97 protein-coding genes (2 of these 97 cut by a window edge) are annotated in these 115,343 nt (G+C 52.7%); 35 read left to right on the top strand and 62 right to left on the bottom strand.

Annotation, left to right across the window (positions count from 1 at the left end):
* The 9 genes from ACO2Q8_RS17615 to ACO2Q8_RS17575 all read right to left on the bottom strand — a co-directional run.
* Nucleotides 1–513: the 5' end (the start) of a glycosyltransferase family 4 protein gene (locus tag ACO2Q8_RS17615; protein WP_423346161.1), read on the bottom strand. 687 nt of this gene lie to the left of the window's left edge; only the first 513 of its 1,200 coding nucleotides appear in the window; the start codon lies at nt 511–513; the stop codon falls past the left edge of the window.
* On the bottom strand, nt 510–1,163 hold the full coding sequence (locus ACO2Q8_RS17610; RefSeq protein WP_423346160.1) for an acetyltransferase: 654 nt from the start codon (nt 1,161–1,163) through the stop codon (nt 510–512). The genes ACO2Q8_RS17615 and ACO2Q8_RS17610 overlap by 4 nt, the downstream gene beginning before the upstream one ends.
* Nucleotides 1,164–1,271: 108 nt before the next feature.
* Nucleotides 1,272–1,970, bottom strand: a complete 699-nt coding sequence (locus ACO2Q8_RS17605; protein WP_423346159.1) for a WbqC family protein — start codon at nt 1,968–1,970, stop codon at nt 1,272–1,274.
* Nucleotides 1,971–1,984: 14 nt separating this feature from the next.
* The gene (locus ACO2Q8_RS17600; protein ID WP_423346158.1) at nt 1,985–4,012 is read right to left on the bottom strand and encodes an ArnT family glycosyltransferase; all 2,028 of its coding nucleotides are present in this window, start codon (nt 4,010–4,012) and stop codon (nt 1,985–1,987) included.
* Between the two features lie 103 nt (nt 4,013–4,115).
* A complete protein-coding gene (locus ACO2Q8_RS17595; RefSeq protein WP_423346157.1) occupies nt 4,116–5,189 on the bottom strand; it encodes a DegT/DnrJ/EryC1/StrS family aminotransferase in 1,074 nt (357 codons plus the stop codon).
* Nucleotides 5,182–6,447 (bottom strand): ABC transporter ATP-binding protein, encoded by a 1,266-nt coding sequence (locus tag ACO2Q8_RS17590; protein WP_423346156.1) that lies wholly within the window; start codon nt 6,445–6,447, stop codon nt 5,182–5,184. The genes ACO2Q8_RS17595 and ACO2Q8_RS17590 overlap by 8 nt, the downstream gene beginning before the upstream one ends.
* Before the next feature lie 85 nt (nt 6,448–6,532).
* Nucleotides 6,533–7,372 (bottom strand): ABC transporter permease, encoded by an 840-nt coding sequence (locus tag ACO2Q8_RS17585; protein WP_423346155.1) that lies wholly within the window; start codon nt 7,370–7,372, stop codon nt 6,533–6,535.
* A 125-nt stretch (nt 7,373–7,497) separates the two neighbouring features.
* Entirely contained in the window at nt 7,498–8,625 is a 1,128-nt protein-coding gene (locus tag ACO2Q8_RS17580; RefSeq protein WP_423346154.1) for a hypothetical protein, read from the bottom strand.
* 22 nt (nt 8,626–8,647) lie between these two features.
* Complete coding sequence (locus ACO2Q8_RS17575) at nt 8,648–11,197, bottom strand: SLBB domain-containing protein (RefSeq protein WP_423346153.1); 2,550 nt, start codon at nt 11,195–11,197, stop codon at nt 8,648–8,650.
* A 320-nt stretch (nt 11,198–11,517) separates the two neighbouring features.
* Here ACO2Q8_RS17575 and ACO2Q8_RS17570 point away from each other — a divergent pair, with 320 nt between their 5' ends.
* Both ACO2Q8_RS17570 and pheA read left to right on the top strand, forming a co-directional pair.
* Nucleotides 11,518–13,407: a DNA topoisomerase IV subunit B gene (locus ACO2Q8_RS17570; RefSeq protein WP_423346152.1), complete on the top strand. Its 1,890-nt coding sequence runs from the start codon at nt 11,518–11,520 to the stop codon at nt 13,405–13,407.
* Nucleotides 13,408–13,506: 99 nt separating this feature from the next.
* Nucleotides 13,507–14,586, top strand: a complete 1,080-nt coding sequence (pheA, locus tag ACO2Q8_RS17565; protein ID WP_423346151.1) for a prephenate dehydratase — start codon at nt 13,507–13,509, stop codon at nt 14,584–14,586.
* Between the two features lie 89 nt (nt 14,587–14,675).
* Here pheA and ACO2Q8_RS17560 read toward each other — a convergent pair whose 3' ends face one another.
* The 8 genes from ACO2Q8_RS17560 to ACO2Q8_RS17525 form a co-directional block, all read right to left on the bottom strand.
* Nucleotides 14,676–15,470: a sterol desaturase family protein gene (locus ACO2Q8_RS17560; RefSeq protein WP_423346150.1), complete on the bottom strand. Its 795-nt coding sequence runs from the start codon at nt 15,468–15,470 to the stop codon at nt 14,676–14,678.
* Between the two features lie 93 nt (nt 15,471–15,563).
* On the bottom strand, nt 15,564–16,508 hold the full coding sequence (locus ACO2Q8_RS17555; RefSeq protein WP_423346149.1) for a bifunctional riboflavin kinase/FAD synthetase: 945 nt from the start codon (nt 16,506–16,508) through the stop codon (nt 15,564–15,566).
* Nucleotides 16,505–17,191, bottom strand: coding sequence for a tRNA pseudouridine(55) synthase TruB (gene truB / locus ACO2Q8_RS17550; RefSeq protein ID WP_423346148.1), 687 nt, complete (start codon nt 17,189–17,191; stop codon nt 16,505–16,507). Before truB ends, ACO2Q8_RS17555 begins: the two co-directional genes overlap by 4 nt.
* Before the next feature lie 140 nt (nt 17,192–17,331).
* The gene (locus ACO2Q8_RS17545) at nt 17,332–18,108 is read right to left on the bottom strand and encodes an undecaprenyl-diphosphate phosphatase (protein ID WP_423346147.1); all 777 of its coding nucleotides are present in this window, start codon (nt 18,106–18,108) and stop codon (nt 17,332–17,334) included.
* The gene (locus tag ACO2Q8_RS17540; RefSeq protein WP_423346146.1) at nt 18,105–18,308 is read right to left on the bottom strand and encodes a DUF3098 domain-containing protein; all 204 of its coding nucleotides are present in this window, start codon (nt 18,306–18,308) and stop codon (nt 18,105–18,107) included. The genes ACO2Q8_RS17545 and ACO2Q8_RS17540 overlap by 4 nt, the downstream gene beginning before the upstream one ends.
* Nucleotides 18,309–18,359: 51 nt before the next feature.
* Nucleotides 18,360–19,235, bottom strand: coding sequence for a cell division protein FtsX (locus ACO2Q8_RS17535; protein ID WP_423346145.1), 876 nt, complete (start codon nt 19,233–19,235; stop codon nt 18,360–18,362).
* A gap of 211 nt (nt 19,236–19,446) precedes the next feature.
* Nucleotides 19,447–19,830, bottom strand: a complete 384-nt coding sequence (locus ACO2Q8_RS17530) for a DUF779 domain-containing protein (RefSeq protein ID WP_423346144.1) — start codon at nt 19,828–19,830, stop codon at nt 19,447–19,449.
* Between the two features lie 122 nt (nt 19,831–19,952).
* On the bottom strand, nt 19,953–21,491 hold the full coding sequence (locus ACO2Q8_RS17525; protein WP_423346143.1) for an aldehyde dehydrogenase family protein: 1,539 nt from the start codon (nt 21,489–21,491) through the stop codon (nt 19,953–19,955).
* A 185-nt stretch (nt 21,492–21,676) separates the two neighbouring features.
* On the opposite strand from ACO2Q8_RS17525, the gene ACO2Q8_RS17520 reads away from it, so the two are divergent.
* Nucleotides 21,677–22,609 (top strand): AraC family transcriptional regulator N-terminal domain-containing protein, encoded by a 933-nt coding sequence (locus ACO2Q8_RS17520; protein ID WP_423346142.1) that lies wholly within the window; start codon nt 21,677–21,679, stop codon nt 22,607–22,609.
* 67 nt (nt 22,610–22,676) lie between these two features.
* Here the strand turns inward: ACO2Q8_RS17520 and ACO2Q8_RS17515 are convergent, their stop codons facing one another.
* Nucleotides 22,677–23,111: a DoxX family protein gene (locus ACO2Q8_RS17515; protein WP_423346141.1), complete on the bottom strand. Its 435-nt coding sequence runs from the start codon at nt 23,109–23,111 to the stop codon at nt 22,677–22,679.
* A 181-nt stretch (nt 23,112–23,292) separates the two neighbouring features.
* A complete protein-coding gene (locus ACO2Q8_RS17510) occupies nt 23,293–25,329 on the bottom strand; it encodes a tetratricopeptide repeat protein (protein ID WP_423346140.1) in 2,037 nt (678 codons plus the stop codon).
* Nucleotides 25,330–25,682: 353 nt separating this feature from the next.
* Here ACO2Q8_RS17510 and ACO2Q8_RS17505 point away from each other — a divergent pair, with 353 nt between their 5' ends.
* The gene (locus ACO2Q8_RS17505; protein WP_423346139.1) at nt 25,683–26,072 is read left to right on the top strand and encodes a hypothetical protein; all 390 of its coding nucleotides are present in this window, start codon (nt 25,683–25,685) and stop codon (nt 26,070–26,072) included.
* A 56-nt stretch (nt 26,073–26,128) separates the two neighbouring features.
* Here ACO2Q8_RS17505 and ACO2Q8_RS17500 read toward each other — a convergent pair whose 3' ends face one another.
* On the bottom strand, nt 26,129–28,822 hold the full coding sequence (locus ACO2Q8_RS17500) for an MGH1-like glycoside hydrolase domain-containing protein (RefSeq protein ID WP_423346138.1): 2,694 nt from the start codon (nt 28,820–28,822) through the stop codon (nt 26,129–26,131).
* A gap of 593 nt (nt 28,823–29,415) precedes the next feature.
* On the opposite strand from ACO2Q8_RS17500, the gene ACO2Q8_RS17495 reads away from it, so the two are divergent.
* Nucleotides 29,416–29,610 carry a hypothetical protein gene (locus tag ACO2Q8_RS17495; protein ID WP_423346137.1) on the top strand — a complete coding sequence of 65 codons (195 nt, stop codon included), beginning with the start codon at nt 29,416–29,418 and terminating at the stop codon, nt 29,608–29,610.
* 149 nt (nt 29,611–29,759) lie between these two features.
* Here the strand turns inward: ACO2Q8_RS17495 and ACO2Q8_RS17490 are convergent, their stop codons facing one another.
* Nucleotides 29,760–30,641 carry an AraC family transcriptional regulator gene (locus tag ACO2Q8_RS17490; RefSeq protein ID WP_423346136.1) on the bottom strand — a complete coding sequence of 294 codons (882 nt, stop codon included), beginning with the start codon at nt 30,639–30,641 and terminating at the stop codon, nt 29,760–29,762.
* Between the two features lie 383 nt (nt 30,642–31,024).
* Nucleotides 31,025–32,239, bottom strand: a complete 1,215-nt coding sequence (locus ACO2Q8_RS17485; protein ID WP_423346135.1) for a proline dehydrogenase family protein — start codon at nt 32,237–32,239, stop codon at nt 31,025–31,027.
* 154 nt (nt 32,240–32,393) lie between these two features.
* Here ACO2Q8_RS17485 and pruA point away from each other — a divergent pair, with 154 nt between their 5' ends.
* The 5 genes from pruA (at nt 32,394) to ACO2Q8_RS17460 (ending at nt 42,052) form a co-directional block, all read left to right on the top strand.
* On the top strand, nt 32,394–34,025 hold the full coding sequence (pruA, locus tag ACO2Q8_RS17480; protein ID WP_423346134.1) for an L-glutamate gamma-semialdehyde dehydrogenase: 1,632 nt from the start codon (nt 32,394–32,396) through the stop codon (nt 34,023–34,025).
* A 321-nt stretch (nt 34,026–34,346) separates the two neighbouring features.
* The gene (locus tag ACO2Q8_RS17475; protein ID WP_423346133.1) at nt 34,347–37,403 is read left to right on the top strand and encodes a SusC/RagA family TonB-linked outer membrane protein; all 3,057 of its coding nucleotides are present in this window, start codon (nt 34,347–34,349) and stop codon (nt 37,401–37,403) included.
* Nucleotides 37,404–37,414: 11 nt separating this feature from the next.
* Entirely contained in the window at nt 37,415–38,803 is a 1,389-nt protein-coding gene (locus ACO2Q8_RS17470) for a RagB/SusD family nutrient uptake outer membrane protein (protein ID WP_423346132.1), read from the top strand.
* A 65-nt stretch (nt 38,804–38,868) separates the two neighbouring features.
* Entirely contained in the window at nt 38,869–40,389 is a 1,521-nt protein-coding gene (locus tag ACO2Q8_RS17465) for a S10 family peptidase (protein ID WP_423346131.1), read from the top strand.
* Between the two features lie 58 nt (nt 40,390–40,447).
* On the top strand, nt 40,448–42,052 hold the full coding sequence (locus ACO2Q8_RS17460) for a S10 family peptidase (protein ID WP_423346130.1): 1,605 nt from the start codon (nt 40,448–40,450) through the stop codon (nt 42,050–42,052).
* A gap of 63 nt (nt 42,053–42,115) precedes the next feature.
* Here ACO2Q8_RS17460 and ACO2Q8_RS17455 read toward each other — a convergent pair whose 3' ends face one another.
* Together ACO2Q8_RS17455 and ACO2Q8_RS17450 are read right to left on the bottom strand one after the other, a co-directional pair.
* Nucleotides 42,116–43,888 carry an L-lactate permease gene (locus tag ACO2Q8_RS17455; RefSeq protein WP_423346129.1) on the bottom strand — a complete coding sequence of 591 codons (1,773 nt, stop codon included), beginning with the start codon at nt 43,886–43,888 and terminating at the stop codon, nt 42,116–42,118.
* A 46-nt stretch (nt 43,889–43,934) separates the two neighbouring features.
* Nucleotides 43,935–47,393 (bottom strand): methylmalonyl-CoA mutase family protein, encoded by a 3,459-nt coding sequence (locus ACO2Q8_RS17450; RefSeq protein WP_423346128.1) that lies wholly within the window; start codon nt 47,391–47,393, stop codon nt 43,935–43,937.
* An 85-nt stretch (nt 47,394–47,478) separates the two neighbouring features.
* On the opposite strand from ACO2Q8_RS17450, the gene ACO2Q8_RS17445 reads away from it, so the two are divergent.
* Complete coding sequence (locus tag ACO2Q8_RS17445; protein ID WP_423346127.1) at nt 47,479–50,724, top strand: cyclic nucleotide-binding domain-containing protein; 3,246 nt, start codon at nt 47,479–47,481, stop codon at nt 50,722–50,724.
* Here the strand turns inward: ACO2Q8_RS17445 and ACO2Q8_RS17440 are convergent.
* From ACO2Q8_RS17440 to ACO2Q8_RS17390, 11 genes are all read right to left on the bottom strand, one after another.
* Nucleotides 50,705–51,298, bottom strand: coding sequence for an HD domain-containing protein (locus ACO2Q8_RS17440; protein ID WP_423346126.1), 594 nt, complete (start codon nt 51,296–51,298; stop codon nt 50,705–50,707). The genes ACO2Q8_RS17445 and ACO2Q8_RS17440 overlap by 20 nt on opposite strands.
* A 180-nt stretch (nt 51,299–51,478) precedes the next feature.
* Nucleotides 51,479–51,886 (bottom strand): hypothetical protein, encoded by a 408-nt coding sequence (locus ACO2Q8_RS17435; RefSeq protein ID WP_423346125.1) that lies wholly within the window; start codon nt 51,884–51,886, stop codon nt 51,479–51,481.
* A 127-nt stretch (nt 51,887–52,013) separates the two neighbouring features.
* Complete coding sequence (locus ACO2Q8_RS17430) at nt 52,014–52,466, bottom strand: hypothetical protein (RefSeq protein WP_423346124.1); 453 nt, start codon at nt 52,464–52,466, stop codon at nt 52,014–52,016.
* Nucleotides 52,467–52,511: 45 nt separating this feature from the next.
* Nucleotides 52,512–53,072 (bottom strand): RNA polymerase sigma factor, encoded by a 561-nt coding sequence (locus ACO2Q8_RS17425; RefSeq protein WP_423346123.1) that lies wholly within the window; start codon nt 53,070–53,072, stop codon nt 52,512–52,514.
* A gap of 93 nt (nt 53,073–53,165) precedes the next feature.
* Complete coding sequence (locus ACO2Q8_RS17420; RefSeq protein ID WP_423346122.1) at nt 53,166–54,122, bottom strand: transketolase family protein; 957 nt, start codon at nt 54,120–54,122, stop codon at nt 53,166–53,168.
* A complete protein-coding gene (locus ACO2Q8_RS17415; RefSeq protein WP_423346121.1) occupies nt 54,119–54,670 on the bottom strand; it encodes a hypothetical protein in 552 nt (183 codons plus the stop codon). Before ACO2Q8_RS17415 ends, ACO2Q8_RS17420 begins: the two co-directional genes overlap by 4 nt.
* The gene (locus ACO2Q8_RS17410) at nt 54,664–55,686 is read right to left on the bottom strand and encodes an AAA family ATPase (RefSeq protein ID WP_423346120.1); all 1,023 of its coding nucleotides are present in this window, start codon (nt 55,684–55,686) and stop codon (nt 54,664–54,666) included. Before ACO2Q8_RS17410 ends, ACO2Q8_RS17415 begins: the two co-directional genes overlap by 7 nt.
* Before the next feature lie 2 nt (nt 55,687–55,688).
* Nucleotides 55,689–56,546, bottom strand: a complete 858-nt coding sequence (locus ACO2Q8_RS17405; protein ID WP_423346119.1) for a transketolase — start codon at nt 56,544–56,546, stop codon at nt 55,689–55,691.
* A gap of 64 nt (nt 56,547–56,610) precedes the next feature.
* Nucleotides 56,611–57,060 carry a thioredoxin-dependent thiol peroxidase gene (bcp, locus tag ACO2Q8_RS17400; protein ID WP_423346118.1) on the bottom strand — a complete coding sequence of 150 codons (450 nt, stop codon included), beginning with the start codon at nt 57,058–57,060 and terminating at the stop codon, nt 56,611–56,613.
* Nucleotides 57,061–57,126: 66 nt separating this feature from the next.
* Complete coding sequence (locus ACO2Q8_RS17395) at nt 57,127–59,058, bottom strand: M23 family metallopeptidase (protein WP_423346117.1); 1,932 nt, start codon at nt 59,056–59,058, stop codon at nt 57,127–57,129.
* Between the two features lie 82 nt (nt 59,059–59,140).
* Nucleotides 59,141–59,752: a fumarylacetoacetate hydrolase family protein gene (locus ACO2Q8_RS17390; protein WP_423346116.1), complete on the bottom strand. Its 612-nt coding sequence runs from the start codon at nt 59,750–59,752 to the stop codon at nt 59,141–59,143.
* A gap of 154 nt (nt 59,753–59,906) precedes the next feature.
* On the opposite strand from ACO2Q8_RS17390, the gene ACO2Q8_RS17385 reads away from it, so the two are divergent.
* Nucleotides 59,907–60,734, top strand: coding sequence for a M48 family metallopeptidase (locus ACO2Q8_RS17385; RefSeq protein ID WP_423346115.1), 828 nt, complete (start codon nt 59,907–59,909; stop codon nt 60,732–60,734).
* Between the two features lie 105 nt (nt 60,735–60,839).
* Here ACO2Q8_RS17385 and sucC read toward each other — a convergent pair whose 3' ends face one another.
* Nucleotides 60,840–62,063: an ADP-forming succinate--CoA ligase subunit beta gene (sucC, locus tag ACO2Q8_RS17380; protein WP_423346114.1), complete on the bottom strand. Its 1,224-nt coding sequence runs from the start codon at nt 62,061–62,063 to the stop codon at nt 60,840–60,842.
* Nucleotides 62,064–62,246: 183 nt separating this feature from the next.
* Here sucC and ACO2Q8_RS17375 point away from each other — a divergent pair, with 183 nt between their 5' ends.
* Nucleotides 62,247–62,918 (top strand): ABC transporter ATP-binding protein, encoded by a 672-nt coding sequence (locus tag ACO2Q8_RS17375; protein WP_423346113.1) that lies wholly within the window; start codon nt 62,247–62,249, stop codon nt 62,916–62,918.
* Between the two features lie 278 nt (nt 62,919–63,196).
* Here ACO2Q8_RS17375 and ACO2Q8_RS17370 read toward each other — a convergent pair whose 3' ends face one another.
* On the bottom strand, nt 63,197–63,898 hold the full coding sequence (locus ACO2Q8_RS17370; protein ID WP_423346112.1) for a hypothetical protein: 702 nt from the start codon (nt 63,896–63,898) through the stop codon (nt 63,197–63,199).
* Nucleotides 63,899–64,067: 169 nt separating this feature from the next.
* Between ACO2Q8_RS17370 and ACO2Q8_RS17365 the strand changes: the two genes are divergently transcribed.
* Together ACO2Q8_RS17365 and ACO2Q8_RS17360 are read left to right on the top strand one after the other, a co-directional pair.
* Nucleotides 64,068–65,129, top strand: a complete 1,062-nt coding sequence (locus ACO2Q8_RS17365; RefSeq protein ID WP_423346111.1) for a PA0069 family radical SAM protein — start codon at nt 64,068–64,070, stop codon at nt 65,127–65,129.
* Nucleotides 65,130–65,240: 111 nt separating this feature from the next.
* Complete coding sequence (locus ACO2Q8_RS17360) at nt 65,241–66,074, top strand: alpha/beta fold hydrolase (protein ID WP_423346110.1); 834 nt, start codon at nt 65,241–65,243, stop codon at nt 66,072–66,074.
* A gap of 75 nt (nt 66,075–66,149) precedes the next feature.
* Here the strand turns inward: ACO2Q8_RS17360 and ACO2Q8_RS17355 are convergent, their stop codons facing one another.
* A complete protein-coding gene (locus ACO2Q8_RS17355; protein ID WP_423346109.1) occupies nt 66,150–67,487 on the bottom strand; it encodes a sigma-54-dependent transcriptional regulator in 1,338 nt (445 codons plus the stop codon).
* 29 nt (nt 67,488–67,516) lie between these two features.
* Nucleotides 67,517–68,395: an AraC family transcriptional regulator gene (locus tag ACO2Q8_RS17350; RefSeq protein ID WP_423346108.1), complete on the bottom strand. Its 879-nt coding sequence runs from the start codon at nt 68,393–68,395 to the stop codon at nt 67,517–67,519.
* A gap of 150 nt (nt 68,396–68,545) precedes the next feature.
* Here ACO2Q8_RS17350 and ACO2Q8_RS17345 point away from each other — a divergent pair, with 150 nt between their 5' ends.
* Both ACO2Q8_RS17345 and ACO2Q8_RS17340 read left to right on the top strand, forming a co-directional pair.
* Nucleotides 68,546–69,664, top strand: coding sequence for a Gfo/Idh/MocA family protein (locus ACO2Q8_RS17345; protein WP_423346107.1), 1,119 nt, complete (start codon nt 68,546–68,548; stop codon nt 69,662–69,664).
* 126 nt (nt 69,665–69,790) lie between these two features.
* A complete protein-coding gene (locus ACO2Q8_RS17340) occupies nt 69,791–73,570 on the top strand; it encodes a PVC-type heme-binding CxxCH protein (protein ID WP_423346106.1) in 3,780 nt (1,259 codons plus the stop codon).
* A gap of 209 nt (nt 73,571–73,779) precedes the next feature.
* On the opposite strand, the gene ACO2Q8_RS17335 is transcribed toward ACO2Q8_RS17340, so the two are convergent.
* The 5 genes from ACO2Q8_RS17335 to ACO2Q8_RS17315 form a co-directional block, all read right to left on the bottom strand.
* Nucleotides 73,780–75,021, bottom strand: a complete 1,242-nt coding sequence (locus ACO2Q8_RS17335) for a sensor histidine kinase (RefSeq protein WP_423346105.1) — start codon at nt 75,019–75,021, stop codon at nt 73,780–73,782.
* A gap of 488 nt (nt 75,022–75,509) precedes the next feature.
* The gene (locus ACO2Q8_RS17330) at nt 75,510–75,956 is read right to left on the bottom strand and encodes a hypothetical protein (RefSeq protein WP_423346104.1); all 447 of its coding nucleotides are present in this window, start codon (nt 75,954–75,956) and stop codon (nt 75,510–75,512) included.
* Nucleotides 75,957–76,034: 78 nt separating this feature from the next.
* Complete coding sequence (locus ACO2Q8_RS17325; protein ID WP_423346103.1) at nt 76,035–76,574, bottom strand: RNA methyltransferase; 540 nt, start codon at nt 76,572–76,574, stop codon at nt 76,035–76,037.
* Entirely contained in the window at nt 76,567–77,736 is a 1,170-nt protein-coding gene (locus ACO2Q8_RS17320) for a tetratricopeptide repeat protein (RefSeq protein ID WP_423346102.1), read from the bottom strand. The genes ACO2Q8_RS17325 and ACO2Q8_RS17320 overlap by 8 nt, the downstream gene beginning before the upstream one ends.
* Complete coding sequence (locus ACO2Q8_RS17315; protein WP_423346101.1) at nt 77,723–79,021, bottom strand: hypothetical protein; 1,299 nt, start codon at nt 79,019–79,021, stop codon at nt 77,723–77,725. The genes ACO2Q8_RS17320 and ACO2Q8_RS17315 overlap by 14 nt, the downstream gene beginning before the upstream one ends.
* Before the next feature lie 89 nt (nt 79,022–79,110).
* On the opposite strand from ACO2Q8_RS17315, the gene mutS reads away from it, so the two are divergent.
* The 3 genes from mutS (at nt 79,111) to ACO2Q8_RS17300 (ending at nt 82,481) form a co-directional block, all read left to right on the top strand.
* On the top strand, nt 79,111–81,804 hold the full coding sequence (gene mutS / locus ACO2Q8_RS17310) for a DNA mismatch repair protein MutS (RefSeq protein ID WP_423346100.1): 2,694 nt from the start codon (nt 79,111–79,113) through the stop codon (nt 81,802–81,804).
* A 35-nt stretch (nt 81,805–81,839) separates the two neighbouring features.
* On the top strand, nt 81,840–82,151 hold the full coding sequence (locus ACO2Q8_RS17305) for a nucleotidyltransferase family protein (protein WP_423346099.1): 312 nt from the start codon (nt 81,840–81,842) through the stop codon (nt 82,149–82,151).
* A 120-nt stretch (nt 82,152–82,271) separates the two neighbouring features.
* Nucleotides 82,272–82,481, top strand: coding sequence for a hypothetical protein (locus ACO2Q8_RS17300; protein ID WP_423346098.1), 210 nt, complete (start codon nt 82,272–82,274; stop codon nt 82,479–82,481).
* 98 nt (nt 82,482–82,579) lie between these two features.
* Here ACO2Q8_RS17300 and ACO2Q8_RS17295 read toward each other — a convergent pair whose 3' ends face one another.
* From ACO2Q8_RS17295 to ACO2Q8_RS17280, 4 genes are all read right to left on the bottom strand, one after another.
* Nucleotides 82,580–82,801, bottom strand: coding sequence for a hypothetical protein (locus ACO2Q8_RS17295; RefSeq protein WP_423346097.1), 222 nt, complete (start codon nt 82,799–82,801; stop codon nt 82,580–82,582).
* Between the two features lie 105 nt (nt 82,802–82,906).
* Nucleotides 82,907–84,217 (bottom strand): hypothetical protein, encoded by a 1,311-nt coding sequence (locus ACO2Q8_RS17290; protein WP_423346096.1) that lies wholly within the window; start codon nt 84,215–84,217, stop codon nt 82,907–82,909.
* Between the two features lie 83 nt (nt 84,218–84,300).
* A complete protein-coding gene (locus tag ACO2Q8_RS17285; RefSeq protein ID WP_423346095.1) occupies nt 84,301–85,692 on the bottom strand; it encodes a sensor histidine kinase in 1,392 nt (463 codons plus the stop codon).
* A gap of 144 nt (nt 85,693–85,836) precedes the next feature.
* On the bottom strand, nt 85,837–86,961 hold the full coding sequence (locus ACO2Q8_RS17280; protein WP_423346094.1) for a hypothetical protein: 1,125 nt from the start codon (nt 86,959–86,961) through the stop codon (nt 85,837–85,839).
* Between the two features lie 199 nt (nt 86,962–87,160).
* Between ACO2Q8_RS17280 and ACO2Q8_RS17275 the strand changes: the two genes are divergently transcribed.
* From ACO2Q8_RS17275 to ACO2Q8_RS17260, 4 genes are all read left to right on the top strand, one after another.
* Entirely contained in the window at nt 87,161–88,381 is a 1,221-nt protein-coding gene (locus ACO2Q8_RS17275) for an MFS transporter (protein WP_423346093.1), read from the top strand.
* A gap of 84 nt (nt 88,382–88,465) precedes the next feature.
* Nucleotides 88,466–88,657: a hypothetical protein gene (locus ACO2Q8_RS17270; protein WP_423346092.1), complete on the top strand. Its 192-nt coding sequence runs from the start codon at nt 88,466–88,468 to the stop codon at nt 88,655–88,657.
* Nucleotides 88,648–89,118, top strand: coding sequence for a hypothetical protein (locus tag ACO2Q8_RS17265; protein ID WP_423346091.1), 471 nt, complete (start codon nt 88,648–88,650; stop codon nt 89,116–89,118). The genes ACO2Q8_RS17270 and ACO2Q8_RS17265 overlap by 10 nt, the downstream gene beginning before the upstream one ends.
* An 8-nt stretch (nt 89,119–89,126) precedes the next feature.
* Complete coding sequence (locus ACO2Q8_RS17260; RefSeq protein ID WP_423346090.1) at nt 89,127–89,789, top strand: class I SAM-dependent methyltransferase; 663 nt, start codon at nt 89,127–89,129, stop codon at nt 89,787–89,789.
* Between the two features lie 92 nt (nt 89,790–89,881).
* On the opposite strand, the gene ACO2Q8_RS17255 is transcribed toward ACO2Q8_RS17260, so the two are convergent.
* Together ACO2Q8_RS17255 and ACO2Q8_RS17250 are read right to left on the bottom strand one after the other, a co-directional pair.
* On the bottom strand, nt 89,882–90,493 hold the full coding sequence (locus ACO2Q8_RS17255; protein ID WP_423346089.1) for a hypothetical protein: 612 nt from the start codon (nt 90,491–90,493) through the stop codon (nt 89,882–89,884).
* Nucleotides 90,494–90,732: 239 nt separating this feature from the next.
* Entirely contained in the window at nt 90,733–91,035 is a 303-nt protein-coding gene (locus tag ACO2Q8_RS17250) for a hypothetical protein (protein WP_423346088.1), read from the bottom strand.
* A 626-nt stretch (nt 91,036–91,661) separates the two neighbouring features.
* On the opposite strand from ACO2Q8_RS17250, the gene ACO2Q8_RS17245 reads away from it, so the two are divergent.
* Complete coding sequence (locus ACO2Q8_RS17245; RefSeq protein ID WP_423346087.1) at nt 91,662–94,709, top strand: SusC/RagA family TonB-linked outer membrane protein; 3,048 nt, start codon at nt 91,662–91,664, stop codon at nt 94,707–94,709.
* Between the two features lie 13 nt (nt 94,710–94,722).
* Nucleotides 94,723–96,411: a RagB/SusD family nutrient uptake outer membrane protein gene (locus ACO2Q8_RS17240; protein ID WP_423346086.1), complete on the top strand. Its 1,689-nt coding sequence runs from the start codon at nt 94,723–94,725 to the stop codon at nt 96,409–96,411.
* Nucleotides 96,412–96,498: 87 nt separating this feature from the next.
* On the opposite strand, the gene trxA is transcribed toward ACO2Q8_RS17240, so the two are convergent.
* The 6 genes from trxA to ACO2Q8_RS17210 all read right to left on the bottom strand — a co-directional run bounded on the left by trxA (nt 96,499) and on the right by ACO2Q8_RS17210 (nt 100,741).
* Nucleotides 96,499–96,795: a thioredoxin gene (gene trxA / locus ACO2Q8_RS17235; protein ID WP_423346085.1), complete on the bottom strand. Its 297-nt coding sequence runs from the start codon at nt 96,793–96,795 to the stop codon at nt 96,499–96,501.
* Nucleotides 96,796–96,801: 6 nt separating this feature from the next.
* Nucleotides 96,802–97,038 carry a hypothetical protein gene (locus ACO2Q8_RS17230; protein ID WP_423346084.1) on the bottom strand — a complete coding sequence of 79 codons (237 nt, stop codon included), beginning with the start codon at nt 97,036–97,038 and terminating at the stop codon, nt 96,802–96,804.
* A gap of 28 nt (nt 97,039–97,066) precedes the next feature.
* Nucleotides 97,067–97,384 carry a rhodanese-like domain-containing protein gene (locus ACO2Q8_RS17225; RefSeq protein WP_423346083.1) on the bottom strand — a complete coding sequence of 106 codons (318 nt, stop codon included), beginning with the start codon at nt 97,382–97,384 and terminating at the stop codon, nt 97,067–97,069.
* A gap of 96 nt (nt 97,385–97,480) precedes the next feature.
* The gene (locus ACO2Q8_RS17220) at nt 97,481–98,902 is read right to left on the bottom strand and encodes an MBL fold metallo-hydrolase (protein ID WP_423346082.1); all 1,422 of its coding nucleotides are present in this window, start codon (nt 98,900–98,902) and stop codon (nt 97,481–97,483) included.
* 136 nt (nt 98,903–99,038) lie between these two features.
* The gene (locus tag ACO2Q8_RS17215) at nt 99,039–99,620 is read right to left on the bottom strand and encodes a hypothetical protein (RefSeq protein WP_423346081.1); all 582 of its coding nucleotides are present in this window, start codon (nt 99,618–99,620) and stop codon (nt 99,039–99,041) included.
* A 65-nt stretch (nt 99,621–99,685) separates the two neighbouring features.
* Nucleotides 99,686–100,741 carry an Atu2307/SP_0267 family LLM class monooxygenase gene (locus ACO2Q8_RS17210; RefSeq protein ID WP_423346080.1) on the bottom strand — a complete coding sequence of 352 codons (1,056 nt, stop codon included), beginning with the start codon at nt 100,739–100,741 and terminating at the stop codon, nt 99,686–99,688.
* Nucleotides 100,742–100,904: 163 nt separating this feature from the next.
* Here ACO2Q8_RS17210 and ACO2Q8_RS17205 point away from each other — a divergent pair, with 163 nt between their 5' ends.
* Complete coding sequence (locus tag ACO2Q8_RS17205; RefSeq protein WP_423346079.1) at nt 100,905–101,468, top strand: Crp/Fnr family transcriptional regulator; 564 nt, start codon at nt 100,905–100,907, stop codon at nt 101,466–101,468.
* A gap of 85 nt (nt 101,469–101,553) precedes the next feature.
* Nucleotides 101,554–102,141: a hypothetical protein gene (locus ACO2Q8_RS17200; protein ID WP_423346078.1), complete on the top strand. Its 588-nt coding sequence runs from the start codon at nt 101,554–101,556 to the stop codon at nt 102,139–102,141.
* A 56-nt stretch (nt 102,142–102,197) separates the two neighbouring features.
* Here the strand turns inward: ACO2Q8_RS17200 and ACO2Q8_RS17195 are convergent, their stop codons facing one another.
* Both ACO2Q8_RS17195 and ACO2Q8_RS17190 read right to left on the bottom strand, forming a co-directional pair.
* Nucleotides 102,198–102,713, bottom strand: coding sequence for a PPC domain-containing DNA-binding protein (locus ACO2Q8_RS17195; protein WP_423346077.1), 516 nt, complete (start codon nt 102,711–102,713; stop codon nt 102,198–102,200).
* 138 nt (nt 102,714–102,851) lie between these two features.
* The gene (locus ACO2Q8_RS17190) at nt 102,852–103,793 is read right to left on the bottom strand and encodes an NADP-dependent oxidoreductase (protein WP_423346076.1); all 942 of its coding nucleotides are present in this window, start codon (nt 103,791–103,793) and stop codon (nt 102,852–102,854) included.
* A 90-nt stretch (nt 103,794–103,883) separates the two neighbouring features.
* Between ACO2Q8_RS17190 and ACO2Q8_RS17185 the strand changes: the two genes are divergently transcribed.
* Entirely contained in the window at nt 103,884–104,726 is an 843-nt protein-coding gene (locus ACO2Q8_RS17185; RefSeq protein ID WP_423346075.1) for a helix-turn-helix domain-containing protein, read from the top strand.
* Between the two features lie 7 nt (nt 104,727–104,733).
* Here ACO2Q8_RS17185 and ACO2Q8_RS17180 read toward each other — a convergent pair whose 3' ends face one another.
* Together ACO2Q8_RS17180 and ACO2Q8_RS17175 are read right to left on the bottom strand one after the other, a co-directional pair.
* Complete coding sequence (locus ACO2Q8_RS17180; RefSeq protein WP_423346074.1) at nt 104,734–105,741, bottom strand: alpha/beta fold hydrolase; 1,008 nt, start codon at nt 105,739–105,741, stop codon at nt 104,734–104,736.
* Between the two features lie 129 nt (nt 105,742–105,870).
* Nucleotides 105,871–106,110, bottom strand: a complete 240-nt coding sequence (locus ACO2Q8_RS17175) for a hypothetical protein (protein ID WP_423346073.1) — start codon at nt 106,108–106,110, stop codon at nt 105,871–105,873.
* 266 nt (nt 106,111–106,376) lie between these two features.
* Here ACO2Q8_RS17175 and ACO2Q8_RS17170 point away from each other — a divergent pair, with 266 nt between their 5' ends.
* Together ACO2Q8_RS17170 and ACO2Q8_RS17165 are read left to right on the top strand one after the other, a co-directional pair.
* Nucleotides 106,377–106,775: a DUF2809 domain-containing protein gene (locus ACO2Q8_RS17170; RefSeq protein WP_423346072.1), complete on the top strand. Its 399-nt coding sequence runs from the start codon at nt 106,377–106,379 to the stop codon at nt 106,773–106,775.
* A gap of 112 nt (nt 106,776–106,887) precedes the next feature.
* Nucleotides 106,888–108,831 (top strand): GDSL-type esterase/lipase family protein, encoded by a 1,944-nt coding sequence (locus tag ACO2Q8_RS17165; RefSeq protein ID WP_423346071.1) that lies wholly within the window; start codon nt 106,888–106,890, stop codon nt 108,829–108,831.
* Nucleotides 108,832–108,863: 32 nt separating this feature from the next.
* Here ACO2Q8_RS17165 and ACO2Q8_RS17160 read toward each other — a convergent pair whose 3' ends face one another.
* The gene (locus tag ACO2Q8_RS17160) at nt 108,864–109,397 is read right to left on the bottom strand and encodes a hypothetical protein (protein ID WP_423346070.1); all 534 of its coding nucleotides are present in this window, start codon (nt 109,395–109,397) and stop codon (nt 108,864–108,866) included.
* Nucleotides 109,398–109,585: 188 nt separating this feature from the next.
* Here ACO2Q8_RS17160 and ACO2Q8_RS17155 point away from each other — a divergent pair, with 188 nt between their 5' ends.
* The 3 genes from ACO2Q8_RS17155 to ACO2Q8_RS17145 all read left to right on the top strand — a co-directional run bounded on the left by ACO2Q8_RS17155 (nt 109,586) and on the right by ACO2Q8_RS17145 (nt 113,182).
* A complete protein-coding gene (locus ACO2Q8_RS17155) occupies nt 109,586–110,923 on the top strand; it encodes a Gfo/Idh/MocA family protein (RefSeq protein WP_423346069.1) in 1,338 nt (445 codons plus the stop codon).
* Between the two features lie 139 nt (nt 110,924–111,062).
* On the top strand, nt 111,063–112,220 hold the full coding sequence (locus tag ACO2Q8_RS17150; protein ID WP_423346068.1) for a pyridoxal phosphate-dependent aminotransferase: 1,158 nt from the start codon (nt 111,063–111,065) through the stop codon (nt 112,218–112,220).
* A 104-nt stretch (nt 112,221–112,324) separates the two neighbouring features.
* Nucleotides 112,325–113,182: a prephenate dehydrogenase gene (locus ACO2Q8_RS17145; RefSeq protein WP_423346067.1), complete on the top strand. Its 858-nt coding sequence runs from the start codon at nt 112,325–112,327 to the stop codon at nt 113,180–113,182.
* 6 nt (nt 113,183–113,188) lie between these two features.
* Here ACO2Q8_RS17145 and ACO2Q8_RS17140 read toward each other — a convergent pair whose 3' ends face one another.
* The gene (locus ACO2Q8_RS17140; RefSeq protein WP_423346066.1) at nt 113,189–114,445 is read right to left on the bottom strand and encodes a GTPase family protein; all 1,257 of its coding nucleotides are present in this window, start codon (nt 114,443–114,445) and stop codon (nt 113,189–113,191) included.
* 181 nt (nt 114,446–114,626) lie between these two features.
* Between ACO2Q8_RS17140 and ACO2Q8_RS17135 the strand changes: the two genes are divergently transcribed.
* On the top strand, nt 114,627–115,343 hold the 5' portion of the coding sequence (locus tag ACO2Q8_RS17135) for a hypothetical protein (protein ID WP_423346065.1). It continues 57 nt past the right edge of the window; 717 of the gene's 774 nt are visible here — the first part of the coding sequence; the start codon lies at nt 114,627–114,629; its stop codon lies off the right edge, out of view.

Raw genomic sequence — 115,343 nt, 5'->3', positions numbered from 1 at the left:
AACATAATGCCGGGCGACGGCTTTCGAAACCGCAATCAGCCGGTCGGTGTGGTCGAGCATAAACCGCAGGTGGTCGGGCTGCGTGTACATGCGAATCGACATTTCCAACTCGTGCACGAACAGAATGACCGGCAACCGTGCGACCAGCGGCTGAATCTGCCGGTACAGCCGGGAGTTCGTAATGGTGTTGACCATCACCAGGCCAATATTCTGCGCCCGGAGTTCGTCTTCAAAAATTTGCCAGCGCCGGTTTTCCTCGCGCCGGTGCAACCACGGGCCGATCCGCAGCAGGTACAGCAGTTTGTCGATCCGGCGGCCAAAGAGCTTTTCAACGGGCCGGGGCCAGACCGAAACGGTCGTCAGTTGGCGGTATTCGGCTTCCAGCGGACCACCGTCGCCCAGCAGCAGGTGGGTCGGCACATTCCGTTGTTTCAGCATGTGCAGCATCTGCAACAACACCAACTGGGCACCCGCCCGGTTGGCATCGTGGCCGATGAGAAGGATCTTTTTCAATAGACTTTGTGGCTTGGCATTGGTTTTTTCTCGGCCGGATTGCCGATGTAGACCCCCCAGGGTTCGGTGGATTTGGTTACCGCCGACGCCATACCGACCAATGTCCCTTCGGCAATCGTCAGGTAGTCGCGGATGGTGCTGTTGACCCCGAAAAACGAATACGACTCGACTACACAGTGGCCCGACAGCACGACGTGGGAGGTAAAAAAGACGTGATCCTTAATTTGACCGTGGTGACCGATGTGATTCCCGCTCCACAACACAACGTTGTTGCCGATGGTCGTGAACGGCTGAATGGTATTGTCTTCGAGAATGAAGCAATTTTCACCGATGGGGTTATTAAAAAGCGTCGCTTTGGAACTGACATACGAAATGAACTCGTAGCCTTTGGCCTTGGCTTCGAGGTAGACTTTTTCGCGGTTCCGGTTCATTTTTCGACCGGTCATGGGCGCGAAAAACCGGAATTCCTGCGGAGGATAAATGGCTTCAACGTCTTCAAACGCGACTACCGGCAAGCCCCGAAATTCGGTTTCTTTCAAATACTCCCGGTTTACAGTAAACGCCACCACCTCGTGCTTCGAATCGTGCGTGAGGTAAAAATGGGCCAGTTCGGCCGTATCCAGCACTCCAAAAATGACAACTTTAGACATGGCGAAAATAAATGAGTGAATGCGTGAATGATAGAATGAGTGAATAGCTCCGCAGGGAGCAGAAAATGGCGGAGCTATTCACTCATTCTATCATTCACGCATTCACAATTAAACAAGTTCATACGCATCGAGCATCTGCTGTACAGCCGGGACATCGTTGAACATCAGCACGTCGGCGATGGAAAGCCAGGGCACGAACTCGTTTTTGAACTGCGGGTATTCTACCCGTTTTGATTGAATGAAAAACAGTTCGATGCCTTCGCTGGCAAACCGCTGCCGGTCGTACAGTTCCTGCCCGCCGATCGGGTTGATGTAGCGACTGGCCTTTTCCCGCAAACAAATGTCCAGAATCCGTTCCTGGGCCTTCAAGTCGTCGTTGCCGTATACCGTCGACGACGGCACGATTTCCGTCCGGATGCCGAGGTAATCGTTCAGCTCTCGGAGGCTGCCTTCCACCAGTTCGGCAATCGTCCGGACCTCCAAGTTTACGATTTTTTCCAGCAAGGGATAAACCGTTGTGTAAAAAGGCGCTTTCCGGTACGCCTGCTCGATGGTTTTCAGCAATTTGGCGCGCCATTTCGGATCATCGCCCAGTTCTACCTCGCGGATACGCTTGTTTTGGCTGGCGTCCTTCAATGGTACGGTGAACAGGTGATCTTTCCCGTTCACCAACAGCCGGTTACGATTGATCCAGCCCCGGTTGATGAAGGCCACATCGTCGTATAAAATGAACTTATCGACGGCCTTCACAAGCTGGAGATACCCGATGTACGGCAGGAAATAAGGCTGCATGATGGCGATAGTCATATTCGTAAGCCGTCCTACTTCAGTTTGCGTAAATAATAATCTTCGCCCGGTACAATCAGGCCTTTCATTGTCGTGTCGGTGCCCAGCCGCATGTCGCCCGGTTGCGGTTTGATCACGTTTTTCGAGAAAAACAGGTAATCGGCTTCTTTCGGAATCGGCCGAACGCCCTGTTCGAACGGATTGATCGGAATGAGTCGCCGGGACAGGTGTTTACCGTAAAGCGGGTATTCGAAGTCGTCGTTGATGGTTCCCAGCGCCACCGTGGCGTTTTCGGGGACCAGTTCGTCAAAGCGTTTGTACGGAACGTAGCTGTCCGGCCGGAACATCATCTGGAAGTACATGCGCTCGGTGTTGAACGCCGACGGACGTCCGTACGCCGGAAAGGGCAGGCAGCGTTCGTTCAGGAAAACCGCAAATAACGCTGAAAGGCAACCGACAGCAACAACCAGACCCACGTAAGCTTTGAGCACCATTCGACCCGGTTTTTCGAGTTTAAACCAACGGTTGGTGAATAAGAGGGGCAGAAAAAGCGAACCCATCAACCCGGTTTCGATGAAATATCGTCCTTTAAATGGATCGTAGGGGGCCGAGTAGGAGAGCGCCAGAAAATGCAGTACAAAGGCAACAGCCAGGAAAAAATGAACCCGTGACCGCATCAGACCCAGCAGCGACAGCAACACCAACGGCAGAATCAGGGCAAAACCAATGATGCCCCAGTACGGATTGGCATTGTAAAACTCAAACCGGCGGGCAAACGAAAAAGGTTGAATGGAAAAGTCGGTTTCTTCGTCGAGCCTTAGTTTGGTCACCTCCTCCAGCTTGACCAACGGTTTGCGCATGGCTTGGTTCAGGTCAAGGCCCCACTGGGTGTTGCGCAGGCCGTCGAGGTTGATGTGGTCGTAGCCGTAACGAATGACGTTGCGGGTGCCCTGCTCGAACAGGTTTGGCAGGGATCCGGCGCGTTCGACCGACTGGTGTTTCAAGGCCGTCGGCGGACCAATCGGGTGACCGAACACCTCAATATTTTTGAGATACCCCGTCGGCAGCATGAATAGGCAGACGCCGATGAGGATGGCCGGGGTCAGGTATTTCAGCCGGTTCAGGAAAACCGACACGTTCGGCGACCAGAAAACCGTGTAGACCATGACCATAAAAACCGACGGCAGCAGGAGCGTAAACGTGACCTTGTGGCCGTAAGCAATGCCAAACGCCATGCCCGTCAGGTACAGATACCGAATGTCGCGGGTTTCGTAAAAAGCAAACAGGAAATAGAATAGAGTCCCCAGGTACGCCGTCAGGACGATATCAGTTTCGGTTGAGATGGCCTGCATCAGAAAATCCGGCAGCATGGCGTAACACAGGGCGGCAAAAAAGGCGGCTGTCAGGTTGCGGCTGATCATACGGCTGATGCCAAAAACCGCCACAATGGCCATCCAGTACGAAGTCTGGTGAATGAGTTTGAAGGCATTTTCAAACCGGCCCGTAATCAGGTACGAATAAATCTGGATCGTGCAGACGCTCTTCGGGTAGGTGTCCATGTTCCAGTTGGTACCGCCGAAATGCCGCATGGTGCCGCGCTGGATGTATTGCATCACGCGGTTGAGGTGGCCCGTCATGCTGTCCCATTCGTTGGGTGGGGTAAACAGAATCAGCAGCAGGTTAGTCACGGCAATGACGCCCAGTGTTGCCAGCAGCGCCGTAAACACCACTTTCAGGAACGGATTCAGTGCTTTGTACCAGTCGCCAAATGCCAGGCGGTTTTCCCAGATCAGCCGGTTGACCGACCAGGTACGTCGCTCGATGAGTTTACCAAAAACCAGCCGGAAAACGGTGGCGGTGATGAACACCGAAACCGCCCAGGCCGGGGTGCTGGCCGTCAGCCGAAAATAAGACAGGCAAAAACCGGTGAAGATGATGCTTCCTGCGAACAGCAGGAAGCAAACCAGCAGCCATTCGGGCAGCGACCGCCGACTGATACCGGTTGCCGTGTTGCCGATGTAAAACACAAACAGGACAAACGTGAGCAGGTAAAAGAAGGACATGGCGGGAGGAATGATGAGTTATGAATGATGAATTATAGCGCTGCGTCAACTAACCGCGCGGGCGGCCCCGTCATAATTCATCATTCATAACTCATCATTTCAATTACACGTTTTGGTTGACGATGGTGATGATTTGGTCGATGATTTCAATTTCCAGATCGGGGTACATCGGTAGGCAAAGCGCGCGCAGGGCGATGTCTTCCGAAATGGGGCAGGGCTGGTACGATTTCAGGAACGGGAGCTGGTTCAGGGACGGATAGAAATACCGCCGGGGGAAAATCTGAACCGCTTCAAGGGCCGCTTTGACTTCCAGCAATTTGGCTTCCGACTCCATCACCACCGGGTAATAGGCGTAGTTGTACTCCACACCCGGTCGCAACGTCGGACGTTCCAGCCTGGAAAGATCCAGTTTGGCGTCATACAGTGCAAACCGTTCCTGACGGGCCGTGATCAGATCCGGCACCCGGGGCAGGTTGCAGAGACCCATGGCCGCGTGGATTTCGGAGTTCTTGCCGTTGACCCCCATGTCGAAATAGTCGTCGAACCGGTGTCCGAAACTGCGGTACAAGTGAATCTTCTCAGCCACGACCGGGTCTTTGCAGGTGACCAGGCCGCCCTCGACAGTATGAAACACCTTCGTGGCGTGGAAGCTGCACGTACTCACGTCGCCGTAAGCCAGGGCCGACAGACCGTTGTAGCGGGTTCCGAATGTGTGGGCCCCGTCGTAGATGACTTTCAGGTTGTATTTGTCGGCAATGGCCTGAATTTCTTCCACCCGGCAGACATTTCCGTACACGTGCGTGGCCAGAATGGCTTCCGTGTTTTCAGTAATCAGCGGTTCAATTTTGGCCGGATCAATCGTGAAGTCATCCGGAAGAATATCGGCAAAAACCGGGGTGCAATTTTCCCACAGAATGACGTTGGAACTGGCGCAGTAGGAAAATGGCGTTGTGATGATCTCCTTACTTAGCCCCAGAGCCTTGATGGCCATCTGTAAGACAATGGTTCCGTTGCCGCAGAATAGCAGGTTATCAATGCCCAGATAGGTTTTCAGCCCAGCTTCGAGCTGGCGGACAAGCGGACCATTGTTGGTCAGGTGGACGCGTTCCCAGATTCCCTCCAGGTACTTGACGTATTCTTCGAGGGGGGGGAGGTATGATTTGGTTACGTTAATCATTCAGAATGTTTTCTTCCATCATTTCGGCGTGGAACTGGAGTTGCGGGCGTACGAAACCGGGCCACTTGCCATACCAGGCGACACCGTCACGGTAATCCGCAATGTCAAAGATAAGGCCTTCTTCCAAATTGAACAGGGGCGTCACGGTATCTTTTACGATCATCATCGAAACGTTGTACGTACCGTCATTGAGGAAATTGCCGGGAACCAGGCATTCGCCCGAAATCAATCCTTTCCCAAACGGCCGGGACTGTGTACCGACGTTGAAAATCACCTCTCCGGTCATGGAATTCAGGTGCAGGCTCAGGTTGAGGTTCGCATGGTCCATCAGGTTCCAGAACTCAAACCGGATACGGAAGGGTGTCCGGACATCAAGATGAAGCTGGTTGTCAAGTAATTCGGGTAAAATCTCAATTTTTTTCACTCGCACCAGATCGTTCCCCGGCGCTTCTTCCGGTGTATTCCATTCCCGAATCAACCGGGTTTTGGAAACTTTGCTCAAATACGAAGCGATCACCTGATTGGTTTCGCCCTGCTCGATCAACTGGCCGCGTTCGAAATACAGCGTCCGGTTGCAGAGGGCCTGCACCGCTGTCATGTTGTGGCTGACGAACAGGATGGTGCGACCGTTGGAGGCCACATCCCGCATTTTGCCGAGGCATTTTTTCTGAAATTCGGCATCCCCGACGGCCAGCACCTCATCGATAATCATAATTTCCGGGTCGAGGTGGGCGGCAATGGCAAAACCCAGCCGGACGTACATCCCCGATGAATACCGTTTAACGGGAGTGTCGAGGAATTTCTCAATCCCGCCAAAGGCCACAATTTCATCAAATTGTCGACGAATCTCTTCCCGCGTCATACCGAGAATCGCGCCGTTGAGGAAAATGTTTTCGCGTCCGGTCAGTTCGGGGTGAAAACCGGTTCCGACTTCGAGCAAGCTGGCTACCCGGCCCCGGATGTGAATGCTGCCGTGGGTCGGTTCGGTAATGCGGCTCAGGATTTTGAGCAGGGTGGATTTTCCGGCTCCGTTATGGCCGACGATACCGATGCGGTCGCCCTGCTCGATGGAAAAACTCACATCGCGCAGCGCCCAGAAGTCTTCGTGTTCGATATGCTCTCGTTCCGGGTCCTGCTTGCCACCAAAGAACTTACTGATTTGCTCAGTCACCGCATCTTTGATACTGCCGCTACCCTTGCCGCGTTTGTGATCGATGATGTATCGTTTGCTAATGCCTTCTGCTGTAATGACCGCCATGGCTTGCCAGGTTGCAGGTTGTTGTTCGGTTGGGTACGCGTTGAGGTGCTAGGTACGACCAAAACCGGTAACAAACAACCTTTTGTTAGATATCGTCTACAAAGGTATTCTCCCGCTTCCGGAAAAAATACAGGGAGATGATCAGGAACACACCGACGACCAGGACGGAGTTAATCACACTGTTGGGGTTAAAAAAAGCGTTTTCACCCAGCAAAGACCACTTAAAGCCATCGATAATACCCACCATCGGGTTTAGGTAGTAAAGTGGATACCACCATTCGCTGGCGTTTTCCTGCACGAGCCGACTGCTGTAGGCTATCGGACAGGCATAAAAACCGATCTGAACGATAAATGGAATAAGTTGGCCGATGTCCCGGAAGCGTACATTCAACACCGCAAAGATAAGACCAAACGCAAAGGATGCCAGTAACGCCAGGATGATAAAAACCGGAAGGAACAGAATGTGCCAGTCGGGCCAGAATTGGTACCAGATGGCCAGCACAATGAACAAACCCAGTGATACCAGAAAATCAATAAAGCTAACGATGGACGAGCTCAGCGGCATGATCAACCGGGGAAAGTATACTTTCGTGACCAGGTTGGCATTGGTGGTAATGCTGGTGCTGATTTGGGTAAAGGCATTGGAGAAAAACGTCCAGATGGTCAGACCGGCCAGAATCATCAGTGGATACGGAATACCGGGATCCCCTTTCAATTTGGCAACTTTGCTGAAGACGAAGAACATGATCAGCATTGTAATCAGCGGACGAATCAGACTCCAGGAGGTTCCAAGGATGGTCTGTTTGTAGCGGACCGATACGTCCCGCATCGATAAAATATATAGCAGTTCCCGGTTTCTCCACAAATCGCGCCAGTAATTCTTCTCTGACCGGCCTGGTTCAATAACCACTTCGTGTGTTTTCACAACTGTACTTTAGGTAGAATGAACAATGAATAGTGAACAATGAACAGTGAACGATGAAGGGCTGAGTTATCCAAACAGGCAGGTGTCAGCTTTTCATTGTTCACTATTCATTGTTCATTAACGAACTAGCTTTGCATGATGCTCTGATAGGTCTGTTTCAGGAAGACAATGATGATGCCTAACATCAACCCGAGCACCAGTCCTGCCTGCATGGCGTACGGTTCGTGGGATTCTTTATACAATGGCAGCGCGACGGGTTCAACAATCGTAAACAACGGCGCTTCCTTGATCAGGCTGAGTTTCAGGTTGTCTACGCTTTGTACGGCTGCATAATACAATTGCTGAAGAAAGGTGGAGTTACGCGTCAGTTTCGACTGTTGCAATTGCCCTTCGGCCACCACAATTTGTTGATTTTGATCCATATACCGGGCCAGCCGGGCGTCATTACCACTTAACACAGTCGCTAATGAATCGCGCCGATATTCCATCAATTTCAACATCTCATCGGTTTTCTTATTCTGCTTCTCGGTATAGTCTTCCTGCACGGTTTCCAGCAGTACGTTTACCCAGATCGCGGCCAGACGTTCGAAATGCAAGCCGGTTTTTAACGTCAGGAACGACGATTTCCGGTCGAGCTGCGCAATGCTGGTTTCGCCCTTGATCCGGTTAAAGACATCATCCAGCGCCTGGGTTTCCAACCGGGTAAAATCCTTCGGATTTTTTCCGGGAACAAACCGAAAGTTGCGCAAGGTGTCATTTTCTTCCCATTCATCATCCCGAATCCCGCTGTGCCAGATATAATAGTTGATCATCAGATCCTTGTGCTTCGAATTGGCAATGGGCTTAAGCAGACTGGTCGAAGTTGTGTCGACTTCCTTCAGCAACGACCGCGTGATGATCGGGCGGGAAACTACGTAATACAGAAAGTTTTCCCCGGTAAAGATGTTGGCATCCGGAGCGCCGGCCGACAGCCCGAACATGCTGGCCAGGCCCCCCAGATCGCCCATACCACCCGATGCGGAACCTCCGCCGAGGTTGAACGTAATCCAGGCGGTATAAGTGGGGCGCTTGTCGAGGTTTAAATCGACGAAAAAGCCGATGATCGCGCAGACAACTATGCAGGCAGCTACCAGTTTCCAGCTTCGCAATAACTGGTTTTTGAACAATACCACCCGGTTCACCACTTCCTTGGGCGAAATCTGATCGGGCGGGAGCTGGTTTTTACCGGTATTTCTTGAATCGATGGTTTCCATAAGCTCACAAATGAGATCGAATTTAACGAAGTGCTCTGAAGGCTAATACGGCTGTGATTAAGGTCATTACTGAACCTACAATTCCGGTGGTGCTTTGAATGATTTGTAAGGGCGTTAGTTCCCCTTTGGTAGATTGAGGAACAATAATTTCTGAGCCAGGTTCAACGCGGGGATAGACATTGAAAAAGGCAAACCGGCGCGTCCGATCGGCTGATCCATTGGCGTAAACCACATAGGCCCGTTTGCGGGCTGAACGGCTGGTAAAACCACCCGCCTGTGAAATATAATCCTGAAACGATTGGCCCCGGCGGTATTTAGCCGTAGTCGGCGACAACACTTCGCCCCCCACGCGCACCGTTTCCAGTTGCTTCGGAATGCGTAAAATGTCGCCCGGTTGCAGAATCATGTCTTCGAGTGATCCCGGATTGTTCAGAATTTTCCGCAGGCTGATGCCAATCTGTTGCTCTTTGCCTTCCTGAACAACATTTTCTTTCACAACCGCATTTGGGCTGTCGTCGGCCAATTCTGTAATTGCTTGCTGGCGCATCTGTAATTCCGCTTCACTGAGTTGAATCGTCCGGACCAGCGTGGCCCCTTCTACATAAGCAAACGGAGAAAGCCCCCCCGCCATTTTAACCAGGTCCGAAATTCGCTGATCTTTGGTAATAATCGGATACTCTCCCGGAATCAGTACTTCCCCGTCAACATTAACAAACGTTTGTTCCTGGTAATTCGGTGACCGACGGACAATTACCTGATCATACGGGAACAACGCAAACTTGCTGTCGGTTGGCTTTATGCTCAGATCGCGGTCGACATTGAACCGGAAAATTTCGGACACCTGGGCGGTTTTTGAGGTAATGTCGACATCTTTTTTCCGCCGGACTACTTCAATTTGAGCGGCTGCGGCTGATTCTTTTAATCCGCCCGCCCGCAGAATCAGGTCTTCCAGCGTCATATTGGCCACATACGGGGTCGATTCAATGGGCGTGATCACTTCCCCAACAATACTGATATTGGCAAATTCGGCCATTTCGAACCGCGACGGAATAATCACCTGGTCTTCACGTTTGAGTTCGATGTCCGGTTCAGTACCGTTCATGATGTTGGTCAGGTTCAGCGAGATGTTTTCAATGGCCATATCTTCGCGGGTCCGGACAATCTGAATCCGGCCGGTGAAGGCTTCTCCTTTCAATCCTTCGGCACTGGTTATCAGTTGCTTCAGGGTTTTGTTCTGATCCAGCGAGTAAACGCCAGGCCGGAAAACCGCCCCCTGAATACCGACCTGGTTCTCGTAGCGTGCCAGAACCGCTTCGACCACAACCTGGTCGCCATCGGTCAGCGCAAAGGTCGGAAAGTCGGATTCCACCACATCAATTACCTTCAGTTCCCGGTTGGTAAACCGGGTCACCTTGACCCGGGCTTTGTAGGCATTGCTGGTAAAACCGCCGGCCAGTTCAAGCAACCGGCTCATGGTTTCGCCAGGTAACAACTCAAAAATGTTGTTTCGCCGGGTCGAACCGTTGATTTCGACGTGATTTTTGAACGTCGAAAACCGGACGTTGTCGTTATCCTGCAAACGAATATCGTTGCGCTGAATACCGGTTACGAGCAGATCATATAAATCCAGTGTGGCCACCACGCGGTTATTCCGAATCACCTGTACGGACCGGAAAGATCCGATTTCATTCGGGCCGCCCGCCTGATAAATGACGTTCAGTGCAGTGGAAAGAGACGATACCGTGTAGGTGCCGGGGCGGATGGCTTCGCCTGTTACCGTAACCCGGATGCTGCGAATATCGCCGAGCGTTACCACCATGTAGGTGTTGGCGGGGCCGTACGGGCCACTTTTCAAGCCGACATAAATTTTCGATAGTCGGTCCAGGATTCGGCTCCGGGCCTGTTCGATGGTCAAACCCGAGACATGAATCGGGCCGACGCGTGGAATGTAAATAAATCCGTCGGGATTGACCGTTGTCGGATAAGTAGCTTCGGAAAACCCGTAAATGTTAATGTTCAGTTCGTCGTTCGGCCCGACGACGTACCCTTTCGGGGTGGCGATGTTCAGGTTCGGCTGAAAAAGGCTCTGGTTAGCCGGGTCGTTGAAAAGCTGATACCCGTATAATTTCCGGCGCTGAGCGGCCAGTTCGCGTTCGCGGAGCCGATCCTGCTGGCTTTGGAGGCTGTCCGGGTCCGAAAGGAGATCGTCGGTGGCATTCGCACTTTGCCCGTCCGGAGCGTTTTGCTGACCCGGCTGATTGTTGCTGGTTTGGCCGGTTACGCCCCGACCCTGCTGGTTGGTACCTTGTTGCCCGGGGCCTTGTTGCGTGGTGCCCGTAGTTCCCCGGGTGCCTTGCTGGGTCGCTCCGGATTGCTGACTACGGGGACTGGTTCCGGTCTGGCCCGGAATCTGACTGGCCGGGGCCTGCGTCTGGCCGGGGCGGGGAACACCGGCGGGTAGAGTAGAGGGGGCCGTTGTGGGAGCTGACGGGGCCTGGATAACCTGAGCTACGGCATTCAGACTCGTACAGACCAGTAAAGTACCCAGAATGGTTTTGTGGATAAATTGCATCGAAGAGAAGGCGGAAATTTTTAAGCTAAAACGATGGAAATGTGGAGATTTTTGCATATTTTTAAGAAAGTATACGGCCATCCTTGGGCGATCAATCTCGTTTGCTTTTGTTTGCTGCCTGGAGTAAATCGGGTATTGTTGTAATATAACGCACTTTGCGCTACAAAGTAAACGAACTTTTACTACTTTTTAAACAATTTCTTTTTAAAGGGTAAAATTTCATATTTTGCGAACATTCAGGAAATGGGCCTGCTCAGTTGCTATGCTCAAAAACAGTTGTTTTTACCCAGTGCTGACTTATTAATTCGTTCAAATAGTACATGACAGACAGTAATCAACAATACACGGAAGACAGTATTCGATCGCTTGACTGGCGGGAACACATCCGGCTGCGGCCCGGTATGTACATCGGAAAGTTGGGCGATGGCTCGGCCGCCGACGACGGTATTTACGTCCTGCTCAAGGAGGTCATCGACAATTGCATCGACGAACACGTCATGGGGAACGGCAAGGTGATTGAGATTAAAGTGTCGGATCACCGCGTCGAAGTTCGGGATTACGGGCGGGGTATTCCGCTGGGAAAAGTGGTGGATGTGGTTTCTAAAATCAATACCGGCGGCAAGTACGACTCAGGGGCCTTTCAGAAATCGGTCGGGTTGAATGGGGTCGGGACAAAAGCTGTCAACGCGCTTTCGACGTTCTTCCGGGTCCAGTCGTATCGTGACGGCAAAACCGTCTGGGCCGAATTTGAACGGGGTGTTTTGGTGCGTCAGGAAGAAAGCACGAGCAGCCAGCGCAACGGTACGGCGGTGGTTTTTGAGCCGGATAATACGGTTTTCAAGAATTTCCATTTCATCCCGCAGTTTCTGGAAAACATGATCTGGAATTACTGCTACCTGAATGCCGGTCTGACGATTAGTTTCAACGGGCAGAAGTTTGTCTCCCAAAACGGCCTGCTTGATCTGTTGCGGAATAAAACCGACGAGGAAGCGTTGCGGTACCCGATCATTCACCTCAAAGGGAGCGATATTGAAATTGCACTGACGCACGGCAACCAGTACGGTGAGGAATACTACTCGTTTGTCAACGGCCAGTATACGACCCAGGGCGGAACGCACCTGGCAGCTTTGCGCGAAGCCATCGTAAAAACCGTTCGTGAATACTACAAGAAAGAATATGATGCCGCCGACATTCGGGCTTCGATTATCGGCGCCATCAGTGTCCGGGTGCAGGAGCCGGTTTTCGAATCGCAGACGAAAACCAAACTGGGATCGATCAACATGGCGCCGGACGAAAATAGTCCCTCGGTGCGGTCATTTGTGGTGGATTTTGTGAAAAACCAACTCGATGACTTCTTGCACATGCACACTGAGACCCGGGAAGCACTCAAGAAACGGATTGAACAGTCGGAACGGGAGCGGAAAGAACTGGCCGGGATTAAAAAACTGGCGAATGAACGGGCCAAGAAAGCGAACCTCCACAACAAAAAACTGCGCGACTGCCGGGTTCACCTGCCGGATAGTAAGGCGGAGGACCGGTACAACACAACGTTGTTCATCACCGAGGGAGATTCGGCCAGCGGGTCCATCACAAAATCCCGGAATGTGTCGACGCAGGCGGTTTTCAGTCTACGCGGAAAACCGCTGAACTGCTTCGGCCTGACGAAGAAGGTCGTGTACGAAAACGAAGAATTTAACCTCCTGCAACACGCTCTCGACATTGAAGACGGGCTGGACGGACTACGCTACAACCGCATCGTGATTGCCACCGATGCCGACGTGGATGGGATGCACATCCGGTTGCTGATGATGACGTTTTTCCTGCAGTATTTTCCGGATCTGGTTCGGAACGGTCACCTGTATATCCTGGAAACACCCTTGTTCCGGGTTCGAAATCCGAAAAATCACAAGGAAACGATTTATTGCTATTCGGAAGAAGAAAAGCAGCGGGCCATCGATAAATTGACAAAAGGGGGTAAAAAAGTGGAGATTACCCGCTTTAAAGGATTGGGTGAGATCTCGCCGGAGGAGTTCGGTCTGTTTATCGGTGAAAACATGCGGCTCGAACCGGTGATCATGGAAAAGGAAACCTCCATCCCGAAACTGCTCAGTTATTACATGGGCAAAAACACGCCCGACCGCCAACGCTTCATCATCGACAACCTCCGGATCGAGAAGGATCTGGAAGAAGTAGCCCTGGTTTTGAATTAAGAGTTAAGAGTGAAGAGTTAAGAGTTGGCTGACGCATTCAATTCCATTGAGGCAGCGCAACTCATAACTCATAACTCATAACTCATAACTCCTTAAAAAGTGACGTTAGAATCCCTCCGTACGCAGATCGACGCCATCGACGATCAATTATTACAACTGCTCAACCAACGAATGGAAGTGGTCCGGCAGGTTGGTGAGCTTAAAAAATCAAATAAGTCCGTTATTTATCGGCCCGAACGCGAAAAGCAGATTCTGGACCGGCTGCATCAGTTGAACAAGGGCCTGATGACGCCCGCAGCTATTGACGCCATTTACCTCGAAATCTTTGCGGTTTCTCGAAATCTGGAAATGCCGGAGCGGGTGTCCTTTCTGGGACCGGAGGGCAGCTTTACCCACCAGGCCGCCGAGAGTCGGTTTGGCGCTATGAGCGAATACATCGCTTTGCCAACCATCCGGTCGGTTTTTGAGAGTGTCGAAACCGGTCGGAGCCGGTTCGGCGTCGTGCCAATTGAGAACAACCAGGAAGGCGTGGTGAACGAAACCATTGATTTACTGTACGAAAAGGATCTGGTGATTGCGGCTGAAGCCCAGATACCGGTGCATTTTACGTTTGCCACGCAAACCGATGTCCTGAGCGAGATTACGCATATTTATTCGAAAGACATTGCCTTCGGGCAGTGCAGTAAGTTTCTGCGTGATTATTTCGACGGCCTGCCTGCCGAACTCGTTCCGGTTGAATCTACTTCAAAAGCAGCTAAACTGGCATCACAGCAGCCCCGAGCAGCCGCAATTTGCTCCAATATCGCTTCCAAACTGTTCGGCGTGCCGGTTTTGTTTGATAACATTGAAGATACCGACCTGAACCGGACCCGGTTTTTAGTTTTGGCAAAAGATTTTGTCAACCAAAAGAGCGGCCACGACAAAACGACGATTGTAGCCCGCTTGCCCAATACCAACAAACCGGGGGTGCTGGCCAATTTCCTCCAGGAGTTCGACGCCCGCAACATCAGCCTGACCAAGATCGAAAGCCGCCCCCTGCGCGAAGGAGCCACCTTCCGGTATTGGTTCCTGATCGAGTTTGAAGGCCACCTGCATGACCCCGGTGTGCAGGAAATCCTGCAACACCATGCCGCCGATGTGAAGTGGCTGGGAAGCTATGTGAAGACGCTGGGAATATAATCTTAAATTTCAAATGTAAAATGATGAATGTAAAATGATAAAGTGGCGTTGTTTCTCTACTTTATCATTTTACATTTGAAATTAACCAATCAGGCTTCCGACTTATTGACTAATCGCCCGCTTGTTTTCTTCCAGACCCGCATCCGGAAGTCGTTGAGCAGCCCCTGCCATTCGTGAAAGACGATGGAGAAAATGTTGCTGTTGGCGTGTGGATGATCGACGCCGTATTCATACCGCTCGGTTTCCTCCAGAAACGTCCCGAACAGCCGGTCCCAGATGATGAGTACCCCACCAAGGTTTTTGTCGTGGCATTCGGAGCGTCGGTAGTGATGAACGCGGTGGTGCGAAGGCGTCATCAGCACGTACTCAACCGGTTTCCAGAACTTGTCGATGGCTTCGGTATGAATCCAGAACTGGTGAACGAAGCGGATGGTGTGCATCACCAGCAGAATCATCGGGTCGATGCCCAGCAGCGGAATCCAGGCCCAGAACAGGAATGTTCCGGTCAGGTTTCCGGTGAAGCTCTGGCGTAGATTGGTCGACAGGTTGAATTCGGTGGACGAATGATGGACGACGTGGGAAGCCCAGAAAAACCGGAATTTGTGCGAAGCCAGATGCAGGAGGTAATAACTCAGATCGTCGGCCAGAAACGCCAGCACCCACACCCACCAGGCGTGGCCCAGATCGAAAAGCCGGAACTGATAGACCCAGAAATACGACCCCAGTACGAGCGTTTTGGTCAGAAAACCGACGACGTTGTTCAGAACAAACAGAATCCCGTTGTGGGTGTAATCTTTCGCAGAAATGGTTCGCCGGGTGCGGTATTTCCAGATGAGTTCAATGGCAATGCACACCAGGAAAATGGGCAGGAGGTATTTCGTCATGCCAGTCAGCGCGGTTTTAGTCGGTGGGCCAAATTAGCAAAAAAGGAAATGCCCTGATTGACCGGTCGATAAGTGTGCGTTGATGTTGTAACATTACAGACCCAGAATCTCCCGCGAACGCTCCACGTCCAGTTGCATCTGGTCGACCATCGCGGCCAGCCCGTCGAATTTCAGTTCCGGGCGGAGGTATTCGATAAACCGCACGGTCAGGTGTTCGCCGTAGATTTCCTGTTTGAAATCGAAAATGAACACTTCCTGGGTGCGGTGCGTGCCGCCGACGGTGGGCCGGGTGCCGATGCTCATGGCCCCTCCGAGCCGCTCACCCTTGTAAATCACTTCCGTCGCGTAAATCCCGTTGGCGGGAATGAGCTTGACCGGATCGTCGACCTGGATGTTGGCCGTCGGAAAACCGATGGTACGGCCCAGTTGCTGGCCTTTTACGATGGTGCCGCTCAGGCTGTAGGGGCGTCCGAGAAACTTGGTAGCGGTTTCCAGATCACCTTCTAGCAGGGCCGCCCGGATCTTGGACGAACTGACGCCCACATCTTCAACATCCTGACGCGGAATTTCCTCGATTTCAAAACCGTATTCGGGGGCGTGCTGCTGGAGGTACTCAAAACTGCCTTCCCGGTTTCGCCCGAAATGGTGATCATAACCAATGACGAGCTTCTTCGTGCCGATTTTATCGACCAGAATTTGTTGAATGAACTCGGCCGACGACAATTCGGAGAACGAGCGCGTGAAGGGAATCACGACCAGGTGATCGACCCCGGCCGCTTCGAGCAACCCGGTTTTTTCTTCCAGGGTTGAGAGGAGTTTCAGCCCCTGGCTGTCGTTGGAAACAACCGTACGCGGGTGGGGCCAGAAGGTCAAAACGACGGTTTCGCCAGCCTGGTTTGGGGCATCGCCCCGGCGGGCAATTTCGGTCAGTCGGTTTAAAATTTTCTGATGACCGAGGTGAACCCCATCGAACGTACCGCTGGTGACAACGGCGTGGGGGAGGGGTTGAAAGGTATCGATTCCGTGGTAAATCTTCATGCAGGTAATGACTCAATAGGACGGCATTTGCGGATAAAACCGTCGACCGAGTCGGCATCTTCGATCCGAAAATCACCGATTCGCGTCCGGCGGAGCGTTTTCAAATACGCTCCGTTTTGCAAAAGCAATCCCAAATCGCGCACTAAGCTACGGATGTATGTCCCTTTTGAGCAAACAATCCGGAAATCAATTTCGGGAAATCGCTCCAGATCGACTTCAAAAGCAGAAACCGTAATCGTGCGGGATTTAATTCCGCCGTCCACATTGTCGGCGGTTTCGCCCCGGCGGGCGCGTTCGTAAAGACGTTCGCCATTGACCCGAACGGCGGAGTAAATCGGCGGAATCTGGTCAATGACTCCCGTCAATTGAGAAACCGCAGCCTGAATCGCGTCCGGTGTAAGGGTATCCACCGCAAACTCGGCATCAAATCCGGTTTCCAGATCGACCGAAGGGGTGGTTTTGCCCAGCACCAAGGTACCGGTGTATTCTTTTTCCTGCGCCTGGTAACTGTCGATCTGCTTGGTCATCTTGCCTGTGCAGAGGATCAAAAGACCGGTTGCCAGCGGGTCCAGCGTCCCGGCATGACCGATCTTCTTGAACTTACAGGCGTATTTCAGCTTCTTGACCACGTCGAACGAGGTCCAGGTCAGTGGTTTGTCAATGAGGATGAGTTGGCCGTCCATAGAAACCGTCTTGAACCGGGATTATACGGATTAAAGGATTAACCGTCTTGAACCCGGATTACGCGGATTTGAGGATTAACAGGATATAAAAGATTGCGGCAGCAAATTCCAGTTAATCCTCAAATCCGCGTAATCCGGGTTCAGATTGTCAGTTTTACTCCAGCCGCCATCAGGCCCAGCAGGAGCAGGCCGAGAGCGATGCGGTAGTAGCCGAAGACTTTAAAACCGTATTTGGTCAGAAAGCCGACAAAGCCGCGAATGGCCAGCAGCCCGACCACAAACGCGACGAGGTTGCCGATCAGGAGAATCTGAATGTCGTCGGGCTGGATGGTTTTGTAGGTTTTCAGAAGCTTATAGCCTGACGCGGCTGCCATCGTCGGTACGGCCAGAAAGAACGAAAATTCGGCGGCCTGTTTGCGCGTCAATCCCTGGGCCATTCCGCCGATGATGGTCGCGGCTGAGCGCGAAACGCCCGGAATCATGGCAATGCACTGAAAGAACCCAATTTTGAGGGCTTCGGGGAACGTAACATCGAAATCGCGCGGGATCTGCTTGAAAATCCGGTCGATGTAAATCAGCAGAATACCGCCCAGGAGCAGCGTGATGGCTACCACGGTGACGTTTTCGAGCAGGGAGTCGATGAAATCGTTGAGCAGGAAACCGATGACGGCGGCTGGCAGAAAGGCCACAAACAGCTTCAAATAAAAATCCGTAGTCTGTAAAAACCGGCGTCGGTAAAGCACCAGGACCGAAATGATGCAACCAAATTGAATGTTGACCGTAAACAGCTTGGTGAATTCTGACTCACTAATGCCGACCAGCGACGAGTAAATGATCATGTGCCCCGTCGATGAGACCGGCAAAAACTCCGTCAGCCCTTCGATGATGGCCAAAATAATTGCGTGAAAAAGACTCATTGATTCGTCGGTCGGCGCAGAATGGCGAAAAATTCAAGAACAAAACCTCCCATCACAATCAGGGGGCCGATGGTCAGACCCAGGATGCCAAAACCAAACTCCTCGGTGTCGAGGCTCATCACAATGAAGCCCAGCAGAATGATCACCACGCCGATAATCATCAGGGTGTAGTTGGCGCGTCCGAAAGGTAATTTACTCATGGTTGACTATGATTACACAGATTAAACTGATTTCTCTGATTCGATTGAAGGTTAATACAAGTCATCCAGGGATAACCGCAGATAGCGATGAACCGCCTGGAAGGTGCTGATTAGACCGATAATGATACCCAGCACAATAATCGACCCTAACAGAATACCGGTTTTTTCGGGTTCCTGCAAGGTAGCCAGCCCATCGATATTTTTTAGCGCTACCTGCAGGAGAACAAACAAAAGGCCGGCGGCAACCAGGCCGCTGATAAGGCCCTGCGTCATACCCCGCCGGAGAAACGGAAGCTGGATGAAACCGTTGGTGGCTCCCACCAGTTGCATACTCCGGATCAGCAGGCGTTGAGAGTAGAGTGCCAGCCGGATCGTGTTGTTCATTAACACAATGATAATCACCAGCATGATCACCGCAAAAACCGACATGATGATGTAGATTTTCGTGATGTTCTTGTTGATTTCATCGACAATGTTTTCCTGGTAAATAACCTCAAAAACCCCATTGACGCTCTCCAGATCAGCTTTAACTTCCTGAAGTCGGGCTTCTTCGAAGTAATCTTCCTGCAATTTGATGCGGTAGCTGTCGCGGAGCGGGTTTTCGTTCAGAAAGTTGGAGAAGTTCTCTTTGGTTTCAGCAATGAATTCTTTGGCAGCCTGGTCTTTGCTAACAAACGTGACCTGGGGTGTCATGTCGTTGTAGAGCACATACGGTTTTTTGATCACTTCGGCGTGCAGCTTTTCGAGCTTACCGGCGTCCAGGTCTTTGTCGAGAAAAACCCGGACTTCGTTATTCTCCCGAATGTACCGAACCAGCTTCTTGGATTGAAGCACCAGCATTCCGCAAAACCCAATCAGAAACAAAGCCGAGGTGAGGCTGAAAAGAATCATCCCGCTCGGATACGCACCCACTTTCTTCTTTGCCATATAAAACAGTTGTCGGGCAATTTTGATCCGTCCTTCCGACGTTCGGCACAAAAATACGGATTTTGCCCAAACGCCAACTCCTTTGGCAGTCTGGAAAGGGGAGATTTAGGAAAAATTAAGATTTCGTACCCACGGACTTTAGTCCGTGATTGTGGAGTCAGCTACCTAATAAGCCAGCCCTAAAATCACGGACTAAAGTCCGTGGGTACGGTTACATTTCTTCTTCACCAACCCGGACGGGCGGTAACTGGTTCAGCTCGTCGTCTTCGAACAGCCGCGAACGAATGATAAACCGAATGCCGAGCGGTATTTCGAGCGAAAAGCTCGCCCCCCGCCCGGGCGTTACATCCACGGTCAGGTGCGTATGTTTCCAGTATTCAAACTGGTCTTCGGACATGTAAAAATCGCAACCGTCGACCTGCCCGAGCCAGACATCGGAGGAGCCGATCCGGAAATCGCCTTGGGCAAAGCACATCGGCGACGAACCATCACAGCATCCTCCGCTCTGGTGGAACATCAGATCACCGTGTTCCGCTCGCAGTTTGTTGATGATCATTTTCGCAGCCTCGGTAACGTCAACGCGGGTAACGCTCATAGCTACTTTTGAATGAGTGAATGAGTGAATGAGTGAATGAGCGATTGAGTGAATGGCTTCGCAGTGATTAACTAATTGGCGAGGCCATTCACTCATTCACTCAATCGCTCATTCACAATTAATTAAAAGAATCCCAGTTTATTCTTGCTGTACGAGATCAGCAGGTTTTTCGACTGGCGGTAGTGGTTGAGCATCGACAGGTGGTTTTCCCGCCCAAAGCCCGACTTTTTGTACCCACCAAACGAGGCATGGGCCGGATAGTGGTGGTAGCAGTTGACCCACACCCGACCGGCCTGAATAGCCCGTGGCACCCGGTACAGTTCGTGGGCGTCGCGCGTCCAGACCCCGGCACCCAGGCCGTAGAGTGTATCGTTCGCCATCTCGATGGCTTCGTCCACGTTCTTATACGTCGTGACCGACACTACCGGACCGAAGATTTCTTCCTGGAAAATTCGCATCTTGTTGTGCCCCCGGAAAATGGTCGGTTCGATGTAGTAGCCGTTTTCCAGGCCGTTGTTCAGCCGGGCCGGTCCACCGCCGGTCAGGATTTCGGCACCTTCCTGCTTCCCAATATCAATGTACGATAGAATTTTTTCGAACTGGTCGTTCGACGCCTGCGCACCCATCATGGTTTCGGTGTCGAGCGGATGGCCGAGTTTGATCGCTTTCGTGCGTTCAACGACCCGTTCCATAAAACCGTCGTAAATGCTTTCATGAACGAGCAGCCGCGATGGACACGTACAGATTTCGCCCTGGTTGAGGGCAAACATGACGGCCCCTTCGATGCACTTGTCGAAAAATTCATCGTCGGCCTCCATGATCGACGGCAGGAAGATGTTCGGTGATTTACCGCCCAACTCCATTGTCACCGGAATGAGGTTTTCCGACGCATACTGCATAATCAGCCGCCCTGTGGTGGTTTCGCCCGTAAAGGCCACTTTGGCCACGCGCTTCGACTGGGCCAGCGGTTTTCCGGCTTCGGGGCCAAACCCGTTGACGATATTGACGACACCGGCCGGAATCAGATCCTGAATCAGTTCCATCAGCACCAGAATCGAGGTTGGGGTTTGCTCAGCCGGTTTCAGCACCACGCAACAGCCAGCCGCCAGCGCCGGAGCCAGCTTCCAGGTCGCCATTAGGAGCGGGAAGTTCCAGGGAATAATCTGGCCCACGACGCCGATGGGTTCTTTAATAATCATTGAAACCGTATCGGCATCCAGTTCGGCCACTGAGCCTTCTTCGGCCCGGATGACCCCGGCAAAATACCGGAAATGGTCGACCACCAGCGGCAGGTCGGCGGCCATCGTTTCGCGGACGGCTTTCCCGTTTTCGACGGTTTCGACCCGCGCCAGAAATTCCAGGTTTTTCTCGATCACGTCGGCAATCTTGATCAGCAGATTGCTGCGTTCGGTGGCCGAACTCCGCGACCAGCCCGGAAAGGCTTTGTGGGCTGCATCCAGTGCCAGTTCAATATCGGCGGCTTTCGAGCGCGGCACGCGGGCAATCAGGCTGTCGTCGACGGGAGATTTGTTTTCAAAATACTCACCGCCAACAGGGGCTACCCATTTTCCGCCGATGAAGTTTTCGTACTGACTTTTAAACTGGGGCCGTTCAAGTTGAGTAGCCGAGCGAGTAGCTACGGGTGCTTCCAAGGTTTCCATGCGTTTAAGAATCGATTAAAGTGATCGTTTGGATTTGAATTGTGACAAATTTTGCCGAAATCGTGCAAGAAAAATTTCGCTATCCTCTCAAAAACTTACGCTATTGTCTCTTTGTGCGTTAAAGGAAAAGAGGAGGTTGTAAGGGTTTCAGCAATTCATCAGCAACCGATTGTAACCGAAGACCTATGACAACGGGAAGAAATTCGCAACGGAAAGAGGAGGGACTGCTGGCCTGGGGTGGTCGGCTGGATGCGCTTGTGGAGAACAAGCTGACGCTGAGTCACGAGGTAGCCGAACTGAATCTGTACGAAACCTTTCAGCGGGCACAACTGGTCGAACTGGCGTTCAATGCCCCGGTTTTGACCAGTATGCTGACGGGCAAAAAGGTGATGCACATCGACGATCTGAAACCGTTTGAGTACCTGCCCGGCGAATCGCTGGTGTTACCAGCGAACAAACCGATGAAAATCGACTTTCCGGAAGCGAGCCCACAAACGCCGACGCGCTGCATTGCGCTGACGATTTCCGAGGAGTTTATTCAACAGACGGTCACGTATTTAAACGAAGAGTTTCCCCGCACCGAACCCGGCGATCAGTGGGAGATGGATACGAATAACTACCATTTCCAGAACGGTTTTGAGATCAGTGCGTTAATTGACAAAATTATCCGGTTGTACCGGGAGAACAACCGGATGAAGCCGTTCTTCATCCACAACTCGCTCCAGGAACTGATTGTCCGACTCATGCAGACGCAGGCCCGGCGCGTGCTGGTCGATCAGGCTCGGAAGCACATGAGTTCGCACCGGCTGTCGTATGTCGTGGAGTATATTCGGAATAATCTGACGAAGACCCTGGCGATCGATGAATTGTCGAACCAGGCGTGTCTGTCCAAATCGCATTTTTTCCGGTTGTTCAAAAATGAGTTGGGGATGTCGCCGATTCAGTTCATTTTGCAGGAACGCATCCGGCTGGCGAAGCAAATCCTGAGCAACCCCGCCAAGTCGATCACTGACGCCTGCTACGAATCCGGTTTTAACAGCCTGACGCATTTCAGCAACGCGTTCCGCTCCATCGAGCGCATCAGCCCTCGTCAGTACAAGCAGCAGGTCAGTGCTTAGTTGTAAGTAGTTTAGAGTTTATGGTTTATAGCAACCGGCTCACCATAAACTCTAAACTTCTTTTTCATCAATGATCATGCTGGCGCATGTATTCGTCGGCGGAGAACTTGCCGGAGCCAACGACCAGAAACAGCAGCATCAGGGCCAGAACAACAATCGACAGCCAGAGTTCGGAGTTTAGCGCGGAAAATCCCTGGCGGATGTTCACGAAAAAAACCGCCCCGACCAGAATCGGTAACTGAAGCAACACGGCCAGCCGCGTCAGGCAGCCGACTGCGATCAACAACCCGCCCACGATATGGGCAAAGGCTACGTAATGAACCAGAAAAACCGGTGTCAGACCGAATGCTTTGCCGCCTACGAGCGAGTACAGATGTTCGGTGTCGCCAATGAAACTAACTCCTTTGAGGAACAGAATGATTCCCAGCATAATGCGAAGTGCGTCAATCCAGGCGGGGTGATGTGTATCGCCCCAGTGTTCAACACGTTGTAGCACATTCATGACTCAGGTAGTTTAGTATAACCAGACCTAAGTTACTGAAAATTACTGGATAAAAGCAAGAGGTTACTGAACGAAAGAGTGAAAGAGCAAAAGAGTGAAAGAGCGAAAGGCTCCGCCAGGCAGATACGTCCAGCGGAGCTTTTCGCTCTTTCACTCTTTTGCTCTTTCACTCTCTTGCTCTTTAAATAATCTTCGGACACTTCGTACTGCCCGCCAGCCGGGAGCGCCGGGGTTTGGGCATGCGTTTGGTCGTGACCCGGATGGATTGCGGAGCGTGGGCAGAAGCCGGATTTTTCAGGATTTCCATTGCCAGCAAATCATTCAGCGGACGGAAATCTGGGGGCGTCGGTTTGTCCTGCTGAATCGGGAAAAAGTGATCGCCGGGAAACTCGTAGCGTTCGAAGTCGTAATCGTACAGGTAAATATTGATGTAACCGTCTTTGCTATATTTCGAACTGATGGAGTTGGTCGGCATCAGATTCTGGGCCAGCAAAATATCGGGCCGTTTGGCCAGTGAATCCTTGAAAAACTCCTTGAAGATTTTGTACCGGTTGAACTGATACACCAGGCTGGCGGAGTCAAGGGTGAGCGCAATGTTCAGGTAATGTCGTCCGAAGTCACCTTTGCCGTTGCGGGCGTACAGAACTCCCAGGTTGTTGATGGCGCTGCGGTCGAGGTGGCCCAGGTAACTCTTGACTGCCTTATCGTACTCCGCCGTGTTTTTATAAACATTTCCCAGGTTGTTGTAATAGGTTTTATGGGTCGAATCGAGGTCGCGGGAGCGTTCATAATCGCGGATAGAACGGTAATAATACTGCTTTGCGTTGTGCAGGTCCTTTTGTTTTTCGTATTTGAGGGCGAGGTAAGAACGGACAATGCCCCGGTTGTTATGCAGAAAAGCTTTGTGATGGCCCCGGTTAATCAGGCTGTCCAGCACATCCTCCGCCTGCTCGATCCGGTCTTTTTCCAACAACGAAATCGACAAGCCATTCAGCGCATTGATGCTCTGGGGGTTATGGTGCAACGCCCACGAAAAATTGTCGTACGCTTCATCCATGTTGCCCGATTTTAGATACATGTTTCCTTTGTTGGTCAGCATCTTATCATTTTGCGGGGACAGCCGGATCGCCTTTTCCAGATAAGCCAGTGTGTAGCGATAGCTGTCTTTTTTCCGGTACACTTCACTGGCTCCGGCATAAGCCGCCGGATGGTCTTTGTTGAGCCGCATGGCCACGTTTAGCTGTTCCAGCGCCTGGTCGAGTTGATTCAGTTCAAGTCGGGTCAGGCCCAGGCTTAAATAGCAGTCGGCCAGGTCCTTGTCTTTTTCATTGAACAGGTCGGGGGCTTGCGAGAAATGTTCCAGCGCCTGTTCGTGCAATCCCTGCCGGTGGCTCACAACCCCCAGACCGAGGTGGATGTGCGGGTTTTCGGGCTCAAGCGCCAGAGCCGCTTCGTATTCGATCCGCGCCGAACGGTAGTCGCGGATGCTGCACAGGGCGTTGCCTAAACCGGTGCGGGCTTCGACCCATTGAGGCCGAAACTGAACCGCCCGGCGAAATTCGGCGACGGCCTTAGTAAACTCTCTCTGGCCATAAAACGCGTTAGCGAGCCCAAACCGGGCCGAAGCCTGGTTGCTCCGGTCGCCGGAGAGCAGGTAGTTGGTGAAGGTCTCGGCTGCTTCTTCATACCGTTTCAGGCCCAGCAGCGCGTTGCCTTTCCGCACCGGCAACAGATTGACCAGTTCGGGAGCTTTGTCGAGCGACTCATAAAGGTTGAGGGCTTCGCGGTAATTCGCCAGACCGAGCAGGGCGTCGGCTTTTACCAGCCGGTAGATGGGTTCGCCGGCCCGTATACGAACCGCATCGGAAGCCGCCCGTTGGGCGTCCTCGTACTGACCGGCGTGGAGGTGGGCCACCGCCCGGTTGAAAGCAATTTTATCCGCGCCTTTTCCGCTCGAGGTGCTTTCCAGCAGTGTCAGGCCCATTTTAACATCCCCACTCATGCAAACGAAAATCCCCTGATTGGCCTGAGCGTGCGCAAACGTCGGAATCTGTTGCAGGAGCTGACCGGCTTCTTCATACCGTTTCAACTGGCTCAAAACGATTGCCTGGTTGTAAAGCAATGTATCGGAAGCACGACCGGCAGCCGCCCGTTTCAGCAATTGCAGCGCTCCGGCGTAGTTTTTATTGCGGGCCAGTTTGAGGGCGGTATTATTCAAACGCGGAATGGAATCGGTATCGGGCTGTCTGTCAGCAATGAATCCAAAAGATTGTGCGGTTATCGGTAGAAAAACGACACAGTACAACAGCAGTACAACCTTGCACAACAACCAGGGCATTCGTGACGGTAGTTAAGAGAGGGCAGGTGAAGGTAGTAGTTTTAAGTCGATGCGCCAAAAAAGTGAGTTGATGGGCGAAATAAAGTGAGTTATCGGCGGACTAAAATAGAATAGTTATCGTTTACAACGACTTCTCGATTTGAACAGTGGAAATGACGATCGGAGTGAGATAAAGATAATAATATGCCTGTAAAATTATATTTTTTAATTAAGTATCTTCACTAAGTAATGAAATGTTTTTCTACTTTTCCCTTAACGTTCAATCACTTACTGTCATGCAAAATTCCACAGTTTACAAAACCGGGTTAACCTTTTGTTTCCTGCTGCTGATCAGTACGGAATGGGGGTGCACGGTTCAGGATCATCAACCCGATACCTGTTCGGAAGTACAGGCTCTTTTGGACGGCTGTCCGGCCGGTTTTACTTTATTTGCAGAAATTGCCAGGGTTACCGGCGATGTAACTCCTAACCAGGGGACGGCCCTGGTGGTTGCCCCCGGCGACATTACGACGGGACTGGATGGGTGTTATTATAAAGAAAATAAAATAGCGTCTTTTGAAGGAAACACCAGCTTGTTAATTACAACCCCTGCGTTTCTTCGGCAGTATGAATGTTCTGAGTGAAAACCAAAGATAAAAAACGAAAACCGGGTAAGCCCCGGTTTTCGCCCATTCTAAAGTTAAAGCACCTTCGCGTGCAGCGGCTCATGCTGCATTCGGTGTTGGTACAGAAACTCGATCAGGTCGGCCACTAGTCCCGTCCAACCGGTCTGGTGGTTAGCTCCCAATCCGCTGCCGTTGTCGCCGTGGAAGTACTCGAAAAACAGGTGCAAATCTTTAAAATGCGGGTCATCCTGGTATTTCTGATAGCCGTTGTAGGCCGGAATGCTGTCACTTTCGTTGCGCCGGAAGATATTCACCAGTCGTTCGGCCACCAAAACCGTCGCTTCCTTGATGCTCATGACCTGCCCGGAGTTGGTCGGATACTCTATTTCGAAATCATCGCCGTAATAATTGTAAAATTTCAGCAATGAGTCGATAATCAGGTAATTGACCGGAAACCAGATCGGTCCCCGCCAGTTGGAATTGCCGCCGAATAAACTTGTCTCCGACTCATTCGGCACGTATTTGACCGAGAAAATTTCCCCGTTTACATGAAATTGGTAGGGGTGTTCACCATGGTACTTCGACAAAGCCCGGATGCCGTAATCCGACAAAAACTCGGTTTCGTCGAACATCCGTTTGAGCAGCATCTTCATCCGGTGCCCCCGTAGCAATGAGAGCAGGTGGGTAGCACCTTTGCCCGGTTCGTGCCAGCGCGAGATCAGCGAGGCCAGGTCCGGTCGGTTGGTCAGTACCCACTCGACCCGGCGTTTGAAATCCGGCAGTTTCTCCAGCAAGGCATCGTCCAGAATCTCGACTGCAAACAACGGAATCAGCCCCACCATCGAGCGGATTTTTAACAACATGCTCTGATTATCAGCCGTATGCAGTACATCGTAGTAGAACTGATCGTCTTCATCCCAGAGACTGATACCCTGACCGCCGAGGTTTTTCATGGCGGCTGCAATGTGCAGGAAGTGCTCGAAAAACTTGGAAGCCATGTCCTGGTACGAAGGCCGGGTCAGCGAGATTTCGCAGGCAATCCGGAGCATGTTCAGCGTGTACATCGCCATCCAGCCCGTGCCGTCGGCCTGCTCGATGTGCCCGCCCATTGGCAGCGGCTGGCTGCGGTCGAACACCCCGATGTTATCCAGACCGAGGAAGCCCCCGCCGAAAATGCTGTTGCCGTTGACATCCTTACGGTTTACCCACCAGGTAAAGTTCAGCAGCAGTTTATGAAACACCCGCTCCAGAAAGTTGATGTCGCCCGAACCGTTCATGTCCCGGTCGATCTCGTACACTTTCCAGGTCGCCCAGGCGTGAACCGGCGGATTGACATCCCCGAAATTCCACTCATAGGCGGGAATCTGGCCGTTCGGATGCATGTAGTATTCGCGCAGAATAACCGCCAGTTGGCGTTTGGCAAAGTGCGGGTCAAGCCGGGCCAGCGTCAGGGTATGAAAGGCCAGGTCCCAGGCTGCAAACCACGGATATTCCCATTTGTCGGGCATCGACAGGATGTTGGCCGTGTACATGTGCCGCCAACCCGAGTTACGCTGGTAGGCCCGGCCGTGGAAAGGCGTCGGCATTTTAGGATCACCTTTCAGCCACTCGTTCACGTTGTAGTAGTAAAACTGCTTATTCCAGAGCATTCCGGCGTAGGCTTGCCGCTGAATAATGCGCAGTTCCGGATCGGTGACATTGCCTTGCAACTGGTCGTAAAACGCATCGGCTTCGCGCAGCCGCTGGCTGAAAATTTGGTCGAAATCCGCAAAGGGCTGGGCGTTGTGCGTATCCTGGCTAAACCGCAACCGGATCGTCACCGAATCGCCCCCGGCCACCGTCCGGGTGTACCGGGCTGCTGCCTTGGAACCGATCTGATTCGGATTGACAAACTTTTTGTCGCCGGTAATGATGTAATTGTTGATCCCGTCTTTACAGAACAGGGATTCGTTCGGAATACCGTACAGACGTTCCGTATTTGTTTCGTTTTCACAAAATAGCAACTCGTCGGCGTCTTCGCAGTAGAGTTTGAATTTGCCCAACAGCTTGTGATCCACGGCGATCTGGGTGGTAGCAATACCGTTCAGGATCGGTTTGTAAGCATATTGTTCGTAGCCCCACGACCAGGTGTTGCGAAACCACAGCGTAGGTAACAAGGTCAGCGGAGCAGCTTTGGTATGGCGGTTATGCGCCGTAATCTTGATCAGAATGTCGTTTTCGTCATTCTTGGCGTATTCGATGAAAATGTCGAAGTATTGGTTGGTTTCAAAAATACCGGTATCGACCAGTTCAAACTCCGGTTGCAGCCGGTTTCGGTTGCGCCCTTCTTCCACCAGGCGATTGTAGGGAAATGGCTGCTGCGGGTACTTATACAGCATTTTCATATAGGAGTGCGTCGGCGTACTGTCAAGGTAGTAGTAGAGTTCCTTGACATCTTCGCCGTGGTTGCCTTCCGGGCCGGTCAGGCCAAAAAGCCGCTCCTTGATGATGCTGTCCTGGTGGTTCCAAAAAGCGAGGGCAAAGCAAACGTGCCCTTTGTTGTCGGACAGGCCGCCGATCCCGTCTTCTCCCCAACGGTAGGCGCGGGAGCGGGCCATGTCGTGTGTGATGAACCCCCAGGCATTGCCATGAACGCTGTAATCTTCGCGAACAGTGCCCCAGGAGCGTTCTGATAGGTAGGGTCCCCACTTTTTCCAGCCTTTGTTGTCGGCGCGGGAATAAATACGTTCGCGTTCGATGTTGTTTTCCATCTTGAGGCTGTATTCCATGTTAGGCTTCCGGTACGGTGTTACGTCAAAACTTTCTGTACACAATTAGACGTCTGAACGACCCCGAAGTCATTGATCGCCTTAAATTAGTGTTCAGTTACATACATGGTGTCATTCGGTGGTATTATTTTTCATATTCAGGCTCCTGAAAATCAGTTAATCCGGTTTATGGGGTTACTAAAACCGGTGTAATAGCTGTTTTTATCAGACAACTCAAAGGTGACGGACGACTTCCGGATTATCAGTGGTACACATATCAAGCCATAGTAGCCGGACGTGAATAAATGTTCGTATTCGGTCTTGTCACGAAAAAAGCGGGCGATCACCTGAAAACTGTTGTCCGTCAGAGACCTGATCGGGATTCTTCAATAACCGGGAGTACAATTCCGGTGTGGTTTGCGGCCTTTAGTAAAGCAACATCGGGAAACGTTGTTAATTGTATTCAGTGAAGCCGCTCTTTCCTGGTCGTGGCTGGGTCTTAACTCCGCTTCTAACGAAAAGTGGTATCTGGGATTGACGGACGAATAAGGGAGTAAAATTTGTCAATTATTGATTAAAAACCGCACAATTATCTACCAGAAGCCCTGCTACTTTTGTCTTTTATAAAACCATTCACCCAACGCCAGCGATTGCCCGATGCGCCCCGGGTATACAGAGCCACTGGTTATCCCATCATGCCTGCTCTTTACATCCTGATGGGCCTGGCATTCTGTATTTTGCTCATTATTTGCAAACCGAATTATACCTGGACGGGCCTGATCATTACGCTGGTCGGAATTCCGGTTTAATTCCTGGTTTTCAAATCAAAACCGGGAAGGGAGAGAGTTTAAAAGCGGTTTCAAAAGCGGACCATTCTCTGTAATTACAAAATGTTTTAAAAGCGAAGCAGATTCGCTTTTAAAACATTTTGTATAGGAAATTAAACAAAAAAATAAAGTTAGCGGTCTTTACTTTTATACGCCCGAATATAATCGCTGGGTGACATGCCGGTCGTCTTTCTGAACACGCGGTTAAAATTGGTGGCGCTGTTGAAGCCGGTCGAATACGCGATGGTCGAAATACCATCGTAGCTGCTGTTGATGATTCGTTTGCAGGCTTCGTTAATCCGGATTTCGTTCAGGAACGTATTGTACGTTTTACGTGTGTGTTTCTTGAAATACTTACAGAAAGCGTGGGGCGTTATGTTCGCAATGTCGGCGATTCGGCTGAGCGTAATGTTCTCGGCGTAATGGTCCAGGGTATATTGAAAAATGTCGTTCATCCGAATCCCTTCCGAATCCGAAACCGGGTAATTCGAGAACCCCGTATGCAAGGATTTCCACTCCTTGACTTCCTTGGCGAAATACTGGAACAAATTGATGACGGACAGCAACCGATCCAGGCTGGATTTATTCTTCAGTTTTTTGATCATTCGCCCCACGTGGTTGGCGTGCCTGGCCGGTAGCTGCAAACCGTTCTGGATGGTTCTCAAAAACCGGCTGATCAACTCCATTTCCGGCAGATCCAGAAAAGATTTGGGAAGCCGTTCCAGGTCGAAAAAGACGTGAATGGCGTGGGCATTGCCGACCTGCGGATTGATAAAATGAGTCGGGTCGGACTTGAAAATGTGCGGTTGATTCGCCCCTAAAATATAAATGTCATTGGGTTGAAAAGCCTGACTATAATTCCCTACCATTAGGGTGCCGGTGCCTTTGATAACGAGGGTAATCTGTAATTGCTTGTGGCGATGAAAATAATTGTAAAAGTGCGAAAGGATGTCCTCGTCTACAATTACGGAATCCTCTTGCGGAACAGGCGGAGTAAATTGTAGTACTTTCATCGAGTTGGGATAGGGAATAGTTGAACCATTTGTCCTGAGAATAATACAACACAATAGTAGGAAGCAGTCCTCATTCGTGTAGAGCTAAGCGGTACTCAATTGCCAGCAGGGTGCTTTAATAGAGAAGGGAGTCTATACCAATATTAGCCAAATTTTGCATTTGAAGCAATGTTCGGGATAATATTTGTTGAATATTGGCTAATACTTACGAAAGCTATGGCCTCGGAGTAGGTTGTAGAAATAATATATGGTACTTTGTGGATGGTTTTTTGTATTTCTTAAATAAATCTAATTTCTTCTAAACCGTGTCTGGAAATTAGGTCACCCAATTGGGGGTAAATGGGAATTGCCTGGGTAATAACCGCTCTAACCGCCGGTATAGGTTAAAGCTTGCGCCGTTGCATTTCTTTTCGGATTAGAAATAATTCACGGCTGGTTTGTCCGGCTACCGAACTGTTTTCCTGGGCGCGTCGCATAAGATAGGGAATGACGTCGTTGATCGGGCCGTAGGGGAGGTATTTGCTGACGTGGCAACCGGCTTTGGCGAGATTGAACGTAATGTTGTCGCTCATGCCGTACAGTTGAGAAAAATGGACGTGGGGATGATCTAGTGGTAGATTGGCGGCCTGCAGCAGATTAATCGTGTACTGAACACTGTATTCGTTGTGGCTGGCCACAATCAGTGAAATGGTATCCAGGTGTTGGACGCAGAACTCGATCGCTTTGTTAAAATCCGCATCGCTCGCGGATTTATCGGGTTGAATCAGGGCGGTTTCCTGTTTTTCCTGCGCGCGTTTCCGTTCTTTTTCCATGTAGGCCCCGCGGACGATCTTGGCCCCAAAAATGATGTCGTTTTTAACGGCCAGGACATGACTTAACTTCAAAAAATCCAGTCGGTCGTGGCGGTATAACTGGATGGTATTAAAAACCACCGTTTTCTCTTTATTAAAGGCCAGCATGGCTTCCATCGTGAGGGCATCGATGGTGTTTTGAATCCACGATTCTTCCGCGTCGATCAGGACACCGATGCCTTTTTGGGCGGCCATTTCGCAAATCTCAAACGTCCGGCGAACGACCCGATCCCACTCCTCTTTTTCCGACGACGTCAATGGGCTTGTGTTAATAACGGTATTGAACTTCGAAACCACCGCAAAATCATTCAGCTTTTCGAGCAACGCAAACCGGGCCAATGCGGTGATCTTGATCCCAATCAGCGGCACGTTGGATCGGCTTGCCGAATAAGAAATCACCCGGATAAATTCTTCTTTTATGTTATCGAAATCGGCTTCCGTTTCCTTGCCTTCGGCTCCGTAATCCAGGATCACCTTGACATTGAACTGGTTCAGTTTTTCGATCAAATCCGTTGTTTCCGTCAGGGTTTCTCCGCCGACAAATTGCTCAAAAATGGTCGATCGGATCAGGCTTTTAACGGGCAATTTCCACTGAACGGCCAGCTCGGTGAGTTTGGCCCCCAGCTTTACCAGCCAGTTTTGATTCATCAGGTAAAATAAGGCATTGGCTTTTCGCAACTGCGTATCGGATTTATACGCAAAGGCATCGGCAGTATTATCAAGGGGGATAATGGATTTGATCTTCATCCTTTAGGAACGGTTTTTACTGCAAATCTAATGGACGGAATTCCGGGGTCGCGGGTTTTGGCAATATTGGATGATACATGGACAATTTCTGACGCAGCCTAAGCCAAAGGGCGCTTTACCTTTGAAATGCCGTATTTTTAACACCAAGATCATTATGTCAAATGGATTTTTCCGTGTTCCGGAACCAGCAAATGAACCTGTTTTTACCTATGCACCCGGTTCGCCCGAACGGGCCAAGTTAAAGGCGGCTCTGGCCGATGCCCGTGCCCGGGAAGTCGATATTCCGATGTACATTGGCGAAGCGGAAGTGCGTACCAAGAAAAAAGTAGCCATCTGTCCGCCCCATGATCACCAGCACCTGCTTGGATACTATAACGAAGGAGACCGCAGCCATGTTCAGGCGGCTATTGATGCCGCTCTCGTCGCCAAAACTGCCTGGGACGCCCTGCCGTGGCCGGAACGGGCGGCTATTTTTCTGAAAGCCGCTGATCTGGTGGCCGGTCCGTACCGGGCGCGAATCAACGCGGCTACGATGCTAGGACAATCCAAAAATGCCTTCCAGGCAGAAATTGATTCGGCTTGTGAATTGATTGATTTTCTGCGGTTCAATGTACATTACATGGCGCAGATTTACAGCGCGCAGCCCAATTCCAGTGCGGGTGTCTGGAACCGGATGGAGCACCGGTCGCTCGAAGGATTTGTGTTTGCCCTGACGCCGTTTAACTTCACCGCCATTGCGGCCAACCTGCCCACATCGGCGGCTATGATGGGCAATGTCGTGGTCTGGAAACCGTCTGAAAATCAGGTTTATGCCGCTCAGGTGATCATGGAGGTGTTGAAAAAAGCCGGCTTGCCCGCCGGTGTGATTAACCTCATTTACGTGGATGGTCCCGTAGCAGGCGACGTTATTTTTAGTCATCCGGATTTTGCCGGCATTCATTTCACCGGTTCCACTCCGGTTTTTCAAACGATCTGGAAAACCATTGGCGAAAATATCAACCGGTATAAAAGCTATCCGCGCATTGTCGGCGAAACCGGCGGGAAAGATTTTGTGCTGGTGCACCCCAGTGCGGAGGTCGATGTGGTTTGCACGGCCCTGATCCGGGGGGCGTTTGAGTACCAGGGACAAAAATGCTCGGCGGCTTCCCGCGCGTACATTCCCGAGTCGCTTTGGCCCGCTGTGAAGGAGGGTTTGATTCAAAATTTGCAAACGATCAAAACCGGGCCGGTCGAGGATTTTGGGAATTTTGTCAATGCCGTTATTTCGGAGAAGTCGTTCGATAAACTAGTGAACTACATCGACCGTGCCAGGGCGGAAGGCGTTGAAATTGTCGCGGGCGGAACCTACGACAAGTCGCAGGGCTACTTTATCCAACCGACGGTGTTGCGCGTCGATGATCCGCACTATGTGACCATGTGCAATGAGCTCTTCGGACCGGTTTTGAGTGTTTATGTCTACGCTGATGCGGAGTATGAATCGATTATGCCAATTATCGATCAAACCTCAGTGTATGCCTTAACGGGTTCGGTGCTGGCTAACGACCGGTATGCCATCGAGAAAGCCGTTACGGGGTTGCGGAATGCCGCCGGCAATTTTTACATCAACGACAAACCGACCGGGGCCGTGGTCGGTCAGCAACCGTTCGGCGGGGCTCGCGGGTCGGGCACCAACGACAAAGCCGGTTCGATGCTGAACCTCCTTCGCTGGGTGTCGCCCCGGACAATCAAGGAAACGTTCGATCCACCCCGGCAGTACGGTTATCCCTTTTTAAACCCGGACGAATAAGTAAAATTAATCAGGTTTTACATTACAGCAGGCCAGCAGGATGATGCATCATTCTGCTGGCTTTTTTTTGTACTTATTTAATCTCATCAGATTAGCTATACTGGCTTGCTTTAGCTGATAAGTAGTCCAAATTTATCAGTATAGGATATGATAATATTCCGAATATTATTCTACTTGTAAGGAGATAAATATGCTATAATTCGGCGAATCAACCAAAATTGTCTTTTAATAAATAGATATTAGCCGAATGAGTTTGGGAGTATTTTGAGAGCCATAATGATGCTTTTCTTTGCTTTAACAACACCCAAACCCGTACTATTTATGAAGGCTAAACTACTATGGTTTTTGTTTTTATTCTGTCAGGCCTGGCTGGTTTATGCGCAGGATAAATCCATTTCAGGAACCGTGCTGGCGAAAGAGGATAATTCGCCTTTACCGGGGGTATCGATTGTGATCGAAGGATCCTTGAAAGGAACGCAAACCGATGCGGACGGAAAGTTTACCTTGCAGGTACCTTCTGGAGCGACGCTGGTGGCTTCTTTCGTGGGTTACCAGAAAATGCGGGTGCCGGTAACCGCCCAGACCGTATACACCATAACGCTCGAAACCGAAGCCAAGACCTTGCAGGAACTGGTCGTGGTGGGTTACGGTGCACAAAACCGCCGGACGGTTACCGGAGCGATTTCGACGGTGAGCGCCGACCAGATTAAAAACCTGCCCAGCCCCAGCCCCGATCAGGTGTTGCAGGGTCGGAGTCCGGGCGTACAGGTCAGTGCCGGTTCCGGTGAGCCGGGAACCAGCGTCATGGTGCGGGTGCGGGGCGCAACGTCCATCAACGCGAGTTCGGAGCCGTTGTACGTTATCGATGGGGTGCCCATTGTTTCCCAGAATTTGGCCCGCACCACGTTTGGGTCACCGACCAACCCGCTTTCGGATATTAACCCGTCCGACATCGAGTCGATGGAAATTCTGAAAGATGCGTCGGCCACGGCGATTTACGGCGCCCGGGCCGCCAACGGTGTGATTCTGATCACGACGAAACGAGGAAAATCCGGTAAACCAAATGTTTCCGTTTCGTTCTACGGCGGAACCTCCTCGGCCTGGCGCGATCCGAACAAACTGCGCGTCGATGGGCCGACGTTTGAAAAACTGCAAAACGAAGCGGCTGCCAACAACTGGTCCGACACCTACGGCTCGGTGACGGCCCTGAACCCAGCGGGCGTGGCTTTCAAAGCGCCCTATGCTAATCCCGACGCGGCCATCAACACCAACTGGCTCGAACCGATTCTGCAAAATGGCGGGCTGTACAACATCGATGCGTCGATTTCGGGCGGGAACGACAAGGTCAAATACCTGGTGTCGGCCAACAACTTCCGGCAGGAGGGTTTGATCAAACCGACGCTGTTTAACCGCAAATCCTTCCGGGCGAACATTGATTTCGCGGCTTCCGACGTGCTGCGGTTTGGGACGAGCATTTTGTACACGAACAGCAAGCGCAACCGGGTGCAGAACGGGAACAACACCAGTTCGGCCCTGGCAAATGCCTTCTTCTACCCGAGCAACATCCCGATTTACAACGCCGATGGCACTTACAACCGGCCGGTTTGGGAAAGCCCGGTGGCCCTGGCCAACGAAACCGACTACCTCATGAATACCGATCGGGTTATCGGTAACTTCTTTGCCGACTGGACGATCGCCAACGGTCTGATTTTCCGGACCAACTGGAGCATCGACAACAACTACATCAACGAAAACCAGTATTCGAACACCAACCTGGTGGCCGGTGCGGGCGATATTGGCGGGACGGCGACGAGCAGCGTGGTGCACGATTTCAACTGGATCAACGAAAACGTATTGACCTACCAGTTCCGGCTGGCCGACAAGCACAATTTCAACCTGCTGGGCGGAACCACAATTCAGAAAAACACCAATAACTTTTCATCGGCGACGGGCAGTGGTTTTCCGAGCAACAGCTTCCGGACCATTGCCGCAGCCGCCGTCAAAAACTCCAACGCCGACCAGACGGCCTGGGCCATCGCGTCGTTCTTCGGCCGGGTCAATTACGATTACAACAAGAAATACCTGTTCACCGGGAATTTCCGTTACGACGGCTCGTCGCGGTTCGGGGCCAACAACCGCTGGGGCTTCTTCCCCTCGGCGTCCGTCGGCTGGGTGATGTCGGACGAGAACTTCATGAAAGGCTTCAAGGCCATTTCCGAACTGAAATGGCGGATGAGCTACGGCATAACCGGGAATCAGGGCGGGATCGGCAACTTTGCTTCCCTCGGTTTGTGGGGCGGTCAGCGGGGCGGTTTGCGCGGGGGCGGTGGCCCAACGCCGGGTTCGGGCGGTTCGGCGGCTTACGTCAACTACCCCGGTTTCAACCCGATTCAGTTGGCCAACCCCGACCTGAAATGGGAAACCACGGCTCAGTTTGACATCGGTTTTGACCTGGCATTGCTCAGCAACAAACTCCGGTTTACGTTCGACTATTACAACAAGCAGACGAAAGACATGCTGCTGGAAGTGCCCACGCCCCGCTCGACCGGTTACAGTGTGTTGTTGCAGAACTACGGCGCGATGGAGAACAAAGGCTTCGAGTTAGGCGTCACGGCCTCACCGAATGTTGGTAACAAACTGACCTGGGATATTTCGTTCAATATTTCCCACAACAAAAACCTGGTGAAGAAACTGGCGGCTCCCATCAGCGCCTTCACGCGGGATTACATCCGGATCGAAGAGGGTTATCCGCTGTTTTCGTTCTACGTCCACGAACAGAAAGGCGTCGATCCGCAAACCGGTAACATCATCTGGCGGGGTGGGGAAGATGGCAAGTTCAACATCAACCGCGACCGGTTTATCATCGGCAAAAGCGCCTGGCCCGACTTTCAGGGCGGTTTGAACAACACCCTCAAATACGGCAACTTTGACCTGACAGCTTTCTTCCAGTACAGCTACGGGAATTACGTCTTCAACTACAACCGCTACTTTTTCGAACACGGCGGGGAGCGGACGACGGGTTACAGCGCCCAACAATTGGATCGCTGGCAAAAACCGGGGGACATCACCGACATTCCGCGCATGGCGCGGGTCAACTACGACATCAACTTCCGGCCGTCGCGGCACGTGGAAGATGCCTCGTACCTGCGGCTGAAAAACCTGACGCTGGGTTACAACATCCCGAAAACAATCGCTTCCAAAATTGGGGCCGGCAACGTCCGGGTGTACGCGTCGGGCCAGAACGTGCTGACGTTCACCAAATACACCGGTCTTGATCCGGAAGTATCCGTCAGTCCCTCCGAAACCGTGCAGGGTGTCGATCAGGGTGTGATGCCGCAACCCCGCGTCTGGATGGGTGGGATCAATCTAACATTTTAATTTTCAGTACGATGAAGAAGATACTAACCGCTATCCTGTTTCTTGCGACGGTTTCGTCCTGCAACAACATTCTGGAGATCGAACCGCTGTCGCAAATCAGCAGCAACCAGGCTTTTACCGACCTGAACAGCGCCCAGGGCGTGGTCAACGGGATGTACAACAACCTGCAAATTGTTTACCAGTGGCGCGTGCAGGTCATCAGCGACGTGGCCTCGGACATGTCCCAGCAAATCGATACCTGGGATGCCCTCATTGCGGCTGACGAATTCAATTTCGGGGCTGACAACTCGGAAGTCGAGGATTTGTACACGAGCCTGTATCGTTGTATCGATATTGCGAACAACATCATTGCGTATGTGCCGGGCATGTCGGTTACGCAGGCTGACAAGGACGACATGATGGGGCAGGCGTATTTCGTGCGCGGGCTGGCCTACTTCGATCTGGCCCGGTTCTGGGGTGGGGTTCCGAACGTCTACGGCACGGAAGGCGCGGTGATCAAACTGACGCCCTCGGTCGGTATTTCGCAGGACGATTACGCCACACGGAGCACGCTGCGCCAAACCTACGATCAGGCCGAAAAGGATCTGCTGGAAGCCTTGGCCAAACTGCCTGAAACCCGGGCAACGGCGGTTTTGTCCAAAGCCAAAGCGACCAAACCGGCCGCCCGCGCCCTGCTGGCCCGCTATTACCTCTACAACCAGCAATGGGCCAACGCCGAGAAATACGCGACGGACGCCATCGCCAACCGGGCCCTGAACACGCCGTTCGAGACGATTTTCAAGACGAAAAACAGCGCTGAAACCTTGTTCGAACTCCAGTTCAACGAGACCGACGGGCAGGGCATCCGGCAATGGTATTACCCGTCGAGCCAGAACGGCCGGGGCGGAACGGCTTTGCACGACGAAATGTACGCCCAAATGGTGGCCAATCCGGCGGATGTGCGCGGAACCCTGGCGGCCCGGAATACCACCGCCAACGTGTATTACACGACCAAATGGAGCGCGGCCCAGAATGCCGACAACTTCCAGTTGCTCCGGATGGCCGAACAATACCTGATCCGGTCCGAAGCCCGGGCTGAGCAGAACAACCTGACCGGTGCTGCCGACGACCTGAACGCGGTCCGGACCCGGGCAGGCATTGCCAAAACGACTGCGGCCACCAAAGCCGACCTGATTTCGGCCATCTTGCAGGAACGCAAACTGGAATTTGTGGGCGAAGGCCAACGCTGGTTCGATGTGATCCGGCGCGGACTGGGCCTGACGGTTTTCTCGAGCGTGCGCCGGTCGAAGGGGAGTTTGCCGAGCTATTCCATCAAAGTGGCGGGTCGGCAGGTGCTGCCATTCCCGTCGGCTGAGGTTCGGACCAACACCAACATCCAGCAGAATGAAGTCTACCGATGAACCCTGTTCTTCTCAAGCAGTCCTCAAATACTCCGACAAAACCCATTTTTGATTGACAGTAACTTATGAAACACTCGATTTCCTTATTCCTGATGTGCTTTGTTGCCTGCACGGTGGCATTCGCACAAAACCGAACCCTTAAACTGGATGCCGACGTAACGACCAAAGACCAGGTTACGATCAAAGGCAAAGTAGTTCCGTACACTGCTACGGCTGGTAATCAGCCGGTTTGGGACGAAAACGGTCGGCCGATTGCCTCGCTGTTTTACGTCTACTACGAACGCTCGGACGTCACCGACCGGGCATCGCGACCGCTCTTTATTTCGTTCAACGGGGGGCCGGGGGCGGCTTCCTGCTGGATGCACCTGGGGTATACCGGCCCCAAGCGGGTTTTGGTCGATGATGAAGGCTATCCGGTTCAGCCGTACGGTTTTAAAGACAATCCGCAGTCGATTCTCGACGTGGCCGACATCGTCTACGTGGAACCCGTCAACACCGGTTTTTCGCGGGCCATCAACGATTCGATTCCGAAGTCGAAATTCTTCGGGGTTACTGCGGACATCAAGTACCTGGGCGAGTGGATCGCTACGTTCGTGGGTCGGAAAAACCGCTGGCCGTCGCCGAAATACCTGATCGGCGAAAGTTACGGAACCACGCGGGTATCGGGTCTGGCGCTGGAGTTACAAAATGTACACTGGATGTACCTGAACGGTGTCATTCTGGTATCGCCGACGGGCCTGGGTTTGGAGCGCGGTGGACCCGTTGCCGCCGGAAACGTGCTGCCGTATTTTGCGGCCACGGCCTGGTACCACAAAAAGCTGCCCCAGGATCTGCAATCGAAAGACCTGAACGCGATTCTACCCGAAGTCGAGCAGTTTACGGTGAATGAATTGATTCCGGCGCTGGCGCGGGGCGGTTTTCTGGACCCGGCAAAGAAAAAGCAACTCGGTGCCAAAGTAGCCCGGTATTCCGGTTTGTCCGAAAAAGTGGTCATGGAGAACAACCTGGCCATTCCGACCTCGTATTTCTGGAAAGAACTGTTGCGGGATAAAGGCTACAACGTGGGTCGGCTGGATTCTCGCTACCTCGGCATCGATCGCCAAACCGCCGGTGAACGACCGGATTATGCCGCCGAAAACACGTCCTGGCAGCACACGTTCACGCCCGCCATCAACACCTATTTGCGCGAGCACCTCAAATACAAAACCGACCTGAAATATTACATCGCCGGCCAAACCCGCCCCTGGGACCGCGAAGGGTTGAACGCGGATAATACCGGCGAAAACCTGCGGCAGGCCATGGCCCAAAACCCGTACCTGAACGTGATGATTCAATCCGGTTATTTCGATGGCGCGACGGATTATTTCAACGCCAAGTACAACATGTGGCACATCGATCCGAGCGGAAAAATGAAGGATCGGCTGAGCTGGAAAGGCTACCGCAGCGGTCACATGATGTATTTGCGGCAGGAAGATTTGGTGACATCGAACGACGACATCCGTCAGTTTATCATCAAAACGACGCCCAAATCCGGACAACCGGCTAAATACACGGAAGCGCCCACCAACACCGCCAGTGGAAAGTGAGCATCTGAACCTAACCTGTTTTGCGTGTAACCATTACGTTTAACCTGCAAAGAAATCCATGAAGCGAATTATAATTGCCCTAGCACTCGGAATCACCACGGCTTCGTTCACCCTGGCCCAGCAACAACGGCGGCCCGGCGGGGGCGGTGCGCCAACCAGTCCGGCGGCTGCTACGCCGGCTCCTTCGCCGGGTATCGCCAACTATGCCCCGAAACCGGGTCCCAACGACCTGAAACTGTTGATGGATTCCACCATCACCTCCAGCAATACCGTCACGATCAAGGGCGCGAAGGTGCCATACACGGCGACGGTCGGTACGCAGCCGGTTTGGGACGAAAACGGCAAAGCGATTGCCGGCGTGTTCTTTACGTATTACGAACGCTCGGATGTGAAAGACCGGGCCAGCCGTCCGCTGGTGATTTCGTTCAACGGCGGACCGGGTACGGCGTCTGTCTGGATGCACCTGGCCTACACCGGCCCGAAACTGCTGAACATCGACAACGAAGGCTATCCGGTGCAACCGTACACGGTGAAAGACAATCCGAACTCGATTCTGGACGTGGCCGACATCGTGTACATCGACCCGGTCAATACCGGTTACTCGCGGCCGGCGAACAACAGCGTGCCCAAGTCGAAATTCTTCGGGGTCAACGCCGACATCAAATACCTGGCCGAATGGTTGAGCACGTTTGTCAGCCGGAAAAACCGCTGGTCGTCGCCGAAATACCTGATCGGCGAAAGCTACGGAACCACCCGGGTGTCGGGTCTGGCACTGGAGCTGCAAAATGCCAACTGGATGTACATCAACGGGGTGATTCTGGTGTCGCCGACCAACCTCGGCATCGAGCGTCGCGGTCCGGTTTCCGAAGCGAATATGCTGCCGTATTATGCCGCCACGGCCTGGTATCACAAGGCGTTAAGCACTGATTTACAGAAGAAAGACCTGGTGGCGCTGCTGCCCGAAGTGGAGAAGTTTACCATCGATGAACTGATTCCGACGCTGACGATGGGCGGTTTTGTCGATCCGGCGAAACGGAAGCAGATTGCGACCAAATACGCCCAGTATTCCGGTTTGTCGGAAAAGGTGATTCTGGAACACAACCTGAACATTCCGACTTCGTTTTTCTGGAAGGAACTGCTGCGGACGCGGGGCTACACGGTCGGTCGGCTGGATTCCCGGTATTTGGGGATCGATAGCCAGGACGCGGGCGAACGGCCGGAGTACGCGGCTGAGCTGACCTCCTGGTTGCACTCGTTCACCCCGCCGATCAACTACTATTTCCGCCAGGTGCTCGGCTACAAAACCGACCTGAAATACTACATGTTCGGCCCCGTGCAGCCGTGGTTGCGGACGGGCGAAAACGCCGACAACACCGGCGAAAACCTGCGGCAGGCGATGGCCCAAAACCCGTACCTGAATCTGCTGGTGCAGTCCGGTTATTACGATGGCGCCTGCGATTACTTCAACGCCCAATACAACATGTGGCAGATGGATCCCAGCGGTGTTCTGAAAAACCGCATGGAATGGAAAGGCTACCGCAGCGGTCACATGATGTATTTGCGGCAGGAAGACCTGGTGTCGGCCAACGACGACCTCCGGGCTTTCATCAAAAAATCGACGCCCAAAGCCAGTCAACCGGCTAAGTATACGATGGCCCCCTAATCGGTTCGAGACGATTGCAACCCCTGTTTACCTACCCTCTGAACGAACGGATTCGTCGGTTCTTCAGAGGGTTTTTCGTTTGGCCTGGACCGGGACATTCTTCTTTCGGCGGGCTACCAGCAGCGAAAAAACCGCCAGAGCACCGGCCAGCAGGAGCAAATAAATGTACCCTTTAGTCAAATCCGGGGTAGCAGCGATGGCGTTGCTGTCCAGCATCTGATACGCGGGAATCAGCCACTTAAGGAGATACGCCTGCACCAATACGATTCCGCAAATCACCGCAAGCATGATGAAGCTGTGCTTGACCGTAAACCGGAACAGGGCGGATTCGTGCCCAACGAGGTTCCCGGCGGCTGCGGCCACGGCAATCGACTGCGGAGAGATCATCTTTCCGACCACGCCCCCCGAAACGTTGGCGGCCACCGTCACGACGGGATCGACACCGATGGACGTGGCCGTTGCGTACTGGAGCTTGCTGAACAACGCGTTGGCGGAGGTGTCGGAACCGGTAATGAAAACGCCCAGCCAGCCCAGTACGGGCGCAAAAAAGGGAAACAGAGCGCCGGTATTGGCCAGCACGTCGGCCAGCGTCAGCGTAATGCCCGAATCGTTGGCGAGATAGGCAAATGCCAGAACGCTGGTGATGCTTAACACCGGAAATTTTAACTGGTTCAGGGTGTTGCCGAAGATCGTGAGCCCCTGCTGATACGAGATGTTGACCAGCGGCATCGTCACGAACGCGGCCAGCAAAATGGCCGTTCCGGCGGCCGAGAGGTAATTGAACTTGAACACCTTCGGAATCAGCGTGCCGTCGCTGCTCTGAATAGCCTGATGCAGTCCCGGTACTTCGAACTGGACAGAACCGAGCGTATTCAGCACGTCTTTGATGGGTTGCAATCCCCAGGCAATAATCAGAAGCGTCAGGATAAAAAACGGCGACCAGGCCCGGAGCAGCGCCCCGCCCGAATAGTGCATCGTCGCATCGGTGGTAGTCGGGGCTTCATCGGCAAACCGCCAGATCGTTTTTGGCTTCCAGAATTTTAGAAAAACCATCAAACAAAGGATGGACCCCAAGCCTGCGACGATGTCCGGTAAATACGGTCCCAGGTAGTTGGAGGTTGCCCACTGCAAAACCGCAAACGACCCGCCCGACACCAATAGTGCAGGCCCGACTTCCCGTGCTTTTTTAAAACCGGACACCAGCGTGACCAAATACAACGGCAAAATTGCTGATAGCAGCGGTAGCGTCCGGCCCACCATTTGCGAGATCGCCAACTCCGGAATCCCGGACACCTGGGATGCTACGGTAATGGGGATGCCGATGGAGCCAAACGCCACCGGAGCGGTATTGGCAATCAGGCAAATCCCCGACGCATAAAGCGGATTGAAGCCCAGCCCAACCAGCATGGCGGCTGTAATCGCGACCGGCGCACCGAACCCGGCGGTTCCTTCCAGGAACGACCCGAATGAAAAGGCAATCAGCAGGGCCTGGAGCCGCCGGTCGGCGGTGATGGTGCCCATGAAGTGTTTGATGATTTCGAATTGGCCGCTCTGAACGGTAATGTTGAACAGAAAAACCGCCATGATTACCAGCCAGCAGATCGGAAACAGCCCATACAGTACGCCGTGACCGATAGACAAAACCGCCAGTCTGACGGGCATTTGGTACACGGAAAGGGCAATTGCCAGGGTAAGAGCCGTTGCCAGCAAACTAGCCTGATAACCTTTCATTTTCCGGATAATCAAAGCCCAGAAAATAAACAGGATGGGAACGGACGCGACCAGCACAGACAACACAGGATTGCCAGTCGGATCGGTAGGTTGCTGCCAGGCCATAGCGATGTAAAACAGGAAAGGGGTGTTTGTAGGAATACCGGGTAAGTTACATATTTCTGCGGTATTGCCCACCCACTTCGTACAAAGCCCGCGACAACTGCCCCAGCGTGCAAACTTTCGTGGCTTCCATCAAGGCTTCGAAACTATTGCCGTTGGCCAGGGTCGTGTCCTTCACTAGTTTCAGAGCCGATTCGGCGGCTTCGCGGTTTCTTTCCTGGAAGGCTTTCCGGGATTCGATGGCGTAGCGTTTTTCGGCGTCAGTCGAGCGGATGACTTCCTGCGGTAAAACCGTCGGCGAACCGTTTGGGTCGAGGAAGGTATTGACGCCCACGATGGGCAACTGACCGCTGTGTTTCTGCATCTCGTACACCATCGATTCGTCCTGAATCTTGCTGCGCTGGTACATCCGTTCCATCGCGCCCAGTACGCCCCCGCGTTCGTTCAGGCTGCGGAATTCGTTCAAAACCGCCTGTTCGACCAAATCCGTTAGTTCATCGATAATGAAAGCACCCTGCAATGGGTTTTCATTTTTCAACAACCCAAATTCTTTATTGATAATCAATTGAATTGCCATTGCCCGGCGCACGCTTTCTTCGGTCGGCGTCGTGATGGCTTCGTCGTAAGCGTTGGTGTGCAATGAGTTGCAGTTGTCCGACAAGGCCGTCAGCGCCTGGAGCGTGGTCCGGATGTCGTTGAAGGCAATCTCCTGCGCGTGCAGACTCCGGCCCGAGGTCTGGATGTGGTATTTCAGTTTCTGCGACCGCTCGTTGCCCTTATACTTGTACTTCATGGCCTTCGCCCAAATGCGACGCGCCACCCGACCCAGCACCGAGTATTCGGGATCCATACCGTTGGAGAAGAAGAACGAAAGGTTGGGTGCAAAATCGTCGATGTGCATCCCCCGGGCGAGGTAGTACTCCACAAACGTAAAACCGTTCGAGAGTGTGAAGGCCAGTTGGGAAATCGGATTGGCACCCGCTTCGGCGATGTGGTACCCTGAAATTGAAACGGAGTAGAAATTACGAACCTGCTGGTCGATGAAATACTGTTGAATGTCGCCCATCATCCGAAGGGCAAATTCGGTCGAAAAAATACAGGTGTTTTGGGCCTGATCTTCTTTCAGAATATCGGCCTGAACCGTCCCGCGCACCCGTCGGAGCGTATCGGCTTTGATCTTTTCATATACCTCTCTCGGCAAAACCCGATCGCCGGTCGTTCCGAGCAGCATCAGTCCAAGGCCGTCGTTCCCATCGGGTAGGGGGCCGTTGTAGGTTGGAGCAGGGGGCAGAGGGCGGAGGGTATGGGGAGCGTCGTTTTCCCTCTGCCCCATGCCCTCTGCCCCCTGCTGGCGCAGCCATTTCTCACACTGCTGGTCGATGGCGGCATTCAGGAAAAAACCGAGCAGCATGGGCGCGGGGCCGTTGATGGTCATCGAAACCGAGGTGGCCGGGTCGCAGAGGTCAAAACCGCTGTAGAGTTTTTTTGCATCATCCAGTGTGCAGATGTTGACGCCCGAATTGCCGATTTTGCCGTAAATATCGGGCCGTTCGTCGGGGTCTTCACCGTAGAGCGTCACCGAGTCGAATGCCGTGGAGAGCCGTTTGGCGGGCATGCCTTTCGAAACGTAATGAAACCGCCGGTTGGTGCGCTCGGGACCACCTTCCCCGGCAAACATCCGGGCCGGGTCTTCGCCCTCGCGCTTCAGCGGAAACACGCCAGCCGCGTACGGAAACTCACCGGGCACGTTTTCGGTCAGCAACCAGCGCAGGACATCACCCCAGTCTTCGTACCGGGGCAGGCTGATTTTCGGAATGCGTAACCCAGATAGGGAAGTTGATGTCAGGCTTTGCTGGATGGTTTTGTCGCGAACCTGATACTGGTAGCTGTCGACCTGATATTTTTGTTTGAGTTCCGGCCAGGCTTTCAGCAACTGCCGACAGTCGGGGTGAAGCCGGTTTTCGAAATCGGTGTAAATGGTCTTGATTTCATCACCCGTGGCAGCGGTTAACCCGGCGGTTTTCAGGATTCCGTCCAGTTGGTACAGCTTCCGGGCGATGGCAACCTGCTCCCGGACAAAGGCATCGTAGCGTTCGCTGCTTTCGACAATTTCTGCTAAATACCGAACGCGTTCAGGCGGAATGATGGCTGAGGCTACCGGATTGCTGGAAACTGGGCCGGTTTTTTTCGGAAACGAACACCCGGTTTTTTGTTCAAGCTGGCTCAGCAGAAGCGCAAAGAGGGCGTTCATTCCGGCATCGTTGAACTGGGAGGCAATGGTGCCGATGATGGGTAATTGCTCGTCCGGTAATTCCCAAATACCGGATTGAGTTATTGCGTGATTGCGCCGGTATTGCTTCCGGACATCGCGCAGGGCATCCAGCGAGCCGCGTTTGTCGAACTTGTTGATCGCAATGACATCGGCGTAATCGAGCATGTCGATTTTTTCAAGTTGCGTGGCTGCTCCGTAATCGGCGGTCATGACGTATAGACTCACATCCGAGTGTTCGGTAATTTCCGTGTCCGATTGCCCGATGCCGGAAGTTTCGATGATGATCAGGTCAAATTGGGCCAGCTTGCAAATGTCGATGGCATCCCGGACGTGTTTGCTCAGGGCCAGATTTGCCTGACGGGTGGCCAGAGACCGCATGTACACCCGACCGGCCGCCGGGTCGGGGTGAATGGCGTTCATCCGGATGCGGTCGCCGAGCAGCGCACCACCGGTTTTGCGTTTAGACGGATCGACGGACAGAATGGCGATGGTTTTGTCGGGAATGTTCACTAGAAATCGGCGCACCAGTTCATCGACCAGCGACGATTTTCCGGCCCCGCCCGTTCCGGTAATACCCAGCACCGGCACGGTTTTTCCGGCATTGGGTAGCGGGCGGTCGGGCTGTTCCGAAACCGTTTGTTGCAAACCGGCCAGCCGCCGGATTTCGTCAAACCGCTGCGGATCGTTTTCGGCCACGGAAATGAGCTTTCCCACCAATTGGTTGTCTTTCGTTTGGGGTAATTTCGTGAGTTGTCCGTTTAGGTCCGACGGTTGTAGGAGCGTGCCCGCGCCCTGATCGCATTTTTCCAGCAAATCGTTGATCATGCCCTGCAAGCCCATCGTTCGGCCGTCGTCCGGGGAATAAATCCGGGCCACGCCGTACGCATGCAATTCCTCGATTTCGTGGGGTAAAATGGTGCCGCCCCCTCCGCCAAACACCTTGATATGAGCCGCTTGCCGATCCCGAAGTAAATCGATCATGTATTTAAAGAACTCCAGATGCCCGCCCTGGTAGGAGGTGATGGCAATGCCCTGAACATCTTCCTGAATGGCACAATCCACGATCTCGGCCACTGAGCGGTTATGGCCCAGGTGAATCACTTCGGCCCCGGATGCCTGCATGATCCGGCGCATGATGTTGATGGCGGCATCGTGCCCGTCGAACAGCGAAGCTGCTGTCACAATGCGAATGGGATGTTTGGGCTGGTAGGGTTTCGGGCTTTGTTGCGATACCATGATCAAATTGCAAAATGTTGTGTAAAAGTAGGCAGAATGGTGGAAAAGCCGTATTATTGATTGTTATTACCAAGTTGAAAACGGCATGTCGCCAGCGCAAAAGTTCTATCGTTCCATTGGTGTCCGCCCGCACGAAGTTCGAACAGTCTGGTTATTTTTTCTGCATAATTTTTTCCTCGGTATTGGGACCATCCTGGTCTACGTCTCTGCCAACGTTATTCTGCTTGAAAATCACCCCGAAACCAGTCTGCCCATTGCGTACGTCGTTTCGGCCCTGGCCATGATGGGCGTCGGGAAGCTTTACACCCACTACGAACATCATCTGGCCCTGCGAACGCTGGCCGTGCGGGTCATCTGGGCGGTTATTATCCTGACGTTTATCATCGATATACTGGTTATTGCGGGGCACTCGGTCTGGGCATCCATTGCCATTATGGTCGGTTTTCGAATCATTTACCTACTGACCAACCTCGAATTCTGGGGCGTGTCGGCGGTGGTGTTCGATGTGCGGCAAAGCAAACGGCTGTTCAGCGTAATCAGTTCGGGCGACATGCCTGCCAAGGCGCTGGGGGCAGTTCTGGCGGCTTTGGTGCATGCGCACATGGACATGGTTTACCTGTTGCTGGTGGCTTTTGGGTCCTTCCTGGCGGCTATTTATATCCTGAAACAGACGTATCGTTCACACGATGTACACACTTCTCACGGGGCGGTTCGTGTCCGGCAGGAAGTACAGTCTCGGCTGGTCAAGCAGTTGTTTGGCAACAGCCACCTGATTACTTGGATGTGCCTGAGCCTGGTCGCCGTGGCCATGGTGGCCGCCAGTGTTGAATATGCGTTTTTTATTAACGTCAAATACAAAATCCACGCGACGACCTCACTGTTGCAATACGTCAGTAAAGTCTTGGCCCTGACGTACCTGGTAGCCATGGTTGTCAAGGTGTTGGTGTCGCGCCCGGCGCTGGATCGGCTGGGCATCCGGCGGTCGCTGCAATTGCTGCCGTCGACGGCTTTGGTGGGTGTACTGGTGTTTGCGCTGGTCTTTTTCGCCGGGGTTGGAGAGTCAACCTGGTTGCTCTACTACTGCGCTCTGTACCTGACGTTCGAGGTGATGCGCCGGTCGTTGTTCGACCCGGTTTTCCTGGTCCTTTTTCAACCGCTGACGACCCAACAACGCTTGCAGGGCCACACGCTCGTCAAAGGTTTTTATGAGCCGCTGGGGATGGCCCTGGCCGGTATTCTGATTTACACCTTCCACGCTTTTTTGGAACTGAACGAGTGGGTGTTGTTTACCTGGATGGGGGTCGGAACGCTGGTGGCCTTCTGGTTCCTGCGCCGGACGTACCAAAATTACATGAACGAACTGAAGTCGGCGCTAAGTCGGCGGTTTTTGGAAACCAATGACCTGGTAGTTCCCGACGAAGTCCTGAAACTCGTTTTGAAGAATCTGGAAAGTACCCGCGTCGAGGAAGTGATCAACGCCATCGGCTGGCTGAAAACCCACCGCCCGGATAAGCTGAACGAGGTAGCAACAAGTTTGCTGAAACACCCGGATGCGCAGGTTCGGCGGTTTATGCTCGACACCGCTGGTGAACTGAAGTTTTCGGTCGATGCCCCGGCGCTGTATGCACTGGCCGTTCGGGACTCCAACCCTGACATTCGCGAATCGGGGAGTCGGCTGTATTGCGGATTGCCAAAAGCGGATGTCCAGTCGGTTTCGGAATTGCTTCGGCATCCCGATCTCAGCCTTCGAAAAGGAGCTATTCTGGGCAGTCTGAAAAACCGGGCGTTTAGCAAACCGGCGACAGATAGCTTTGAGGAACTGAGCCAGTCGGCCGGGGTCGAAAACCGGCTGGCGGTTTTGGATATTATACGGTTGCGGGCCTTAAAACAATACACAGAAACCGTTACCAGTTCTTTACAGAACGATAATCCACTCCTGGTTAACGCAGCGATCCGAACGGCGGGTTCGCTGAATGAGGTAAATTTAACGCGCTATCTGGTTCGGCTACTGGCTGATAAAAACCATTGGCGGGTAGCGGCTCAGAGTCTGGGCGAGATGCAGGACGCAGCGTTGCCATTCCTGGAAGAAGCCTTGGGGTCGACAACGGACAGTGGGCTGATTCGCCGGATTGCTGCGGTTTGTGCCAAAATTAAAACGCCGGAAAGCCATCGGTTACTGACCTCACTCGTTGGTCGCCCTGATTTGTCGGTACGTATGGCGGCTTTGCGGGCGCTAAGCCATTCGGAGCACGAACCGGCGGACCCGGCGGTTTTTGAGACGGTGGTACAAGACGAATTGCGACTGGCCCAGCGGCTGTTGCACGGCAGTCTGCACAAGAACGACCGCGAATTGCTGGCCTGTCTCGATTACGAAATGGGGCTGTTGCTGCAACGGATTTTCTATCTGCTCATGCAGGTCTATAACCGTGAGGAGATTGCGAGTGTCCGGTCGAGTATCGATCATGCTTCGCGCGAACGGCGGGCCAACGCGCTCGAAATGCTCGACAACCTGATTCCTCGGGTCGTGTACCAGTGCCTGCAAGCTTTGGTCGATGATCTTCCCGTAGCGGAAAAAGTGCGGCTGGTAGACGCCCAACTCGGGGCTTTTCACGCACAGGAGCCGTTGTTGACATTTATCCTGCACCAGGGCGAAACCATGTTTTCGACCTGGACGCTGGGGGTTGCCCTACGCCGGTGGACGCCCCGGTCGTTAGCCAACACCCGGATTTTAGGCCATTATGTACAGCATTCAGTGCAACTCCTGAGCGAAAGCGCCGATAGCCTTCTGCAAGTCGTGCAAACCGAGCATCCCGATTGGTATCAGCGCCTGCTGGCCGATCATCCCACAATTTCTGGGCAACTTATGAAAACGAGCGAGGACCACATCTCTGATTTTGAACGGGTTATTGTTTTGAAAAACACCCGGCTTTTCGCCGATACGCCCGAAAACATCCTGAGTACGATTGCGCCCATCATGAAAGAAGTTTCCTTTCAGGAAGGACAAACCATCTTCGAAAAGGGCGAAATTGGGAACTGCATGTTCGTGATTTACTCGGGAGCTGTCGACATTTACGACCGCAAAGAACGACTGGCGCAGTTTGACCGGGGCGATGTGTTTGGCGAACTCGCTCTGTTGGATACCGAACCGCGCTCGGCCTCGGCCCTGGCGGCATCGGATGTGCTGCTGTTCCGGATCGACCACGAAGATTTTTATGATTTGATGGAAGAGCGGGAGGAAGTGCTGCGGAACATGATGCGGATTTTGTGCCAGCGCATTCGGCTGCAAAACGAAAAATTGCAAACAATGGCCGTCAAACCGGGTAATGGCTGACAATTTCCCTCAATTGGTCCAGTTGGCGCTGCTTCGCATCCTGTCGTAAGGCTCGGGCGGTTTGGGTCCAATACTGATGGCTTTCCAGGAAACGTACCTGAATACGGTTCCAGGCCGGTTCGTCCGCTACGATGCTGCGAACCTTCAGTTCTTCAAACAGGGTTCTGGAAATGGGTTCAAAATCAGGACGCCCCAGATAATCCAGGTCCGCATCGCACAAAATCTGTTCAAGCAAATTCTGGGGGCTCTGCGGTATTTTGGTCGCCATAATCATTCTACAAATCTGCTCAATGTCGTCCGGCGAATACGAAAAACCGGGTAACACGTCGCGGGCAACCTGACAGCCTTCGGCTTCGTGTCCCTGGTAGGTTGTCAAAAAACCACAATCGTGGTATAGTGCTGCCGTGCGGAGTAAGGCCAGGGCATGAGGGTCGGTAACTTTTTCGGCCTGAGCCAGTTGTGCAGCCGCTTCTATAACGTCTACGGTATGGTGAAAGCCGTGGTAATACAGGGTAGGCGAAAGCTCCTGCTGTAACTTGGTAAGAATGAAGGCTTCGGCTTGGAGCAAATTCATCGGCATCAAAGGGCTGGCGTCGGCGGCCAAAATAAGCGAAATCAGAACGAAACGAAAAACATTTTTAGTGTCGGCAATTATCAAGCCGGTTTTCACCGTTATAAAAACAAAGCCCGGTCAACCTGCCGGGCTTGTCGTACTCGTAGTATAGCAAAGATTTTTCGTCGAAAATCGTCGGAATTAATTCTGTGGATTCAGCCGGTCGATCAGCATTTTGTTGAACATCCGCTCGGTGTTGTGCAACTCCTGGAGTTGCTGGGGCGAAATAACGCGCAGAAACTTGCCGTTGTATTCTTTCTCCAGATCCACCAGTTTTTGTTTCAACTCGACCGACTCGTTCAAATCATCGATGGCTCCGCCGGACTTACTCGGTTTACGCAATTGCCGCGTAATGTCTCGGCGTTTGTCACTGAATTCATTGTAAATGGCCCAAAACTGGGGCGCCTGCTCGGTAGTTAAATTCAACCGGTTGGTAATTAGGCCAATCTTCGCGCTTTCTATCTTTTGGCGATCCTGATTCTGGGCTTCAGCCGGACGTGTAAGCAGTAAGCCAAAACACAAAACCAGTATGCTAGTGAACGATTTCATAGAGTTGGTAAATGATAAATAGTCGGTCATTATCCGGTAGAATATGGTTGTTATGTGCGATTTATGGGTCTTGTAGTGAGTTCAATGCAGCTTACCAGAAACCATAAACGTAAAACCCGTTATCTACTTAGATGGTTGCGGTTCCGGCCGCATCTTCTTCCACGAGTTGCTTAATGACTTCGGGTGACACCTGCAATTCCTGAATCAGGTTCGAATTATTCAACGTCGCCGGGGCGTTAAGTACATCGGAATAATCTTCCAGATAAATATCCTGCTCCTGCAAATAATCCAGCACCGACTCCTTGCTGACGTTGCTCAGCAATTCCGGTTCCAGGGATTTTTGCTGTTCCGGGTACGTAAACCATACCAAAGCCGCCACTAAACCCGCTCCGGCCAATGTCGCCACCGACCGTGGCCACGACCAGTTGAGCACCGGGCGATGAGCAGCCCGCTGGGCGGTTTGGGCCTGAATCCGCGACGGAAGGGTGTCGAAATAGCCTTCGGGCGTCGTAAACGGCAGTTGGCGCAGCGGATGTTGCCGGTCTAATTCGTCAAGTCGTATTTGTTTTTTCGGTTCCATTGTCTTAATCAGCACAACGGTTTGACAAGCAAGCTTGTATCAGGTTTAATTCCCGTTCAGATATTCTTCAATTTTTTTTACGGCCAGGTGATACGACGCTTTGAGCGCTCCGACCGAGGTGCCTGTAATTTCGGAAATATCTTCGTATTTCATATCATCGAAGTATTTCATGTTAAAGACAAGTCGCTGTTTTTCAGGTAATTTTAACAACGCTTTCTGGAGCTTCAACTGAATTTCCTCGCCGGATGGATCGGTACCTGCCGTGACAAAATCTGAATTGCTTTCCAGTTTCTCCATCAGTTCGCCCTCGACATCGCCGATGGGCAGGAAAAACCGGCGCCGTTTTTTATTCAGAAAGTTTAAACATTCGTTCGTGGCAATTCGGTATATCCACGTATACAACTGAGAATCGCCCCGAAACTGTTCCAGCGAATTCCAGACTTTGATGAAGGTTTCCTGCACCAGATCATCCGCATCGTCATGGTCAATGACCATTTTCCGAATATGCCAATAAATTTTCTGCTGGTATTGGCGCACCAGCAGGTTAAAGGCATAATTCCGGCTTTGCGGATCGCGGTATTTTTGTAGGATCTCTTCGTCAGACATTGGGTTAGTTTATGGTTTACGGTTTATAGTTTATGGTTTTATAAATTGATACGCCTGGCCCAACTATAAACCATAAACTATAAACTATAAACATTAAACGACTCGCGCTTTGGCCCGCAGGGCGGCTTCGACAATTTTCTCGGCGGTCAGTCCGTATTTTTGCATCAACTGGTCGGGTGTGCCGCTTTCGCCGAAACTGTCGTGAACGCCGATCATTTCGAGCGGGGCCGGGTAATTCCGGGCCAAGACCTGGGCTACGCTATCACCCAACCCGCCATTCAATTGGTGTTCTTCGGCTGATACGGCGCAACCGGTTTTCCGTACCGACGCCAGAATCGCTTCTTCATCTAACGGTTTTATCGTATGAATATTGATGATGTCGGCTTCGACGCCCTGTTCGGCCAGGATTTCACCGGCTTTGATGGCTTCCCACACCAGGTGGCCCGTCGCAAAAATCGATACGTCCGGCCCCTCGTTCAGCACGAGCGCCTTCCCGATTTCGAATTTCTGGTCGGCGGGGGTGAAAATCGGCACCACCGGACGGCCAAAGCGCAGGTACACCGGCCCGACGTGTTCGGCGATGGCGATGGTGGCGGCTTTGGTCTGGTTGAAATCGCAGGGGTTGATGACGGTCATGTGCGGCAGCATTTTCATCATGCCAAGGTCTTCCAGAATCTGGTGCGTGGCCCCGTCTTCGCCCAGTGTCAACCCGGCGTGTGACGCGCAGATTTTAACGTTTTTGTTCGAATAGCAAACCGACTGCCGGATCTGGTCATAGACGCGCCCGGTGGCAAAGTTCGCAAACGAGGTCGCAAACGGGATTTTGCCACCGATGGTCAACCCGGCCGACACGCCGATCATATTCGCTTCCGAAATCCCGCACTGGACGTAGCGTTCCGGAAACTCCTTAATGAAGCCTTCTAGCTTGAGCGAACCGGCCAGGTCGGCGGTCAGGGCCACCACGTTCGGGTTGGTGCGGCCCAGTTCGAGAATACCCGCGCCGAAGCCGGAGCGAGTGTCTTTCTTTTCGGTATAGGTGTATTTTTTCATGGTCTAAGCGATTGCAATTTAGTTAAAAAGTAATTCGCACTCGGGCAGTTAGGGTGTTGGGCGGCCCGCTCGACGGAGAAGCCGTTCGCCCGCATTTTCATGGCTAAACGCGGTTTGCTTCCACCGAAGCCTTTGCGGTTTAGGTGAGCAATGGTTTTAAATGGTTCAAAATCGTTTTCTGGATAGTCGATGTGAACCTGATTGCCTAACAGCCTGCTGAGCGCTTCTGTGTCGGCTAAGTACCAGTTTTCAAATTCTTTGACGGCAACGACCACCATTTGATTATCAAAAGGAAGAACATTTTGCTTGGTCACGGTAATACAAGCATCACGGTCTAAATCAATGAGTGCAATGATCTTTTCGGCTCCTTGATCTAACAAAATTTGCCGGTATCTGATTAGTCGATCACCGAGGTATTGATTTTTACTCCCGGTTTCAGCGATTCCAATTAACTCAATGTGTAAGGTCGCAAGAAATGCTTTAAACGAATCAGTGTCAAAGATGTAACTCTCTGATTCTCCTTCGCAAATAAGACCCAGTTTTACCACGGCAGTCCACCTCCGAGGACTTTGGATAGCCACGCTTCATCCATCGGCAAACCGTGCAGATTCATTCCTTTAATTTGCTTGGTTTGCGTTGCGCCTTGTTTTTTATCAACTAGTATAATTTCATCAGGTGTTAACTGCGATACGAGCGTTTGCGAATGCGTATTGAGCCAAATAAAATGACCTTTTTCCTCACAGGCGTATCGGCAAAGATTGACCAACTCTCGTACTACTTTCGGATTTAAGCCATTTTCCGGTTCTTCAATGCAGAGAAATTGGGGTTCTTCACTTTGGTAAATGGCGGTTAGTAAGACTAGAATATTGAAGGTGCCGTCAGAGATTAAATCCTTAGTAAACGGTTTTTCTGCATACTGATCATACCAAAATAGAACCTCTTCTGACCGATATTGATTTGTTATTATTTCGATATTCTTAAACTCAGGTATGAACAACTCAAGCCATTCAAAGATTTCATTTCTTAAAATAGGGTTATCTAGTATTCTTTTTAGAACAGACTCTAAGTTTTTTGCAGAAAGCGATAATGTCGTGTTATCGTTGAATGGAAGTTTGACTAATTTCTCATTCCCAACGAAGATTCTAGAATATCTGTTGTAGAACTGTTGATATTCTTCAAAGTTGACATTACCAATACCAAAATTTTCTCCCAAACTAAGAGGCCCTTGTAAAGGATCAGAAATGTTATCAGTATAATCAATCTCTATTGATGTTGTAAATGAGTCAAAAAAACAACCGAATTTGAAAGCTGGAGAAAAAATTGATCTGTTTAAGAACTTAATAGGACCACCGTATAATCTCCCAGCATCACTTCGGAAGTATACCTGACTAATATCATTATTTGAAGCAAACTTCTCATGCAAATTCACAAACTCCAAAGCCTCGAAAATATTCGATTTGCCGGAACCGTTGGGGCCGACGAAGACCGTGAACGGATTGGGCTCGATGAGCTCAATCCGTTCGATGGACTTGAAATTTTCGATAACCAGGCGTTTGATCTTCATACTTAATAATCTTCCATTCCGGCCGTGATTGGCAGTTGGTTCAGGGCGACGGCGAGTTGCTCGTCGTTCGGGGCCACGCCGTGCCATTTGTGGCTGCCCATCATGTAATCGACGCCGTAGCCCATCTCGGTTTTCATCAGAATCAGCGTCGGCACTTCCGGGTCGGTTTTCGATTCGTGCAGGGTTTTGATGATGTCGCTCATGTCGTTGCCGTGCATCTCGGTCACGTTCCAGCCGAAGGCCCGGTATTTGGCGCCCAGGTCGCGGTTGTTCATCACCAGGTTGGTCGGGCCGTCGATTTGCTGGCCGTTGAAGTCGATGATGGCGGTCAGGTTGCCGAGTTTGTGGTGGGGCGCAAACGAAGCGGCTTCCCAAATCTGGCCTTCCTGCTGCTCCCCGTCGCCCATCAGCACGTAAACATGCTTGTCGTCGCCGTTCAGTCGTTTGGCAAAAGCCGCCCCGCAGGCTACCGACAAGCCCTGACCCAGCGAACCCGACGCAATCCGAATCCCCGGCAGGTGTTCAGCCGTGGCCGGGTGGCCCTGCAACCGGCTGTTGAGCTTCCGGAACGTGGCCAGTTCCGAAACTGGGAAATAGCCCGAACGCGCCAGCACGCTGTAAAAAACCGGCGAAATGTGGCCGTTTGACAAAAAGAAAACATCTTCGTCGCGGGCATCCATGTCGAATATCGCCTTGCCTTCGTCGTCGCGCTTCAGGCGCATCACGTCAAAATACAGGGCGACCAGCAAATCAGTGCAGCCTAGCGAACCGCCGGGGTGTCCGGAGTTAACGGCGTGGACCATCCGGACAATATCCCGCCGGACCTGCGTGGCAATGTGTTGTAATTGTTGAATTTCCATACGTACCTGCGGACTTTAGTCCGCATTTTTTAGGATGAAAGGCGGACTAAAGTCCGCGCTACGTTTATTTCAGAATCTGTTCCGCGTGTTTTTCGGTGTCGACTTTGGTGATGATTTCGGTAATCGTTCCGGTTTCATCGATTACAAACGTCGTCCGGACAATGCCCATGTATTTGCGGCCATACATGTTTTTTTCCTGCCAGACGTCGTAGGCTTCCACAATCTGGTGATCGGTATCGGCCAGCAACGCAAACGGCAGGTTATACTTTTTAATGAACTTCTGGTGTGACTTTTCGTCATCGACACTGACGCCCAGCACTTCGTAGCCCTGTTTTTGCAGGTGTTCGTAGTTGTCGCGCAAGCTACAGGCCTCGGCCGTGCAGCCGGGCGTGTCGTCTTTCGGGTAAAAATACAGAACGACCTTTTTGCCCCGGTAATCCGACAGTCGGACGGGGTTGCCATTCTGGTCGCGGGTTTCGAAGTCGGGAGCCGCGTCGCCGATCTGGAGTGCCATAGTTGTGGGTGTTAGAGTCTTCGAAAGGGCAATTAACGCCAAAAAACGCAAATTACCCGGTTTTGCCTAGTTTTCCTTGTCCGAAACAGCCGCCGAATCCACCAACGCCGGGCGCGGAGCGGGGGGAAGCGTGGCCGTCACGGTGGTCAGGTTACCGGCCCGGTCTTTTACTTCCAACACCACCGACCCCTCAAACGGTTTCGTGGGATCGAGTTTATCCGACCAGATGAGCGCCCGTTTGTAATCGTACTGCATCAGAATCCATTCGCCGTTGACCATCGCCCGCACCGTATCCAGTCCTGACAAGTCATCCTTCACCGTGGCCACCAGGGCCTGGTGATCTTTCCGCAGGAGTTTGACCGTGGGCGGATTGGCGTCGGTCAGCAACTGAAAGGTACCCAACTGCCGCGTTCGGAATAGAAAATGATTGTCTTTCCAAAAACCGCCTACGTAATACCGCCGGTTGCCGTTAATGAGGTACATCTGCGTCCGGGCGGGGTTGACGACCGGTTCGGACGGAATGAAATCCACGTCGACATGATCCTTTAACGCAATCGTTCCCTGATTGATCGATAACCGATTCCCTGAAGAATAAACGGCCAGGTGCAGGGTGTCGTAGAGACTTTCCGGGGCAAAACCGACCGTGATGGCAGCGTCTTGGTACGAGTCGGTTTTTCCGGGTACAATCCGTTTTCGAAAATTCAGCGGCAGTACGGTTTTTCCAACCTGAACCGAATCGGGCAATTGTTGCTGCAAATCAACCACATAATAGGCTTCGTTGGCCCGAATGTACGAAACCGGGAGTTCTTCCGGTTCACCATCAAGATAAAGTTGAGCCACCGGGGCCACCGCCGTCGGGAAATTTCGCGCCCGGATAATCAGCGTGTTGTCATCCTGCGAACTGAAGATGGCCGTTGGTAACTTGCTCGGTTTCAACAGCACCGGAGCGGTTTCTCCCGTTTCCGGGCGGATCGTAAACCGCAGGTGGGTGGTGTGCTGAAAACAGTCGTACAGCGTAATCCGAACCTCGTGGGGCTGGCCGTCGAAGAGGGGTAGTTTGCCGCGCGTCTGGTCGTACCGGTAGAGGTTCAGCGTATTGCCATCGGCCAGGTAGCAGCGGTGAAACCGCTGGCCGGACAACTGCTCGATGCCGTAATTCATATGCAGGTTGATCAGCCGGGATTCTTCGTTCGGGAAGGTGTTCATGTTGTAAGCAAACACCTCGCGGTCGTCCAATTGAATTTCAATGCACGTCAATCCGTTTTTGAAGGGCGAACCGCTGGTGCGGTCGAAAGCCAGCACTTCCAGACCGAGCAAACCGCTGGCCGAAACCGGCTGCGTCAGCACGTAATTACCGTTGGCCTGCCGCACCGGCGTCAGCGTGACGCGCCCGGCCTGTCCGTTGATGCGGGAGGTGGGGGTCAGCGGTTGCAGCGCGATGCGTTCGAACAGGGGAGGTACATCGTCGGCAATTTCCTGAAAGCCAAAGAGAAGCGGATTCAGCAGGTTATTTTTATCGTCGCGGATTTCAAAGTGCAGGTGCGGACCACCCGATCCCCCGGTATTGCCCGACAACGCGATGATTTCCCCTTTTTTCACCGGAAACCGGTTCGGGGCCGGGCGCAGATCGATCTCAAACGTCTGTTTCTTGTATTGTTCGGCCCGTAAAAACCGCCCGAGCGTGTCGTTCAGCGTTTTCAGGTGGCCATACACCGTGGTCAGGCCGTTGGGATGCTTGATAAAAATGACGTTTCCGTACCCGCCCGTAAAAACCGCAATCCGGGAGACGTAGCCATCGGCGGCTGCGTAGACGTCGAGTCCTTCGCGCTGGGCCGTCCGGATGTCGATTCCGGCGTGGAAGTGGTTCGGCCGCAGATCGCCCAAACCGCCCGAGAGCGAGTTGGCTTCGCCGGGCATGATCGGAAACAGAAAATAGCCGGGCTGAACGGCTTTCAGAATGGTTTTGTCGGGTGTTTGCCCGAAAACGACCGAATGCAAGAGCAGGAATAATCCCAATCCAACCGCGCAAATTCGCTTGTTTCTCGCTATTTCTACCATATTCCTGCTACAGGACTCAACGCTATTTTACCTCAAACTCCAGCATTTTCCGATCTTCGATATAGGCCGTCAACCGGTCGCCGACCTTCACCGGACCGACGCCTTTGGGCGTACCGGTAAACAGAATGTCGCCTTGCAAGAGCATGAAGTAGTTGGAAACAAAGGAAATCAGGTAATCGATATCGTACAGCATCATGGAGGTATTGCCAGCCTGCCGGGTTTCGCCGTTGACATCAAGCCGGAAATTCAGGTTGCGCAAATCCGGGAAGTCGGTTTTGGGAATGAACGGCGACATGGGAGCCGAACCGTTGAAGCCTTTCGCCAGATCCCAGGGCAAGCCCTTGGCTTTCAGCTTCGATTGCAGGTCGCGGGCCGTGAAATCGATGCCGACGCCGATTTCGTCGTAATACCGGTGTGCAAATTTCTGATCGATGTTTTTGCCGGTCCGGCTGATGCGCACCAGGATCTCCACTTCGTAATGAACGTCCTGTGAAAAGTCGGGGTAGAAGAACGGATCGCCGGGTCGGAGCAGGGCCGTTTCGGGTTTGGTGAAGATCACCGGGTCGTCGGGCTGTTCGTTGTTCAGTTCTTTAATATGTTCAGCGTAATTCCGTCCGACGGCAATGATTTTCATGCGAATTAAACGTTTGCTTTTCGCGCAAATCTAAACAGGAAAGACGGCTCAACCGCATGCTTATTAAAATTTTTGAACAAACTCGGGCCTCTAACAGTCTCTAGTAGGTAGTTTTGGCGTCTAAATTTTTATAAACACCATCATACGTTAAACCATGAAAAGAGCGATAATGGCCATGCTGCTGACTGGCCTGATCATTGCCTGTCAAAAAGTCCCGCTTACGGGCCGTAACCAACTGAAATTGATTCCCAACTCTCAGATGTTACCGCTGAGTTTTACGAATTATAAGGAAGTGCTTGATACGAGCCGGGTTGTCCGGAACGGGTCTCAGGAAGATATGATCAAACGCGTGGGTGTTCGCATTCAGCGGGCGGTCGAGTCGTACATGGCGGCCAACAATCTGAGCGAACGGCTGAACGGTTTTCAGTGGGAGTTTAACCTGATTGAAAGTCCGCAGGTAAACGCCTGGTGTATGCCGGGCGGCAAGGTGGCTTTCTACACCGGTATTCTGAAATACACCCAAAACGAAGCCGGGGTGGCAACGGTAATGGGCCATGAAGTATCGCACGCCATTGCCGAACACGGCAACGAACGGATGAGCGAGGGCTTGCTGGCAAACGGATTGATGCAGGGAGGCCAGTTGGTACTCGGAACCATGTCGCAAAACCAGCGGAGCCAGACCAATGCGTTGCTGCTCCAGGCCGTGGGAGCGGGTTTGCCGATTGCTTATCAGGTGGGCCGGGCCTTGCCCCACAGCCGCGCGCAGGAGTCGGAAGCTGATAAGCTGGGGTTAATCTTTATGGCGATGGCGGGGTATGATCCGCAGGAAGCGGTGAGTTTCTGGAGCCGGATGGCGAAAGCCGGATCGGGTCAAAAACCGCCGGAATTTCTGTCAACCCACCCATCAGATGAACGCCGGATTCGGGATCTGCAAAAACAAATGCCGGACGCGATGCGGTATTACCAGCAGGCGAGGAGATAAATTTAATTGTTACACAGGGTTGATCAGAGAATATCAGAGGTTATCAGGGTTTCTCAGATTAACTCTGATAACCTCTGATTAACTCTGTGTAATAACATTCTTAAACTACGCCCCCATCTCCTCCAGCACCTGCTTCACTTTCGCAGCCGCGTCTTTCAACTGGACGGCGGAGTATACTTTCAGCCCGGATTCGTCAATGATGCGGGCACCTTCTTCGGCGTTGGTTCCCTGCAGTCGGACGATGATCGGCACTTTGATATCGCCGATGGCCTTGTAGGCTTCCACCACGCCCGTGGCCACGCGATCCCCGCGCACGATTCCGCCAAAGATGTTGATCAGGATGGCTTTCACGTTCGGGTCTTTCAGGATGATCCGGAAACCGGCTTCGACAGTTTTGGCATTTGCACCACCGCCGACATCCAGGAAGTTGGCGGGTTCGCCACCTGACAGTTTGATGATGTCCATCGTAGCCATCGCCAAACCGGCACCATTCACCATACAGCCGACATTGCCATCCAGTTTGACGTAGTTCAGGTCGTTGGCCGTTGCTTCGACTTCCAGCGGATCTTCCTCCGTGATGTCGCGCAGGTTTTTCAGATCCGGATGACGGTACAGCGCGTTGTCATCCAGATTCACTTTGGCATCGACGGCCAGAATTTTATTGTCCGACGTTTTCAAAACCGGATTGATTTCAAACATGGACGAATCCGTTTCGACGTAGGCTTTGTACAGCGAGCCGATAAATTTGACCATTTCTTTGAAGGCTTCGCCTTCCAGACCGAGCGCAAAGGCGATGTTCCGGACCTGGAACGGTTGCAGCCCAATGGTCGGATCAACCCATTCTTTCACGATTTTTTCGGGCGTATGCTCAGCCACTTCTTCAATGTCCATCCCGCCTTCGGTGCTGGCCATGATGACGTTACAGGCTTTGGCGCGGTCGAGCAGAATACCGATGTAATATTCTTTGGGTTCTGATGCGCCGGGATAATAAACATCCTGGGCTACCAAGACCTTGTTCACTTTTTTACCTTCCGGACCGGTCTGGTGCGTAACCAGGATATTGCCGATGATATTTTTGGAAATCTCCCGCACATCGTCGACCGATTTCGCCAGTTGGACACCCCGTTGCTCCGAACCCTGGATTTTACCCTTTCCGCGTCCACCGGCGTGGATTTGTGACTTAATCACAACGAACTTCGAATTGGTTTGCGCCATGATCTGCTTGGCGGCTTCAACGGCTTTCTCGGGCGACTCAGCCACGATGCCTTCCTGAACCCGGACACCGTACTGTTTCAATATCTCTTTGCCCTGGTACTCGTGAATGTTCATAAGGAGCGAAACAAGGAATGGTGAAAAAAAGACTATTTTCGCGGTAAAGATAGTTTACCGAAAGGTAGCAGAACAACTTCTTTCGTTTTTAATATTCAGCAAAACGGTCGGTTTGCTACGACATCCGTTTTTTCGACGAATGATTCAAATCAGGACAAACCGGATGCTTCTAATCAGATTTTTATGGAACCTTTATTGAAAGCCGAAGGAATTAAACGTTCCCACGGCGAATTGGCGGTCCTGAAAGGGATCGATCTGTCGATCCAGGCGGGTGAAATTGTCTCGATTGTAGGCGCATCCGGAGCGGGAAAAAGTACGCTCCTGCACATCCTGGGAACGCTCGACCGCCCCGACGCAGGGCAGGTGTCTCTGGCGCAACAGGATGTTTTCCGGTTGGGCGAAAAAGAACTGGCCCGATTTCGCAATGAACGAATCGGTTTTGTCTTTCAGTTTCATAACCTGCTGGCCGAATTCACGGCGCTTGAAAACGTGTGTCTGCCGGGCTTTATCGCCGGACATGATGAGAAAAAAGTACGAAACCAGGCGGAAGAATTATTAAATCGACTCGGATTAAGTGACCGAAAAGACCATTTGCCATCTCAATTATCAGGAGGGGAGCAACAGCGCACGGCCGTAGCCCGTGCGCTGATCAATTCACCCGCCATTGTTTTTGCCGACGAACCCAGCGGAAACCTGGATTCCCACAATGCGGAGGAACTTCATCAGCTCTTTTTTCGGTTACGGAATGAGTTGGGGCAAACTTTTGTCATTGTTACTCATAATGATTTGCTCGCTACTATGGCTGATCGACGACTCACTATTCGCGATGGGCAGATACTTAATGAGTTTTCTTGAGTAATAGTACTTATTTGTTTCCCCTTTTGCCAGTTCCGGTTACTTAGTTAATGTTCTGATAATTAATAGGTTGTGTGGTATTTAAATAGTGTTGAAAATTTTTTTAACCTTTTTGAGATTTATATTATAGCTATTGTTATATATTTGCATTGAAAAGAAAAGTTTTTCATAACGTTGAGTAAATCAGAAAGCCATGAGGGGAATCCCGCATGGCTTTTTTGTTTGAATAAGTATTACCACTTAATTACTGCTGCCAACCGCAATGGAGCGCGGTTTTGTCAGCGTTTGAAAGCTTTCAGTTGTTGCAGAATGGCAAAGGTAAGCTCGTATTCGGACGCTTGCAGAATGAACATATCTTCGAACTGGCAAAATTCCTTAAATTTCATCAGCTCGTCTCCTTTTAAATCCGTGGCCCGACCCGCTACCAGATCGAATCGGTAGGTCGCCAGCTTATGACGCCGGTCTTCCTGCATCAGAACCAGCGCCTTGCGGTCCGCCTTGGCCCGTCGGCTGAAGGCTTCGTAGAGGAGCGTGATCACCGAACCAGTAGCGGCCCGGTCGAGCACCTGCTCCGCCGTTACGCCCCGCTTGGCCTCCGGTTCACTCAGGAGTTGTTCAAGCTCCCGTTTCAGTTCGGCCTCCTGTTTCCCCCGTACCGTTACTTCTTCCAGATTGATGACATTGTCGGCCAGCTCGCGTTTCATCCGTAGAACAGGTTGCTGGACGTGGCCGTCCCACAAAAATGCCATCCGACCGTGCGTCGGGCTGGTTACCACCACCGAATCCCCCGGTTTTACCTGAAGATAGTAGTTGCCCAAGTGGTTGGTGCGGCCAACCGCCAGCGACCGTTTGTTGATAACACTGGCATTACTCACGCCCTTCCCTGTCTCCTGGTCGAGTACTTTTCCAAGGATATATTTCGGAGTTTGTGACCAGGTTGTAAACGAAATAAAAAGGCAAATGAACAGGTATTTGATCATGGTGGCAAGTTCGCGATAAACCCAAAAGCAGGCAACGTACAAAAACTATTTAAGAAAAATTAACAGAGTCACCACGAACCGAACCGGCTTTCGAACAAGGTTATAATTTATTTGTATTGTATATATTTTAGTTATATTATTATGGTTGAAAACCAACTCGATCTTCGGGATGAAAAATGACTATTTACGCGGACGCGGGGCGCAATATAATGCTTCAAATCGCTTTCAACTTCTTCAGATAGAACCTGATCCGGCACAAAATGTTCCTGATGAGGACTTTCCGGAACCAACAGTCAAGACCCGGTTTTACGAAGACAATCCGAAGAAGATCGTGAGTCGCCCCGAAAGCCCTGATGTCGGGTTTATGGCATCCGTCAATCCCTACCTGGGCTGCGAACATGGCTGTATTTACTGCTACGCCCGCAACTCGCACGAATATTGGGGCTTTTCGGCGGGGCTGGATTTCGAGAGTAAAATTATGGTCAAGAAAAACGCTCCGGCCTTGCTGGAAAAGGAATTTCTGTCAAAAAAATACCAGCCCGAAGTGATTCATTTGTCGGGAAATACCGATTGTTACCAGCCCGCCGAACGCCAGTTTCAGTTGACGCGCCGAATCCTGGAGCAATGCCTGGCTTATCGAAATCCGGTCAGTATTCTGACCAAAAATGCCCTGGTTTTGCGCGACAAAGATCTTCTGACGCAACTGGCGGCTCAAAACCTGGCGATGGTGCTGGTATCGATCACGACCCTGAACGAAGACCTGCGGCAGCGAATGGAACCCCGGACGGTGACAGCCCGGCGCCGATTGCAGGTCATTCGCGAATTGAGCAGCGCTGGTATTCCGGTCGGTGTCATGACGGCGCCCATCATTCCCGGGCTCAACGATCCCGAAATTCCGAAACTGGTGGAAGCCGCAGCTCAACACGGGGCCATCTGGGCGGGCTATACGGTTGTGCGGCTGAACGGTGCCATCGGCCCGTTGTTTGAAGACTGGATTCGTAAAAATTTCCCCGACCGGGCCGACAAGGTGCTGAACCAGATTCGGGATTGTCACGGCGGACAGCTCAGCGACTCGCGGTTCGGAACCCGGATGGCGGGCGAGGGTAAGTTTGCTGAACAAATCCGACAGTTTCACGCGCTGGCGGTTAAAAAGTACATGCCGAATGCCGGTTTGCCGAAGCTCGATACCACCCGGTTTTTGCGCAAACGCCAATTGTCACTTTTTGATTAAGGTGGTCTTGACTTCAAAGTAGCGGATAGCTGGGCGACTGAATCGGTTTTTGAAATCCGACTGCCGACCTGGTGCGTTAGTAAGGCAATACCAAATTAATTGACCAACGTTATGAGTTACATTCAAGCTGGAACCGGTCGCAACGGCGAGCCGATCAATCTGTTCTATCAGGACTGGGGAACGGGAAATCCCGTCGTATTGATTCACGGTTGGCCCCTAAGTCATGAAATGTGGGAATATCAGCTAACGGAATTGCCAAAACATGGGCTGCGTTGCATTGCCTACGACCGTCGGGGATTCGGAAAATCGTCCAAACCTTGGGATGGCTACGATTATGATACGCTGGCCGACGACCTGAAGGCGGTTTTGGAGGGCCTGGATCTGCAAAACGTAACGCTCGTTGGCTTCTCGATGGGTGGGGGCGAAGTGGTGCGGTATTTGAGTCGGTATGGATCGGATCGGGTATCGAAAATTGTGCTGATAGGTGCCGTAACTCCCTTTATGCTGAAAACCGACGACAATCCGGATGGTGTCGATCCGTCGATTTTTGAGAAGATGCTGGAGCAAATGCAGGCCGACCGGGCCGACTTTCTGGCATCTTTTGGTAAACAGTTCTACGGCGTCAGCCTGCTCAGTCACCCGGTGAGCGATTCACACCTGAAATGGGACCAGACCCTGGCCCTGCTGGGTTCACCACGAGCGACGATCGAATGTGCCAAAGCCTTCTCCAGCACCGACTTCCGGGCGGATCTTTCGGCGGTTACCGTTCCGACGCTCATCATCCACGGCGACGCCGACGCGACGGTTCCCTTTAAATCATCCGGACAGAAAACGCACGAAATGATTCCGCAGTCGCAGTTGCTGGTTTATGAAGGCGCTCCACACGGCCTGTTCTTCACCCAAAAAGACCAACTGAACGAAGACCTGCTCTCGTTTTTGAATTAAGAATTAAGAGTTAAGAGTTATGAATTGGCTCCGCCACTTTACAGGCAACGGCGGAGCCAACTCATAACTCTTAACTCAAATCCCGTATTCCGTGATTTTGCGGTAGAGCGTAGTCAGACCGATGTTGAGCAGACGGGCGGCTTCGGTTTTGTTGCCGTGAGTGTAGCGCAGAACGGAACGAATGTGATTTTCTTCGACCTGCGCCAGCTCAAAAACCGGTCCGGTGGGGGCTGGGTTTCCGGCTTGAACCAGATCATAGGGCAGGAGTTCGGGCGTTAGTTCAGGGCCATCGGCCAGAATCACAGCGCGCTCGATGACGTTTTTAAGCTCCCGGATGTTGCCTTTCCAGGGGTGTTGTTGCAGTTTTTGCCGAAAATCCGGATTCAGGTGAATGTCCCGTTTGCCAATTTTCAGGGCACTTTGGCGCGCAAACTGTTCGGCCAGGGCCGGAATGTCGTCACGCCGGTTGCGTAGCGCCGGAAGTTCAATGCGAAATACGGAAAGCCGGTAATACAGATCGAGCCGGAAATGCCCGGCCGTGGCCTCCTGTTCGAGGTCGCGGTTGGTGGCGGCTATGACACGCACATCCACTTTCGTCGGTTTGGTATCGCCGACCCGCATAAACTCCCGGTTTTCGAGCACGCGCAGCAGCTTGGCTTGCAGATCAAGCGCCATTTCGCCAATTTCGTCCAGAAAAATCGTGCCTTTGTGAGCCTCTTCGAACAAGCCTCTTTTGTCGCGGCTGGCACCGGTAAAAGCGCCCGCCCGGTGTCCGAACAACTCACTTTCGAGAATTTCCTTCCCCAATGCGCTGCAATTGACGGCAACAAACGCGCCCATCCGCCGGGGACTGGCCTGGTGGATAGCCTGCGCAAAAACCTCCTTGCCGGTGCCGGTTTCGCCGGTTAGCAACACAGTCGTGTCGGTAGCCGCTACTTTTTGGGCCAGTTCGACGGCTTGTTGGATGGCTTTCGATTGGCCGACAATGCTCTCAAAACCGTAGCGTTTGCTGACTTTCTCTTCCAGTTGCCGAATCCGGAACTGCAATTGCGCTTTCTCAACGGCCCGGCTGACGAGCGGCAGAATCCGGTCGTTGTCGTCGCCCTTCGTGATGTAATCGAACGCGCCGTTTTTGATAGCCATGACGCCATCTGCAATTGTCCCGAAAGCCGTTAACACGATAATTTCGGTGGCGGGATAATGCTGTTTGATCTGGGCCGATAGCTCGATGCCGTTTTTGTCCGGCAATTTTACATCGCTGATCACCAGATGTACCTCCTGATGTTCCAGAATTTGCAGGCCGTTGCGGGCGGTATCGGCTTCCAGAACCTGGTACCCTTCGAGGCTGAGCAGCCGGGCCAGGAGTTGTCGAAGCCGGATTTCGTCGTCAATGATGAGAAGTGTGCCTTGCATGGGCGCAAAGATAGAAAAACCTGGTTGCGTTAGACGGTGACCGCCCGCAGGGTTTTCACGTAGTCAGAAGGGGTCTGGCCCATGATGCCTTTAAATTGCCGATTAAAGTTGGAGAGTGTTCGATAACCGCTCTCGTAGCTGACCTGCGTTACGCTTAACTTGCCTTCCATCAGGAGTTTGCAGGAATGGCCGATGCGAATTTCCGAGACAAATTCCGAAAATGTTTTATTGGCCCGCGCCTTGAAATACCGGCAGAATGCCGGGGGCGTCATCCCGGCCAGGTCGGCGACGGTTTCCAGGCTGATCTCGTCGTGAAAATGCCCCAGCACGTAATCGTGGACCTGCTGCATGCGGTCGGTTTCCGACGGTTTTACGGTATTGGTATACCCCAGACTCGTGATGTAGCGGTAATCCGAGGCATGCGAAAGTTCGTCGAGCAGGTGCAGCAGCGTCATCACCCGGCCGAAGCCAACGGGTTGGGTGGTCAGTTTTCGGAGCGTTTCCTGCACCAGCGTGCGGGTGGCACCGGTCCACTCAAGGCCGCGTCGGGCGTGCTGGAGCAGTTGCTGCATCAGGTTCATTTCCGGTTTGTCGAAGAAATGCTCGCCCAGAAAATCCTCCGGAAAGTAGACGACAATGCCCCGGGTCGTCAAACCGGAATCTTTCTGGAAATAAGGCTGGTCGCTGCGCCAGAGGTGGGGGAGGTTAGGCCCCAGAAAAACCAGGTCACCTTCGGCAAACGGTTTGATGGAATCTCCGATAAACCGGGTCCCGGTGCCTTCTTCAACCAGAAATAACTGGAAGTGCGGGTGGAAATGCCAGTTTGCGTCGAAGTGGGCTTCTACGAGTTCTTTGACGATAAACGAGGAAGCAACGGGTTCGAGGTCTTTTCGTAGCGCATTCCGCATGGTTTTTTCTCTCTTTTGCTGTCTTTGACAAATTTATCAAACTTTTTTGGTTAAAATACAACCGGTAATAGACAAGAAAAGCCGAGCTAACCCTTGATTTCTTGCTTACTTTTGTAGTAATTGTCTGAGAATAAATAGGAATAAGCCGGAATGAAAATCAACATTGCCATTGTTGGACTGGGCTTCGGAGCCGAGTTCATCCCCATTTACCAGCGCCACCCGCATACGAACATGTATGCCATCTGCCAGCGGAATACCGAGAAACTGAACGAAATCGGCGATGCTTTTGGCATCGAGAAACGGTACAGCGATTTCGATGAACTGCTGAAAGACCCGGACATTGACGCCGTTCACATCAACTCGCCGATTCACAACCACGCTGAACAATCGCTGAAGGCGCTGCGGGCGGGGAAACACGTCGCCTGTACGGTACCGATGGCAACGACGGTAGAGGAGTGCATGGAAATCGTGAAAGCCTGCAAGGAGTCCGGCAAAAAGTATATGATGATGGAAACGGTGGTGTACAGCCGGGAGTTTCTGTTTGTCAAGGAACTGTATGAGAAGGGTGAACTTGGTAAAATCCAGTTCCTGAAAGCAAGCCACCAGCAGGACATGGATGGCTGGCCCGGCTACTGGCCCGGTTTGCCGCCGATGCACTACGCGACGCACTGCGTAGGTCCAGTGGCCGGTTTGTTGAAACTGGAAGCCGAATATGTTTCGTGCTTTGGTTCGGGTACCATTCGGGAAGAACTGATCCCGCATTACAATTCGCCGTTTGCCATTGAATCGGCGCACATCAAGTTCAAAGACAGCGACTTGTCGGCTTATGTGTACCGGTCGTTGTTCGACACGGCCCGGCAGTACCGCGAAAGTTTTGAAGTGTACGGTTCGCAGAAATCATTTGAATGGCCGTTGATCGAAGGCGAAGATCCGGTGATTCATACCGCTAAAAAACCGGAACACGAAATCCCCGAACGGGTGAAAGTGCCGGACTATGCGCATTACCTGCCCGCTGAAATTCAGCAGTTTACCACACAGGGCGTTTATGACCTGGACGAAAATACGCACCTGTCGTTTGTGCAGGGCAGTGGACACGGCGGCTCGCACCCACACATGGTTCACGAGTTTGTGTCGGCCATTGTCGATGACCGTGATCCCTTCCCAAATGCCGTTCAGTCCGCCAACTGGACAAGCGTCGGGATTCTGGCCCACGATTCGGCGATGGACGGCGGCAAGCTGAAGAACCTACCCGATTTCGGAAGCTTGTAAAGGCAAGCGGTTTTTAGTTTACAGTTTTCGGTTGCTCTGCTTGTTGGAACACCGAAAACCGTATACTGAAACTGTAAACCGTCACCGCTACTTACGCTGAATAATCAGTCTGTTAAACAACCCAATATGAGAAAGTATAACTTATTCCTAACCCTTAGCCTGTTGGTTTTGCTGACCGAGTGTGCCCGGCGGCAACCGGCCAGCAGTCCGCGCGACATGGGCGGACGTCCGGGGGTGTCGGCCACCAATTCCGACCGGCCGCGCCGGACGGAAATTCTGTTTCTGGGGGACAACGGTCATCACCGACCGGCCGAACGCGTGCCGGAAATCATGGCTGCCCTGGGCGATAAAGGCATTAACTTTACGTACACCGATCGGCTGGAAGACCTGAATGCCGAGAATCTGTCTAAATACGACGGGTTACTGATTTACGCGAACTGGGATAGCATCCCGGCTCCGCAGGAAAAAGCATTGCTTGATTTTGTTGCCAGTGGAAAAGGATTAATCCCGGTTCATTGCGCTTCGTTTTGTTTCCGGAACTCACCGGAATACGTCAAGATGGTGGGCGGTCAGTTCTGGCGGCACCGGATGGATACCATTCAAACGCTGACGGTACAGCCCGGCCACCCGGCCATCATGGGCCTGAAACCGTTCAAGGCGTACGATGAAACCTATCTGCACAGCCAGTTGCAGCCCGACAACAACGTGCTGGCGGTTCGTGACATCAAAGCCGATCAGGAGAAGGATAAGCCCGGCCAAAAAACCGAGCCCTACACCTGGACGCGCAGCTACGGCAAAGGCCGGGTTTTCTACACGGCTTACGGCCACGACCAGCGCACCTGGAACGTACCCGGTTTTCAGGATTTACTGGAGCAAGGTATTTTGTGGGCCGTCGGCGATAAAGTTAAAAAGCTGCACGATGATCTGAAACCGCAGACTTTCCAGTATGTCGAGGCCGATCTGCCTAACTATGAAAAACGCTCGGGTCCATTGCTCCGGCAGTTGCCGCTGTCACCCGAAGAGTCGATGAAGCACATTCAGGTGCCGGTCGATTTTACGCTGGAACTGTTCGCTCACGAACCCAACGTCATGCACCCGATTGCGATGGCTTGGGATGAACGCGGTCGGCTTTTTGTGTTGATTACCAAGGACTATCCCAACGAGCGCAAGGATTCAGGCGGGAGTGACTACATTGTGATCTGCGAAGACACCGACAAAGACGGCAAGGCCGACAAGTTTACCAACTTTGCCGAAGGACTGAGCATCCCGACGGGCCTGACGTTTTACAACGGCGGGGTTATCGTCTCGCAGGCTCCGCACATGCTGTTCCTGAAAGATACCAACGGCGACGACAAGGCCGACGAGAAGAAGATTCTGTTCTCCGGTTTTGGTACGGGCGACACCCACGCCGGACCGTCTAACCTGCACGTCGGTTTCGACAACTGGATCTGGGGCTGCGTCGGGTATTCGGGGTTTGTCGGGAAAGTCGGGCAGGATAGCCTGAAATTCGGACAGGGATTTTTCCGGTTTAAACCGGATGGTTCGAAGCTCGAATACGTCACGAGTACGTCCAACAACACCTGGGGCTTTGCTTTCAACGAAACCGGTGATGTATTTGGCTCAACGGCCAACAACTCCCACGGCTGGTACCTGGCGATTCCGCACCGGTATTTCCCGGGCAACTACGGCAGCGGAAGTCGCAGCACTGACACGCACAAGGACATGAAACCGATCACCGACAAGGTGCGGCAGGTCGACGTATTTGGTGGATTTACGGCGGCTGCCGGGCACAATTTTTACACCGCCCGCGCTTTCCCGAAAAGTTACTGGAACAAAGTCGCTTTCGTAACGGAACCCACGGGCCACATCGTTCACCAGAACATCATGGTGAAAAACGGCACCGATTTCGAAGATACCGAAGGCTTAGGCTTCAACCTGCTGGCCGGGGCCGACGAATGGGTCGCGCCGGTTTTTGCCGAAGTAGGGCCCGACGGAGCGGTTTGGGTGGTCGACTGGTACAGCTTTATTATCCAGCACAATCCGACGCCGTCCGGCAAGAGAAATGGTCAGGGAAATGCCTACGAAACCGACTTAAGGGATTTTACGCACGGTCGCATTTACCGCGTTGGGTACAAAAAAGCACCGGCTTACACACCGTTGTCGTTGAGTAAAGACCGCCCGCAGGAACTGGTAGCGGCTCTGAAAAACAACAATATGTTCTGGCGGCAGACGGCCCAGCGGTTGCTGGTGGAGCGGAATCAGAAAGACGTGGTGCCGCAATTGCTGGAACTGGTGAAAGATCAGTCGCTGGATGAAATCGGCATCAACCCGGGCGCGATTCATGCACTCTGGACGCTGCACGGCCTGGGCGCACTCGATGGCTCCGACGCTAATGCCATTCAGGTAGCTACAGCCGCATTGAAACATGCCTGCGCCGGGGTTCGCAAAACCGCCGTTCAGGTGTTGCCGCGCAACGAAGCTTCGGTGAATGCGCTGTTGCAGGCTAATGCCTTGAACGACAAGGAACCGCTGGTGGTGTTGAACACCCTGCTGGCCCTGAGCGATATGCCCTCAAGTCAGGCGTCTGAAACCGCCATTCTGACCCGGTTGAACAACGCCAAGGAAATCAACGACCGTTGGTTGCCGGATGCATTTGCCTGTGCGCTCACGAGCCACGACGGTAAGCTAATGCAGACATTTCTGAAGCAAATGGTGCAGAACAGCAAAAACGGCGCGAAAGCTCAGGAGTCGATGAGTGGGCACCATGATCACGGCGCGATGGCGGCACAGACCACCACGCAAGCCGAAGCTCCGACGTCATCGAACCAGCCGGATCTGGTCATTACTAAAATTCGGACGGAACCCACCTCGCCGTTCGTCCGCGAATCAGCCCGGATTTTTGTAGAAGTGACTAATAAAGGTGGGGTGGCTATTCCGGCCGGGACACCGATTCCGCTCGCGATTCGCATTGAAGGACAGGGCCGGAAAACGGAATACGTGAGCCAGAAGCACACGGCGGGTATCAAACCCGGTGAAACCGTGACGATTCAGGAGGGGAATAACGGTCCCTGGAATACGGCGTTCAACGTTTCGTATGACCGGGCAGGAGATTACAATATCGTAGCAACGGTCGACGGTAACAACGTGCTGGCGGAAGGCAACGAGCGCAACAACAGCCTGACCCAAAAGCTCACGTATCGTCTGCCGCAGAATATGAACGCCTATGTGCTGGAGCGGACAATTCGGAATTACACGGTGGCTGCCCCCACGGATTCGGTGATTGCCCTCCTGCGGGTTACGCAGCAACTCGACCCGGCGGGAAGCACGGCGGTTTTGAAAGGCATTTCGGAAGGCTGGGCACCACGCCGGAAGGCAACTCTGAACGATGCGGATAAATCATTCGTGGCCAGTTTGGTCAACACGATTCCGTCGGAAAGCCGGGATCGCATGGGCCGGGTGTTGCAGGCCTGGGGCGTTTCGGCTGAACAGGCTGCCGACCCGAATGTCGAAACCGTCCGCATTAAACCGGTCAAGGAAGCGCTGCAATTTGACAAGAAGGAGTTTTCGGTAACGGCAGGTAAATCGGTGGAAATCATCTTCGAGAACATCGATGCCATGCAGCACAACGTGGTGATCGGGAAACCGAAATCGCTGGAAATCATCGGTGCGGCTGCCGATAAACTGATTACGGCGAAAGACGGCGCGGAAAAGAATTACGTGCCGACGATTCCGCAGGTCATTGCCGCCACGCCCCTGGTGAACCCCGAACAGACTTACCGGCTCAAATTCACGGCTCCGGCGCAACCCGGTGATTATCCGTTCGTTTGTACGTTCCCGGGCCACTGGCGCATCATGAACGGCATCATGCGGGTAAAAGCCGCCCCGACCGAAAAAACCGCTAAATGAGTTAGGAATTAAGAGTGATGAGTTAAGAGTTGGCTTCGCTGGGTGGTAACACCGGGTAGGACCAACTCTTTGCTTTTTATGGGATTTTTACGCAGCTAGCAATGTTGCCGGGAAGGACATTTTGTATAAGCCAATACAACGAAAATGGTGGCTAACGATTGGTGTAAAACCGTTGTTAAAGCGTACAGGAATCCTTTAACTCATCATTCTTAACTCTTAACTCTTAACTCCTTTGGTATTGGGTGAATGGTGAGTTGAGGGATTCGGATGCTGAAGGCGCTGCCCTGGCCGAGTGTGCTGCTGAGGCTCAGTTTCCAGTGGTGGGCCTTGACAATTTTCTGGACGTAGCTTAAACCGAGTCCAAACCCTTTGACACTGTGAGTATTAACGCCCGGTGCCCGGTAATAAGCGTTGAAGACATAGGGCTGGTGTTCAGGCGCGATGCCGATTCCATTATCCTGAACGGTAACGATTAACTGCCCATTGAAAGTGCGGGTAATCAACTGGATGAAAGGATTCTCCGGGGTATACTTAACCGCATTATCGACCAGATTCCCAATTACATTACCCAGATGCAACCGATCGGCCAGGATGATCGGGCTGTCGGCTTCCAGTTGCAGATGCAGGTAGTCGCCGTGCCGTTCCGCCAGGTGATAGAGCATCTCGTGCAGGTCGATGGGAACCGGATGGAGCTTAAAACCGCCTTTTTTTTCAGATCGGGCAACCGTCAGGACTGTTTCCACCTGTTGTTGCAGTCGGGTTGTTTCCTCCTGAACCATGCGCACGTACTTGAGCATCCGCTCGGGTTGTTCCATGATTTTCGGTGACGAGAGCACATCGGCTGCTAATTTAATGGAGGTAATCGGAGTCTGCAGCTCGTGCGTCATGTTGTTGAAGAACTCACGCTGCTCATCCGAATGGCTATTCTGCGTAAGCATACGGTAAAAAAGGTAAATGAAGAAACCGGTAATCAACAAAACGATGACAGAAGCTAAAATCCAGTTATCCAACTGGTGAGTCAGGTATTGAACCTGTCTGGGAAAATGGACAACGAAGTAATAGGGAGAAGCGGCCGGGTTCTTAGTTCCGGAAACCGGGGCAGATGCCAGGAGGGAAGGTTGCCGGGATGCGTTTTCGTAAACCAGTTTTCCCACCTGATCGTCATAAATGCCGTACTCAAAATCGGTAAGGACCTGATTGATTTCAAGTTGTGCCCCCAAATTAAATTCCAGTTTGCGCGAATCGATCGGGGTGGTAAGGCTGACCAGGTAATAGGAGGTGGAAAGAGGAACCACCTGTACGCCCATAGAATCACTGTTGATGCGGGCAACGCGCCGGGCAACTTCCCCGAGCGCTTTTGTTACAGATTGATGAAATTGCCGTTCGCGCAGCTCATAGGCTTTCCGGACCCAATACACCTGAGTAGACACGATACCAACCAGGGATAGCATGGAAAGCACAATCAAAACACGAGTAGACAGTCGCGACATATGGTATGTCAAATTAAAAAACGGAATGGAAGTATGCTGTTTAGACGGACAATGCATGCGCAGGTCAGCCTGTTAGAATACTTTTTTTTTTAAAAAATTACTATTAAGTAACCACACACGTTAACGACAACTGGAAATTTGCTTTGCTTTACTGGAGGTTGAGCGATTGGAAAGAGCCTTATTAGTGCTTAGTTATCAGACATTCAGAAGCCAAATATGGGTACTAATAACTTTAATTGGAACTTATAAATCAAGTAATTAGCAAATTATTGTATAGAATAAAAGTATGCTATCTAATACATTTGATCGCAAAGAGTTAGTATAAGTAGCCTAACTGCCAGATTTGAAGGGTGTTAGACTCAAGGGAGGGAATAAATAAAAAAAGCGTAGAGCAAAGGCTCTACGCAGAAATAATTTCCCATTTAAGTCTAGTGAAATTTTACCTATGCTTAGGATTCAGAAGTCGTTGATTCCGGAGCGGAGGTAGTCGCCGGAGTTGTTCGGGACCGGCTGCGGGTCGGGGTACTTTTGGTGGCCGGTGCGGTTTTTGCCTTGGCGGGCGCTTTCGGAGCGGGTGATACTTTAGAAGCTTGTGTTTCCGTTGCTGTTGAAGCAATGGGGGCCGCCTGGCCGTTCTGCTCGGCTTTTACGGTAGATTTCTTGGTTTTTTTGGCGGTTTTTTTGCTCTTTTCGTCGGCTTTCTTCTTGGCCTTCGCGGCTTGTTTTTTCTTCTTATCTTCTTCTTTCTTGAAGAGTTTGCTGATGCGGTCGGCTAATTTATCGGCAGACTTTTCGATGGCTTTTTTCACTTTTTTGGATTGCTTGCTAACTTCTGACAGCTTGGCTTCGATGGAACTAGCAATCTCCGTAGCCAGTGATTTTTTTTTGGTTTTCATACGGGTGCAATTGGATGGTAATTTGAGTGAGAAAAAAATCTACAAACAACTACGAAAAAAACGGGAAGAACAAAAGGTCTATGTTAACTTTTTGTTAAGTTTTGTCAGGAAATCCCAGCAGACGATTCCGGCACTGACCGCTATGTTGAGCGAATGCTTGGTCCCGAATTGCGGTATTTCCAGCACCTGGGCAGCTTTTTCGATCAATCCGTCGTGAACGCCGGTAACCTCATTACCAAACACGAAAGCGTATTTTTTGTTGGGTTCGGGCCGAAAATCCAGCAAGCTCAGGCTTCCCTCGGCTTGCTCGATGGCAATTAGGGTCCAGCCGGTTTTCGTCAGCCGTTCGCCCAGGGCCAGGATGTCAGGGACATACTCCCAGGCGACCGACTCGGTAGCTCCCAGGGCGGTTTTGGTAATGTCACGGTGGGGCGGGGTGCCGGTGATGCCGCAGAGGTAGATTTTTTCGGCCCGGAACGCGTCGGCCGATCGGAACACGGAGCCGACGTTGTTGAGGCTCCGCACATTATCCAGAATCAGACAGTACGGGTTTTTCGGGGCTTGTTTGAAATCCTCGACCGACAAGCGATTGAGTTCGTCGAGTGAAAGTTTACGCATTGGGTTGGGACTCAAGTTTTTCTTTAACGCAGTTTACGGAAGCTTGTGCAATTCCTAGATCTGGATGATTGAATTGGATCAAAGATTGGAGTGCTTTTTCATACCATTCAAGCGCTATGTTAAATTGGCCTTGTTCTTCGTAAACCCTGCCGATCTGATGGTAGCTGCCGCCTAGTGCAAATTTATTGCCGGTTTTGGTATACCACTCAATGGCTTTTTGATAGTTCTGTAAGGCTAACTCCCACTGCCGCTGTTCTTCGTAAACCATGCCGATCTGATGATAGAGGGCTCCCTGATTCCAATCTGTGAAATACGTAAAGCATTTTTGATAAGTGTCTAACGCTTCCTGAAAACGACGTTGATAAAGGTAAATTTGACCCAATCCAAAATAAAGAGAACCGCGTAGGAAATCATTTTCTTGTAAGCGCTCAGCAAGCGAAATGGCCTGATAGTAAGCATCCTCTGATTTAGTCCATTCATAGGCTTCGGCGTATTCTTCAGCCAGTAATTTGAGGATGTTAATCTTATCCTTCAGCAGGCGCGCTTTATCTCTGGAATCTAAATTAAGATGATGATACGCATCCAGCAGGTCACGGATTCGACTCTGCCGCTCTTCTACGTTACCGCGTTGCGGCAAACGTTCGGCGGGAATGGGCGCTGCGTTCTCCGGGAAGACAGGGTCATCGCCCTCAAACCGGAATTTGTAGGTGACCCAGCTCCAAAGGTCCGGTGCTTCCCGCTGGAGGGTGTGAAAAAACGAGTAGTCGGCCCAAAGGATAATTATGTACGGTACGTTCCGAAACAGCAGTTCCCGTTCCAGGTTGAGTTGGGCGGTCAAATCAGAGTGACGGATCCGGCCGTCTTCGCTCACGACCAGGCTGTTTTCCAACCCATAGACATTGACCACGTAGTGAACGGGTTGCGATTGGACAATCGACTCCGGTAGCTTCTCAGTTAATATGCGGAGTAGGGAGACAACAGGGAAAGGCGTCAGATCAATGGTGTGAAACTGGTATTCGGTTAATTCGGCGCGAAGAAAGACGGCAATTTCCTCCCGTCTGGAATAACTGTTGCACTCAATAAAAACGACGGTAGGCCTGTCGCGTTGGTGAAGCGCAAACAGAAGCTCGGCTTTGGTGTAGGCTTCGTCATTGTCCATCATGCGGAATGGTCACGAAAGGTGTCAACAAGGGGTTCAGTTTTGTGTGTCCGTTATATTTCAGCAGAATCAACTGGAACAACATTTCCCGCACTTTTTCATCGCCGAGTTGGCGGGTTGGTTTTTGCAGGGCTTCTAGGTGTTGCGAATCCAATAATTCATACATCTTGCGGCCCAACTCACGAATGGCAAGCTGAGCCGTTTCCAGCGAAGCCTTTTTACCCAGCGACTTTTTGATCACGCCGTTGACGATGATGAGCAGTTGGCGCATGCAACCGCCCGAACAACGTACACATTCATCCAGAACGCCGTCATCGAAAAATGTATCCACGTCAATCCGGCGACTGATCACTTCTTTGAAACACCGATTTGCCTGACTGTCCGGATCGCCCAGTTTAATCATCGGCATGATAACCTGGTTTGTAAAATTCACGGGCGAACGATCGATCAGGTAGTAGGCATGAATGGGAACAGCCGCAATCAGGTTGACCGAGAGCGATTTAAGTAGGTTGGAGTTCTGGACAAATAGGTAATCGTACATTTCGAACTTCAACTTCTCGGAGCCGTCGACAATGAAAAGAATATCCCGCCCTTTGCCGTTTTGTTTGAGTGCTTCCCGAATATCGACCAGGGCGAAATTGATTTTGGTGATGATATCCAGGGTGTTACGCTTAATTTCTTCTCTGATTTTAGTCGAGGTTTGGTTGCTTCCGGCAAAAATTCCTTTTGCAACCATTTTAAACTTAATCCAGTCCAACAGACTGAAACCACCGCCGGTTTCCAGGCTAACTTCCGTCTGAAAGTTTTCTTTCAGCTCTTTTTCGACGGTTTTATCCGAGAAGAAGAGTTTCGCCAGGTCGTTCAAGCCGCTCATCCCCACGGGAATACCGGCTTGTTGAACGGATTCTATTAATTTCAGAATAAACCAGACAAAAAAATCTTCGGGTTGAAATGAGCCGATTTCCATCTCTTCTTCAATGCTGAGAAAAACCGAGAAGTAGCGGTCGGGATGGTTCAGATCGTTGTGCAGTCTTTTCAGCTCTGTCGTCTTCCCACACCCCCGGTGACCCGAAAAGATGATTTTAACGTATTCATCGGTAACATCAACCAGTTGCCTGGTGTCCTGGTCGATGTTCAGTGTAAAATAAATGTCATTAATGAAATCCTCCCCCCGAACTTTATCAAAGTCAACATACAAGTTGTCCATGAATAAATCGGGATCAAAGTCGGGTTCGGTGACAGTGCGAGCTTGAAACGGATTCGTCACGGGATAGGAATATTGCGCCATCGGATCAATTTGTAACGGCTACGAAGGCCGTAGTCTAATTCGTAATTAAGACAAAGATTGCGTATTTTTGAATAAAAAACAGTACTGATTTGGCACATTCCGCATCGACCGCAAAACCGCAAAAGAACGCTAAAGAAACTCCCCTTAACCGGCAATACAACCAGATAAAAGCTAAGTACCCCGGTGCGATCCTGCTGTTTCGCGTGGGCGATTTTTACGAAACCTTCGGGGAAGATGCCGTGAAGGCTAGCCGGATTCTGGGCATCACGCTGACGAAACGCAACAACGGCGGGGCTAATGAGGATCTGGCCGGTTTTCCGCACCATTCGCTCGATACCTACCTGCCGAAACTCGTCCGGGCTGGTGAGCGCGTCGCCATCTGCGACCAGTTGGAAGACCCGGCGATGGCGAAGGGCATCGTGAAGCGGGGCGTGACGGAACTGGTGACGCCAGGCGTGTCGTTCAACGACAACGTACTCGACACCCGCCGGAACAACTACCTGGCCGCCGTCCATTTTGCCAAAGGAGCCAACCCCGAAGGCCAGTTTGGCGTCGCGTTTCTGGACATCTCGACGGGCGAATTTCTAACGGCCCAGGGCAATGCTGCCTATGCCGATAAACTGTTGCAGAGTTTTAACCCGTCGGAAATTCTGTTTTGCAAGAAATACCGCAAGGATTTTGTCGAACTGTTCGGCGATAAATTCAATACGTATACGCTGGAAGACTGGGCGTTTACGTACGATTTTGCCTACCCGCTCCTGACCCAGCACTTCCAGACCTCCTCGCTGAAAGGCTTTGGGGTTGAAGGGCTGACCGACGGCATTGTGGCCGCCGGGGTGGTGCTGCATTATTTGCACGAAACCGAACACAAGGAAGTCGGGCACATTGTCCGGCTGACGCGGCTGGAAGAAGACAAATACGTCTGGCTCGACCGGTTTACGATCCGGAACCTCGAACTCGTTACCTCGCAGCAGGACGGTGGGATTCCGCTGATTCAGATTCTGGACCAGACCGTGACCCCGATGGGCGCGCGCTTGCTGCGGAAATGGCTCTTGCTGCCGCTGAAAGATAAACCGTTGATTGAGGAACGTCTGAATACGGTTGAACTGCTGAAAGACAGCCAGCCGGAGGAGGGGTCGGGTCCGGAAGGCTTGAGCCTGCGCGAAGCGCTGGAGCAGCACCTAAAACAAATCGGCGATCTGGAACGGCTGATTTCGAAGGTGGCCGTCCGGCGGATTTCGCCCCGCGAGATGGTGCAACTGAAGCGGTCGCTGGCGCACATTCTGCCGATTAAGGAGTTGCTGATTACGGCGCTGGCGCAGCATCCGATGACGACTTCGATTAAGAAATACGCCGATCAACTGAATTCCTGCACGTTTCTGGTCGACCGGATCGAAGCGGAACTGCGGGAGGATGCGCCGGTGGTGAGCAACCAGGGCGGGATGATCAAAAGCGGGGTCAATGCCGATTTGGATAGTCTGCACGCCATTGCATTTTCGGGCAAGGATTTTCTGGTACAGTTGCAAAACCGGGAAATTCAGCGGACGGGCATCGGTTCGCTGAAAGTGGCTTATAACAAGGTGTTTGGCTATTACCTGGAGGTGTCGAACGCCCACAAAGCCCGGGTTCCCGACGACTGGATTCGGAAGCAGACGCTGGTGAACGCCGAGCGCTACATCACGCCCGAACTTAAAGAGTATGAAGACAAGATTCTGAACGCCGAAGACCAGATTTTCATGATCGAGCAGCGGATGTTCAACGATCTGGTGCTGGCAGCCGGGGAGTACGTGGGGCACATCCAGCAGAATGCTAGGGTCATTTCGGTGCTCGATGTGCTGGCGTCGTTTGCCCGCGTGGCCGAGAAAAACCGCTACATAAAACCGACGATTACCAACGCGAAAGTCCTGCAAATCAGCGACGGCCGGCACCCGGTGATCGAGCAGCAACTGCCGCCGGGTGAACCGTACGTGCCGAACGACATTTACCTGGACGACGAAACCCAGCAGATCATTATCATCACCGGCCCGAACATGGCCGGGAAGTCGGCGCTGCTCCGGCAAACGGCCCTGATCGTGCTGATGGCCCAAACCGGCTGTTTTGTGCCCGCAACGGAAGCCGAAATCGGGATCGTCGACAAAATCTTTACGCGGGTGGGCGCGTCAGACAACCTTTCGCGGGGTGAATCGACGTTCATGGTGGAGATGACCGAAACCGCCAGCATCCTGAACAACCTCAGCGAACGGAGTCTGGTGATCATGGACGAAATCGGGCGCGGGACCAGCACCTACGACGGTGTTTCGATTGCCTGGTCGATTGCCGAGTACCTGCACAACCATCCGCAATACCGGGCTAAAACGCTATTTGCGACACACTACCACGAACTGAACGAACTGGCGAATGACTTTCCCCGGATCAAAAACTTCAACGTATCGGTGAAGGAAATGGGCAACAAAGTCATTTTCCTCCGGAAGCTGAAAGAGGGGGGAAGCGAGCACAGTTTCGGGATTCATGTGGCGCAAATGGCCGGAATGCCGACGAGCATCGTCAGCCGGGCGGGCGAAATCCTGAAGCAACTCGAAAGCCAGCGCGAAGGCTCCGGCGACTCCCACCGCGACGCTCTGCGCGACTTGCCCAAAGCCAGCGACATCACGCTCAAAATCTTCGAAGCCGGTGACCCCAAAGCCGAAGCCATCAAAGAAAAGCTCCGGAAAATGGACATCAATACGCTCACGCCGATTGAGGCCCTGCTGAAACTGAACGAGTTGCTGAAAATGGCGGAGTGAGGGCGCTGTTGAGAAATTTGTTTTAACTTGCTGAAATGAGACTCCATCCGGTTTTGCAAGATAAACTCCCGCAGGTGATTGCGCTGTTGCAAGCGCATCGGGTGAAAAGGGCGTATGCCTTTGGTTCCGTCTGTACCGATCGGTTTGATCATCAGAGCGATGTGGACCTGCTGGTTGATTTTGGTATCGACGAACCGTTTGATGGATACGCGGACAATTTCTGGAATTTAGAAGAGGAGCTACGGGGTTTATTAAACCGCCCGGTTGATTTGGTGCCGCAGCATACGCTCCGTAATCCGTACTTTATTGCTTCTGTAAACCGCACCCGGATTCCGCTGTATGAGTGAAGAGGTTAAGAAATATCTACAGGATATGTTGGACGCTGTAGAGGCTATTTATGCTTTTACAGAAAATACAGATTCGTTTTATCAATACAGAAATAACTTAATGCTAACTACGCTACGATCATGGAAATTAACGACGACCTGGAAATACAGATTTTTCATACCCTCGAACATCTCCGACGGGTAAATCAAAATCTGCGGCAGCATCTGGACGCAGAACAACCCAGTTCGCTCATGATTGAGCAGTATCAGGCAATGAAACAGCGTTTGACGGAGGAACTACAACACCTGATGTCACTGGCTACCGAAGTGACCTGGCAGGTGGCTGCGTGAAATATAAACTCTTCGAAGCTGGTGATTTTCAAACACCTATCGGTAAGCCGAGAAGTAGGGCGTAATGACCAGAAGGATGTTCGTGTCCAACAGTACTCTCATCGCGGCTGGTAGGGCATGCGGAGGTGCGCGTTCAGCAACGCATCCAGGTCAGCCTGGGTGGTTGGTTTCTGTTGCTGCAACCGGGCCATTTCATCATCAGCCCTCCGGACAAAATAATCGGCCAGCAACACTTTGATCTCATCCAGTTTGTCCGGGCTGAGGTCGTGCGAAAACAACTCAAGCAAGTGCAGTTGGGCGGGATTTAATTTTGTAGTCATGGGGGTGGACGTCGGTTTATGACCAAATTTACAGAATCTCCTGAATAATTCCGGCTGTCTTTTCTCCTCCGCTAAAGCAGTAGCTTCAATTTTCTGCCACCCCCATCACTTCCCAAACTCAATCACATACTCCGACAAATACTCGCTTTTCTCCGGTTTGATGTTTTTCACGAACAGCCGGGCTTTCCGGCCCAGGCGCAGGCAGGTGTGCTTGTTGGCGATGTCTTCCGGGGTGTTCATGGGCTGGAGCGAGGGGTACCAGAGGAAAAAACCGGGTTTGTCGAGGAGCAGTTGGGGTTTGGTCCAGTCCTGTGAGTTAAGGGCTTCGCCGAGGTCTTTGTGGGGGTTGAACGAGATGTGAATGCTGCTGCCCGCCCACGACGGCCCCGTCACCTTGCCCATCAGCATCACCCAGCCGTTGAGGTAGGTGTTCCAACTCACCGATGGCCCCCAGTGAAAACCGCCCGTGGGCGACGACGCCGGACCGCCACCTTCCGTAGTCGGAATCTGCAACGACGCAATCGGCTGGCCGACACCGTTGTAGGGCGCGTTGAAGCCCTTGCCGTCCCAGCGTTTGGCCTTGCCCACCGGGTTGTCGAGGTCCTTGAGCGCAATGCGGGCCACGCTGATGCACTGGCCGCTCCATTCGGTTTTGCGGTCGTAAGTGGCTTCGTTGTAAACACCCGGAAAACCGTATTCGCCGTAAAACAGGTACAAATAATCGCCACTGGCTACGGCCGAAGGGTCACCGACACCCCCCGCAAAGGTATTGGAGGTGTTGTGCGGTTTCAGAATCAGCCGGGGCTGCAGGTCTTCCAGAAACAAGCCCTTGTTTTCCCAACTGCGGCCCCCGTCGACGGACTTCATGATGCCAATCCGGCAGACGGCGGCCGGGGAAGTCGGCCCTTGCAGTCCCTGGGGCCATTTTTCATTCTTATATCCCTTGCCGGTTTTGGCATCGTAGGGCAGGGTAGAGGGGTAGTTTTCGTTGTGGTAAACCGCGTACAGCGTCTTGCCGGTCGGGTCGTCGGGTTGCTGGTAAACGGTTTCAAACCAGACGGCCCCGTGCAAACCGGGCGTTCCGATGGGTGCGTTTTTCGGCATCCGGGGCTCGGTGAAGGCGTCGGCTTTGCTCAGAAACGCTTCGTCGGCGTTCTTCCCGTCGGCAAATTTCAGGTCGCGGGCGTCGCCCCAGAGCGGGTCTTCGCCGTATTTGCCCGGAAAAATTCGGAACGTATCGCCGACCCAGGCTTCGGCCATGTTGCAGTCGACAAAGGAATTGAAGTAAAATTTCTCGGACGGAATGAGCTTAAAGGTCGGTTTCCACTCGGTTTGCTGGTCGGTCGAGCGGCAGGCGAGCAGCAAGGCGCTGAAAGCAAGTGCGGTAAAACCGTGTTTCAGGGAAGCAGGCAGCATAATACGTTCGTTTCAATAGGTTAGACAAGCCTGCGAAACAAACCTATTTTTACGTACAAATGCAACTTTTCGTGAAATTAATCCTAAACAACGGGCAATTCGATGATAAACTGAGCGCCTTCCCCGACCCGGCTTTGAACCGCCAACGAACCGTTGTGTCCTTTCGTGATGATGTCGTACGAAAGGGAAAGGCCGAGTCCGGTGCCTTGCCCGGTGGGTTTGGTTGTAAAAAAAGGTTGAAACAAACTGGCTTGAATGGCGGGGTCGATGCCACTGCCATTGTCAGAAACTTCAAGCCGGATGCGTCCGTCCGACTGAACGGTTTTGACCGAAACCGTCGGCGAAAACTGCCCGGGCTGTTGGATGGCTTTTTCCCGGACGGCATAAAAGGCATTGTCGAATAAATTAAGCAAGACCCGGCCGATTTCCTGCGGAACGATGGTAATTTCCGGTAAGGCCGGATCAAATTGCTGCACCAGTTCGGCCTGAAACGCCTTGTTTTTGGCCCGAAAACCGTGATAGGCCAGCCGAAGGTATTCTTCCGCAAGGGCGTTCAGGTTGGTGGGTTGGCGTTCGCCATCGTACGAGCGGGAATGGTCGAGCATGCCTTTGACGATGGCCGAGGCCCGCTGGCCGTGGTGCGTAATTTTCTGCAAGTTATCGTCCAGATAGCCCAGCAATTCGCTCAAAACCGGGCGGGGTTGATCCAGTTGGTTTACTTCATCCCGCATTTCCTGAATCAATTCCGTGGAAACGTCCGAAAAGTTGGTTACAAAATTGAGCGGATTCTGGATTTCGTGCGCGATTCCGGCGGTCAGGCTGCCCAGCGAGGCCAGTTTTTCCGACTGAATCAATTGATCCTGCGTCGTTTTCAGGCGGGTCAGGGCGGTTTCCAATTCTTCTTTCTGCTCCTGAATAACCGCCGTTCGTTCGGCTACCAGCCGCTCCAGCTCGATCTTCTGAGTTTCGGCGGCTTTCAACATGCGCTCGTTTTCAAGTTGGGCCAATCGTTCCCGCTCAAAGGTTTTGCGTTGGCGGACAGCCAGGATGTTGAACGCCAGCAGCCAGGCTGCCGAAAAGCCAAAACCGGAGGAAATGTAGGTTTCGTATTGCGAAAGATTTTTCACAAGCTGGGTTGAAACCAGCACGATCATCACTAAAATGGCGAGCGTAAGGGGCAAGAAGGCCACCAGCAGCGTCTGGGCAGGTCGGTAGCTGCGGGCGAGAATCAGGGTCGCCAGGGCCATCGCGAAGAAGCTCAGGAAATACCAGTCGTCGACCTTGGTTCGGTAGTCAGGTAAGAGTAATCCTACTGCGGCAAAGACCAGCGATCCCATCCAGAACCTGCGGAGCCACTGATCCCAGGCCGGAAACCGGGTGGCCGTATCCAGAAAGTTTCGGAGTTGATTGAGTAGAAACTGCGTGAGCATTGCGCTCAACAGCAGCGGGAGCAACAAATTGGTGACTATCTTCATAAAGGCCTTTTCAACCGATCGACGGGGCCGTTTCCGGTGATTGTTGATCGGTTGAAAATAAGAAAGATCTGGCCTAGTTGCAAAAACCGTCGTGAATGGTCAGGCATTCCCCAAAACCGGATCGAAAAACCGCCTTTGGGCTGGTTAGGGCAAATGCCGCGACGCCATCTGGTGTTTGTCCAGCATTTTTTTCAACTCGTCCGCCCAGCCGATATACCGTTCCCCGTCTTTCGTATCATAGCCATTTTTAATCAGGCCGCTGGCTTCTTCGATGGTCTGGTCGGGCCGGTCGAGGAAATAGTTCAGCACCATGAGGTTATAAAAGGCGGAATACCGCATTTTCTGATCGCGTTTGTCGCTGCCGGAATACTTCGTTTTCAGTTCCTGAAAATAATCCATGACCGGTTGTAGGTCGAGGGCAAGCTGGTCGATGGGCTGGTTGGCGGTCATCCGTTTCGACAACTCCTTGATGGCTTTGATCGCTTCCTGCTGGACGGGGTATTCGGGGTGGCTTTTCGAATCCAGAATCCATAAAAACTCCCGCGTTTGCGTCGGCACGTAGCCATACCAGCGGTTGGCCTCGGCGTTGACCTGATTGATGGCGTCGGTGACGTATTTGGTAATCAGATCGGTACGTATCGTTTGCTGGTTTTGCTCGATGTACCGCCGGGCGTCGGCCAGGTTTTTGTATTCAATGGTGGTAAACGACAGTTCCGACGGAAAATAACCGCTGGTTGTGACGCTTTTCTCGGGACCAGCCTGGGAAGCTGCCTGCAAAAACCGGTTGTTCTGTAAGTCCTTCGCTTTCTCTTTTTCGCGTCGGCTCAGCGATTTTTCGTCAGTACGGGCACCCAGAATTTTGTAATTGCCGCTAAAGCTATACCGGACAATAATGGAGTAATACGTGGTCTGGCTGGTTACTTTGCCGTCTTTATCCTTTTTTTCCTCGCTCCGGGTGCGGGTTTCGCTTTTTTCAAACCGCACATTACCTAGTTCCATCACGATGCCGACTGCCGGGTTCTCTTCCACCCGCTGAAAACCGGACAGACCAATTTTGTCATAAATCGACGCTTCCGGGTAGGCCGAGGCCACCGAGGGCGAACAAACCACCCGTACGCCGAACGTGCGTTGGTCGGCGGGGGTGTATTCTTTGGGCAGGATCAGGTAACCGGCATCGAAATAAAACCGGTCAAGGTCGACTTTCTGGGCGGATGCCGGGCGTGAAACGGCCAGCAAAAGGGTCAGCAGGAGGGAGGAAAGGTGTTTCATACGCCAAAAATACAGCGTCTTACAGCGGAAAAAAGCGAAGTATTTATCAAGCGTAAAAGAATAGGATTGAAGAGTGAAAAACACCCGCTTAATTGAAACTTCTCGCGCCGGTAGTTGACGCTTGGTGCTTTTATTTTTACCTTCAAAGCCACAATCCGAATGCCGTCCGGCGTTCTTCATCAAACGACCCCGTACCCCAATGAACCTCAAAACCCGCATTCAGCTTTCCGTTATGATGTTTCTCCTGTTTTCGACCTGGGGAGCGTGGTACGGTCAGATGAGTAAGTATCTCTTTACCCAATTGAACGCCACCGGTGACCAGGTCGGCAATGCCTACACGGCTTTTTCGTTGGCCATGCTGGTGGCGCCGTTTTTCGTCGGCTTGATTGCCGACCGGTATTTTGCGGCCCAGAAAGTGCTGGGCGTGCTGAACCTGGCGGGAGCCGCCATATTGTTTTTCCTAATCCAGGAAAAAGACCCGGACGCATTTTTCTGGCAGATTCTGGCCTATTGCCTGACGTTTGCGCCGTCAATGTCGCTGACGACCTCGATTGCCATGCAGCACATGAAAAATCCGGAGAAAGAGTTTCCGGGTATTCGGGTGTTGGGCACGGTAGCCTGGATCGTCGTGACCAACATTGTCGGTTTTCTGGGCATTGGCGATCAGGTGGCTATTTTCCAACTGGCCATGTACGTCGCGCTGGCCCTGGGGCTGTTCGCGTTTACGCTGCCCGATACGCCCCCGAAAGCCGATGCCAGCGCCACGGTGGGCCAGATTCTGGGCGTCGACGCGTTTAAACTGCTGAAAGACCGCTCGTTTGCCATTTTCTTCCTGTCGTCGGTGCTGATCTGCATTCCGCTCTCCTTTTACTACGCGATGGCGAACCCCTCGCTGACCGATTCGGGCATGACCAACGTCGAGAACAAAATGTCGCTGGGGCAGGCTTCGGAGTTTTTCTTCATGCTGATGATTCCCTGGGCATTCAGTCGCCTGGGTGTCAAATACATGCTGGTGGTGGGGCTAGTGGCCTGGATTGTGCGGTTTCTGCTCTTCGGGTACGGCGATGCCAATACCGGCGAATGGATGCTGTACATTGCCATCGTGCTGCACGGGATTTGTTACGATTTCTTCTTTGTAACGGGCCAGATTTACACCGACAATAAAGCCGGAGAACGCATTAAATCGTCGGCCCAGGGCTTGATTACACTGGCGACCTACGGCATCGGGATGGGCATTGGCTCGAAGCTGGCCGGGATCGTGGCCGATCTGTACACCTTTAACGGCAAGGTCGACTGGACCTCCGTCTGGCTCGTTCCGGCAGCGATTGCTGCGGTGGTGCTGGTATTGTTCGTCCTGTTATTCAACGACCGGAAGAAAACCGTACCGGCGGAGGATGAGCTGGTTACGGGCCCCTTGTAAGCCGGTTTTGTTAAAAAAATGAAAAGGATGCCGCGCCAACGGTGTCCTTTTTGTGTTTTATCGGAAAATGACGTTGTTTACGCTATGGAAAAGAAACGGATTGTGGTGTATCAAGATTTGAACGAGCCGTATGAAAAACTGCTCGCTGATGGTCTGAATGAGACGCCGGAGGAGCGCTACGTGAAATTTTTCCGGATGCAGGCACGACTTTGGGCCTTGAAAGGTCGGCCGTTTCATGAACGAAAAGTGATCCTTAAACCGCACCCATGGATTTAGAAAACGAAGACTTTCGGTTGTTTGTCGAATATGCTGAACGCTGCCAGTTGAAGTATATGGTCATTGGCGGTTTTGCGATGTACCTGAACGGCATTTCCCGCACCACTGAGGATGTCGATGTCTGGATGGAACCAACCCACGAAAATGGACAGCGGCTGATTTGTACGCTGCTCGGAATGGGCTATGAGGAAGAGGAACTGAGTCATGTAAAAACCCTGGATTTTACCCAAATTCAGGTGTTTGGGTTGAATAATTATATTGATGTCCTGACGGTTGTTCACCGGAAATTCAACTTCGGAGATTGCTACAGCCGGGCCCTGGCATTCCGCAATCCGCACGGTCATACCATTCATTTTCTGCACCTGAATGATTTGCGGGAAACCAAAGTACTGGCCCGTCGCCCGCAGGACTTGCGGGACATTGTGTTGATTGATGATTTTCTGAAAAAGGGTGCTAACTAGTCAAACTGATGCTGCGAATTGCCTTTCTCCTTATCCTGTGGCTGACTGCTTCCCTCGCGCACGCTCAAGTTGTTGTGAACGAATGCTTGGACAAGCATTATACCAAACGAGAGAATTGTGAATGGCTGTTGAAAACGTATCGCAACCTGTATAACTTTCGAAAGACGGAACAGATTGCCAGCGTAGGTGCAGGGTCGGGCGCGCGGGAGGTGATTTATTCGATGATGGACGATAGCCTGACGCTGTACGTGCAGGATGTCGACCCGGTTTGTCTGCAACCCGAAGCCCTGTCGCTGACGATCCGGCAACTCTATCAACTCATGGGCCGAACCTGCTCGGCGATGTTTATTCCTGTGCGGGGCGTGGAGAAGGAAACGCGCTTGCCGGAGCGATTTTTCGACAAAATCATCATCGAAAACAGCCTGCATGAATTTACGCATCCCAACGAAATGCTCGACAACATCCGGCGCAATCTGAAACCAAACGGCCGCTTATTCATCGGCGAACTGATTGCCCGGCGACCGGGCCGCAAACACCAGGGATGCCGAAAACCGCTGTTTACGGAAGAAAGCCTGGTGCAACTGCTGGAGACGAGCGGTTTTCGGATGGTGAACAAAACCGTGCTGGATGCCCGGTATCCCGATGATCGGGTGTATGAATTTGCGCTTTGACTAATCTCCAATCGCCGAATCTCTTGTCTGATGAAAAAAAGCAGCCCCGTCTCCGGAACTGCTTTTCTCCGAATCGGCTTCAAAAAAGCGGCTTAGTTGGATTTCGGAATGCCGATCTGAATGCCGACGTTGACGGTGAAAAACTGCGAGGTTCGGTCAAAGTTGACGTTGCCGATGCTGCCTACGTTGGCGCTGCCGTCTTTATTCCCGAAGAGGATGTTGTAGCCGCCTTCGGCAAAAATCCCGAGATTGCCCAACGCCAGCACCAGACCAACTTTCGGAGCGACGCCCGCGTGGGTCGAATTGATTTTGCTGCTTTCCTGGCTACCAAATTTTACGCGGTACCCAGTAGCATACACCCCCGCTTCGGCACCGAGGTAGGGCCGCAGAAAACCGTCCGTGAAATAGTACTCGACCATCGCCGTGACGGGGATGATGGAGTTGGTAATTTCAAGACTTTGTCCACCCACCGTGTAGGTATAATTCTCGCCAAAGGCCTTGACGCCTAGCCCCAGCGCCAGTTTGGATGTCGGAAACAGCTTGGCGTTGATACCACCCCCGTAGAAGGTGTCGGAGCCTTCGGCGTCCGATGAAGCAAGCGAACCGTTGATTCCGACCGAGAACTGCGCCATTACGGGATTGACAACAGCGCCCAGCAAAAGCAGACTACTCAGTAAAAAAAGCGTGTAGCGGAAGTTTTTCATGGTAGCTTGTGGTTTGATTTGTCTGATAACTACTTGTTTGTTAAATTGTTTGGCGTTAAACAACCCGCTTCTGAATAAGAAAACCGGCTAAATTTCACTAGCCGGTTTTCTTACAATGGTTTTCAATGACCAGGAATCCTTACCCGGCACATGGTTTCAAAGATTTCCGGTTTTCAGTTGCCGAACTGCGTAGTCGGCCGCACGGGCCGTCAGCGCCATGTACGTTAGCGACGGGTAAACTACCTTTTGATGGTTACTTTGCGGGCCTGAATAAAAACCGTAGTCCCTGCTGAAAGCAGCCGCTGACCGACGACGCGTGCGTCTCCTGATCGAGTACGACCGAGTGAAACCGTAGCTGGCCGTAGTTCCGGCTTTTGATGATCGCGGATAAGTCCGTCATGTCGGTCACCATAATCGACGTCGATGCGCTGGTCCATCTGGGCGTTGGGCGTGGGCGTCAAATCCCGCAGCCGTAACGCGCCCGAACTGGGCCGTTTTGGTCCGGACGGGTACGTAATGCCCACGATGATGGTTTCGGGCATTTCCTTGCCGCCGACCAGGCTCCGGCGATTTTTACCCCGGCGTTTTCTGAAAAGAAGCCGGGAGCAATGCCCCCGGCCTTTTAATCAACCAACCTATGTTAAAATAAGGATTTTGTTACTGATAGTTTATAGTTAAAGGTCGGTAGTGTCTCAGTTTGATTTTATTTTGGGTAAACGGGATACAATTTTGAAATGATAAATTCCAGCGGTGCATCAGAACGTACAGTTCCGTCCGGTGGAATCTGAGTATCACACAATCGACAGTATGGAGCAGGGAAGGCTCTTTTTGAGGCACTCCTGCACGGCTGTGGCGGGGGCATGGGCTATATCGATATCATATGAAATAATATAAATAGTCAAATGTAATTTTATATCTAAATAATAGTAAAGAATCTAGTTCTATGTATCATCATTTTCCCTTAACCTGCCGTTTTTTGAGATTTGTATAGGCAAAAACGTATAGGGCCAAACTGATAATCGATTAAGCTGTATTGATTTGATTATGAAACAGATGGGGGATTATAGAATGGGATATTAATATATTAAAAAATTTTTAAATATTTAGGAGCGCAATGGAAATCCCCCCAATTGCGAAAACCTTTGTCTCTTTCTTTTACCTTAAAACTATGATGCACTGCTACATTTCTACTGCCCGATTGACACCTCAATGGGGCCGACTTTGCTGCATCCTGCTGATCCTGCTGGGGTTGGCCGTGGAGGGCAGAAGCCAGGTGCTGGCGACGACGAAAGCGGTTGCCGCGAACAGCCAATCGAGTGCCGAAATCACCGTGACCGGTCGGGTAACCGACGAAACGACCAACGAAGCCCTGGCTGGTTGCAGTGTGGTGCTGAAAGGCACCCAGCGGGGAACAACCACCGACGCCAATGGCGATTACCGCATTGTGGTGCCCGATGCCGGGGGCGTGCTGGTATTTGGATTCATCGGGTTTATTTCACAGGAAATTCCGGTCAACAACCGGAGTGTGATCAACGTTTCGCTGAAGGCATCGGCCTCCGAGCTTTCGCAGGTGGTGGTGATCGGTTACGGGAGCGCGGCCAAAAAGGACATGACCGGGGCCGTGAAGTCCATTAAAGCCACCGATTTTAACAAAGGAATCATTAACTCGCCGGAACAACTCTTGCAGGGCAAGGTGGCCGGGGTGAACGTAACTTCCGCCAGCGGGGAGCCGGGTAGTAATCAGAACATTACGATCCGGGGGCCGGGCGGGGTGCGGACTGGTAGTACGCCCCTGTTCGTGCTCGACGGGATTGCGCTCGACAACTCCGGCACGGGCGGAGCCACCAACCCACTGAACTTCCTGAACCCACAGGACATCGAGTCGATCGACGTGCTGAAAGATGCCTCGGCAACGGCCATTTACGGCTCCCGGGGTGCCAACGGCGTGGTGCTGATCACGACCAAAAAAGGCAAAGCCGGTTTTTCGACATTCAATATTTCGTCCAGCCTGGGCATTTCGAACCTGACACGGGCTTTGCCGGTGTTTTCGGCCGATGAGTTCCGGCGGCAGGTTCCGGCCGTGGGTGGGGTGCTGGAAGATTTTGGCGCGTCGACTGACTGGCAGAAGGAAATCACGCAAACGGCCCTGACGCAGAACCATAACCTGTCGTTCAGCGGAGGGTCGGAGAAACTGACCTATTACGGTTCGTTCGGGCTTCAGCAACAGGAAGGGATTCTGAAAAACAGCCAGTTGAACCGCTACACCGGCCGGATCAACGTGTCGCAGAAGTTTCTGGAAGACCGGCTGACGGTGGATGTCAACCTCAACGCCAGCAACACCTACAACCTGCGCCCACCAACCGAAAGCCTGATTGGCGGGGCCATTTCAACCAACCCGACCTTACCGGCTTATGACGATAAAGGCGAACCGTTTCAATACCAGGCAGGTACAAACCCACTGATTACCCTGAAGCTGGAAAAGGATGTTACCACGACAAACCGGGTGATTGGGAACATTTCGCCCTCGCTGAAGCTGACAAAAGACCTGGTGTACAAACTCAACCTGGGGGTTGACAATTCCAACTCGGTGCGGGATTTGCAGTCGTTACCCAATGCCGTTCCGCTGCGGGATGGGCGGTTGGAAACCATTTACCGGACCAATCGGAACGTGCTGGTTGAGAATTATTTCACGTATACGTTCTCGAATACCAGCCACAACCTGACCGCTTTGCTGGGGCATTCGTACCAGAAAATTTTTATTCAGGAACGGAGTTCAAGCATCAACAAGTTTCCGATTTCACCCATCGAGCCGATTTATAACCCCAGTCTGGGCCAGGAACTGACGCTGGCCAACAACCGGCCCGGCGGTTTTGCGATTGAAAATGAACTGCAATCGTTCTTCTCGCGGGTCAACTACCAGTACAAGGACAGGTACCTGATGACGGCCACGGTGCGTGCCGACGGTTCTTCGAAGTTCGGGGCCAACAACAAATACGGGGTTTTTCCGTCGTTCTCGGCCGGTTGGCGGTTGTCGGAAGAAGCGTTCCTGAAGTCCGGGCCATTCACGGATCTAAAGCTCCGTGTCGGCTGGGGACAAACCGGGAACCAGGAAATTCCGTCGAAGATTACACAGGCGCTATTTACCTCAACGGTTTCGGCTACAACGAGTTATCCGCTGGATAACACCAATGTGTTCCCCGCCGGAACATCGTACACCCGACTGGCCAATCCGAACATTCAGTGGGAAGTGTCGACACAAACCGACGTTGGGCTGGATTTTGCCCTGTTCAAAGGGGCGCTGGCGGGTTCGGTGGATTATTTCCGGAAAGTATCGAACAACATCCTGCTCGAAGTCATTCCGGCCGACCCCGTGCAACCGGCGGGTACGTTCTGGACCAACGTACCGGACATGACCATCACCAACCAGGGCGTTGAACTCGACCTGAATTACCGCTACGCGAGCCTGAGCGGTTTCCGGTTCGACGTGGGCGGTAACATTACGTTTATCGACAACGAAGTAAATAACTCGCCGTATACCGTTATCACGTCCGGATCGGCCTCGGGTTCCGGTCTGACCTCGGCCACCATCAACGGCTACATCAACGGGCAACCCATCGGGACGTTCTTCCTGAAAGAATTTACCGGTTTTGACGACAAAGGGATCAGCACCTTCCGGGATGTGGACGGCGATGGCATCGTTACCGACAAAGACCGGGTACCCATCGGCAGCGCCCTACCCACGAAGCAGTTCAATTTCAACGCCAATGCGGCTTACAAAGGCTTTGATCTGGCGGTGAATTTCAACGGCGTGTCAGGCAACAAAATCTACGACAACACGGCCAACGCCAATTTCTACAAACTACGGTTGTCGAAGAGTCTGAACACCACCGCCGAAGTCCTCGAATTTCCGAACGAGTCGATCAATAATTCGGCCCCGGTTTCGTCGCGCTACCTGAAAAACGGTTCTTTTTTGCGCCTGAACAACCTCTCGCTGGGCTACAACCTCAATCCCAAACTGCTCGGGTTGGGCCGGTGGGTGTCGGGCATCCGGCTGTCGGCCACGGGTCAGAACCTGTTCGTGATCACGAAGTACGACGGTTTCGATCCGGAAGTGAATACCGACCGAACCATCAATGGAATTTCGTCCTACGGGATCGATTACCTGAGTTATCCGAAAGCCAGAACGTTTGTCTTCGGCCTGAACCTTTCTTTCTAATTCGCTGAAAATCATGAAAAAGAAACTCTATATTTTGTTAATGCTGGCCGGGGTGTATGTGCTGAACGGGTGCACGAACCTGGCCGAAAACGTGCTGGACGAAGCCTCGGCATCGGGCCTGTCCGACCGTCAGGCGGCCGACGGGATTATTGCACCGGTGTACGCCCGGCTGCCGGACATCTTCCTGCATACCAATTACTTTGCCCTTCAGGAGATTTCGACGGACGAGGCCATTCTGCCGTATCGGGGCGGTACCGACTGGGGCGATAACGGGATTTACCTGGCGATGCACCAACACACAACAACCAGTACCGACCCGAACCTGCGGAACACCTGGAACCTGATTTTGCAAAGCGTTTCGCGGGCCATCACGGCGACCAACACGCTGCCGACCCTGAACGATCCGGTCACGAAAACCTACCTGGCCGAAGCCCGGGGCATGCGGGCGTACTACGGTTTGCTGACGCTGGATTTGTTCGGTTTGGTGTTCGTGAAAGATGATCTGGGCGAAAACTCCACCATTCTGCGGGGCGAACAGGCCGTTGAATACCTCAAGAGTGAATTTCTGGCGGTTGAACCCAACCTGGAAACGGGCGTTGGACCGGGCCGATTGACAAAAGGAGCGGTTTGGGGGCTGCTGGCCCGTTTGCATCTGAACGCGGCCGTTTACCGCGACCGCTATGCGGCTCAGTTCACCTTCAAAGCCGAGGATATGGACAAAGTTGTGGAGTATTGCGACAAGATCATTAATTCGGGCCAGTACCAGCTTTCGCGGGATTACTTCTCGATCTTCAATTCCGACAATCACTCGAACAAGGAGCTGATTTTCGCCGTAGATCAACGGGCCGAACTGAATGGACACAACCGGATGGCCTACTTCTCACTGTCGGGCGATCAGTTTCCGATTCCGGCGTATCCGAACGCCAACGGCACCGACGGCCCGGCCATTACGCCCGATTACTACCGGACCTGGGTGAACGCCTACGCACCGAAAGATCCGGCCACGGTTGACCCCCGGTTTTACAAACAGAACCTGTCGATCTACTCCAACCCGGCGGATTCCTGCGTGGCCGAAGCCGATTTCAATATCAACCGGGGCATCCTGCGTGGGCAGCAATATGGTTTGATTCGCCGGAACGGAGTTTTCCTGAAATGTCCGGATGGCAAATACAAGGTTGCCAAACTCTTCCACGACACCCGAAACCGGCCGACGCTGGCGGTTGATTTCACGGAGCAGATCGACTTTACCGTAGCCGGGAGCAATTACAACACCGGCTACCGGGTCGAAAAATATGAGTTTAGCAAAAAGTCGGTCAGTGGCCGGAACTTCGGCGAAGCGGACATTGTGATTCTGCGGCTGGCCGATGTGTACCACATGCGGGCGGAAGCAAAATTGCGCAAGAGCAACGATGCCGCCGGTGCGCTGGCCGATGTCAATCTCGTGCGGGCGTCGCGGACGGCCACCACTCCGCCCCCGGCGCTGACGTCCATGAGCCTCGATCTGCTGTTCCGCGAACGCGGGTTTGAATTCTACTGGGAGATGCTGCGCCGGACGGATATGATCCGGTTTGGCAAGTACGAAGACAAGTGGACGGAAAAAACCAACAGCGACCGGCAGAAGCGGATTTTTCCGATTCCGCAGACGGCCATCGACGGAGCTTCGAACCTGCCCGGTTACCTGAAGCAGAACGACGGGTATTAACGGCAGAGTTGATGTGAAATAAAGTAAAACCGGCTGCTTTCGGGCGGCCGGTTTTCTTGTTTTATTCGATCTGCTTTTCCGGGAAGTTCAGGAATGTTGCCGGATGATCAGTTCCAGCTCGCGAGCCTGCACAACACCCGATTGCCGCCAGTGAATTTTCCCGTTTTTGAACAGAATCAACGTCGGAACGCCCCGAATCTGGTAGCGCTGGGCTGCAGCCGGACTCCGGTCGACATCCACTTTGAGAATGGAAACCGTATCGCCCAGGCTACTCTTCACCTGTTCCAGAATCGGCTTCATCATTTTGCAAGGCCCACACCATTCGGCGAAGAAATCAACCAGCACGGGTTTATCGGAATTAATAATTTCTGAAAAACTAGCCATTGTAAATCAAGGTTTTATCGCTTCATGATCAACCGGTTCAGGGCGGTTTTTGTTGCCGGTTTTCGGCAGACTGCAAGCCCGTGTTCCGCAGCCGGTATTGGTCAGCGCCTGAACCACAAAGAAAGCCGCCAGCAGCCCCAGCGGCCAGTTGGGTGTTCGGACAGTTTCAAACACCAGGTACAGGCCGATGCCCAGGCGAAGCCAGCGCATCCAGTGCCAATTTGTTAACAGCAGCTTTGTCATGATACCCAAAAGACAAATAACGGCGGATTTAGGTTCTGGTTCCGATTTTTTCCTGTAAGCCATTCCACGAACCGCCGTTGTGGACTTCCATTCCGGCGGATTGCAGAATTCCTTTGGCCAGGCCACTTCGGGCTCCGCTGCGGCAACAAGTAATGATAGGCAGGCCTTTGCTTTTCAATTCATTGACCTTGGCGGGAAGCCGATCCAGCGGCATATTGATGCTGTTGGGAATGTGTCCGCCCGCGAATTCCTGCGGAGACCGAACATCGATAATCAGTGCCCCCTGAGCCACCAGGCTCTTGAAATCGGTTGTTTTGCCCCCAAACAGGGAAGAAAAAATGCTCATTGATTCGTAATGTTTTGGTGCTGAGAGTTGAATCAGGACAAAAGATGCTGGATGAACTGGATACTGGATCTAGTATCAAGCATCCAGTATCCAGTTCTACAACATTGTACTCGGACAAACATAAGCACTGACCGGCAACTGACCTGCTTCCTTGATGGCCTTAAAACCGCCCTTAACGTCGATCAGGTTTCGATAGCCACGGGCGCGCAGAATCGAAATAAAAATCATCGAGCGGTAGCCCCCGGCGCAATGCACGAAGTACGTTTTGCTGCGATCCAGTTCGGCCAGGTGGTCGTTGAGGTAATCGAGCGGAATATTCTCAGAACCGATGAGGTGTTCCGACCCGTGTTCACTGGCTTTGCGCACATCCAAAACAACCGCTGAGGGATCATGGCTGAGCCTGCTGGCAAGTTCTTGAGCGGGAATGGATTCGATTGTATCGATCGGTTTTCCGGCTTGCTGCCAGGCGGTGAAACCGCCCTTCAGGTAACCGATGGTGTGGTCGTAGCCCACTCGGGCCAGTCGCGTCACCACTTCGTCTTCCCGTCCCTCGTCGGTGATCAACAGAATCGCCTGCCGACTGTCCGGAATAAGCGTACCAACCCAGGGCGCAAAACTGCCGTCGATGCCAATATTGACCGAATTCGGAACAAAGCCTCTGGCAAAAGACTGGGCATCGCGCGTATCGAGCACCAGGGCATCGGTTTCGTTGGCGGCCGCTTCAAAAGCACCGGGTTCGAGGGCATGTCGGCCGCGTTCCAAAACCGTATCGATGCTGTCGTAACCCCGGATGTTCATCCGGACGTTTTCGGGGAAATACGCCGGGGGCGGTGTCAGTCCGTCGAGGACTTCTTTGACAAACGCGTCCTCGGTCAGACCGGGCCGCAGGGCGTAGTTGAATTTTTTCTGATTGCCCAGGGTGTCGGTGGTTTCCCGGCTCATGTTCTTCCCGCAGGCACTTCCGGAACCGTGGGCCGGGTAAACGATGATGTCATCGGCCAGCGGCATGATTTTGGTCCGCAGCGAGTCATACAACAGTCGAGCCAGCTTATCCTGCGTCAGATCGGGTACGACTTTCTGTGCCAAATCCGGGCGACCCACATCCCCGATGAACAGGGTGTCGCCGGTGAAAAGCCCAACGTCTTCACCCACTTCATTTTTGAGCAGAAAGCAGGTACTTTCCAGCGTGTGTCCGGGCGTGTGCAAAACCGTAAGGCTGATGTCGCCGACGTGCAACACCTCACCATCCTGAGCAATGTGGGCCTGAAAACCGGGCTGGGCCGTCGGGCCGTAGACAATCGTTGCGCCGGTTTTTTCAGCCAGATCGAGGTGTCCGGATACAAAATCGGCGTGAAAATGCGTCTCCAGCACATACTTGATGCGGGCGCCGTCTTTCGCAGCCCGCTTGAGGTACGGTTCGACCTCGCGGAGCGGATCAATCACTACCGCTTCTCCGTTGCTTTCAATGTAGTAAGCTCCTTGTGCCAGGCAGCCGGTATAAATTTGTTCGAGTTGCATACGATTGACGAGTTGATGGTAAAACCAGGTGGTATTCTACGCCAAAGGTCGTATGCAGCAAACCGGTTGTCAGTGATTTTTATCACGTTTACCGTTTTTTATACCGAATGTTCCGTATGATTAAAGGTGCAGAGCGTTACATGTGTGGAGATTCAGGCAGTTTAGGTTTGGTGGTAGTTGAATCAATCAGACTGACATTGCCCCGCAAGTCGATGAAAAAGCAATGGACATTCAGGTGGTACGTTTCCTTCTGGCCATCGGGCTTGAGCCGGGTGTACTCCTGCTCGTGAATTTCTTTCGAAAGCGCCAGCGCGAATGCACTATGAGCCTCGAACTCCTGATCGTAACTTTCGAATTTTCCTGCCTGCAAAAACTCTTTATAGGCACCGCAGTCCTGGTGCTCAATGATGTAGACATCCCGGATGTCGTGGAGGTTGATGGCAATCGCCAGGTGCTCGTCGAGGCTTCTTTTCCAATGCGTAAAAGCATTGTAATCTCTAAGCACCGGAGGCTTGAAAAGATGCCTGTGCTCGTTGGCCGCATGCGTACACAGAGAGGTTCCTGCCAGCGCGAAATGATCGTAGCGGTTATGCAGGTTATCGAAATGCAGAAAATGCAGGAGATTGTCGGTCAACCGCAGGTCAATGCAACTGATGACGAGAACCGTCTTGCCGGGCAGCTTATAGTCCCCGATTTCCGGATAGCTAAGGTACGACACAGGAGGAAGGGTAAAGAGTTTGGAAGAGACGAATTTAGGTAAAATTCGTCTCTTCCGCATACCGCTTACGAAACGGCAGCTTCCTTGGCCGTTTTCAGTGCCTTTCGCACTTCGGGTGCCACCTTGGTGCCGAACAACTCGATGGAACGCAGGATCTTTTTGTGCGGCAGTTGCGCTCCGCCGATCACCTGCGCCAGATACCGGGTGTTGTTAAACAACTCGTGGAATTTCAGAATCTTATCGACGATTTGCGCCGGACTGCCCACCATCAGCGGACCGTACTGGCGCATGTATTCGAACTGATCGCGTCCCAGGGGCGACCAGCCCCGTTCGCGTCCGATCCGGTTCATCATCACTTCGTAGGGCGGAAACAGTTCATTGGACGCCTGTTGCGAATCGTCGGCGAGGTAAAAATGGGAGTTGATGCCCAGCGGGAGTTTGGCCACATCATGCCCCGCTTTTTGCGCCGATTGCCGGAAGAGATTGACGAATGGTACAAACCGGTCGGGAGAACCGCCCAGCAGGGCGACTGTCATCGGCAGGTTCATCGTACCGGCCCGAACGGCCGACGCCGGGGTGCCGCCGACCGCCAGCCAGATGGGGAGTTTTTCCTGGTAAGCGCGGGGGTAAACGCCCAGGTGGTCGATGGCGGGCCGGAACTTACCCGTCCAGTCGACGATCTCGTTCTCGTTAATCGCGATCAGCAACTCCAGCTTTTCGGTGAACAACTCGTCGTAATCCCTCAGATTATACCCGAACAACGGGAACGACTCGATGAACGAACCGCGCCCGGCCATGATTTCGGCCCGGCCGCTGGAAATCAGATCGAGCGACGCAAAGTTCTGGTACACCCGTACCGGGTCGGCCGAACTCAGGACGGTGACGGAACTGGAAAGCCGGATACGGTTGGTTTGGGCAGCCGCTGCCGCCAGAATCACTTCGGGGGCCGATACCATGAAATCGGGGCGGTGGTGTTCGCCCAAAGCGTACACGTCGAGCCCGACCTCGTCGGCCAGTTTGATTTCTTCCAGCAGTTCCTGCATGCGCTGGTGGGCGTTGAGGGCTTTCCCTGCTACGCCGTCGGGTTGTACTTCGCCAAAGCTACTGATGCCTAATTCCATGCTATTCTCGTTTTGAAGACGCTGTTGCGGTGTTGTAAGGTGCCGGGGCACACTGCCAGAACAGATTTCTCCGCATAAAAGTTGAGCCTGGTTGCGGCTGGCCTGGACGGTTTCCGGATAAATCCGTAGATTCGTCAGCGGTTCTTAAACGATGCGGGTATTGATGGAGAAAGTACGGCAAATCATGGGTGAACTGGGGCTTTCTGACACGGATTGCGCGGCTGTTTGCGCCCGATTCAAACGACGCGAATACGCTAAAAACGATTTTCTGGTTCGGCCGGAGCAACTCGTTACCAGCCTGTTTTTCATCGAAAAAGGGAGCGTAATTCTGGGAAATTGCCTGAACGACCGGTCGGTCACGCGGCATCTGGCGAAAGAAAACGAGTTTATTACCATTCTGTCGGGTTTTGTGAACCAGACCGCCACGGCGGAGTTTCTGAAAGCAACGGAGCCAACCCAGGTCTACGCACTTTCAAAACCGGATTTCGACGCGGTTCTGGTGCGTTTTCCGATCCTTGAACAATTTTATCACCGCTTCATTTTTGAGACCCTGGAGAAGTGCCAGCAACGCATCCGGGACCTAATCAGCCTGGACGCAAGGGCTTATTACGAGGAAATCCTGCGAACCAATCCGGATTATTTTCAGAAAATGCCCCAATACGATTTAGCCTCCTATATGGGCATCGAGCCGCAAAGTCTGAGTCGCCTGCGAAAAGCGAAACGGTAAACACGAACGGATTCATTTCTTAACAAATGTGATTGGGAAAACCCGGAGGGGTGGTTTGTTTTGCCGAGTTTAAAACAACACCCTCATGGTTACGAAAAAATCCATTTTATTCACGGCTTTCCTGCTGCTTCTGAATTTTTGGGCCGACGCGCAGGAGGCTGCGCGGCCCAAACCGTCCCTGGCCCTGGAAGCCCGCATCAGTACGTATCTGCAGGGCGGCTATGATCTGGCCGTTTTTTACCATCCCCCAAATACACGGTTCAGTGTGGGCATGCTTGTTGCCGGACATGCTATCAACGGGTTCGCGAAAGAATTGATCTTTACAAGTAGTCAGTATGAGGACCTTGATATGCGTTTATCTTGGATTGTCAGCCTACAAACCCGCTACCATTGGGCGCGGCACAAAGAGGGGTTTTTTGGGGAGGTTGGTGTGGGCGCGGAGGAATTCCGGGTCGCATTCGGTTCGGAAACGTTTAGCCACGTCAACGGGTTTCTCGCACCCGCCGTGGGGTATACCTGGCATCCGTGGCAGCGGGACGGCTTGTACCTGATGCCCAAAGTGGCCAGCGTGTTGACGGTTTTCCGGGCCGATGAACAGCCCATCGGCGAAACCAGCTACCGGCTGCGGCCATTCTTTTTGTCGCCCAGCCTGACCGTCGGATGGAAGTTTTAACCCCGAAGGGGGCGTCCGTCAGCGGGGTCTATTACCGGTTTTGGGCGCGGAATTTATTAGTTAGAACCCAAATTCAGCACGTTGGCACCCAGGGGCTGCTCCATCATCCGTTGCAACGGTTTGTCGTGAACCGTAATTAGAATCTCGACCGAACCAGTCCCGACCGTAGCGGCCAGCATGTGTCCGCCGTAAGCCTGAAAGCGTTTGTCCGTTACCACCCCGTGTACATGCAGCGACGGTTTCTGATCCTGCCAGGCAATGGAACCCTGCATGCTGGACAGTTCGACATCCTGAAACTCTTTGGGATCGTACTGCTTCGTCTTCTGATTGAAGTACCCAAATTTGGCGTTGACAAAGCCCATGCCGGTAAAATTGGCCGACGGTATTTTTTCCGATTTCGCAAACGATTCCAGCTGCGCAAACACATCATCGCCCTGCCGCAACACCATCAGGTAGCCGACCGGAACTTTGGTGTAGCGTGCGGAGGCAGGCCTGGGGCCGTTTTGGGCCAACCCCTTGCCCGCCAAAAAGGCCAGCAGGAAGAAGAAGAAAATTTGCTGAAAACGTTTCATGCCGTTGGAATTGAACGGATCACGGATTCGGAGCCGGTCGAAATCTGTGATCCGGTTTGGGAGTTTAGATGACTGTCATCCAATTTGAACCCGCCATGGGGCGAAAAGTTTGAACGGTTTTTAATTCAGGGGCTTGCTTCAAAGCGTTACAATTACTTTCCCGGCGGTTTTCCCGGTTTCAACCTGCAAGTGGGCGTCGGCCATCTGCTCGAACGGGAAGGTTTTGAAAATCCGGGGTACGAGCACCCCTTTGTCCAGCAAATCGGCGAGTGCTTTCATGTCGTCGCCGTTGGATTGCACCATAAACGGATAGCCATTGACGCCTTTCGCTGCAGCTTTCTCGGTCACCTGATCGTTTTTACCGCTGGGAATGCTGATGATGATTCCGCCCGGTTTGATGACTGGCAGGGAGAGGTCGATGTTTTCGCCACCCAGCGAATCCAGTACCAGATCAACGTCAGAAACCGCTTCGGGCAAAGACTGGGCTTTGTAATCAAGGTGTTCGTCGGCCCCCAATTCCAGCACAAATTCCCGGTTTTGGGCCGAAGCTGTTCCGATCACGTAATGCCCCCAATAATGAGCCAACTGCACGGCAAAGTGACCCACCCCGCCCGCAGCGGCATGAATCAGCACTTTTTGGCCGGAAATCAGCTCCAAATGCGGTTTCAGGGCTTGCCAGGCCGTCAGGGCGGCCAGCGTGGTGGCTGCGACTGCTTCGTGCGAGATATGGGCCGGTTTCAGGGTCAGGTGCGAAGCCGGAGCGGCCACGTACTCGGCGTAGGCCTGGCCGTGGCCGGGAAAATTGACCATGCCGAAGACCTCGTCACCGGGTTTAAATGCGGTTACCGCGAGACCGACTTCCGTTACAATGCCGGAAACATCCCAGCCTAAAATAATCGGTTGAACGTCTTTCAGCCGACCGGCTACCCCTTTGCCCGACCGGGTTTTTACATCCACCGGATTGAGACTGATGGCTTTCACCCGAATCAATACCTCATGGTCCTGAATGGCTGGCGTGGGAAGCTCGGTGTATGTGAGTTGGTCGACACCGCCAAAACCGTTTAAAATAATGGCTTTCATATTCGTAATTTGTTTTTAATGACGCAAAGTTATACCGGTAATTAGGTAGTTTGTTGGTATAAGTTTTCGTTCTTTTGGTAGATTTGCATCATGACGAAAGAAAGCCTGCACGAACCGTTCGAGATTGTCTGTAAAACACTGGATGAATGCCCGAAGCTGGAACACCGGCATTCGTTTTTTGAACTGGTGTACATTCTGTCCGGCACGGGTCGGCAGTGTATCAACAAAAATCAGTTCAATTACCAGGCCGGGCACCTGTTTCTGCTGACGCCCGACGACTGCCACGCTTTCGAGATCAAAACCACCACAAAGTTCTTCTTTTTGCGGTTCAACGACATTTACATCCAGTCGAATGCGTTGCAAACCGACAACATTCAGCGGCTGGAATACATTTTGCAAAATGCCAATCACCAGCCCGGCTGCATTCTGAAACACCAGCCCGATAAAAGTCTGGTGCGGCCGGTTGTCGAAGCCATTATACGGGAATACGAGAACCGGGATTTATACAATCAGGAACTGATCCGGCAACTGGTCAATACGCTCATCGTGGTCGTAGCCCGAAACATTGCCCGGCAATTGCCCGAGCACGTCAGTGAGCATACAGATGAAAAAGCCCTGGCGATTCTGACCTACATTCAGAACCACATTTACGAACCGGAGAAAATCCGGGCCGAAAGCGTCAGCCAGCATTTTGGCATTTCCAAGACCTACCTGGGGCGGTATTTCAAGAAACATACCGCCGAAACCATGCAGCAATACGTGACCAACTACCGGCTCAAACTGATCGAAGCCCGCTTGCGGCACAGCGATCTACGCATGACCGAAATTGCCCGGGAACTCGGTTTTACGGACGAAAACCACCTGAACAAGTTTTTCCGGAAACAGAAGGGGAGCAGCCCCACGGCCTTTCGGAACGCGCTGCTGCGTCGATAAATCGAAATTACTTCTTCAGAAAACCGGTCAGTGCCTGATGAAATTGGTCGGGCGCTTCGATGTGCGGAATGTGGCCCACCTGCGGCAGTTCGACCAGCGTGGCTTTCGGAATCAGTTTGGCGGTTCGTTTACCCAGTTCGGGATATTGCCCCACTTTCTCCAGATTCTCTTTGCCCACCAGTGCCTTGCCGACCACCGTCCGGTCGGCCTGACCGATGACCAGCAACGTCGGCATTTTCAGGTATGGAAATTCGTAGCAAACCGGCTGTTCGTAAATCATCTGAAAGGTGAGGGCCGCCGTCATGGCAAAGCGCGGGTAATCGCTGCTGTAGAGCATCCCGGCTTGCGGGCGTACCCATTCTTCGTATTCCGGTTTCCACTGGACGTAATAACTCTTCTGGTAATTCCGCAGACTCGTTTCGGAATTGTTTAATTCACTGCGGTAAATGGCTTCAATCGGACGGTAAGGCACGTAAGGGCGGTAATCTTCCAGCCCGATCGGGTTTTCGAGCACGAGTTTGGAAACCGTCTGTGGATAAAGCAGCGCAAAGCGCGTTGCCACCATGCCGCCCATCGAGTGTCCCACCACGACGGTTTGCCGGATGTCGAGGCTGTCGAGCAGCGCTTTGGTGATGGACGCCAGCAGATGGAAACTGTAATCGACGATGGGTTTACTCGATCGACCAAAACCGATCTGGTCGGGCACGATGACCCGGAAGCCCTGCTGGGTCAGGGTGGCAATGGTATTTTTCCAGTAATAACCACCGAAGTTCTTTCCGTGCAGCAGCATGACCGTCTGTCCATTCACTGTTCCGGTCGGCTTTACATCCATAAACGCCATCCGGACGTTCTGACCTTCGATGCGGGCCGGAAAAAGCATCGTCGGGTACGGATAGGCGTAGTTTTCCAGCGTAATCGACAACGGTTGGGTAACGGTAGACGACTGTCCCCAACCCCAAACCGGTAAGAAGACCCAAAGCACCGGAAGGAATTTCCGGTAGAGCAAGCATTTCATAACGTTAACCAGCTAGTTCTGCTTAGTTAACGGGCAAAACCGGTAAAAAGATTAGACATTGTGGGATTTCGTCGCTAAACCGGATGCCGAATCGGAAACCGTAGGTTTAGAAAACCGCTCAATCGGGGGCTAATCCTGTTCGCCGAGGGACAACAGGAAAAGGGCACCGCCAGCGATTAAAACCGTCAGCCAGAGGGTCAGACAAATCCAGTAGGCCGCAGTGGGCTGGTCGGATGCGAAGAGGTAAAAAACCGCGCCGATGACGCCAAAACCGAAGAAAAGGGCCAAAAATGACGTCAGGAAAGAGTGCCAGGAAAAGGGCCTGAGCTGCTCGAAAGAGCTGAGGACGAGATTCTTACCAAGTGTCATGGTTCTTGTTGTTTACAAGGAATGTGTATTTAATCGTCGCAGCGGCTCCGGTTTTCGTCCGGGTTCAGCGACGATACAAAACTAAGCAGCCGGACAGCCGCTGGCCGGGACTTCCAGGCTGGCCGGATAAAAACGGCGGGCTGCAACCTCAAAACGGCGCGTCGGCGGATAACTGAGCAAACGGTCGGAGAGTGCCTGACGCCTGGGGAGTCGATGGGAATTTTTGTAGTTTACGGGCCAATTTCCATTCCCATACTCGTCTTTCAATGCCCAAATCAGCTTTAGCCAGAAACCGGATTGTATACGGAGGGCTTACGCTCGCTGTCCTGCTGACGGGCTTTGTATCCCGGCGGTTTTTCGGCGACTATTTCTTTATCCGGCTGTACGTTGGCGATGCGCTGTGGGCCTTGATGGTGTTTCTGGGGATTGGCTTCCTCTTTCGCCAATGGTCAACGCGGGCCGTTGCCGCAGCCGCTTTGGGTTTCTCGGTCGCCATCGAACTCAGCCAGTTGTACCAGGCTCCCTGGATGACAAACCTGCGGGCGACAGCCCTGGGCGGTTTAATTCTGGGCTTTACATTCGTGTGGAGCGATTTGCTCTGTTACTGTGTGGGCGTTGGAGTGGGCGTCCTTCTGGACAGGTACTTCAGACGGGAATCTGATTAAAATCCGTTTTTATTCGTTCAATCCGTTCAATCGGTGTTCCTATCAAAACCCGCATACCAGAGTAGATACGACCGGTTTTTAACTTCCCATACTCGTAGACCCGTACCCTTCCATGCGCTTCCTAATCCTCTGCCTTTTCGGTTTTTTGACCCTTTACAGCACCAAACTTCTGGCGCAAACCGACGAAAAAATCAGCCAGTGGCATAGTTTCGAACGAGTCGATTTTACCCTAAACGGCATCCCGGCCCGCTACATCAAACCCCGCAAACCGCTGCCCGGCAATCCCTGGGTCTGGCGGGCGCATTTCCCCGACTGGCACATCGAGATGGACAGCATTCTGCTCGAACGCGGTTTTCATGTTGCCTACATCAACACCAACGATCAGTACGGAGCACCGAAAGCCATGCTGGCCTGGGATGCGTTTTACCACCATCTGGTTTCCGAAAAAGGCTTTGCGCCAAAGGTCGCGCTGGAGGGGGTGAGTCGGGGCGGTTTGTACGTTTACGGCTGGGCCAAACGGAATCCGGCGAAAGTCAGTTGCCTGTATGCCGAAGCGCCGGTTTGTGATTTCAAAAGCTGGCCCGGCAGCAAAGGCAAAAGCAAAGGCGACGCCAAAGCCTGGCAGCAACTGCTAGAGGTGTACGGTTTTACGGAGCAGCAGGCGCTCGATTATGCCGATCAGCCAATGGATAAGCTGGAGGGCATGGCGGCTTACAAGATCCCGGTTTTGCACGTCATCAGCCTGAACGACAAGCTGGTGCCCAATGACGAAAATACGTTCAAACTCGTTGAACGCTACCAGAAGCTGGGCGGGCCGACGATGGTATATGCCATGTCGCGGGGAATGCAAACGCTGGAAGGCCACCACTTCCCGATTGAGCACCCCGACTGGTGGGCCGATTTTATTCAGCAACATTCGTATCCGGTGCAGAAACTGGTGGAACAAAAACCGTATGTGCACATCCGGGCTGGTCTGCCGAATGTGTACCGGGCCATGACGGAGCAGAAAAAAGCCACGGTGGCCTTTCTGGGCGGTTCCATCACGCACAATCCGGGCTGGCGCGACAAGGTGAGCCGGTATTTGCAGGAGCGGTTTCCGCAAACCGAGTTTACGTTCATCACGGCCGGGATTCCGTCGCTGGGGAGTTTGCCGCACGCGTTCCGGGTCGAGCAGGATGTGCTGAGTCAGGGTAAACCCGATCTGCTGTTTCTGGAAGCCGCCGTCAACGACCGGACGAATGAAACCGATAGCCTGACGCAACTCCGGGCGCTGGAAGGCATTGTCCGGCATGTCCGCAAGGCTAATCCGGCCGTCGATATTGTGCTCATGGAATTTGCCGATCCGGATAAGTTTGGCGACTTCCGACTGAACCGAAAACCGGTCGAACTGACGAATCACGAGCGGGTGGCTGCCCACTACCAACTCCCATCCATCGACCTGGCGCGGGAGGTCTACGACCGGATACAGGCCCGTGAGTTCTCGTGGGAATACGATTTCAAGGATCTGCACCCGTCGCCGTTCGGGCAGGAACTGTATTTCCAGACAATCAAATACCTGCTGAATACCAGTTTCCAAACCACAGCGGCTTCGGCGGAGAAAACCGCCAAACCGTCGGCTCCGCTGAACCGGAGCAATTTTGAGCGCGGGCGGTATGTACCGATTCAGGAAGCCAAACTGGGCGCGGGCTGGACGCTGGTGGAAAACTGGAAACCGGCGGATGGCGTCGACACCCGACCCGGTTTTGTCGACCGGCCGATGCTGGAAGCCACCACGCCGGGGGCTGAACTAACGCTACCGTTTACCGGAACCGCCGTGGGCATCGCCCTCGTCTCCGGTCCGGATGCGGGCGAAATCGAATACCGCATCGACAACGGGCCGTACCGGAAAATAGACCTGCAAACCCCTTGGAGCCAGCAGTTGCACCTGCCCTGGTACAGGCTCTTGGCCGCTGACCTGCCGGACAAAAAGCATACGCTACACCTGAGGATGGCCGCTACCAAAAATCTGAAAAGCAAAGGGAACGCCTGCCGGATTGTCTATTTTCTGGCGAATTAAGAAGTGGTTACCGGCGTTGAACCCCGACGGTTTTACCACGAAGTTGGCAGAAACGTACTAACGTTGGAATCATTCACGTTGAAGCGCACCACCAGATTCGGTTTGCCGTTGCTACCGGTTTTTACTTCATAGTAATATGTTTCGGTTTCCAGTTCCGAGCGGTCCATTTTCCGGTTGATGTTTTTGCTGGGAACACAGGAGTAGAAGCCTCGGTAGTGGCCCTCCACCGGGGTGGTCGTAAACGATCCCTCGGTTTCGTTGAAGTCGACGCTGCCTTTTTCGAAGCTGAATGCCTCGGTTTTGCAGCCGGAGTAATCGCGGGTGTTGGCCACGAAATACTTTTCGTAAGTGCCGTCTTTTTTAAAGTCGAACATGACGGCCAGTTCGAACGGTTTTCCCTGGTAGGAGCCATCGTACGACCAGAATTCGCTCATGGAAAAGGAGCCATACATCCATTTCCCGGCCGTTTCGGCGGGTACGTGTCCGCCCGGAATAACAGATTCGCTGTCTTTTTTGCAGCCGCTGAGCAATGCGACAGCCAGCAGCGTCAGGATAAACGTTTTCATTGATTGGTGAAATGGTGTGTTACTGTTTTCGGGGGTAAAGTTGCTATCGCGCCTTATTTCCGCCAGTAGGAAGCCGGTTGAAACGGAAAAAGCGCCGGGTGAAGCGGTTGGAAACGTTCCGTATGCGGGTAGTAAATTTGAGCCTTTGGTGGCTTTTATTCAAAAGGAGTAATCATACTAAACCCTTCATGGAAAAAGAACCTTTCAGCGCCTTGTCACGGCGTCAATTCATCGGCCAGGCGTCGGCGGCCCTGTCGGCTTTTCTGATTGTACCCCGGTTTGTGCTGGGCGGCAAACGGCCCGATGGCTCCCGTTACCTGGCTCCGAGCGACATCATCAATCTGGGCTTTATCGGAACCGGCAAACAAAGCCGGGGGCTGGCCCGCAACTTTCTAGCCACGGGCGAAGCCCGGATTCTCGGGGCTGCCGAAGTCTACAAAGCCAAACGCGATCTGTTTATCGAAACCGCCAAAACGTATTACACCAGCGAAGAAGGCAAGGCAAAAGTGAAAGGGACGCACCCCGAGATTCAATCGTATACCGATTTTCGGCAACTCCTCGATCGGAAGGACATCGACGCCGTTGTGATTGCGTCGCCCGACCACTGGCATGCCGTCATGGCCGTCAAAGCCGCCGAAGCCGGGAAAGATATTTACTGCGAAAAACCGCTGGCGTTGACCATCCGGGAAGGCCGGGCGATGGTCGACGCGACGCGCAAACACAAGCGCGTGTTCCAGACGGGCAGCATGCAACGCTCGTGGCCGGAGTTTCGGCAAACCGCCGAACTGATTCGAAACGGCTACCTGGGTGACATCAAAAGCATCAAAGTCAACGTCGGTCCCCCGCCGAAACGGTATGATTTGCCGGCCGAACCGATTCCGGAAGGACTCGACTGGAATCTATGGCTCGGACCGAACGAGCCCGTTGCCTTCAACTCCGAACTGGCCCCGCCCTTGTCGAAAGACGTATTTCCCAACTGGCGGAACTACAAGGAGTTTGGCGGTGGCATGGTGACCGACTGGGGTGCCCACATGTTCGACATTGTGCAGTGGTCGCTGGATATGGACGACAGCGGCCCCGTCGAGGTGATTCCGCCCGACGGCAAGGACCACCAATTCCTGACCTATCGCTACAAAAACGGTATCACCATGACCCACCAGCCCTGGGAGTGGAACAATGCCATTCAGTTTGTCGGCTCGGAAGGCACGTTGAATGTGCAGCGTAAAAAGCTGGAAACGACGCCGGTTGGCCTGAAAGACCGGGTGATTGGGCCGAACGAGAAGCACGTGTACCACAGTGAAAACCACTACAAGGATTTTCTGGATGCGATGCGGAAACGCAGCAAACCGATCTGCGACGTGGAAATCGGTCACCGGACGGCGACGGTCTGCACCATCGGCAACATTGCCTACGAGCTAAAACGCCCGCTCACCTGGAACCCGAAAAAGGAGCGATTCAAAAAAGACAAAGAAGCTAATTCTCTGCTGGCCCGTTCGCTGAAAGACGAGTGGCGCATCAAGTTATGAAGGCGGATAAAACCGCAGATGGGGTGTTTTATCGACCTTGGCGTTTTTACTTGATTCAGCCTGAAAGGCAAACCTGCCAGGCCCAGTTCCGGAAAAATAGCGTACTTTTGCGGCTCGGATCATTTTAATTTCAGTTGCAGTGATAATTCCCGTAGCTCACCGGGCCGGTCAAACGCAGGAGTACTACTTTTCGGTTAAGCTGGCCGAGGTGCGAAAACTGCTGGCCGCCGGTCACGATGTGATTAACATCGGCATCGGTAATCCCGATATGATGCCGTCTGATAATACAATTCAGGCTTTAACGTCTTCCGCTCATCAGGCCAATGCCCACGGCTACCAGTCGTACAAGGGAACGCCCGGTTTGCGAAACGCCATTGCCGGTTTTTACGCGCATACCTACCAGGTTCCGCTTGATCCTGAAACTGAGGTTTTGCCGCTTTTGGGCTCCAAAGAAGGCATTACGCACATTTCGCTGACGTTTTTAAACGAGGGCGACGAAGTACTGGTACCCGAATTGGGCTATCCGGCCTACCGCGCCGTCAGCAAGATGGTTGGGGCGACGGTGAACGAATATCCCTTGCTGGAAAACCGGGGCTGGCAACCCGACTGGAAGGCAATGGGAGGATCGGTGTCGGATAAAACGAAAATTATCTGGCTGAACTATCCGCACATGCCGACGGGCGCCCCCGCGACCCGCGCGCTGTTCGAGCAGGCTGTTCGGTTTGCGAACGACCACCGGATTTTGCTCTGTCACGACAATCCCTACAGCCTGATTTTGAATAAAAAACCGCCCATCAGCCTGTTGTCCATCGACGGTGCCCGGGAGGTGGCGATTGAACTCAACTCGATGAGCAAGTCGCACAACATGGCGGGCTGGCGGGTTGGCTGGATGGCGTCGGCCAAACCATACATCGATGCGGTTTTGTCGATCAAAAGCAACGTCGATTCGGGTATGTTCAAACCGGTGATGGACGCAGCCGCCGAAGCGCTGACCAACCCCGATCGCTGGCACCAGACCCGCAATGCGGTTTATGAAGGACGACTGGAAGCGGCTACGGCTTTCCTGGATGCCCTCGACTGCACGTACGAAGACGATCAGGAAGGCATGTTCCTCTGGGCCAAATTGCCGGACTCGGTCGGGTCGGCGGAGGAACTGGTAGATGACCTGCTCTACAACAAGCACATTTTTATCGCACCCGGTTTTATCTTCGGCCCTAAAGGCAACCGCTACATCCGCGTTTCGCTCTGCATGCCGAAAGAACGCATCTGGGATGCCGTCCACCGAATCTCAAAATAACCCCTGATCACCTCTGATGTTCCCTGATTAACCCTGTGTAACAGCTTTTAAAGTTATTACACAGGGTTGATCAGAGAACATCAGAGGTGATCAGAGAAAAAAATATGACTATTACGATTGTTGGCGTTGGGTTGCTGGGTGGGTCATTTGCCCTGGCGGTTCGGGAAAAATACCCGAAGGCGACTTTTTTGGGGGTCGATGCGTCGTCCGTCCACGGCCAACTGGCCCTGGCGAAAGGCCTAGTCGACGACATGAAACCGCTAGCCGAGGCCGTGGCCGTCAGTACGCTGGTGGTGCTGGCGACGCCGGTCAATACGATTCTGGACTTGCTGCCGAAAATTCTGGATCAATTGCCGGAGGGCGCTACGGTCACGGATTTGGGTTCGACCAAACAACTGATCTGCCAACTGGCTGACCAGCACCCGAAGCGGGCGCAGTTTGTGGCGGTTCACCCAATGGCGGGAACGGAAAATTCGGGACCGGGGGCGGCTTTTCGGGAGTTGTTGCCCGGAAAAAACCTGATCATCTGCGACCGGGAAAAAAGTGCACCGGATAGCCTGAAACTGGTCGAAGCGCTGTTCAGCGACATCGGAATGAAGCTGTTTTACATGAATCCGCAGGAACACGACCTGCATCTAGCCTACGTTTCGCACCTGAGCCACATCAGCGCCTTTGCCCTGGGCCTGACGGTGCTGGAAAAAGAAAAAGATGAACAGGCCATTTTTGACATGGCGAGCACCGGTTTTAGCTCGACGGTCCGGCTGGCGAAAAGTTCTCCGCAGATGTGGGCACCGATTTTCGACCAGAACCGCTTGAACGTTTCCCAGGCCCTGGCCGATTACATTGAGTTTTTGCAGCAATTCAAAGGTCTGATCGACGGACAGAATGTGAAAGATTCGTTCGAGTTCATGACCAAAGCCAACCAGATTCGGCGGGTGCTGGAAGGCATCGACCGGAAGTAATTGGATTTAGGGGTTTCCTGACGACTTACGCCGTTCGCCCTCAAAAATGCGCTTGGCCTGTTCCAAACTGACGTTCTGAATAAAGTAGGCCGTGGCGGCTTTGCCGATCCCAAGCGTGGCCGAGGTGGCAATACCGGCCGAAATCACGCTGCCACCGCCCGGAAACAGAAATTTGATCGACGCCCGGGCCACTTCGCGCAGCACCAAACCGGCGCTGATCGTGGCTCCGATCGCCGTCAGAAACTCGCGGGCGGTTTCCTGGCTCAGTTGCCGCCCGGCCACATAGGCAATGGCGCTGATCAGGGCAATCTGCAATCCCGTAATCGGGACAATATCACCGAACGGAATCGGAACGGCGGCAATACCGCCACAAATCGCGGCCACGATCTGCGTTAACCGGCTGGCAATGGTTTCCTGCATGCTCCGGACCTGGCTCAACCGGGCAAAAGCCAGCTTGCCTTCCTTGGGCAATTCGTTGAACAGGTAATCGAGTAGCGTGTCGATCCGCCAGCGTTCGTCGGAGCGGAGCCGATCGTTTTTCCAGGATTGGTAGGACGAGACGCCCAGAACCGTAATCAGCGATTCCTTCAGGTACGGATCGGCTTCGAACTTGGTCCTAAGGTGGTTTTCGATTGCGGCCACCCGGTCCAACTTCTCTTTCAGGTCTTCCGGATCCTCGTTCTCGGGCTGGTGCAACCGAACGTTTTTGGGTTCAAGCGTATCGCAATGGGTCGCCACGACCAGGATGGGCGGCCGATAGGTATGCACTTTCTCGACGGTCTGGCTGATAATTTTCAGGGCTTCCAGGTCCGGGTCGATCCCGGCATCGGCTTCGGTGGCTTTGATCAGAAACAGGATGATGTCCGGCGCTTTGGCTTTCAGGGCCGTTAGAATCGACTCGACGGGGGAGTGGGCTGCGTCGGCTTCGTCGGGCCGCGAGCCTTCCTGCAAACCGCGCGTATCCAGAATCTCGATGGCACCGAGTTCGCCCGAATACGGCCACCAGGTAGCCTCGCCGGTTTGCGCCTTTTCGTGCCCCACTTCGGCGACTTTCTGCCCAAAAATGGCGTTGATCAGCGACGATTTGCCACTGCCCCGCCGACCGACCAGCGCAAACCGGGGAGCGCGGGTATCGACCAGCAGTTGACGGAACTCGCGCAGTTGCTGGCGAACTTCCTTGCCGACGGTTTCCGGGACGCGTTCGAGCAGGGATTCCAGTTTTTGCAGCACCTCGCTGATCTGGGATTGCAGGGGTTGATTCATCGGTTTGAAAAATCAGGTTTCGGTATCAAGTATAGCAGAATAAGAGACGTATTGTTTTCAGAAATTACATCATCGGTCGAACGGAGCGAATGGGTTGTCTTTTTTAAGGGTCATTGAAAAGGATTTCCAACGGTTTGGCCCGGAACGGGGTCCATCGATTTAAAATCAAACCCCTGCCTGTATGAAAAACCGACTACTTCTTTTGCTACTGGCTCTGTTCTGGTTCGGATGTCAGCCGGAAGCGTCCGAATTTGGCGTTGAACCCGGTAGCAACACCTACAACGACGATGCCTCGCCCGCCCGAAAAGTGTTTTGCTACTCAGGCGATTGCGAAAAGCCCATGACCATTGAACAATACACGTACAACAAAGACAGAAAGCTATCCCGGATTGAGTACCTGAACCGGGTGTCGGGCGATAAGCTGGAAGTGCTGTCGTATGAGGAGCTGATTTACAACAAACACGGCAATCGGGTCGGTAAAATTCGGTATGGCAAATACGCTAACGAAACAACCTGGACGGTGTACAATGAGTCGGAATACGACTACGAAAACGGCGTTCTGAAGAGGGAGCGGAATTATTTCAATCAGCGTAATCCCGAGCAGCGCGTGCTGACAGGTTCGGTGGAATACGAATTTAAAGACGGGAAAAAAGTAGGACAGAGATGGCTGGATGCCAACGGCCAGCTCAGTTACCGGGTTGAATATGAGTACAAAGGCAATGTCTTAACCCGCGAGACCTGGTATTCGAATGCCGGAAAAGTAAACCGGTATTTCGCCCATTCTTTTGCCGGAAACCGGCGGCAAATCAGTGAACACATGCCAAACCATGCCGAACTCCTGGCGTTGATCGAGAAAACGTACGACAAACAAGGGCGGCTGACTACCGAGGAAACCAAG

Origin of the sequence: Larkinella sp. VNQ87, from assembly GCF_049445795.1 — a bacterium.
Lineage (GTDB): Bacteria > Bacteroidota > Bacteroidia > Cytophagales > Spirosomataceae > Larkinella.
The sequence above is the reverse complement of the archived record's forward strand: the minus strand, read 5'-3'. Positions and strand labels throughout refer to the sequence as shown.

Coding starts and splice junctions, on each gene's coding strand:
- ACO2Q8_RS17360 (WP_423346110.1), top strand. CDS start 65,241: ATGAGTTACATTCAAGCTGGAACCGGTCGCAACGGCGAGCCGATCAAT.
- ACO2Q8_RS17500 (WP_423346138.1), bottom strand. CDS start 28,822: ATGGAATACAGCCTCAAGATGGAAAACAACATCGAACGCGAACGTATT.
- ACO2Q8_RS17340 (WP_423346106.1), top strand. CDS start 69,791: ATGAGAAAGTATAACTTATTCCTAACCCTTAGCCTGTTGGTTTTGCTG.
- ACO2Q8_RS17290 (WP_423346096.1), bottom strand. CDS start 84,217: ATGCTGCCTGCTTCCCTGAAACACGGTTTTACCGCACTTGCTTTCAGC.
- ACO2Q8_RS17175 (WP_423346073.1), bottom strand. CDS start 106,110: ATGACACTTGGTAAGAATCTCGTCCTCAGCTCTTTCGAGCAGCTCAGG.
- trxA (WP_423346085.1), bottom strand. CDS start 96,795: ATGGCTAGTTTTTCAGAAATTATTAATTCCGATAAACCCGTGCTGGTT.
- ACO2Q8_RS17365 (WP_423346111.1), top strand. CDS start 64,068: ATGAAAAATGACTATTTACGCGGACGCGGGGCGCAATATAATGCTTCA.
- ACO2Q8_RS17265 (WP_423346091.1), top strand. CDS start 88,648: ATGGATTTAGAAAACGAAGACTTTCGGTTGTTTGTCGAATATGCTGAA.
- ACO2Q8_RS17545 (WP_423346147.1), bottom strand. CDS start 18,108: ATGAGTCTTTTTCACGCAATTATTTTGGCCATCATCGAAGGGCTGACG.
- pruA (WP_423346134.1), top strand. CDS start 32,394: ATGTCAAATGGATTTTTCCGTGTTCCGGAACCAGCAAATGAACCTGTT.
- ACO2Q8_RS17460 (WP_423346130.1), top strand. CDS start 40,448: ATGAAGCGAATTATAATTGCCCTAGCACTCGGAATCACCACGGCTTCG.
- ACO2Q8_RS17300 (WP_423346098.1), top strand. CDS start 82,272: ATGGAAATTAACGACGACCTGGAAATACAGATTTTTCATACCCTCGAA.
- ACO2Q8_RS17155 (WP_423346069.1), top strand. CDS start 109,586: ATGGAAAAAGAACCTTTCAGCGCCTTGTCACGGCGTCAATTCATCGGC.
- ACO2Q8_RS17595 (WP_423346157.1), bottom strand. CDS start 5,189: ATGATTAACGTAACCAAATCATACCTCCCCCCCCTCGAAGAATACGTC.
- ACO2Q8_RS17335 (WP_423346105.1), bottom strand. CDS start 75,021: ATGCTATCCCTGGTTGGTATCGTGTCTACTCAGGTGTATTGGGTCCGG.
- ACO2Q8_RS17525 (WP_423346143.1), bottom strand. CDS start 21,491: ATGGAAACCTTGGAAGCACCCGTAGCTACTCGCTCGGCTACTCAACTT.
- ACO2Q8_RS17330 (WP_423346104.1), bottom strand. CDS start 75,956: ATGAAAACCAAAAAAAAATCACTGGCTACGGAGATTGCTAGTTCCATC.
- ACO2Q8_RS17320 (WP_423346102.1), bottom strand. CDS start 77,736: ATGATGGACAATGACGAAGCCTACACCAAAGCCGAGCTTCTGTTTGCG.
- ACO2Q8_RS17345 (WP_423346107.1), top strand. CDS start 68,546: ATGAAAATCAACATTGCCATTGTTGGACTGGGCTTCGGAGCCGAGTTC.
- ACO2Q8_RS17485 (WP_423346135.1), bottom strand. CDS start 32,239: ATGAAGATCAAATCCATTATCCCCCTTGATAATACTGCCGATGCCTTT.
- ACO2Q8_RS17260 (WP_423346090.1), top strand. CDS start 89,127: ATGCTGCGAATTGCCTTTCTCCTTATCCTGTGGCTGACTGCTTCCCTC.
- ACO2Q8_RS17205 (WP_423346079.1), top strand. CDS start 100,905: ATGGAGAAAGTACGGCAAATCATGGGTGAACTGGGGCTTTCTGACACG.
- ACO2Q8_RS17195 (WP_423346077.1), bottom strand. CDS start 102,713: ATGAAACGTTTTCAGCAAATTTTCTTCTTCTTCCTGCTGGCCTTTTTG.
- ACO2Q8_RS17250 (WP_423346088.1), bottom strand. CDS start 91,035: ATGCCCGAAACCATCATCGTGGGCATTACGTACCCGTCCGGACCAAAA.
- ACO2Q8_RS17220 (WP_423346082.1), bottom strand. CDS start 98,902: ATGCAACTCGAACAAATTTATACCGGCTGCCTGGCACAAGGAGCTTAC.
- ACO2Q8_RS17445 (WP_423346127.1), top strand. CDS start 47,479: ATGTCGCCAGCGCAAAAGTTCTATCGTTCCATTGGTGTCCGCCCGCAC.
- ACO2Q8_RS17245 (WP_423346087.1), top strand. CDS start 91,662: ATGATGCACTGCTACATTTCTACTGCCCGATTGACACCTCAATGGGGC.
- ACO2Q8_RS17575 (WP_423346153.1), bottom strand. CDS start 11,197: ATGCAATTTATCCACAAAACCATTCTGGGTACTTTACTGGTCTGTACG.
- ACO2Q8_RS17370 (WP_423346112.1), bottom strand. CDS start 63,898: ATGATCAAATACCTGTTCATTTGCCTTTTTATTTCGTTTACAACCTGG.
- ACO2Q8_RS17490 (WP_423346136.1), bottom strand. CDS start 30,641: ATGAAAGTACTACAATTTACTCCGCCTGTTCCGCAAGAGGATTCCGTA.
- bcp (WP_423346118.1), bottom strand. CDS start 57,060: ATGGCACTCCAGATCGGCGACGCGGCTCCCGACTTCGAAACCCGCGAC.
- ACO2Q8_RS17375 (WP_423346113.1), top strand. CDS start 62,247: ATGGAACCTTTATTGAAAGCCGAAGGAATTAAACGTTCCCACGGCGAA.
- ACO2Q8_RS17140 (WP_423346066.1), bottom strand. CDS start 114,445: ATGAATCAACCCCTGCAATCCCAGATCAGCGAGGTGCTGCAAAAACTG.
- ACO2Q8_RS17540 (WP_423346146.1), bottom strand. CDS start 18,308: ATGAGTAAATTACCTTTCGGACGCGCCAACTACACCCTGATGATTATC.
- ACO2Q8_RS17410 (WP_423346120.1), bottom strand. CDS start 55,686: ATGAAGATCAAACGCCTGGTTATCGAAAATTTCAAGTCCATCGAACGG.
- ACO2Q8_RS17385 (WP_423346115.1), top strand. CDS start 59,907: ATGAAAAGAGCGATAATGGCCATGCTGCTGACTGGCCTGATCATTGCC.
- ACO2Q8_RS17580 (WP_423346154.1), bottom strand. CDS start 8,625: ATGGAAACCATCGATTCAAGAAATACCGGTAAAAACCAGCTCCCGCCC.
- ACO2Q8_RS17200 (WP_423346078.1), top strand. CDS start 101,554: ATGGTTACGAAAAAATCCATTTTATTCACGGCTTTCCTGCTGCTTCTG.
- ACO2Q8_RS17535 (WP_423346145.1), bottom strand. CDS start 19,235: ATGGCAAAGAAGAAAGTGGGTGCGTATCCGAGCGGGATGATTCTTTTC.
- ACO2Q8_RS17305 (WP_423346099.1), top strand. CDS start 81,840: ATGAGACTCCATCCGGTTTTGCAAGATAAACTCCCGCAGGTGATTGCG.
- ACO2Q8_RS17425 (WP_423346123.1), bottom strand. CDS start 53,072: ATGTCTGACGAAGAGATCCTACAAAAATACCGCGATCCGCAAAGCCGG.
- ACO2Q8_RS17165 (WP_423346071.1), top strand. CDS start 106,888: ATGCGCTTCCTAATCCTCTGCCTTTTCGGTTTTTTGACCCTTTACAGC.
- ACO2Q8_RS17555 (WP_423346149.1), bottom strand. CDS start 16,508: ATGAAGATTTACCACGGAATCGATACCTTTCAACCCCTCCCCCACGCC.
- sucC (WP_423346114.1), bottom strand. CDS start 62,063: ATGAACATTCACGAGTACCAGGGCAAAGAGATATTGAAACAGTACGGT.
- ACO2Q8_RS17475 (WP_423346133.1), top strand. CDS start 34,347: ATGAAGGCTAAACTACTATGGTTTTTGTTTTTATTCTGTCAGGCCTGG.
- ACO2Q8_RS17465 (WP_423346131.1), top strand. CDS start 38,869: ATGAAACACTCGATTTCCTTATTCCTGATGTGCTTTGTTGCCTGCACG.
- ACO2Q8_RS17405 (WP_423346119.1), bottom strand. CDS start 56,546: ATGGAAATTCAACAATTACAACACATTGCCACGCAGGTCCGGCGGGAT.
- ACO2Q8_RS17520 (WP_423346142.1), top strand. CDS start 21,677: ATGACAACGGGAAGAAATTCGCAACGGAAAGAGGAGGGACTGCTGGCC.
- ACO2Q8_RS17450 (WP_423346128.1), bottom strand. CDS start 47,393: ATGGTATCGCAACAAAGCCCGAAACCCTACCAGCCCAAACATCCCATT.
- ACO2Q8_RS17325 (WP_423346103.1), bottom strand. CDS start 76,574: ATGCGTAAACTTTCACTCGACGAACTCAATCGCTTGTCGGTCGAGGAT.
- ACO2Q8_RS17350 (WP_423346108.1), bottom strand. CDS start 68,395: ATGCGGAATGCGCTACGAAAAGACCTCGAACCCGTTGCTTCCTCGTTT.
- ACO2Q8_RS17270 (WP_423346092.1), top strand. CDS start 88,466: ATGGAAAAGAAACGGATTGTGGTGTATCAAGATTTGAACGAGCCGTAT.
- ACO2Q8_RS17560 (WP_423346150.1), bottom strand. CDS start 15,470: ATGACGAAATACCTCCTGCCCATTTTCCTGGTGTGCATTGCCATTGAA.
- ACO2Q8_RS17600 (WP_423346158.1), bottom strand. CDS start 4,012: ATGTCCTTCTTTTACCTGCTCACGTTTGTCCTGTTTGTGTTTTACATC.
- ACO2Q8_RS17185 (WP_423346075.1), top strand. CDS start 103,884: ATGACGAAAGAAAGCCTGCACGAACCGTTCGAGATTGTCTGTAAAACA.
- ACO2Q8_RS17280 (WP_423346094.1), bottom strand. CDS start 86,961: ATGAAACACCTTTCCTCCCTCCTGCTGACCCTTTTGCTGGCCGTTTCA.
- ACO2Q8_RS17230 (WP_423346084.1), bottom strand. CDS start 97,038: ATGACAAAGCTGCTGTTAACAAATTGGCACTGGATGCGCTGGCTTCGC.
- ACO2Q8_RS17435 (WP_423346125.1), bottom strand. CDS start 51,886: ATGAAATCGTTCACTAGCATACTGGTTTTGTGTTTTGGCTTACTGCTT.
- ACO2Q8_RS17430 (WP_423346124.1), bottom strand. CDS start 52,466: ATGGAACCGAAAAAACAAATACGACTTGACGAATTAGACCGGCAACAT.
- ACO2Q8_RS17390 (WP_423346116.1), bottom strand. CDS start 59,752: ATGAAAATCATTGCCGTCGGACGGAATTACGCTGAACATATTAAAGAA.
- ACO2Q8_RS17455 (WP_423346129.1), bottom strand. CDS start 43,888: ATGGCCTGGCAGCAACCTACCGATCCGACTGGCAATCCTGTGTTGTCT.
- ACO2Q8_RS17240 (WP_423346086.1), top strand. CDS start 94,723: ATGAAAAAGAAACTCTATATTTTGTTAATGCTGGCCGGGGTGTATGTG.
- ACO2Q8_RS17605 (WP_423346159.1), bottom strand. CDS start 1,970: ATGACTATCGCCATCATGCAGCCTTATTTCCTGCCGTACATCGGGTAT.
- ACO2Q8_RS17315 (WP_423346101.1), bottom strand. CDS start 79,021: ATGGCGCAATATTCCTATCCCGTGACGAATCCGTTTCAAGCTCGCACT.
- ACO2Q8_RS17355 (WP_423346109.1), bottom strand. CDS start 67,487: ATGCAAGGCACACTTCTCATCATTGACGACGAAATCCGGCTTCGACAA.
- ACO2Q8_RS17285 (WP_423346095.1), bottom strand. CDS start 85,692: ATGAAGATAGTCACCAATTTGTTGCTCCCGCTGCTGTTGAGCGCAATG.
- ACO2Q8_RS17145 (WP_423346067.1), top strand. CDS start 112,325: ATGACTATTACGATTGTTGGCGTTGGGTTGCTGGGTGGGTCATTTGCC.
- ACO2Q8_RS17590 (WP_423346156.1), bottom strand. CDS start 6,447: ATGGCGGTCATTACAGCAGAAGGCATTAGCAAACGATACATCATCGAT.
- ACO2Q8_RS17440 (WP_423346126.1), bottom strand. CDS start 51,298: ATGAATTTGCTCCAAGCCGAAGCCTTCATTCTTACCAAGTTACAGCAG.
- ACO2Q8_RS17190 (WP_423346076.1), bottom strand. CDS start 103,793: ATGAAAGCCATTATTTTAAACGGTTTTGGCGGTGTCGACCAACTCACA.
- truB (WP_423346148.1), bottom strand. CDS start 17,191: ATGGACGGCCAACTCATCCTCATTGACAAACCACTGACCTGGACCTCG.
- ACO2Q8_RS17255 (WP_423346089.1), bottom strand. CDS start 90,493: ATGAAAAACTTCCGCTACACGCTTTTTTTACTGAGTAGTCTGCTTTTG.
- ACO2Q8_RS17170 (WP_423346072.1), top strand. CDS start 106,377: ATGCCCAAATCAGCTTTAGCCAGAAACCGGATTGTATACGGAGGGCTT.
- ACO2Q8_RS17160 (WP_423346070.1), bottom strand. CDS start 109,397: ATGAAAACGTTTATCCTGACGCTGCTGGCTGTCGCATTGCTCAGCGGC.
- ACO2Q8_RS17515 (WP_423346141.1), bottom strand. CDS start 23,111: ATGAATGTGCTACAACGTGTTGAACACTGGGGCGATACACATCACCCC.
- ACO2Q8_RS17505 (WP_423346139.1), top strand. CDS start 25,683: ATGTTTTTCTACTTTTCCCTTAACGTTCAATCACTTACTGTCATGCAA.
- ACO2Q8_RS17225 (WP_423346083.1), bottom strand. CDS start 97,384: ATGAGCATTTTTTCTTCCCTGTTTGGGGGCAAAACAACCGATTTCAAG.
- ACO2Q8_RS17210 (WP_423346080.1), bottom strand. CDS start 100,741: ATGGAATTAGGCATCAGTAGCTTTGGCGAAGTACAACCCGACGGCGTA.
- ACO2Q8_RS17295 (WP_423346097.1), bottom strand. CDS start 82,801: ATGACTACAAAATTAAATCCCGCCCAACTGCACTTGCTTGAGTTGTTT.
- ACO2Q8_RS17530 (WP_423346144.1), bottom strand. CDS start 19,830: ATGAGCGTTACCCGCGTTGACGTTACCGAGGCTGCGAAAATGATCATC.
- ACO2Q8_RS17180 (WP_423346074.1), bottom strand. CDS start 105,741: ATGAAATGCTTGCTCTACCGGAAATTCCTTCCGGTGCTTTGGGTCTTC.
- ACO2Q8_RS17470 (WP_423346132.1), top strand. CDS start 37,415: ATGAAGAAGATACTAACCGCTATCCTGTTTCTTGCGACGGTTTCGTCC.
- ACO2Q8_RS17275 (WP_423346093.1), top strand. CDS start 87,161: ATGAACCTCAAAACCCGCATTCAGCTTTCCGTTATGATGTTTCTCCTG.
- ACO2Q8_RS17610 (WP_423346160.1), bottom strand. CDS start 1,163: ATGTCTAAAGTTGTCATTTTTGGAGTGCTGGATACGGCCGAACTGGCC.
- ACO2Q8_RS17420 (WP_423346122.1), bottom strand. CDS start 54,122: ATGAAAAAATACACCTATACCGAAAAGAAAGACACTCGCTCCGGCTTC.
- ACO2Q8_RS17570 (WP_423346152.1), top strand. CDS start 11,518: ATGACAGACAGTAATCAACAATACACGGAAGACAGTATTCGATCGCTT.